Below are 115343 nucleotides of genomic sequence, written 5' to 3' on the forward strand. Positions count from 1 at the left end.
AACGGCTGGCGGACTCCTCGTCGGAACCGGAGAAGGTCTGCCTGCCCTGCACGCTGGTGCCACGCCACTCGACCGGCTGGGCCGAGGCCGGCACGGACTGACCCCCCTCCGGCCGGACTTCCGCCCCTCCTGGGCCGGCTCGTCCCGGCCCTTGAGCCCATTCGTCCCGACTCCCGAGCCAGAACTTCCCAGCTCGTGGACCAACGCGTCCCGACCTGGGCGGACTCCCGCTCCGGAGCCAACCGCCCCTGTCCTGAACGGACTTGCCCGACCCCGGGCGCGCCGACTCCTCCGCGCCCCGCGCTCGGCCGACCCAGGGAGTGCCGGAGGGGTTGACATCCACCCCACCTCTCGTTTGCATACGTACCCAACGGCATTCAACGGAACGGCATTCAACGGAGGAGGGCGGCTGTGGCGCTGGATCCGACGGGCCTGTACATCGACGGTGCTTGGGTGAGCACCCCGGACACGATCGAGGTGGCCGACAAGTACCACGGGAAGGTCATCGCCACGCTGTGCACCGGCACCGCCGGCGAGGTGGACCGTGCCGTGGCCGCCGCGCGGCGGGCCGCTGCACGGCCGCTGCCGCCCGCACGGCGTGCCGAGGTGCTGCACGCCCTGGCCGCCGCCCTGCTCCAGCGGGTCGACGTGCTCGCCGGTGTGGTCACCGCGGAGACCGGCAAGCTGCTGCGGGACGCCGAGGGCGAGGTGCGGCGCACCGCGCAGGTGCTGCGGATGTGCGCCGAGGAGGCCACCCGCATCGGGGGCGAGACACCGCCCGTCGACGGCACGCCCGGCATGGAGAACCGGCTCGCCTTCACGGTGCGCGATCCGGTCGGCGTGGTCGCCGCGATCGTGCCGTTCAACGCTCCCTTGGTGCTGCTCGCGCACAAGTTCGGCCCGGCGATCGCCGCGGGCAACAGCATCGTCGTCAAGTCGGCGCCGGAGACCGCGTACTCCGCCACGCTGCTGTTCGACCTTCTCGCCGGGGCCGGTTTCCCGCCCGGGTACGCGTCTCTGGTGACCGGTGGCGCCGAGGCGGGTGCGGCGCTGGTCGCGCATCCCGGCGTCGACCTGGTCACGTTCACCGGCAGCGCCCGCGCGGGCCGGGCGATCCACGCCGCCGCCGGCCCCCGGCGCACGCTCCTGGAGCTGGGCAGCAACTCGGCGGCCGTGGTCACCGATGACGCGGACCTCGCGCACGCCGCCGAGACCTGTGGCCGCCAGGCGTTCTCGCACGCCGGGCAGGTCTGCATCTCCGTGCAGCGCGTGTACGTGCAGCGCTCCCGCCACGCCGAGTTCCTCGACCGGCTCACCGCCTACGCCGCCGACCTGGTGGTCGGGGATCCGTCCGACCCCGGCACCGACCTGGGCCCCCTGTTGCGTGCCTCGGACGCGGCACGGGTCGAGTCCTGGCTCGCGGAGGCGACCGCGGCGGGCGCCACCGTCCGGTGCGGCGGCACCCGAAACGGCACGCTGTTCGCGCCGACCGTCGTCGAGGGCGCCCGGGAGGACATGCGGCTGGTGTGCGAGGAGGTCTTCGGGCCGGTCGTCAGCGTGCTGCCGTACGAGGCGGACGAGGACGTGATCGAGCTGCTCAACGCCGGCGAGTACGGGTTGCAGACCGGGGTGTTCACCCGCGACGTCGACCGGGCCATGCGGTTCGCGCGCGCCCTGCGGATGGGCGGAGTGCTGATCAACGACGGGCCGCTGTTCCGCGCCGACGCCCTGCCGTACGGCGGCATCCGGTCGTCCGGGCTCGGCAAGGAAGGCCCCCGGGACACCATCCGCGAGATGACGGCGGAGAAGCTCGTCGTCCTCAACCTCCGCTGACAGCGTGCGGCGACTGCGCCGACGCGAAGAGCGAATCATCCCGACCTCGATGCTCGACCCCGAGCAATGAACAGGAAGCAGGTACCTCTCATGCAGCACCCGACCGCCATGCAGCTGGAGGGCAAGGTCGCGTACGTCACCGGCGCGGCGTCCGGCATGGGCTACGAGATCGTGTCCCTGTTCGCCGCGCACGGCGCCACCGTCGCACTCGCCGACGTACAGGAGGGCCGGGTCACCGAGGCCGTCGAGAAGCTGCGCGGGGACGGGCACGAGGCCCTGGGCTACCGGGTCGACGTGACCGACCGGGCCACGGTGGAGGAGAGCGTGCGCGATGTGGAGCGGCGCACCGACGGCATCGACATCGTCGTCAACTGCGCCGGTATGGCCCATGAGTTCACCCCGATCGAGAAGATCGACGACGGCCTGTACCGCAGGGTCATGGACGTCAACGTGGACGGCGTCTTCCACGTCTGCCGGGCCGTGGTACCCGCGTTGAAGGAGCGCCGTCGCGGCTCGATCATCAACATCGCCTCGGTCGTCGCCGTCCGCCCGCGCCCCGGCCTCACCGCCTATGTCGCGGCCAAGAACGCCGTGATCGGCATGACCAAGTCCCTGGCGCTGGAGACGGCCGCCGACGGCGTGCGGGTCAACTGCATCGCGCCCGGCGCCGCCGAGACGCCCATGCTCAACCAGTTCATCGGCGAGTCCAACGACATCGCCAAGGGCCGTGAGATGTACGTCAACTCGATCCCGATGGGCCGGCTCGCCGACCCCGGCGACATCGCACGCGGCGCGCTCTACCTGGCATCCGACAACGCCGGGTTCGTCACCGGCGAGGTCATCGCCATCGACGGAGGCCGCTCCGTGTGAGCAGCCGTGGGTGAGCCGAAGGGGCGCGCCTGTGTCGAGGAGGCAGGGGGCCCCACCCGCGCGAGCGCAGTCGAGCGCGGGGGAGCGCGGAGGCCCGACGAAGGAGGGCTGAGCACGGTCGCCTCCTCGACACAGGCTGTAAGCGCCCCGGAGGCGAACCGAGCTCTAAACGCGCTGAGAGGACTTCCCATGCAACCGACTACAACCCGGCAGGACACCGGTGCCGCCGTGGACCGGCGCCCGCTGGTGCGGTCCGTCGTGGCGGCCGGTATCGGCAATGCCATCGAATGGCTCGACTACGCCGTCTACGGCTACCTGGCACCGACGATCGGCGTGCTGTTCTTCCCCTCCGCCGATCCGACGGCGTCGCTGCTCGCGTCGTTCGCGGTCTTCGGCCTCACCTTCGCGGTGCGGCCGTTGGGCGCGCTGTTCTTCGGCTCGCTCGGTGACCGGATCGGCCGGCAGCGCACGATGGCGGCCGTGGTGGTGCTCATCTCCGTGAGCACGTTCCTGATCGGGGTGCTGCCCACACACGCCACCCTCGGTGTCACGGCGACGGTCATCCTGGTGCTGCTGCGCATCGGGCAGGGCTTCTCGGCGGGCGGCGAGACCGGCAATGCGTACACCTTCCTGACCGAGTACGCCCCGCCGGGCCGGCGCGGGCTGCTGACCAGCATGGGGAACCTGTCCGCCTTCGTCGGCGCGCTGTTCGGTTCGGCGCTGGTGACCGTGCTGTACAGCACCCTGCGGGACGGCGCCATGGAGGCGTGGGGTTGGCGGATCCCGTTCCTCATCGCAGGGCCGCTGGGGCTGGTCGGGCTGTATCTGCGGATGCGCCTCGAGGACACGCCGGTGTTCCTGGCGTTGGAGGAACGTGGTGCGGCCGGCGGGGCGCCGCTGCGGGAGGCGCTGCGCGAGCACTGGCGCGCCGTCCTGCGGTGCGGCTGCATCGGCGTGATGCACGGCGTCGGCTTCTACATGGTGCTCACCTACGTGCCGAGTTTCCTTGCCGGCGAGCTGTCGCTGAGCGGTACCGAAACGTTCCTTCTCACCATGGTCGCGCTGCTCGTGGCGATCGTGACCCTGCCGCTGACCGGCGCGCTCTCCGACCGCGTGGGGCGACGGCCGGTGACGATCGCGGGGTGCGTGGCGTACCTCGTCCTGTCGTACCCGATCTTCCTGCTGATGTCCCGGGGCGGCGTGCCGGGTGCGGTCGCCGCCCTCGCCCTGCTCGGCGTGGTGTTCGGCACCTACGCGGGCACGCCGTTCGCCCTCATGGCGGAGTTGTTCCCGGCGCGGGTGCGGGTCAGCGGCTACTCCTTCGGCTACAACGTCTTCGTCGCGCTGTTCGGCGGCACCACCCCGTTCATCGCCACCTACCTGATGTCGGTGACCGGCAGCCAGCTGGCGCCCGCCGGCTACCTGATGGCATGTGCGGCGATGGCCCTGGTGGCGGTGCTGGTCACACCGGAGACGGGGCGCGGGGAGCTGCGCACCGTGTAGTCCACCGGGAAGGGAACGGCAAGGGCCCCCGCCGACGTGTTGCGCGTCAGCGGGGGCCCGCCGTGTTGCGTGCGCCGAGTCGGATTCCCAACCGGAACGGCACGCCTTGGTGGTTGGGTGGGTGCCGGGCGATGATCGGTGGACAGGTGTTCTGGCCGGGGAAGAAGGCGATATGGAGCCGTTGGCGGCGGGGGATCCGGCGCGCGTGGGGGATTTCGTGCTGCGTGGCCGGCTCGGCGCCGGGGGCATGGGGGCGGTGTTCCTGGGGCGTTCACCGGGCGCGCGGGCCGTGGCCGTGAAAGTGGTGCATCCGCATCTGGCGGTGCAGGCGGAGTTCCGGCGTCGTTTCGAGCGCGAGGTGACGGCCGCGCGGTCGGTCAACGGTGCGTTCACCGCGCCGGTCGTGGCGGCCGGTCCGCAGGACGACCCGCCGTGGATCGCGACGCTCTACATCCCCGGCCCTTCCCTGGCCGAGGCCGTGGCCACGGCAGGACCGTTGCCCGAGGACGCGCTGTGGCCCCTGGCGGCGGGCCTGGTCGAGGCCTTGCAGGCCATCCATGCGGAGGGCCTGCTGCACCGCGATCTCAAGCCGTCGAACGTGCTGCTGGCCGCGGACGGCCCGCGCGTCATCGACTTCGGGATCGCCCGGGCCGTGGCCAACACCGCGCTGACCGGCACCGGCACGGTGATCGGCACCCCGGGATTCATGTCACCCGAGCAGATCGAGGACGACCCGATGGGCACGGCCTCCGACGTCTTCTCCCTCGGCGCCGTGCTCGCCTTCGCCGCCGGCGGCAGCGAACCCTTCGGCCAGGGCGCACCCCTGGGCATCCTGCACCGCGTCGTCAACAGCGAGCCACGTCTCGACGGGCTGCCGGACCCGGTACGCGCCCTGGTCACCGCATGCCTGGCCAAGAACCCCGACGACCGGCCCACTCCCGCACGACTCCTCGACCAGATCGCCGCGCACCTGGCTCCGCCCGACGACTTCTCCCCCACGGCCCCGTGGCCCGAGGCCGTGACCACCCTCATCCAGGAACGCACCACGCCCGGCACCGCCCCGTACACCGCCAACGGCACCACCACCCCGCCGCCGTTCCACTCCGAGCCCACGGTCACCGCACCCCCACGGGACGCCCCGCCGCGCCCGGACCAGCAGCCACCGGAAGCGGACCACTCGGCCGACCCCGCCGGGGACTCCACTCGCACGGCCAAGGCCGACCGTCCCCGTGCGCTGCGCCGCCGCCACCGGCACGCCCTGAAGGTGAGGAAGTCGGGCGAGTACGCGGAGGCCGCACGCCTGCTGGGCGAACTCGTCGCGGACTCCACGCGTGTGCGGGGAGCCGACCACCTCGACACGCTCTACGCCCGCCAAGACCACGCCTTGGCCCTCGGGCTGGTGGACGAACACGCGGAGGCCGCACGCCTGCTCGGCGAACTCGTCCCCGACTTCCTGCGTCTGAAGGGTCCCGACCACCAACTCACGCTGCTCACGCGTGGCGTCCATGCCGTAGAGCTCGATGCGGCTGGTCGGCACAGGGAGGCTGCGCGCCTCCTGGGCGACCTCATCCCCGACCAGGCACGGGTGACCGGTCCTGACGGCCCCGACACGCTGGGCGTCCGCCACAACCACGCCTTGAGCCTCGGCAGATCGGGCGAGTACGCGGAGTCCGCACGCCTGCTCGGCGAACTCGTCGCGGACTGCGCACGTGTGCGGGGTCTCGACCACCGCGACAATCTCTACGTCCGGCAACACCACGCCGTGGCTCTCGGGGACGCGGAAGACTACGCGGAGGCCGCACGCCTGCTGGGCGAGCTCGTCCCGGACTTCGTACGCCTGAAGGGACCCGACCACCGGAGCTCACTCAAAACCCGCCAGCACCACGCCCGATATCTCGGGGAGGCGGGTCAGCACGAGGAGACAGCACGCCTGCTGGCCGACCTCGTCCCGGACTACGTGCGCCTGAGGGGACCCGACGACCAGGACACCCTGCTCACCCGCCACCTCCAGGCCGTGAATCTGGGAGCCGCGGGTCAGCGCATGGAGGCCGCGCATCTCCTGGCCGAACTCGTACCGGACTACGCGCGCGTGCGGGGGGCCGATCACGCGGACACTCTCCTGGTCCGCCTGCACCACGCCCGGCAGCTCGGGGAGGCGGGTCAGCACGAGGAGGCCGCGCGCCTGCTGGCCGACCTCGTCCCCGACCTGACCCGGGTGGTAGGACCTGACGATCCCGACACCCTGCGCGCCCGCCACGACCATGCCTGGGCGCTCAAAGGTGCGGGTGAGCACGCGGAGTCGGCACGGCTGCACGCCGAACTCGCCGCCGACCGGACACGCGTCCTGGGACCCGACGATCCCGACACCCTGCGGTCCCGCAGCCTCCACGCATGCTCCCTCGGAGACGCGGGGGAGCACGCGGAGGCGGCACGGCTGCACGCCGAACTCGCCACCGACCGGGCACGCGTCCTGGGACCCGACCACTACGACACCCTGCTCACCCGCCACCACCATGCCTGGGAGCTCAGGGGTGCGGGTGAGCACGCGGAGGCGGCACGCCTGTACGCCGGGATCGCCACCGACTCGGCACGCGTGCTGGGACCCGACCACCCCGACACCGTGATCGCCCGCGACAACCATGCCGACGAGCAGGCAGCGGCGGAGGAACAGGAACGGGGGCAGGGCCAGGAACGGGCGGAATCGGCACGTATGCAAGCCGAGGACGTCTGACGGGTACGCCGGCCTCGGGTGCGGCCCGACCGGGGGCGGCCGGCCCGACCGGGGGCGGCCGGCCCGACCGGGGGCGGCACGCCTCAGCGTGGCACGCGCAGGAGGCCCTCCTGGATCACCGAGATCGCCAGCCGCCCGTCCTGCGTGTAGATCCGGGCCTGCCCGAGACCGCGGCCACCGGACGACGACGGCGACTCCTGGTCGTAGAGCAGCCATTCGTCGGCACGGAACGGCCGGTGGAACCACATCGCGTGGTCGAGCGACGCGCCGACGATGTCACCGGTGGTCCAGCCGCCGCGGCCGTGCGCGAGCAGGATGGAGTCGAGCAGCGTCATGTCGGAGACGTACGTGGCCAGGCACATGTGCAGCAGCCGGTCGTCGGCCAGCTTGCCGTCGGTACGGAACCACACCTGGGAACGCGGCTCCCGCGGCTGCCCCACGGTCGCGAACGGCGGCCGCTCGACGTACCGCAGGTCGACGCCGGCGCGCGCGTCGAGTATCGCCTCCACGACGGCCGGTGCGAGGAACCGGTCGGCGTACCGCGGCAGCATCTCCTCCGCGGTCGGCAGCGACTCCGGATCGGGTGCCTCCGGCATCGCGGCCTGGTGCTCGAGCCCTTCCTCGAACGTCTGGAAGGACGCGGAGAGGTGGAAGATCGGCTGGCCGTGCTGGACGGCGACGACCCGCCGGGTGGTGAAGGAGCGGCCGTCCCGGATCCGGTCGACGGTGTAGACGATGGGCGCGCCCGGGTCCCCCATGCGCAGGAAGTAGGCGTGCAGGGAGTGCACGTCGCGGCCCTCGGGGACGGTGCGGCCGGCGGCCACCAGGGCCTGCGCGGCGACCTGGCCGCCGAAGACGCGCGGCACCACGGCCGAGCGCGACTGGCCGCGGAAGATGTCCTGCTCGATCCGCTCCAGGTCGAGCAGGTCGAGCAGCGTGATGAGTGCTGGATGCATGTGTCGTGTGTTCCGGCGGGACCGCGCCACGGTCCCGCCGGCCTTCCCGCCCGTACGGGCCCGGTCAATGGCTTACGAACGGACTTTACGGGCCCGTGCCCCGGCTCCTTACAGGCCCATGTCCTTGGCGATGATCATCTTCATCACCTCGCTGGTGCCGCCGTAGATGCGGTTGACGCGGTTGTCGGCGTACAGGCGGGCGATCGGGTACTCGTTCATGTAGCCGTAGCCGCCGTGCAGCTGGAGGCAGCGGTCGATGACGCGGTGCGCGACCTCGGTGCAGAAGAGCTTGGCGCTCGCCGCCTCCGCAGCGGTCAGCTCGCCCGCGTCATGCGCCTCGAGTGCCCGGTCGACGACCGCCTCGGCGGCGTCCACCTCCGCCTTGCAGGCGGCCAGCTCGAACTTGGTGTTCTGGAACGCGGCGACCGGCTTGCCGAAGACCGTCCGATCGGCGACGTACTGCTGCGCGAAGCGGACGGCGGCCTTGGCCTGGGCGTAGCCGCCGACGGCGATGCCGAGGCGCTCCTGGGGGAGGTTCTGGCCGAGGTAGGAGAAGCCCTTGTGCTCCTCGCCGAGCAGGTCCTCCACGGGCACCTTGACGTCGGAGAAGGACAGCTCGGCGGTGTCGGAGACCTTCAGGCCCATCTTGTCGAGCTTGCGGCCGACCGCGTAGCCCTCGGACCTGGTGTCGACGACCAGCAGGGATATGCCGTGGCGCCGGTCGTCCTCCTTGGGGGGCGCGGTGCGCGCGCAGACGATGACCCGGTCGGCGTGCACACCGCCGGTGATGAAGGTCTTGGCGCCGTTGAGGACGTAGTGCGTGCCGTCCTCGGAGAGCTTGGCGGTGGTCTTCATGCCGGCCAGGTCGGAACCGGTGCCGGGCTCCGTCATGGCGATGGCGAACATGGTCTCGCCGCTGGCCACGCCCGGCAGCCAGCGCTTCTTCTGCTCTTCGGTGGCGTAGGCCTTCAGGTAGGGCAGGCAGAGCGCGACGTGCACGCTGGAGCCACCGAAGGAGACACCCGCGCGTGCCGCCTCCTCGGTGATGACCGCCTGGAACTTGAACGACTCCTCGCCTGCGCCGCCGTACTCCTCCGGCACCTCGATACCGAAGACGCCCAGCTCACCGAGCTTGTAGTAGAAGTCGCGCGGGACGATGCCGGCCGCGTACCACTCCTCGTAGACCGGTACGACCTCGGCCTCGATGAAGGCCCGGAGGGTGGCCCGGAAGGCCTCATGGTCCTCATTGAAGACGGTACGGCGCACGGAGAACTCCCTCTTGCTGCCGGGGCCCTGCGGCCCGCGTGACCGGGTACGTACAGCGAACTAAGCGCTTGCTCAGTCCAGCGTACCCGCCGCCCGCCGCGAGCGTCCAGGGAGATCCGCGTCACGGGTTCCGGCACCGGAACCGTCACCCCGCCGACGCCCCGGCCGCCGCGAAGGCCCCCCGAGCCAGCCGGTGCAGCAACCCCCGCATCCGGCCGGGCCCCGGAAGTGATCCCGGCCGACTCAGGTGCGGGGTCGAGTTCAACAGCCCGAACACCGCGTGCACGGTGGCGCGGGCCTCGGTCTCGACGAGCTCCGGGTAGCAGTGGCGCACCGCCGCCACCCACAGCTCCACGTACTGCCGCTGGAGCTGGCGCACCAGCTTGCGGTCGCTCTCCCGGAGCCGGTCCAACTCGCGGTCGTGCAGGGTGATCAGGGAGCGGTCGTCCAGCGCGAAGTCGATATGGCCCTCGATGAGCGAGTCGAGCAGCGCGTCCGGGTCGCCGTCCGCCTCGGCGACGCGCCGCTTCCCGCCGGTCAGCAACCGGCCGGAGATCCCCACCAGCAGCTCGGCGAGCATGGCGTCCTTGCCGCTGAAATGGCGGTAGAGCCCGGGCCCGCTGATGCCGACGGCGGCACCTATCTCGTCGACGCCGACACCGTGGAAGCCGCGCTCGGCGAAGAGCCGGGCGGCCTCTTTGAGGATCTGCTCGCGGCGCGAGGGGGCGTCGGCACGGGTGGCGCCGGATCGGGGGGCGTCGGATCGCGTGGCCATACGGGCAATTGTAGACAGGGAGGTTAGCGGTCGTTAACATGAGGGCAGGACGTTAACGATGATTAACACACGGTCGCGGCAGTCGGCCGAGGCCCGGCACCCGGCCCGCACGGCCCGTCCGGCGTGCACCGAGCAGGGCAGGGGACCACCGATGAGCAAGGGGGCTGATCGATGCGGCAGGCACCCGTGCTGACCAGCGCCGTCGACCCCGCCTCCGGGGCCTGGCGGCGCAACGAGGCGGCACATCTGGCGCTGGTGGACGAGCTGCGCTCGCGGCTGACCGCGGCCCGGCTCGGCGGCGGAGAGCGGGCCAGGGCCCGCCACGTGGCGCGCGGCAAGCTGCTGCCGCGGGAGCGGGTGGACGCCCTGCTGGACCCCGGTTCGCCCTTCCTGGAGCTGGCGCCGCTGGCCGCGGAGGGCATGTACGGCGGGGCGGCACCGGCCGCCGGGGTGATCGCCGGCATCGGCCGGGTCTCGGGCCGCGCCTGCGTCATCGTCGCCAATGACGCGACCGTCAAGGGCGGCACCTACTACCCGATGACGGTCAAGAAGCACCTGCGCGCCCAGGAGGTCGCGCTGGAGAACCGCCTGCCGTGCCTGTACCTGGTCGACTCCGGCGGCGCCTTCCTGCCGATGCAGGACGAGGTCTTCCCGGACCGCGAGCACTTCGGCCGGATCTTCTACAACCAGGCACGGATGTCCGGCGCCGGCATCCCGCAGATCGCCGCGGTCCTCGGCTCCTGCACCGCGGGCGGCGCGTACGTGCCGGCGATGAGCGACGAGGCGGTGATCGTTCGCAATCAGGGCACCATCTTCCTGGGCGGCCCACCGCTGGTGAAGGCGGCGACCGGCGAGGTGGTGACCGCCGAGGAGCTGGGCGGCGGCGAGGTGCACTCCCGCGTCTCCGGCGTCACGGACCACCTCGCCGAGGACGACGCCCACGCGCTGCGCATCGTGCGCACCATCGTCTCCACCCTCCCCGAGCCCCCCGCGCTGCCCTGGCGGGTGGAGCCCGTGGAGGAGCCGAAGGTGGACGGGTACGGGCTGTACGGCGCGGTCCCCGTCGACTCCCGCACGCCTTACGACGTCCGTGAGGTCGTCGCACGCCTGGTGGACGCCTCCCGTTTCGCGGAGTTCAAGGCCGAGTACGGCCAGACCCTGGTGACCGGCTTCGCCCGCATCCACGGCCACCCGGTCGGCATCGTCGCCAACAACGGCATCCTGTTCTCCGAGTCCGCCCAGAAGGGCGCCCACTTCATCGAGCTGTGCGACCAGCGCGGCATCCCGCTGCTGTTCCTCCAGAACATCTCCGGTTTCATGGTCGGCCGCGACTACGAGGCGGGCGGCATCGCCAAGCACGGCGCCAAGATGGTGACGGCGGTGGCCTGCACCCGCGTGCCGAAGCTCACCGTCGTCATAGGCGGCTCCTACGGCGCGGGGAACTATTCGATGTGCGGCCGCGCCTACAGCCCCCGCTTCCTGTGGATGTGGCCGAACGCCAAGATCTCCGTCATGGGCGGCGAGCAGGCCGCCTCGGTGCTCGCCACCGTCCGCCGTGACCAGCTCGCCGGACGCGACGAGGAGTGGTCGGCCGAGGACGAGGAGGCCTTCAAGGCCCCCATCCGCGAGCAGTACGAGACCCAGGGCAACGCGTACTACGCCACCGCCCGGCTGTGGGACGACGGCGTGATCGACCCTCTGGAGACCCGCCAGGTGCTCGGCCTGGCCCTGACCGCCTGTGCCCATGCCCCGCTGCCCGCCAGGGACGGTGGCTTCGGCGTGTTCCGGATGTGAGGGGGCGGCCATGACGACGCAGGACACCGACACCACGACGCAGGACACCGACACCACAGGGACACGGCCCGAGACGGAGACCGAGATGGCCACGGGCGGCACGGACCGGGGGACGACGGCGGACGCGACGGCCCGGGCAAGGAGCGCCACCCCCGGAGGCGCCGCGGTCCCACCCGTGGCGTTCGACACGGTCCTGGTGGCCAATCGCGGCGAGATCGCCGTACGGATCATCCGTACGCTGCGGGCGCTCGGCATCCGCTCGGTCGCCGTCTTCAGCGACGCCGACGCGGACGCCCGGCATGTCCGCGAGGCCGACACCGCCGTACACATCGGGCCGGCGCCCGCCGCGGAGAGCTACCTCTCCATCGAGCGGCTCATCAAGGCCGCCGCCGGCACCGGCGCCCAGGCCGTCCACCCCGGCTACGGCTTCCTCGCGGAGAACGCCGCCTTCGCCCGTGCCTGCACCGACGCCGGCCTGGTGTTCATCGGCCCGCCCGCCGACGCGATCGCGCTGATGGGCGACAAGATCCGCGCCAAGGAGACGGTACGGGCCGCCGGGGTGCCGGTGGTGCCGGGCTCCTCGGGCAGCGGACTCGACGACGCGGGGCTGGTCGCCGCGGCCCACGAGACGGGCCTTCCGGTGCTGTTGAAGCCGTCGGCGGGCGGCGGCGGCAAGGGCATGCGGCTGGTGCGCGAAGCGGCCCGGCTGCCCGACGAGATCGCGGCGGCCCGGCGTGAGGCCCTGGCCTCCTTCGGCGACGACACCCTCCTGGTGGAGCGGTGGGTCGACCGCCCCCGGCACATCGAGATCCAGATCCTCGCGGACGGCCACGGCCGGGTGATCCACCTCGGCGAGCGCGAGTGCTCCCTCCAGCGGCGCCACCAGAAGCTGATCGAGGAGGCCCCGAGCGTGCTGCTCGACCCGGCCACCCGGGCGGCGATGGGCGAGGCCGCCGTGCAGGCCGCACGCTCCTGCGGCTACCGCGGCGCGGGCACCGTCGAGTTCATCGTGCCCGGCACCGACCCGTCCGCGTACTACTTCATGGAGATGAACACCCGCCTCCAGGTGGAGCACCCCGTCACGGAGCTGGTCACCGGCCTCGACCTGGTCGAATGGCAGCTGCGGATCGCCGCGGGCGAGCAGCTGCCGTACGAGCAGCAGGACATCACCCTCACGGGCCATGCCGTGGAGGCCCGGATCTGCGCAGAGACGGTCTCCGTCAGCGAGGGCGCCCGCGGCTTCCTGCCATCCGGGGGCACCGTGCTCGCGCTGCACGAGCCCACCGGCGACGGGGTGCGCACCGACTCCGGCCTCAGTGCGGGCACCGAGGTCTCCAGCCGCTACGACCCGATGCTGGCCAAGGTGATCGCGCACGGCCCCGACCGCGCGACCACCCTGCGCAGGCTGCGTGCCGCGCTCGCCCGGACGGTGACGCTGGGCGTGCCGACCAACGCCGGCTTCCTGCGCCGGCTGCTCGCCCACCCTGCCGTGGTCGCAGGCGACCTGGACACCGGCCTGGTCGAGCGGGAGCTGGACGCGCTGGTGCCACGGTCGGTGCCCGATGAGGTGTACGAGGCCGCGGCGGCCGTACGGCTCGCGGCGCTGCGGGCCGCCCCGGATGCCGGCGGCTGGCGGGACCCGTTCGCCGCGGTCAGCGGATGGCGGCTGGGCGGTGAGCCGGCACCGATCCGCTTCCCGCTCAGGGTCCCGGGGCACGAGCCCGTCACGCACCGCCCCGGCCCCGCGACCGGCCACACCGTCACGCCCGACCGGGTCTCGGTCACCGTCGAAGGGGTGCTGCACACTTTCGACCGCGCCGGCGACTGGCTGGGCCGGGACGGCGACGCCTGGCAGGTGCTCGACCACGACCCGGTGGAGGCCGCGCTCGCAGGCGCCGCCCGTGCGGGCGCCGACTCGCTGACGGCACCCATGCCCGGCACCGTCACCGTCGTGAAGGCCGCGGTGGGCGATCGGGTGACCGCGGGCCAGAGCCTGCTGGTCGTGGAGGCGATGAAGATGGAGCACGTCATCGCCGCCCCGCACCCCGGCACCGTCACCGAACTCGACGTCGCCCCGGGGACGACGGTCGTCATGGACCAGGTACTGGCCGTGATCGTGCCGGACGAGGACGGGGACGCGGACGGGGGAACGGCGGAGGCTGCCGAGCATGGGAAGCCCGCCGAGCACGAGCAGCGGGGCGGCCCTGACGACCGCACGGGCGCCGAGGAGCACGAGCGGTCCGACGGACGCGAAGACCCTGAGAAGCCGGGAACACCCAAGACGCCCGAGACACGTGGGACGCCCGAGACGCCCGGGACCCCCGACCAGCACGAGCGGCCCGGGGAGGCGACACCATGACGGTCCAGGGACTGCCCATGTCCGTTCCCTCGGCGGGGCTGCCCGCCCGGGTGCGGATCCACGAGGTCGGCGCCCGGGACGGGTTGCAGAACGAGAGCGTCACGGTACCGACCGAGGTCAAGGCCGAATTCATCCACCGGCTCGCCGGCGCCGGCCTGACGACCATCGAGGCCACCAGCTTCGTGCACCCGAAGTGGGTGCCCCAGCTGGCCGACGCGGACCAGCTGTTCCCGCTCGTCCGCGAGCTGCCGGGGGTGAACCTGCCGGTACTGGTGCCGAACGTGCGCGGTCTCGACCGCGCCCACGCACTCGGCGCCCGCCGGATCGCCGTCTTCGCCAGCGCCACCGAGTCGTTCGCCCGCGCCAATCTCAACCGTTCGGTGGACGAGTCCCTGGAGATGTTCGCCCCGGTCGTGTCCCGCGCGAAGCAGCTGTTCGACGGCACCGGGTCACCGCCCGGCGTGCCCGAGGCGCCGGCCCCGCACGTCCGCGGCTATCTCTCGATGTGCTTCGGCGACCCCTGGGAGGGCCCCGTCCCGATCGCGCAGGTGGTGCGGGTCTGCCGGGCCCTGCGCGACATGGGCTGCGACGAGCTGAGCCTCGGCGACACCATCGGTGTGGCCACCCCGGGCCACGTCACCGCCCTGCTCACCGCCCTGAACGAGGCGGGCGTGCCCGACGAGGCGCTCGGCGTGCACTTCCACGACACCTACGGCCAGGCGCTCGCCAACACGCTGGCCGCCCTCCAGCACGGCGTCACCACCGTCGACGCCTCCGCGGGCGGCCTCGGCGGCTGCCCGTACGCGAAGAGCGCCACCGGCAACCTCGCCACCGAAGACCTCGTGTGGATGTTGCACGGCCTCGGTATCGAGACCGGTGTCGACCTCGGCCGTCTCACCGCCACCAGCGCGTGGATGGCACGACACCTGGGGCGGCCCAGCCCGTCCCGCACCGTCCGGGCTCTGACCGGAGCACAGCCGGACCCGTCCGCGAAGGAGTCCTCGCCATGACCCTCGACCACCGGCTCTCCCCGGAACACGAAGAACTCCGCCGCACCGTGGAGGAGTTCGCCCGCGACGTCATCGCCCCGAAGATCGGCGACCTCTACGAGCGGCATGAGTTCCCGTACGAGATCGTGCGGGAGATGGGACGCATGGGCCTGTTCGGGCTGCCCTTCCCCGAGGAGCACGGCGGCATGGGGGGCGACTACCTGGCGCTCGGCATCGTCCTGGAGGAACTGGCCCGGGTCGACTCCTCGGTGGCGATCACCCTGGAGGCGGGCGTCTCGCTGGGCGCGATGCCGCTGCACCTGTTCGGCACCGAGGAGCAGAAGCGCCGGTGGCTGCCGCGGCTGTGCTCAGGCGAGATCCTCGGCGCGTTCGGCCTGACCGAGCCCGACGGCGGCTCCGACGCCAGCGCCACCCGCACCACCGCACGCCGTGACGAGGCCACCGGCGACTGGGTGATCAACGGCACCAAGTGCTTCATCACCAACTCCGGCACCGACATCACGGGCCTGGTCACCGTCACCGCCGTCACCGGCCGCAAGGACGACGGCAGCCCGCTCATCTCGTCGCTCATCGTGCCGTCCGGCACCCCCGGCTTCACCATCGCGGAGCCGTACTCGAAGGTCGGCTGGTGCGCGTCGGACACCCGTGAGCTGTCGTTCGTCGATGTACGGGTACCGGCCGAGAACCTGCTGGGCGAGGAGGGCAGGGGCTACGCCCAGTTCCTGCGCATCCTCGACGAGGGCCGTATCGCCATCGCCGCACTGGCCACCGGCCTCGCGCAGGGCTGCGTCGACGAGTCACTGAAGTACGCCCGTGAGCGCCATGCCTTCGGCCGCCCCATAGGGAACTACCAGGCCATCCAGTTCAAGATCGCGGACATGGAGATGAAGGCCCACACGGCCCGGCTGGCCTGGCGCGACGCGGCGTCCCGGCTGGTCAGAGGCGAGCCGTTCAAGAAGGAGGCCGCGCTCGCAAAGCTGTACTCGTCCACCGTCGCGGTGGACAACGCCCGGGAGGCGACCCAGGTCCACGGAGGGTACGGCTTCATGAACGAGTATCCGGTGGCCAGGATGTGGCGTGACGCCAAGATCCTGGAGATCGGGGAAGGCACGAGTGAGGTGCAGCGCATGCTGGTCGCCCGCGAGCTGGGCCTCGCGGGCTGACCCTCGATTCGGGGCGCCCCCTTCGTCCCCCGGGTCGAAGTCCGCCGCGCACCCCTGCGTCGGGTGCCCCCGTTCGCCCCCGGGTCAGGGGCCCCCGGTGCCCCGGGTCGGTGTCCCCGGCACCCCGGGGTCGGGGTGTCCCCGATCATCCCCCGGGTCGGGGTGCCCCCGGTACCCCCGGGGCTGGGTGTCCCCGATCGTCCCCTGGGTCGGGGTCTCCGATCACCTGCCGGTTCGGGGTAGCCCCCCGATACCCTCCGGTCGGGGTGCCCCCGTTCGCCCCCGGTTCGGGTGCCCTCGTTCGCCTTCGGCCTCCCCCTTTCGGGGTGCCTTCGTTCGCCTTCCACCGGGCCGGTGGCCACGGGTGCGGCATGGGGTTGCGGCATGGGTTGCGGCATGGGGTTGCGGCATGGGGTGCCCCTGAGCCCCGGTGGCGACCATACGGTCTCGTGGTGGCCGGTCGCGCAGTTCCCCGCGCCCCTTCAACGGTCACCGTGGGCCACCCGACCGCACCGCCTCACCACTCACGATGCGCCCACTGTTTCGTCGTGAGTCGGCGCCGCGGGGGATGTACGTGCTCGATCCGGCGCCCTCCGAACGCCGCCCCAGACACCGGCACCGAGCGCCGGCTGCTGCGCGCGCACATCCCCCCACGTCCCCTCACGAACATTCGCGACCCCACCCCGGTGAAGCCCAAACACCCACCCAAACCCTGACATCCCACAACAACCCATCACGGCCAGGGACACCGAGGGGCGACCCCCAACAGACAGGAGAAGCCGCGGCGGGACGCCCACCCGACCACGGACGTCGCACAGCAGCCAGTCACGACCAGGAACACCAAGAGACCAGGGACACCCAGGGACCAGGAACACCCAGGGACCAGGAACACCGAGGGACTGGGACACCGAGGGATAGTCGCCAACGGCGAGGAGGGGGTGTGGGGGTATGTGCGCGCGCAGGATCCGGTGCATGCAACGGCACACGAACGACAACGTTCACGCGCCGGACCGAGCACGTACATACCCCCGCGCCCCCGACCCCCAACGAAAGACCACGCGCCCCAGCACCGAACAACCAACACAAGACGACCCACGGCCACCACAAAAAAAGGGGCGCGGGGAACTGCGCACCCAGCCACCACGAAACCGAAAGCCCGCCACCAACCCCCAGGGACACCCCAAACCACACCACCCCACCAGCCGAATGAAGAGGCAAAGGGGGACACCCCCGAACCACACCCCCCCCCCACCGCCCCGTCGAACGGAGTCGAACGAGCCCCCGCCCCTCGGGCGCCCGAGATGACGGCCCTCGCCCCCTCCACCCGCCCCGCAGCGCCCCCGAAGCAAGGCAAGGCCACGCCCCGGCGTGCGAAACGCCAGGTCACCTCCACCCCCACAACCTTCAACCTATGAACGCAAGAAGGTTTATGAAACCTTCTTGCATCCGCAGCCTTGACGCACCCCCACCCCCATAGGAAATTGACTGCGGCGGTCAAGCCGCAGTCAATCCTCCTCGAGGCCGCCGGCGCACACATCCCTCCCGCTGCCCGGCAGCGGACGCAGCATTAATCTCTTCACGTCTCACGCAAGGGATTCGCCATGCATAGAACAAGACTTCAAGGGTGGCGCAGCCACCCTGCCACCGTGCCGGTGATCGCCCTGGCGGCGGCACTGGTCTTTTTTTCGGCCGTCTTGGGAGCGCTCTCAAGCGCTCAGGCCAGCGTACCCGCTCCCCCGTCCGGATGGACCACCGTCTGGTCCGACGACTTCGACGGGGGCTCCGGCTCGCTGCCCTCCTCCAGCAACTGGATCGTCGACACCGGCCACGCGTACCCGGGTGGAGCCGACAACTGGGGCACCGGCGAGATCCAGAACTACACCAGCAGCACGTCCAACCTGAGCCAGGACGGCAGCGGGAACCTGCGCATCACGCCGATCAAGGACGGCTCGGGCAACTGGACCTCGGCCCGTATCGAGTCCCGCAACACCTTCCAGCCGGCCGCCGGCGGCAAGATGCGCATCGAGGGCCGTATCCAGATGCCCGACGTCACCGGCAGCGCCGCCCTGGGCTACTGGTCGGCGTTCTGGACCCTCGGTGAGAACTACCGCGGCAACTACCAGAACTGGCCCGGCATCGGCGAGTTCGACATCATGGAGAACGTCAACGGCGCCAACACCGTCTGGGGCACCCTGCACTGCGGCACCAACCCGGGCGGCTACTGCAACGAGACCAACGGCCTGGGTTCCAGCCGCTCCTGCCCGAACTCCGCCTGCCCGGGCGCGTTCCACACCTACGCGTTCGAGTGGGACCGCAGCGTCTCCCCCGAGACCCTGCGCTGGTACGTCGACGGCGTGCAGTACCACTCGGTCAACGCGAACCAGATGGACGCCAGCACCTGGGCGGCCGCCACCCACCACGCCCACTTCATCCTGCTCAACGTGGCCATGGGCGGAGGCTTCCCGAACGGCGTCGCCGGCACCAGCACCCCCACGTCGGCCACCGGCTCGGGCCACCCCATGCTGGTCGACTACGTGACCGTGCTCTCCAGCAGCGGCTCCGGCAGCGGCGGCGGCGACACCGGCGGTGACACCGGTGGCGGCACCGGCGGGGGCAGCGCCTACGCCACCATCCAGGCCGAGGACTACTCCGCGCAGTCCGGCGTCACCACCGAGAGCACCAGCGACAGCGACGGCGGCCAGAACCTCGGCGCCCTCGCCAACGGCGACTGGGTGCGCTACGACGACGTCGACTTCGGCAGCACAGCGGCCACCCAGTTCAAGGCCAGGGTCGCCTCCGGTGCGGCGAGCGGCGTCAGCGGCCTGATCGAGGTGCGCCTGGACAGTCGTGACGCGACCCCGATCGGCAGCCTGTCGGTCGGCAGCACCGGGGGCTGGCAGAGCTGGCGCACGGTCCCGGCCAACATCAGCTCCGTGACCGGCACCCATGACGTCTACCTGACGTTCTCCAGCGGCCAGTCGGCCGACTATGTCAACCTCAACTGGTTCACCTTCGCCACCTCGTAACCCACCCGCACCATCGACGTGCGCCCGGCGTCTCCACGGGGCTTCCCTTCACCGCCCCGTCCCGGTGAAGGGAAGGCCCGTCGGCGGGGACACCGCTACTCGGGCAGGCCCTCGGCGAAGAGGAGACGTCGGTCGAGTGCCACCTGACGCAATTTCAACGCCGCCGCGTACTGGGGCGAGTCGTACCACTCTCTGGCGCGATCCATGTCGGGGAACTCCACGATCACGAGACTCCGGCCTGGTGGCCAGGCTCCTTCGACGGCGTCCGGCAGCGCACCACGCACCACGTAGCGACCTCCGTAATGCCGGATCGAAGCCTCGGCCAACCGTTTGTACTCGTCCGCGAGCCTCTCGTTCAGAATCTCCACCTCGGAGATCACATAAGCAGCCATGCGGATCATGTTTCCACGCCCCGGAAACGGCGTGCGCGGCACGGGTTCGTCCGGGATCCGGCCGCCGCCCCGACCCCGGATCGTCAGCGCAACGACAGCTGAAGGGCCCGCGCCACGTCGCGCACGGTGAAGTCCACCCGCTTCCCCTTGTATCGGTAGGTGCCGTGCGGGGTGAAGGAGACGGTTCCGGTGCGGAACGAGTCCGGCACTTCGAACGCCACGGACAGGGCGCCCTGGGCGACTCCGCTCCTGTCCTCCGCCGCCCCCTGCCCCGCCGTTCCCAAAGGCAACGGCGCCCTGGTCGACACCTTTCCGACCCCCCGTACCGTGGTGCCGTCCGGCAGGGTGAGCCGGAAGCTGCGGGCGGCGTCGAGGTCGGCGTCCAGCCGTTGGGAACCCGACGCGGCCCCGATCTGCGTCTCGATGTCCCCGCCCAGGTACAGCCAGGCCTTGCCCTTCTCCGCCCAGCCGGGACCGTCGGCATACGGTTGCAGCGCGGGCTTGCCGCCATGGACGGAGACGGTGGCCGCCCCCTTTCCGGCCGCGCCGTGGAAATCGCCGGTCACGCCGACACCGATCTGGTCGGCGGCCTTCAGCGGGTAGTACGCGGAGATGACGTCGCCCTGACGGCGCCCGGTGCGCAGGTTCAGCAGCTGCGTGCGGCCCGCGTCGGTGATGGCCAGCACCGGATCGGCGCCGCTGGGCACGCTCACCAGGATGTCGTGGTCGGACGAGAGGTCCCGGACGATGCCCGGCAGCTTGACGGTCTTTCCGCCCGCCCGGATCTCGCCTTTCACCTTGTCTTCGGGGGCGATGTTGTTCTTGTACTCCGGAAGGGCGGGGGTGGACTTCGGCAGGGCGGGTACCGTGTGCACGATCATGAACCGGTAGCCGGGCGGGGCCTGGAGCGACGGCCCTTGCATCTGCTTCGCATGACCCGAGTGGTCCATGCCGCCCATGTCACCCATGCCGTCCATGTCCGCCATGTCATCGTGGTCCATGTTGGCGAAGTAGCCGAAGTTCATGGCCTGGGTGTGGCTGAGTTTCGTGGTGAACGAGACCCGGTCGAACTGCGCCACGAAGTGCGGCCCCACCAGCCGTGCCCGCGCGGGAGAGAACGTGTGCGTGTCGGCGTAGACGTCGTCGGTCGTGGTGCCGTACGCCCCGTAGTCGGCCGGCGCGACGGTGGCCGCGGTGGACGTCGGAGCCGGATGCGCGCCGTCGCCGTCGCCGCCGCACGCTGCACAGAGCGCGGCGCACGCCGCCGTGACGAGCCCGGCCCGCATCCCGGCAAGGGTGCGGATTCGCAACGGTGCCCAAGGGCGTGAGCCCCGCGCACCCCGGCGCCTTCGCCCGCGCGAGAGCGGGGAGCGCTGACGCGCCCCACCCGCCCGGCGCGCTTCCCGCACGTCGCCACCGTCCACCGCTTCGGCCTGCCGCACAGCCATCCGTCTTCTCCCTCTCGCTGCCCGCCTTGCCCTGCCGTTCCGTGCCCTTGCGGCCGTTGCCGACCTCGCGTGCGGCCCCTCCACGCCGCGCCCGCGACGCAGCGACACCCCCAGAAAGGTCCATACCAATCTCGGCATCATACGGATCCCCCGCCAACCTGGCTACGACACGGCCGCGACAGGCGGGGCGGCGATGCCGTCACGAGTCGTGCCGCCGGTGGGCGACCAGATATCCGGCGTGGCGGCGGACGGCGAGCCGCTTCCCCATCAACGGGCCCCGGCGAGAGCACCACCCCGGCTCCCCGGTGCGCCCCCGGACTCCCCACGGAACTTTGGTTAGGTTAACCTAACCAAAGTTTGCGCCACCGACGAAAGCAGTCACGCCATGCGCCCTCCCCATGTCCTCCCACCCTCTCGTCGCAGCATGCTCGCCGCGGGCGGTGCCCTTGGGCTCGGCGCCCTGCTCACCGCCTGCGGCAGCGGAAGTGACAGCGGCTCGGACGGCACGGGCGGCACGGGCTCGTGGAGCTTCAAGGACGACCGCGGCAAGCAGGCCAGGGCGGACGGCACGCCGAAGAACATCGTCGCGTTCACCGGCGTCGCCGCCGCGCTGCACGACTACGGCATCGCGTGCAAGGGCGTCTTCGGCCCGACGAAGACCAAGGACGGCAAGCCGGACGTCCAGGCCGGCGACCTGGACGTCGACAAGGTGACGGTGCTCGGCAACACCTGGGGCCAGTTCAACATCGAGAAGTACGCCGAGCTCGCGCCCGACCTGCTGGTCTCCACCATGTTCGACGACACCGGAACGCTCTGGTACGTCCCGGAGGAGTCCAAGGACAAGATCCTCAAGCTGGCACCCGGCGTCGGCATCAGCGTCTACGACCGCAAGATGACCGAGCCGCTGCGCCGCCTGCTCGACCTGGCCACCGCGCTCGGCGCCGACCCTGAGGCGCCGAAGGTCACCCGGGCCAAGAAGCGCTTCGAGGACGCCTCGGACCGGCTGCGCAAGGCGGCCAAGGCGAACCCGGGCATCAAGGTGCTGGTCGGCTCGGCCAGCCAGGACATCTTCTACGTCTCCGGCACCAACCTCTCCGCCGACCTGGAGTACTTCGCCTCGCTCGGCGTGCACTTCGTCGAGCCGCCCGAGTCGGCGAAGAAGGACAGCGGCGGCTGGTTCGAGAACCTGAGCTGGGAGAACGTCGACAAGTACGACGCGGACCTGATCATGATGGACAACCGCACCTCGGCCCTCCAGCCCGATGTCCTGGACAAGTCCAAGCCGACCTGGCGCAAACTGCCCGCCGTCGCCGCCGGCCAGGTCATCCCGCGGGTCACCGAGCCCATTTACTCCTACGACAAGTGCGCCCCGATCCTGGAGGCCCTCGCCTCCGCGATCGAGAAGGCCAAGAAGGTCGGCTGATCCTCCGGCCGGGCACCCACCGGCGACCGAACCCGCCCCGAGCCCACCCCCGGGCCGACCGCGCGCACCCCACGCAGGCCCGCGCACCACCACCCCCGCCCGCACCCACGCACCATCGCGCACCGCAAGCACCGCCCGCACCGCCCGCACCGTCGCGCACCCCGGATGTCCCCGATCGGCCCGACCCACCCGACTCGCCCGACACGAGGAGCTCTGACCCGCATGACAACCGCCGTGACCTCCCCGTTCCGCTTCTTCCCGCTGCACGTCGTACGGACCATGCGGCTCAGTCCTTCGCTGGTCCGGGTCACCTTCGGCGGGGCAGAGCTGGACGCCTTCGCCTGCGGAGGCCGCGACCAGAGCGTGTCGCTGTTCCTGCCGCACCCGGGGCAGCCGGAACCCGTCGTGCCGGTGGAGGAGGGCGACGGATGGTGGCGGGCCTGGCGGCAACTGCCCGATGGCGTACGGGCGGTGATGCGTTCGTACACGGTGCGCGGGCAGCGCCACAATCCGGACGGCAGCAGCGAGATCGACATCGACTTCGCCCTGCACGGCCGGCCGGACGCGCCGGGGGCGACCCACACGACGGCGACCGTCCTGCGGGAGGCCGTCCCCGCCGGTCCGGCCTCGCGCTGGGCGGCCCGCGCCAGCCCCGGCGACCGTGCGCTCGTCCTCGGCCCGGCGGTCGCCGACAACTCGGCCGTCCGCTTCCGGCCACCTGCGGACACCGATCTCGTCGTGCTCTGCGCGGACGAGACCGCACTGCCCGCCGTCGCGGGCATCCTGGAGTCCCTGCCGCCCGGGCTGCGGGTGCGCGCCTGGTGCGAGGTGCCGTGCGACGCCGACCGCCAGGACCTGTCCACCCGGGCCGACGCCCACATCACCTGGCTGGTGCGCGAGACGGGCGCGCCCCGCCTCGACACGACGCTGCGGGATGCCCAACTGCCGGCCACCGCCGCACCATACGCCTGGGTCGCGGGTGAGTCGTCGCAGGTCAAATCGGTGCGTCGGCATCTGGTCGGGGAGCGCGGGTTCGACCGGGGGCGGGTCACGTTCGTCGGCTACTGGCGGCGCGGCCTGAGCGAGGAGCAACTACGCGCCGAGGCCGAGGCAGCCAGGGCCGCCGCGGCTTAGTCCTCCCTTTCCCCGAACGGCCCTCCCTTCCTCCGAACGGCCTCCCTTCCTCCGAACGGCCCTCCCTTCCTCCGAACGGCCCATCCTCCCCAGAACGGCCCATCAATCGGCGCGGCACGTAGGACCGCTGGGCCGTCGGGATGTCCCCGGCCGAGGACTCACCCCACCTTCCACACGAGAAAGTTAGGTTAGGCTAACCTAACTAACGAGCTACGAAGCTACGAAGCTACGAAGCTATCGAGCTACCGCGTTTCTCCCGCACCACCCTCCACACCCCCCGTACGCCCTCAAGGAGCCTTCATGCGCTCGCACCTGCTCAATGACCAGACGACGGACCGGTATCGGCACGCCGTCACCGAGGGAGTCGAGCGGGTGGCGGCCAGACTCGCCGCCACCGAGCGGCCGTTCACCGGCGTCACCCCCGCTGACCTCGCCCCCCGGATGGCCTCGATCGACCTGGACCGGCCGCTGTACGACACGAGCGCCGCGCTGGACGAGCTGGAGGACGTCTACCTCCGCGACGCCGTCTACTTCCACCACCCGCGCTACCTCGCCCACCTCAACTGCCCGGTGGTCATCCCGGCGGTACTCGGCGAGGCCGTGCTCTCGGCCGTCAACTCCTCGGTCGACACCTGGGACCAGTCGGCCGGCGGCACCCTCATCGAGCGGCGCATGATCGACTGGACCACCGAGCGGGTGGGCCTGGGGCCGGCCGCGGACGGCGTCTTCACCAGCGGCGGCACCCAGTCCAACCTCCAGGCCCTGCTGCTGGCACGCGAGGAGGCAAAGGCCGGCGGCACGGGGGACGACACCGGTGCGGTCGGCACCCCGGACCTGGGGCGGCTGCGCATCCTGGCCTCCGAGGTGAGCCACTTCAGCGTCCGCAAAGCGGCGAAACTGCTCGGTCTCGCCTCGGACGCGGTGATCGCGGTGCCGTGCGACCGGGACAAGCGCATGCAGCCCACCGCACTCGCCCGCGAGCTGGAACGCTGCGTGGCCGATGGTCTGGTGCCGATGGCGGTGGTCGCGACCGCGGGCACCACGGACTTCGGCTCCATCGACCCGCTGCCCGAGATCGCCGAGCTGTGCGACCGGTACGACACCTGGCTGCACGTCGACGCCGCCTACGGCTGCGGCCTGCTGGTCTCCGCCTGCCGCCGGCACCTGCTGGCCGGCATCGGGCGCGCCGACTCCGTCACCGTCGACTACCACAAGTCGTTCTTCCAGCCGGTGAGTTCCAGCGCCGTCCTGGTGCGCGACGGCGCCACGCTCCGGCACGCCACGTACCACGCCGACTACCTCAACCCGCGGCAGGCCGCGCAGGACCGCGTCCCCAACCAGGTCGACAAGTCCCTCCAGACCACCCGCCGCTTCGACGCCCTCAAGCTGTGGCTGACGCTGCGCGTGATGGGCGCCGACGCGGTGGGCGCGCTCTTCGACGAGGTGTGTGCGCTGGCCACCGAGGGCTGGCGGATGCTGCTGGCCGACCCGCGCTTCGACGTGGTGGTGGAGCCCACGCTGTCCACCCTCGTCTTCCGCTACGTACCGATCACGCCGGTGGCCCCCGCGAGCATCGACCGGGCCAACAAGGCGGCCCGTACCGCACTGTTCGCCTCCGGTGCCGCCGTGGTCGCCGGCACCTCCGTGAACGGCCGCCACTACCTGAAGTTCACCCTGCTCAACCCCGAGACGACGACGGACGACATCGCCGCCGTGCTCGATCTGATCGCCGGCCATGCCGAGCAGTACCTGGGAGGCACCCTTGACCGCGCCAGCTGACCGGACCACCGGCGACCGCACGGACGGCCAGGACACCGCGGTGGAGGCCGACTTCATCGGCATCGGGCTCGGCCCCTTCAACCTCGGGCTGGCCTGCCTGACCGAACCGCTCGACGACCTGAACGGCGTCTTCCTGGAGTCCAGGCCCGAGTTCGCCTGGCACACCGGCATGCTGCTGGACGGTGCCCATCTCCAGACGCCGTTCCTGTCCGACCTGGTCACCCTCGCCGATCCGACGTCCCCGTACTCGTTCCTGAACTACCTGAAGCAGTCGGGCCGCCTCTACGCGTTCTACATCCGCGAGAACTTCTATCCGCTGCGCGCCGAGTACAACGACTACTGCCGCTGGGCCGCCGCCCGGCTGAGCAGCGTCCGCTTCAGCACGACGGTCACCGAGGTGACATACGAAGCGGGCGCCGAGAGGGCCGGTGGTAGCGGAGACGACGGCGGCCACTACGTCGTCCGTACCGACACCGGCACCACCTACCGTGCGCCCCGGCTGGTCCTCGGCACCGGCACCCCGCCCTACACCCCGCCGGCCTGCGAGAACCTGGGCGGCGACGCGATCCACAACTCCCGTTACCTGGAGCACAAGCGGGCCCTCCAGCAGAAGAGGTCGATCACGCTGGTCGGCAGCGGGCAGTCCGCCGCCGAGATCTACCACGACCTGCTGGGCGAGATCGACACGCACGGCTACCGGTTGAACTGGATCACCCGCTCACCGCGCTTCTTCCCGCTGGAGTACACCAAGCTCACGCTGGAGATGACGTCGCCCGAGTACGCGGACTACTTCCACGCGCTGCCGGAGGACACCCGTTACCGCCTGGAGCGCGAGCAGAAGGGGCTGTTCAAGGGCATCGACTCGGCGCTGATCGACGCGATCTTCGAGCTGCTCTACCGGAAGAGCCTGGCGGGCCCGGTGCCCACCCGGCTGCTGACCAACACCGCGTTGCAGTCCGCGGCCTACGACGCCGACTCGGGCAGCTACACGCTGGGCCTGCGCCAGCAGGAGCAGGGCCGCGACGTGCGGCTGCACACCGAAGGGCTGATCCTGGCCACCGGGTACCACTACCAGGTGCCCGCGTTCCTGCGGCCCGTCCACGACCGGCTCCGCTGGGACGGCCACGGCCGCTTCGACGTGGCCCGCAACTACGCGATCGACACCACCGGGCGCGGCGTCTTCCTCCAGAACGCGGGCGTGCACACGCACAGCGTCACCAGCCCCGACCTGGGCATGGGCGCCTACCGCAACGCGTACATCATCCGCGAGCTGCTGGGCCGCGAGGTCTACCCGGTCGAGAAGTCCATCGCGTTCCAGGACTTCGCAGCCCCGGACGACCTGACCCCGGACGACCCCTCCTCTGACGACCTGTCCCCGGACGACCTGTCCCCGGACGACCTGTCCCGGGACGCTCCTTCCTCGGACGTCCGGCTGCTGCCTCCCACCGCCCCTGCGTCCCCCGTCTTCACCCGCACCGACCCCGCGGCGGGCGACTTCGCGCTGCGCCCGCTCGACCCGGACGCCGACGCCGGCCTGCTGCACGGCTGGGTGACCCACCCCAAGGCCGCGTTCTGGCTGATGCAGGACGCCACGCCGGAGGACGTGCGGCGCGAGTACGGGGCGATCGCCGCCCATCCGCACCACGACGCGTTCCTCGGACTGCACCGTGGCGAACCCGCCTTCCTCATGGAGCGCTACGACCCGGCGCACGTGGAGCTGACCGGTCTGTACGAGGCCGCGGAAGGCGATGTGGGCATGCACTTCCTGACCGCGCCGAGCGATGTCCGGATCCCCGGATTCACCGTGGCCGTGCTGACCACCGTGATGGAGTTCCTGTTCGCCGACCCGGCCGTCCGCCGCGTCGTCGTCGAACCCGACGTCCGCAACGCGGCCGTGCAGCGCCGCAACGCGGCCGTCGGCTTCGTCCCCGTCCGCGAGATCGCCAAGCCCGAGAAGCGTGCGCTGCTCAGCTTCTGCACCCGCGCGCAGTTCACCGACCGGCAGGCCCAGGGAGCAGCCATATGACCCCCGTTCCGGCACCTTCACCGTCCGACGGCACCGTCGCCCACCTGACGCCCGACCGCTGGGAGCAGGCCGGCCGGCTGCTGATCCGCAAAGCGCTCGCCGAGTTCACCCACGAGCGGCTGCTGACGCCCACCGCGCTCGGCGACGGCGGCTACGAGGTGCGCAGCGACGACGACCGGGTGGCGTACCGCTTCCGCGCCCGGCTCCTCGCACTGGACCACTGGGCCGTCGACGCCGCCTCGATCACCCGGCGGCGCACCGCGGACGGCACCGAGCTGCCGCTGTCCGCACTGGACTTCTTCACCGAACTGCGCGGCACGCTCGGCCTGAGCGACACCGTGCTGCCGGTCTACCTGGAGGAGATCTCCTCCACCGTGGCCAGCGCCTGCTACAAGCTCGCCAAGCCGGACACCACCGCGGCCGAGCTCGCCGGCGCCGACTTCCAGGCCATCGAGTCCGGCATGACCGAGGGCCACCCCTGCTTCGTCGCCAACAACGGCCGGCTCGGCTTCGGCGGCGACGAGTACCTCGCCTACGCACCGGAGACCGCCCGCCCCGTCCGGCTGGTCTGGGTCGCCGCCCACCGGGACCGCACCGCCTTCACCGCGGGCGCCGGGATCGACTACCCGACACTCCTCGACACCGAGCTGGGCGCACCCACCGTCGCACGCTTCGAGACGACCCTGCGCGAGAAGGGCCTCGACCCGGACGACTACCTGCTGATCCCCGTCCACCCCTGGCAGTGGCGGCACAAGCTCACCGTCACCTTCGCCGCGGAGGTCGCCACCCACCGTCTGGTCTTCCTCGGCGAGGCGGACGACGAGTACCTCGCCCAGCAGTCGATCCGCACCTTCTTCAACTCCGGCGACCCCACCAAGCACTATGTGAAAACAGCCCTGTCCGTGCTGAACATGGGGTTCATGCGGGGCCTGTCGGCGGCGTACATGGCGGCCACCCCGGCGATCAACGACTGGCTCGCCGACCTGATCGCATCCGACGCCACCCTCCGCGCCACCGGCCTGAGCATCATCCGGGAGCGCGCCGCGGTCGGCTACCGCCACCTGGAGTACGAGGCCGCCACCGACCGGTACTCCCCGTACCGCAAGATGCTGGCCGCGCTGTGGCGCGAGTCGCCCGTGCCGGGCCTGAAGGACGGCGAGCGGCTGGCGACGATGGCGTCGCTGCTGCACACCGACCACCACGGTGCCTCGTTCGCCGCGGCGCTCATCGCCCGCTCGGGCCAGCCGCCCACCGAGTGGCTGCGCTGCTACCTGCGCGCCTACCTCACGCCGTTGCTGCACTGCTTCTACGCCTACGAGCTGGTCTTCATGCCGCACGGCGAGAACGTGATCCTCGTCCTCGACGAGGCCGGCACGGTGCAGCGGGCCATCTTCAAGGACATCGCCGAGGAGATCGCGGTGATGAGCCCCGACACCCCGCTGCCGCCCGAGGTGGAACGCCTCCGGGTCGAGGTGCCCGACGACCGCAAACTCCTGTCGGTCTTCACGGACGTCTTCGACTGCTTCTTCCGCTTCCTCTCCGCCGACCTGGTCACCGAGGGCGTCCTGGACGAGGACACCTTCTGGACCGCGGTCGCCGACAGCGTACGCGACTACCAGCAGACCCACCCCGAACTCGCCGAACGCTTCCGCACCTACGACATGTTCGCCCCCGAGTTCACCCTGTCCTGCCTGAACCGCCTCCAACTACGCAACAACCACCAAATGCTGGACCTCGCCGACCCGGCAGGCGCCCTCCAACTGGTCGGAACCCTGAAGAACCCGATCGCCTGAAGCACGGCAAGGGCGCGGCGCAGCGCGCGGGCCCAGGGTGCCCACAAGAAAGGGGCGCGGGGAACTGCGCGACAAGCCCCGACGAGCCGTCAGATCGCCACCACCCTCAGGGGCCACCCCCGATCGCATCCGGCCGGCCGAAGGCCGCCGAAAAGAACGGAGCGCCGAAGGGCGCAGCCCCCGGCACGGGGCACCGCACCACAAGAGCGAACCGGCCCCGGGACCGACCCCGAGAATCAGCCCCGCCCCCCGGGCAGGGCGTACGCCCGCAGAAACACCCGCACCCCACCCTCCACCAGCCCATCGATCTCCGCATCGGACAACGGCACGGTCCCGTACCAGGAGCGGTGGTTGACCCGCCCGGTGAGCAGCAGCCCGAGGAACTCGGCGGCCTCATCGGGCTCGGGCACATCCAGCAGGCCCTGCTCCCCGAGCTGCGCCAGCCGCGCGGCCAGCGTCCGCTGCACGGGCCGTTCCTGCCGCGGCGGCAGGAGCAACGCCGGGAAGTGCGCTCCCTCGGCGATCAGCAGCCGCATGACGGCGGCCCGTTCGGCGGACCGGGCCATCGCCGTGGCGAAGGCGCGCCCGAAGGCGGTCAACCGCGCGGCCAGCTCGGACGCGTCGGCCACGACATCGTCAGGGCCCCTGCCCAGCGTCCGCTCCAGGAGCTCGTCGAAGGCCGCCGCCTCGGAGTCGGCGGTCTCCCGCACCGCGCTGACGAAGAGGCGTTCCTTGTCGCCGTAGTAGTCGTAGATCGTGCGCTTGGAGACCCCGGCCGTGCGGGCGATGGCGTCGACGCTGGCGCGCTGGTAGCCCTCGCGCACGAAGACGTCGAGGGCCGCCTGCACGATCAGCGCACGCTTGGCGGGTGAGCCCTGTCTCAGGGGCGGGGGCGGGGTGTCCGGCACGGTGCTGGTCCTTTTCCGTTGGTTACACGCATCAGTGTAGCTATCTACACTGCACGGTGTAGTGTGGCTCGCCATGACCCCACACCCAGCCTCCGAACCCCCCGGAGAACCCGCCAGCGAGCCACCCCACGCACCAACCGGCAGGCCGCCCCACGCACCACCTCACGAACCCCCCGCCAACACGCCGGACGACACCCCGAAGGCCCCCGTCTCCACCCCCACCCCCACCCCCGCACCGACCCCCCTCGACCCCGCCCTGCTGCGGCTCGGCGTGGTGATCGTGGTCGGCTCCGTCACCGCGCTGCTGGACATGACGATGGTCACGGTCGCGCTGGCCGACCTGAGCCGGACGTTCGGCGCGTCGGTGACCACCGTCCAGTGGGTCAGCGCCGGTTATCTGCTGGCCATCGCCTCGGTCGTACCGGTGACGGGACGCCTGGCCGAACGGTTCGGCACCCGCACGGTGTGGCTGTGCGCGCTCACCGCTTTCGCGGCCGGCTCCGCACTGTGTGGGGCCGCCTGGTCGGTGGGGAGCCTGATCGCGTTCCGGGCCGTGCAGGGCGTGGGCGGCGGCATGATCGTGCCGCTCAGCATGATGATCCTGGCGCGGGCGGCCGACCCCGACCAGCGCGGCCGGGTGATGAGCATCGCCGCCGTGCCGGGCCAGGTCGCCCCCATCGCGGGACCGCTGCTCGGCGGTCTCATCGTGGACGGTCCCGGCTGGCGCTGGATCTTCTACGTCAACGTGCCGATCTGCGCGATCGCCCTGCTGCTGGCCCGCCGTGACCTTCCGCACGACGCGCCGAGCGCCGGCGCCGTGGAGGGCGGCGGCCGGTGGCTCGACCCGGTGGGCCTGGCGCTGCTCTCCCCCGGTCTTGCGCTGGCCGTCTACGGTCTCTCCGGCGGGGCCTGGGCACGCCGCCCGCTGCTGGCCGCCGGCCTGGTCCTGCTCGTCGCCTTCTGCGTCCACGCGCTGCGCCCGGGCACCGTCATGCCCCTGCTCGACCTGCGCCTCTTCCGGCACCGGGCGCTCGCCGCCGCCACGGCGCTGAACTTCCTCTCACGGCTCTCCGTCTTCGGTGCCTCCGTGCTCCTGCCGCTCTACTTCCAGCTGGCACGCGGCGACAGCGCCCTGGTCACCGGGCTGCTGCTCGCCCCGCAGAGCGTCGGCACCATGGTCGCCCTGCCGTACGTGGGCCGGCTCACCGACCGGATCGGGGCGCGCCCCGTCGTGCTGGCCGGGATCGCCGTCACGGCCCTGGGCACGCTGGTGTTCACGCAGGTCACCGCCCACACCGACCTCGTGCTGTTGTGCGCGGCCCGGCTGGTGTGGGGCGCGGGGGTGGCGGCGGTCGCGGTGCCGGTGTCCGCGGCGGCGTACGACGGTCTCGCGCCGGAGGCGATCCCGGGGGCGACGAGTGCGATCACGGCGATGCAGACGGTGGGCGCGTCGGTCGGCGCCGCGGTCCTCACCGCGATCCTGGGCAGCAGGGTCGGCCACCATCCCGGGGCGATCGCGGCTGCGTTCGCGGACACGTTCTGGTGGGTGCTGGGGTTCTCGTTGCTGACGGTGGTCCCCACACTGCTGCTGCCGCTGCGCCGGCCCGACCGCCACGGGGCTCGGCCCCGCACGGCGGGTCACGCGGCGGGGCCCGCGCCCCGGGGCCCGGAGGGCGATGCCGGTTCGTCCCAGGACGGCGGACGGACTTCACCCTGACCGTGGCGCCCCCAGCACGATCGAGCCGATGCCGTGTCAGTCCGCCTCACTAGGGTGCCCGTCATGGTTGAGCAGACCCCATCACCCCGGGACGAAGACGCTTTCGAGATGCCGAAGACCTGGAAGCGTCATCTGCACCCCAGGCGCGGCGGCGCACCCGGCCCGACGATCAAGCCGGCCGGTCCGGGTGAGACGGAGCTGCGCACCCAGTACGCAGGCAGGATCGAGGAGGTGCTCGCCCACCGCAGGACCGATCCGGCACTGGCGGCTGCGGCACGGGAGCACCTGGCCGGCAGGACCGTTCCGTTGGGGGCGGCGGTGGTGGCGGCCATCCCGGAGGCGGAGCTGTCCACCGGCGAGATGACCGTGCGGTTCGTGGACGCCTGGGTCACGACGTACGGCCTGCCGTTCGCCGTCCAGGCCTTCCTGGATCGCTGCGACATCGGCTTCGGCTCTTCCGCCGGCCGGGGTGGCGTGGTGTCGATGAGCGATTCCCGCTGGTACTTCGACCGTGCTCGGCTGGAGGGCGCCGCCAAGCGGCTGCGCGTGCTGCTCGCCGCCGCACCCGACGCCGCCTACCGGGACGTCGTCGAACTCCTGACCCCGCTGCGCACCACACCGGCACGGCAGGTGATCAGCGCCTATCTCGTGCCGACCGAGCTGGACTGGGTGGCCGCGTGCTGCACCGCCGCCACCGCCGACCAGCACCCCAGGCAGCTCCTCCTGCGCGCCCTGGGTTCACCCGAGCACCTCACGCTGCTGGGTCCGGCGGCACGCATCTCGGTCGCCGACTGCTACTACGTCGAGAACCTCATCACCCTGGCCGAGGGGGTGGGGCCGGCGATCGCGCCGTACCTGGCCGAGGCCTTCGACGAGCACCAGGACGAGAGCCGGCGGCGCAAAGGGCTGCTCGAAGTGCTGGGCCGGCTGCCCGGTGACGAGGCGTTCCGGCTGATGCTGGAGCGTGCCGAGAACCGCCACATGCGGGCCGCGCTGCACGAGACCATGCAGCGTTACCCGGTGCGCGCCCTGCGTGTCCTCGCGACGGCCACGACCGGCGGGGACGCCACCGCCCAGGAGCTGCTGACGGGTCATCTGCGGGCCAACGCCACGCTGGTCGCACGGGTCCGCCAGGAGTTGCCCGCCGAGGTCCGCGCCGTCGTCGAGAAACTGTCCGGGGCGGACGACCGGGTTCCGGAGGCGTCGGCGGACGAGTTGCCCCACGTGCTGGTCGATCCGCCGTGGGCACGCGCCGAGCGCAACCCCAAGCCCGTCGTCCTGAAGGGGCTGGTCGTCCCCGACGAGCCGTCCGTGGCGTGGGCACCCGGCGAGCGCGACGCCTGGCTCCGGACGGAGATCGCGAATCCCGGCAAGAACAGCGTGACGTTGGAGCCCGTCCCGCCGCCCGCTCAACGCGATGGGGCATGGGAGAAGCGGATCGCGAACATCCGGGAAGGGGTGGCGCTCGAGCCTTTTCACAAGGAGCCCTACTGGCAGGCGGGGATGCTTGCGAAGGGGCCCGAAGAGCTGGTCCGACCCGTCCTGCGGGAGTGGACGGCGGATTGGAGCCACCGCGGACTGGGGACCACCGGTCCGTGGAGCCCGAGCAGCTGGCTCCGCCCGCTGGCCGCCCGTTTCGAACTCGACGCCCTGCCGGCCGTGCTGGACTTCGCCCGCTCCCGGCCGGCACACGGCAGCGCCCTGCTGCTGCCGTTCCTTTCCGGTGAGGTCGCCGGCACGGTGGCGCACTGGTTGCTGAACGTCGACTCGGCACGCGAGACGGCAATCGCCTGGTTCGCCCGGCACGGCCGCGCCGCGCTGCCGTTCCTGGTGCCGGTCGCGCTGGGCAGGGCGGGGCGGGCACGCAGGGCCGCCGAGTACGCGCTGCACTTCCTCGCCGACCAGGAAGGCGAGGACGCCGTCGTCGACGTCGCACGCGGTCACGGCGAGCGGGCCGTCGAGCTGGTGGAGGCCCTGCTGGCCGACGACCCGGAGAGCCTGCGTCCCCGCAAGAAGGTCCCCACGCAACTCGGCGTGGACGTCGAAGTCCTCCCGCAGGTGCTGGTACGCGGCCGGGAGCGCGCGTTGCCCGTGCCGGCCGTCCGCCACCTGCTCACCCTGCTGGCGCTCAGCGCACCGGACGGCGAGGACCCCGACCTCGTCACGGTGCTGGAGGCGTGTGACGAGCGTGCGCTGGCCGACTTCGGGTGGGCGCTGTTCCAGCACTGGTGGCAGCACGGCGCGGGCCCACGCCACGCCTGGCAGTTCGCCGCCCTGGGACGGCTCGGGAACGACGGGACGGTACGTCGGCTCGTACCGCTGATCCAGGCCTGGCCGCAGGAGGAGTGCCACCACCACGCGGTCCGTGGACTCGACGTGCTCTCCCGGATCGGCGGTGACCACGCGTTGCGGGCGCTGGACCGCATCGCCCGGCACTCCGAGTACCAGGGTCTGATGAAGCACGCGGGGGAACTGCTGGCCCAGGTGGCGGTGGTCCGGGGACTCACCCCGCGGCAGTTCGACGACCTGCTGGCCCGGGGGACGTGAACGCCCCCGGGGGGACACGAACCACGGGGACTGTCACAGCCGGCTGCCATCATCGAGGCCGTGACCACCGACGATCCCGCAGAGGCACCCGACGGGCTGCTCCGCTCCAGGCTGACGGAACTGCTGAAAGGTGTGCGGCCCTGGGACGACCTGGAGCGCAGCCACCTGGCCACGGCCCTGGAGTGGATCGCAAGCGGGGCTCCGCTGTACCGGACCCGCCCGCCTGACGTCCCGCCGACGCACCTGGTCTGCTACTTCGTCGTCCTGGACGAGACCCGCGGGGAGCTGCTGCTCGTCGCCCATCGCAAGGCGGGACTCTGGCTTCCCACCGGCGGCCACGTCGAGCCCGGGGAAGATCCGTGGGGCACGGTCGGGCGCGAGTGCCGGGAGGAGTTGGCCGTGGACGCCGTTCCTTCGGCGGTCTCGGGCGCGCGGCCGTTCTTCCTCACGATCACGCGCACCCGCGGGCAGCACCGGCACACGGACGTGTCGTTGTGGTACGTGGTGCGGTCGAGCGCGTGCGACATCACTGCGTTCGACGAGGAGGAGTTCGACGCGATCAGGTGGATGTCCCTGCGCCGGGTCCTCGCCGAGCCGGTGACCGCGCTCGATCCCCACATGCATCGGTTCACCCGCAAGCTCCTGGCCGCCCTCGCCGCCGCGTAGTCTCCGCGCCCCGCGGGACTTCCGGGGACGCTCTCCGTCCCCGGAAGGCCCCGGGATGTCACTCCGCCGGCCAGTCCACCTGCGGCGATCGGTAGAAGTTGATGCCGAGCGCCGCCAGCCGTGGGCCCTGGGCCGCGAGCCGCACCCGATAGGCGTCCCAGTCGTGCGTGGCCGCCGGCGACCAGCCGAGCTCGGCGATGCCGAGGAGTCGCGGGAAGGCCATGTACTCGATGTCGGCGGACGTGGTGAGCGTCTCCGACCACAGCGGGGCCTCCACCCCGAGGATCGAGTCCGCCGGGGCGCCGTCGAGGTAGCTGCCCGGGTCCCAGTCGTAGGACCGCTGCACCGACACGAGGCCCGCCCACGACTGGCCGAGCGGGGTGTCCGCGGTGTACTTCATGTCCAGGTAGGCGCGGTCCGCCGGGGAGAGCACGACCTTCGTGCCCGCCTTGGCCGCGTCGACGACCTGCTGCCGTTCCGCCGCGCCGGTCGCGTCGTAGCCCCAGTACTGCGCCACCGCGCCGGGCACCGGGTGCCCGCCGGTCAGCTGGTGCCAGGCCATGACGGTCTTGCCCTGGGCGGTGACCAGCGGCTGCGCCTTGTCCATCAGGGTGACGTAGTCGTCGTGGCTGGTGGAGTGCGCCTCGTCGCCGCCGATGTGCAGGTACCGGCCGGGCGTCAGCCGGGCGAGTTCGGTGAGCACGTCGTCGAGGAAGTCGTAGGTGACCGCCTTCGGCACGCACAGCGAGCTGAAGCCGACGCTCGTGCCGGTGTAGAGCGGGGGCGCCACGCCGTCGCAGTTCAGCTCCGCGTACGAGGCGAGCGCCGCGTTGGTGTGCCCCGGCATGTCGATCTCCGGCACCACTTCCACGTACCGCTCGGCGGCGTACTGCACGAGGTCGGTGTACTGCTCCTTGGTGTAGTAGCCGCCCGGGCCGCCGCCGACCTCCGTGGAGCCGCCGTAGGTGGCCAGCCGCGGCCAGGAGTCGATGGCGATGCGCCAGCCCTGGTCGTCGGAGATGTGCAGGTGCAGTTCGTTGATCTTGTACAGCGCCAGCTGGTCGATGTAGCGCTTGACCTGGTCGACGGTGAAGAAGTGCCGGGAGACGTCGAGCATCGCGCCCCGGTAGGCGTAGCGCGGCACGTCCTCGATGGTGCCGCCCGCGACCTGCCACGGACCGGTCTGCTGCGTGGGCCGTTCCACCGCGGCGGGCAGCAGCTGCCGCAGCGTCTGCACCCCGTGGAAGAGCCCGCTGGGCGCCGCCGCGGTGATGGTGACCGCCTGCGGGGTGCTGGTCAGGCGGTACCCCTCGGTGCCGAGGGCCGCCTGGTCCGGGGCCAGCTCCAGGCGGATGCCGTCGTCGCCGGGCGCGGCGGTGACGGGCAGCGGATAGCCGGTGGAGGGGCGCAGCACGGCGGCGAGGTAGCTGCCGATCCGCGTCACCTCCTGCACCGCGTCCCGCTTCCCCTTCTTGCCTTTCTCGCCCGTACCGCCCTTCCCGCCCGTGTCGTGGCGCTCGCCCTGCGTGCCCTGGGTGGCGGCGTCGGAGGCCGCCCCCGCGGCGACGGCCACCCGAATGGGCGTCCCCTCGGTGATTTCGTAGCCGGCGTCGCCGGGCTTGACGGAGGCGGGGGCCGGCACCACCGAGTCGAGCCCTGCGGCTCGTGGAGTGCGTGCTCCCGGCTGCGCGGCGGCCGGCCCCGCGGTGACCGTGCCCAGGGCGGCCGCGGCGAGCAGCAGCAGCGAGCCGAGGAGCCGGAACGTTCCGTGGTGGTGTCTTACGCGCGCTTTGACCTTCGGGCTCACAAGCGGCTCCCTTCGACTTGGCTGGGTGCTTCGGGCTGCGCGAGGGGGTTCGGGACGCGCAGACAGAGCGGACGTACGAGAGCGATGCACGGAAGAATCGACGTACGGGGAGTGCGGACGTACGGGAGAGCGGCAGAACCGTCCCCATGCGTACCGCGCACCCCATGACCGGTCAAGGTGTAGACCATTCACCCGTTCACAGAAATTCATGCGCAGGATCCGCCGGATTACGCGACACCGGCCGAAGAACACCCGCACGGCCCCTGGTCCAGGCCCCGAGAACCCGTCAGCCCAGCCCCCACGCCCCCTCGACACCCGCCCCGCGGCACCCGTAAGGCGAACATCACACCGCGTTTCCGACGATCCGTGCCCGGAAGCGGGCAGAATTCTTGCGTAAGCCCGGACGGTGCCACAGGATCAACGGGTGCACGACGAACTTGTTGATCATCTGACACGCAGCACGCCGCTCAGCCGCGGCGAGGCGCTGCGGGTGATCCAGGACGTGCTCGCCTACTTCGACGAGACGACCGAGGAGTACGTCCGCCGGCGACACCGCGAGCTCCAGGCCCAGGGCCTGGTGAACACGGCGATCTTCGAGCGGATCGCGGCGGACCTGCCCTACCGGGCGGTGGCCCCGCCGGAGCTGTCCCTCAGACAGCTGCGCCGCATCGTCTACGGCTGACCCTCACAGCCGGCATCGAGAACAGGCAGGCCAGAGGACCGACAAGGGAGAACCATATGTGCGGAATCGTCGGATACATCGGCAGGCGCGACGTGGCGCCGCTGCTGCTGGAAGGACTCCAACGCCTGGAGTACCGCGGCTACGACTCGGCGGGCATCATCGTCACCGGGCCCAAGGCGCCCGGACTGAAGATGATCAAGGCCAAGGGCCGGGTGCGTGAGCTCCAGGCGCGGATCCCGAAGCGGTTCGCGGGCACCACCGGCATCGCCCACACCCGCTGGGCCACCCACGGCGCCCCCTCCGACGCCAACGCACACCCCCATCAGGACGCCGAGGGCAAGGTCGCCGTCGTCCACAACGGCATCATCGACAACGCCTCCGAGCTGCGCGCCAAGCTCGTCGCCGACGGGGTCGAGTTCCTCTCCGAGACGGACACCGAGGTGCTCGCCCATCTGATCGGCCGCAGCGAGGCGCCGACGCTGGAGGAGCGGGTGCAGGCCGCCCTGCGGATCGTCGAGGGCACCTACGGAATCGCCGTCCTGCACGCCGACTTCCCGGACCGCATCGTGGCGGCCCGCAACGGCTCTCCGGTGGTGCTCGGCATCGGCGAGAAGGAGATGTTCATCGCCTCCGACGTGGCCGCGCTGGTCGCCCACACCCGGCAGATCGTCACCCTGGACGACGGCGAGATGGCCACCCTGAAGGCCGACGACTTCCGCACCTACACCATCGAGGGCACCCGCACCACCGCCGAGCCCACCACGGTGGAGTGGGCCGCCGAGTCCTACGACATGGGCGGCCACGACACCTACATGCACAAGGAGGTCTTCGAGCAGGCCGACGCCGTCGACCGGGTGCTGCGCGGCCGGATCGACGACCGGTTCTCCACCGTCCGTCTCGGCGGTCTCAACCTGGACGCACGCGAGGCACGCGGCGTGCGGCGGGTGAAGATCCTCGGCTGCGGCACCTCCTACCACGCGGGCCTGATCGGCGCGCAGCTGATCGAGGAGCTGGCCCGGATCCCCGCGGACGCCGAGCCGGCCTCCGAGTTCCGCTACCGCGACCCGGTCGTGGACCCCGACACGCTGTACGTCGCGGTGTCCCAGTCCGGCGAGACCTACGACGTGCTGGCGGCGGTACAGGAACTCAAGCGCAAGGGCGCCCGGGTGCTGGGCGTGGTGAACGTGGTCGGCTCGGCGATCGCCCGCGAGGCGGACGGCGGCGTGTACGTGCACGCCGGGCCCGAGGTCTGCGTGGTGTCCACCAAGTGCTTCACCAACACCACCGTCGCCTTCGCGCTGCTCGCCCTCCACCTCGGCCGGATCCGGGACCTGTCGGTCTCCGACGGCAGGCGGATCATCGAGGGCCTGCGCCGGCTGCCGGCGCAGATCTCCGAGATCCTCGACCAGGAGGACGCGATCAGGAAGCTGGCCCTGGAGTACGCGGGGGCCAAGTCGATGATGTTCATCGGCCGGGTGCGCGGCTACCCGGTGGCACGGGAGGCCTCGCTGAAGCTCAAGGAGGTCTCGTACATCCACGCCGAGGCGTATCCGGCGTCGGAGCTCAAGCACGGCCCGCTGGCGCTGATCGAACCGGCCCTGCCGACCGTGGCGATCGTCCCCGACGACGACCTGCTGGAGAAGAACCGCGCGGCCCTGGAGGAGATCAAGGCACGCGACGGGCGCATCCTGGCGGTGGCCCACCAGGAGCAGGAGAAGGCCGACCACACGATCGTGGTGCCGAAGAACGAGGACGAGTTGGACCCCATCCTGATGGGCATCCCGCTGCAACTCCTCGCGTACCACACCGCGCTGGCGATGGGCCGCGACATCGACAAGCCCAGGAACCTCGCCAAGTCGGTGACGGTGGAGTAGCCCGAGCGGCACCGCAACGCGCCGGGGACCCGGCTCCGGGGGTGCGGCCCCCGCCGGGCCCGGCGCGCCGTTCAGCTCACGGGATCACGATGACCGGCCGCTGCGCCCGACGGGCCAACCGGCCCGCCACGGAGCCGAAGATGCGGCCGACGATGCCGTGCGTGGAGCCGACGACGATGGCGTCCGCCTCGTACTCGTGACCGACGCCTTCGAGTTCGTGACAGATGTCGCCGCCGCGTTCGACGAGGATCCACGGCACCTCGGACAGGTAGTCGGCACAGGCCAGTTCGAGCCCGAGGACCTCGGTGCGGTGGTCCGGGACGTCGACGAAGACCGGTGGCTCGCAGCCTGCCCAGACCGTGGTCGGCAGCCTGTTGGCGACATGGACGATGATCAGACCGGATTGTGAGCGGTGGGCCATCCCGATCGCGTACGCGAGGGCACGCTCGCTTGATGTGGAGCCGTCGAACCCGACGACGACGCCGTGCTTGAACGCCGGGTCGCACTCGTGACGCGGCTCTGCTGCCGCCAGGGGGTCGGCCGAGGGATCGGCGACCTGCCGTTTGCGGTCCGCTGGGTCGTGGTATTCGTGACCGGCCATCGGTGTCTCGGCGAAGGGAGTCCTCTAGGGAGGGGCGGCTGACGGGATGCTGCTGTCAAGGTGTCCGGAGCACTGGCCGCGGAAACCACGGCAGTTGGCCCCGGAGCGTGTCCGGGAATCATCTTCCCAACCCCATACCCGCAAGGGTACGGCGGCACTCCTCTCCAGCTCAGGCTCAGCTCACGGCTGTACGACGCCGCGGCGGTGTTCCCCGGAGCATGCATGAGTGCATACCCCTATGGCAATGGTTGCTGCTCGGTACAGCCGGTTCCCGGTCTTTCACCACGCGTGCACGCTACCCCAGCACACCGCTCTGACCAGGCAGTATTCCACCGCCGCCGGCCGTGGCCACCGCGTCGCTGCAATACGACGATGCCGGCCCGGGCCGCTGGCCGGCCGGCACTCCGCGCCACCGGGACGACCGGGTGAGCGGCCGGTTCTGGCCCGACTACCGGCCTGGGCGCCCGGGTACCGTCCGGCCGGCCGATGCCCGACCGAAGAAATCCGGAAGCACCCGCCGACCAGCGCGCCCGCGCCCATGCGACCCGCACGGCCCCCACGACTCTCACCTCCCACTCCATTGCCCCCACGTGATCGCTGGCGTACGCCTGGAAGTGAGGGTGTGCGACGGCGCACAACGGGGTGGTACAGCACAATCGTGAATGCGCCGCCTCGGCGACGCGAAAAAGCCCCGCCCCACCCGGCGGAGCCGGGGTGTCCCAGCCAAAAGCCACGCCGCATCCGTGGGCCTGGTCTGCAAATGAGCGCGGGGCCGCACGGGAGCGCACAAGGGCGATAGGGCCCCATGCGGGGCCGTGCGCCGGAAAACCATCCGGTTTGCTGCTGCACTCAACGATGCTTTTCAGCCAACTTATGGACCCCAGTCCAACCTTGGCCGAACCCCTCTCTACCCCCCTGCCCACCAGTAAGGAACGCACCAAGGGGCACACTGTCGCCCTACGGGGACCGGCCACGTAGCCGAGGCCCACTTCCCAGCCGGGCCCTCGGAGTGCAACGCTTCGTGATCGAATGCTTTACGCCAAGTTGCCATGTCGACATAGTGGCGGGCGCCGGAACTGGTCACGTCGGGCCTGCCGGACCCAGTAGATTCGATCATGACTGTCACACGGCGGGGGACTCGTGCAGGACCGAGGGGAAACGTGCAGGAGCGACAGACCCACAGGGTAAGGGGCGCCGCGACCACCGAGGGGGGCTTAGGGACATGAGCCACGACTCCACTGCCGCACCTGAAGCCGCGGCTCGGAAGCTCTCCGGGCGGCGGCGCAGGGAAATCGTCGCCGTGGTGCTCTTCAGCGGCGGCCCCATCTTCGAGAGTTCCATACCGCTGTCCGTCTTCGGTATCGACCGCCAGGACGCCGGAGTGCCGCGCTACCGGCTGCTGGTCTGCTCCGGCGAGGACGGCCCGTTGCGCACCACGGGAGGACTCGAACTCACGGCGCCACACAATCTCGACGCGATCGCCCGCGCAGGCACCGTGGTGGTGCCGGCCTGGCGGTCGATCACCGCGCCACCCCCCGAGGAGGCCCTGGACGCGCTGCGCCGGGCCCACGAGGAGGGCGCGCGCATCGTCGGCCTGTGCACCGGCGCCTTCGTACTCGCCGCAGCCGGCCTGCTCGACGGCCGCCCGGCGACCACGCACTGGATGTACGCGCCCACGCTCGCCAAGCGCTATCCGTCCGTGCACGTCGACCCGCGCGAGCTGGTTCGTGGACGACGGTGACGTGCTCACCTCCGCGGGCACCGCGGCCGGCATCGACCTGTGCCTGCACATCGTGCGCACCGACCACGGGAACGAGGCGGCCGGCGCTCTGGCCCGCCGGCTCGTCGTCCCGCCCCGCAGAAGTGGAGGTCAGGAACGCTACCTGGACAGGTCTTTACCAGAGGAGATCGGCGCCGACCCGCTTGCCGAGGTCGTCGCCTGGGCGCTGGAACACCTCCACGAGCAGTTCGACGTGGAGACCCTGGCCGCGCGGGCGTACATGAGCCGCCGCACCTTCGACCGACGGTTCAGGTCGCTTACCGGGAGCGCTCCCCTGCAATGGTTGATCACCCAGCGGGTGCTCCAGGCACAGCGGCTGCTGGAGACCTCCGACTACTCGGTCGACGAGGTCGCCGGACGCTGCGGCTTCCGCTCCCCGGTGGCCCTGCGCGGACACTTCCGGCGCCAGCTCGGCTCCTCTCCCGCCGCCTACCGGGCCGCCTACCGGGCCCGCCGGCCCGGCGCCGAGAAGCCGTCGGAGCAGGGCACGGGCCAGCATCAGGAGTCCGCGGTGCCGTCCCAGAACCGCCGCTCCACGGGCGGCCCCCTGGGCACGGCGGCCACCCCCGCGCCGGAGAACGGCCGCTCGACGGGCCAGGAGGCATACGCCCCCGGCCGCCCGAGCCTCCCCGGCCAGCGCACGGAAACGGAGCGGTCGGCACCCGGGCGAGTGGGGTGACCGGCCCGCGTGCGGGACGCATGACCGCGTAGTACCTGCCCGGCCCGGGACCGGTTCCCGGGCCGGGCAGGCGCGTGTCCCGCCGGCTCCACCCGCCGCCCGCCGCCCCGCGCGGCCCGCCCCGGCGTCCTGCCGTGCCGCCCACCGGCGCGCCGCCTGTGCCCGGACCCGGGCCGCGTGGAAGATCCCCAGCATCCGCGTGAGGACCGCGGGCGGCTGCACAACAGTTCCGCAGCCAGCCCGTCCCCTGCGGTGGACGGGATCCTTCGAGGGCGCCGTAGGGTGAGAGACATGAACGATCGCATGGTGTGGATCGACTGCGAGATGACCGGGCTCTCGCTGGCGAAAGACGCGCTCATCGAGGTGGCCGCGCTGGTCACCGACTCGGAGCTGAACGTGCTCGGCGACGGTGTGGACATCGTCATCCGCCCACCGGACGCGGCCCTGACGACCATGCCCGACGTCGTGCGGGAGATGCACACCTCCTCCGGACTGCTCGACGAACTGGCCGGGGGCACCACGCTCGCCGACGCCGAGGAGCGCGTCCTGGCGTATGTGCGTGAACACGTCAAGGAGCCGGGGAAGGCCCCGTTGTGCGGTAATTCCGTCGGCACCGACCGCGGCTTCCTCAGCCGCGACATGCCCACGCTGGAGGACTACCTCCACTACCGCATCGTCGACGTCTCCTCGATCAAGGAACTCGCCCGCCGCTGGTACCCCCGGGCGTACTTCAACAGCCCCGAGAAGACCGGCAACCACCGTGCCCTCGCGGACATCCGCGACTCCATCGTGGAGCTGCGGTACTACCGCGAGGCGGTCTTCGTCCCGCAGCCCGGGCCCGACTCGGACACGGCCAAGGCCATAGCGACACGCACCGTGCTCCCGCCCGAGTGACCCGTCCGGCCGGTCCCCCGGGCCCCGGCGGCCCATGACCGGGCTCGGGGGCCCGAGGGACCGGGTGCCGGAGGTGCCGGCCCCCGAGGTGCCGGCCAGGGAAAAAGCCGTGCGCGAGCACCCACCGGGACCCTGTACACTTTTTTTCGGCCGGCAGGGATCCCGCACCGCGTGCGGACGGGGTGCACATACCGGTCATGGTGGGTGTAGCTCAGCTGGTAGAGCACCTGGTTGTGGTCCAGGATGTCGCGGGTTCGAGTCCCGTCACTCACCCCACGAAAAGCCCCTGACTGGCAGAGATGCAAGTCAGGGGCTTTTTCGTCGTCCAGCCTGGCAAACGGCCCGCCCGCCACCGCCGCATTTCTCCCTTTGCGGTCCGCTCCGCGGGCGCCGAGCCACACATCCCGGTCCACGGGCGGCGCGCCAGGCGTCGGGTCCGCGGGACGACGCGGCGAGCGTCCCGGTCCGCTGGTGGCATCCCGGTCCAACGGTGCCAGGGAGGTCCGGATCGGCTCGGCAGGTGGCCGCGCACGACTGCCCGGGCATCCGTCCAAATGCGGTTCTGCCGTGCCAGATTGGGGGGAGCGGACTGTCACATCCGATGAGATGATTTGGGTACCTGATTCGGGCGAGTCATGGAGGGGTGCCCGACGCCTGACGACCTGCTGCCGGCCGGGTTCGCGAGGACCCCTGGCGCAGTGGCCGCTGTCGGCCGCGGCCCCCGACGTGCCACGGGAGTACCGCGCACTACGCCCCCGCCCTGTTCGGTCCGGCCCACCCGGCGAGGAGACATGGTGCAGAAGGTCTTCGACAGCGACGACTTCCCTCCGCAGGACGCTCTTGCCGCATGGGCGGAGGTCACCTCGGATGCCGTGATGCCGACATCCTTCCAACGGCTCGACGATGACATCTTCCACGGGCGGTTGAGTGCGATGTCCTTGGGGCCGGTACAGGCGTCGGTGATCACATACCACTCGTTCCGGTCGTCCCGGACTCCGAAGCTCATCCGCGTATCGGACCCGGAGTGCTTTCACGTCGGGCTCATGCGCTCCGGAAGTCATGTACTGGTGCAGAACCGCCAGCACTGCGCACCGCAGCCGGGCGAGCTCACCTTCTTCGACAGTTCGAGACCCTTCGACTGCTGGGCCGACGGTGAGGACCTGCTCCTCCAACTCCCCCGCCGGCTGCTCCCCCTGTCCGACTGCCACCTCGACCACATGCTGTCCCGCACGTTGTCCGGAACCAGAGGAGTCGGCCGGCTGCTGGCGACCTTCCTGACCCACCTGGCGGAGGACGGAGCCGGCTACAGGCCGCAGGACGGCCCGCGGCTGGGGACGGTCGCCGTGGACCTGGTCACCACCCTCCTTGCGCACTGCCTGGACCGCGAGGACGAGGCTCCCGCCGACTCCCGGCAGCGCGCGATGCACCTGCGCATCACCTCGTTCATCCAGCGCCACCTGGCCGACCCGCGGCTCACCGTGCACGCGATAGCGGCAGCCCACCACATTTCGGTCCGCTCGCTGCACCGGCTCTTCCAGCAACATGACACCAGCGTTCAGGCATGGATTCGCGGTCAGCGTCTTGAGCGCTGCCGGCGGGACCTGGCCGACCCCCTGAAGCGGGACGTCCCGATCGGCGCCATCGCCGCCCGGTGGGGGTTCTCCCGCCCCGCGGACTTCACCCGCGCCTTCCGCACCCACCACGGCATCACCCCCAGCGCCTACCGACACACGGCCCTGGGGGACGGGACTGGCACCCACCGCTAAGCCAGTGGCGCTCATCGCCAACGACTCCCGGGAGGGGCCGTGGCAGAGTCAACGTTCGACGGCGCCAGCCACCGAGTGCGTTGGCGCAAGGCGGCCCGGGGGGACCGCCGCGGGGGGAACTCCTACCCGTTGCCTGCCGGCAACCAGCAGGAGTGACGCTGTGGGGCGGAGAGTGGTCCGCCCCACAGGGGACTGACCAACCGCCCCTTCCTCACATCCTTCCGGCAAGACCCTTTCGGTAGATCGTGCACCAACAGGCACAAGCGGGGCGTATCAGCCCGCGCCTACCGTGCTTGCCAACCGGTACACGGAGGCGCGCACCGTCATCAGGGGGAAGTCATCATCACCACGAACAGGCGAGTAGCGGCGTCACCGGCCGACTCCGCCGTCTTCACGGCCCACGGCATCCCGGACCGGGCGGCCGGCACCCACAGGATCGGACGTCGCCTCAGCCGGCGAACCCGCGGCAGCCGATGAGGGCTGCGGCCGGGCCGACCGGGGCGAGGAACCGTTCAGGCGTGCGTTCGTAGCGTCGCCGCAGGCGTCGCCACCCGGCCGGCAGACACCGCTCTGCCGACGATCCGTTGCCCGCACAGAGCGTGGCCGGACGCTGGGCGCCGCGGGCCACGCCAGGCGCCGATCGCAGGGACCCCACGCGCCAGGGACTTCGAGCCGGGGCCGTCGTCAGCGACCAGGGGAAACCTTGGATCCGTCGTGCCGGGGGCAGGCAGCGGAACGGGACATCGGCCTGGCGCATGAAGCGGGCTTCCCGTGCGGGCGTCCGGCTCGTGATGGTGGCCGTTGCGCGGCGAGCGCCCCTCGCGACCGGAAGGCACCCGAGGGCAGGCAGCGCGTGCCGCCGCCCTGCTCCTGACCCGGGGTGAGCGCGGGCGACGCCGACACCGGGAGGACGGCGGCGGCGGCCGTCCGGTCGTGCGCGGTCGCGCCGAATTACGCGCCCGGAAACCGGCGCCGATTGTCCGGTCATTTCTGCCGGCCGAGCGCCACGCACCAGTGACGGCCGGTTTCTCCCGTGCACGCTCCGGCTGCGCGGCAAAGCCGCAGATATTCGTTGTTCAGCCTCCAGAAACCGTCGCCGTAATTCGACGGAGGACAGGCGGACACACGCACCGGATGTCCGGTGCGCCCTTCCATCCACGCACTACAACAACAACGCGTCACTCGGAGATGAATACCATGCACAGATCGTTCTCTTTGTCATGCCGCACGGCTCCGCCCGCCCTCTGCGGCACCACGACCTTTTCCGCTCGGCGGGCACTTCCCAGCCCGGGCGGGATGTCCGACAATCGGGCCACCGCTGACTGCCGGTGTCGTTCTCGGGTGTTAACGTGTCCGGCCGCCCGCTGACGAGGCGGGCCCTGCCCGTGAACCGGATGCGATGCCCCGAGGACCGGTGGGAGCTGGCCCTCGGGCAGCCGCACCCGTCGCTGGGGCCGGGAGTGCTCCGCTACCGGGGATTCCGGTACGCGCCAGGACTGGTGCACAGGCACTGGGAGATCCCCTGCGGACTGACGACGCTGGTCCTCGGGTTCGGTGCGGCGCTGCGGATCTCGCCGGTGAGCGCACCCCACCGGGCCCGCACCGTGGTGTCCCTGCTCAGCCCGCCGAACACCTGCCCCGTGCTGGGCGAGCACACCGGCGGTATACACGGGGTCGAGGTGGTGTTCGCGCCGTGGGCGGCCTTCGAACTGTTCGGTGTGGCCCTGGACGAGCTGCCCAACCTCGGCGCGGAGCCCGCCGGCGTCCTCGGCATCCGGATCCAGCACCTGTCGGAGCAGCTGGCGCAGGCCCCCGGGTGGCCCTCGCGTTTCGCCATCCTCGACCAGTTCCTGCTGCGCTGCCGGCGGGAGGGCCGGCTCGCATCCGAGCGGGTGGTAGCGGCCTGGCAACGCCTGGAGGAGTCCCGCGGCAGGGTGGAGATCACCGCCCTGGCCGAAAGCATGCAATGGAGCCAGCGCCAACTTGAGCGCAAGTTCAACGAGCAGGTCGGACTCACTCCCAAACGACTGGCCCGGGTGCTGCGCATGCAGCACGCCGCCGCGCTGATCTCGGCCGGCCGCAGGCCCAGCGAGGCGGCGTCCGTCTGCGGGTTCTACGACCAGGCGCACCTGACACGGGAGTTCACCGCGCTGACGGGGCACCCACCCCTGCGCTTCATCTCCGAATACCAGAGCGGAAAGGGATCCGTCGACCGGGCCGCCGGACGGATCACCAGCATTTTGCAGGAGGGCTGAATCCTGCGGTCGAACGGGGATACGCCACAGCGTGAGCCGGTCGGAAAAATACAATGACGGTTTTCTCCAATACCGGCCGACCGGCACGATGCAAAGGTGACCTGAGCCGACGTCAAGTCGGGTCGTCTTTCACAACGGGAGGAGAGTGACATGCTCCGCAAGCTGGAATCCGTCGGGCAGGCGCTGCTTGAGCGCTTCGTGCCCAAGATCTCCGCGTCAGCGCAGGTCTCAGGGGCACAGTACTGCTGGAACCAGTGCTGGCAGTGCAACAAGGCCAACGGGTACGGAAACGTGAACCACTGGTGCGGTTACAACGCCGCGTGCTGCGGCACCGATGGCGGCTACCTCGAGTGCTACTGCTGATCGTGGTCCTGAGCCCGGGGCGCTGGCGCCCCGGGCTCTGCCCCAGCGCAGCTGCGCGCCGGCACCGACTTTCGTCTGGGGAATCGTGGAGCACTATCTCTCGACCTTGATCAGGAGTCTGATCGGTCTCGTCTTCCTGGCGTCCTCGGTGAGCAAGGTCTCCGGACGCCGGTCCTTCGGCGAGTTCACCGCGGCGGTGGAGGCGCTCGCCCCGGTCCCCGGGGCTCGCCGGCTGCTGGCTCCCGCCGTCGTGGCCCTGGAGTTCGGCGTGGTGGGGCTGCTGGCGCTGCCGGCACCCGGGGCGCTCCGATGCGGCGCCTGGCTCGCGACCGGCCTGCTGCTCGCCTTCGCGCTCGGCATCGTGCTCGCCCTGCGCCGGGGGACGAGCACGCCATGCCGCTGCTTCGGCGTTTCCACGGCACCGGTCCGCGGCTGGCATGCCGTCCGCAACCTGGCGCTGGCCATCCCGGCCTGCGGCTCGGCACTGTACGGACCGGGCTCCGGCGGCAGCGCCGCCGGACAGCTGCTGGCGATCGTGACCGGGCTGGTGTGCGGGGCGCTCGTCACCACTCTCGACGAACTCGTGGAGCTGTTCCGGCCGAGTGCGCGGACCACCGCTCGGCCTGCTGCCACGTCCACCACCTTTCGACAGGAGAAACGTCATGACCCCCCTGATCGCCGCCCTGGTCTTCGTCGGGGCGCTGTGCGTGCTCAACTTCGTGCTGAGCCTCGGAATGATCAAACGCCTGCGGGACCAGGCCGAGATCCTCAACCGCAACGGCAGAACCAGCCCGCCCATCGCGGTCGGCATGGGTGACGAGATAGCGAAGTTCGCCACCCTCACCGAGGACGCCGAGCCGGTGGACGACGAGAGCCTGCGGCACGGCGACACGCTGGTGGCCTTCTTCTCGCCGACCTGCCGCCCGTGCCAGGAGAAGCTGCCGAAGTTCGTGGACTTCGCCGCCTCGTTCCCCGGCGGCCGCGAGCAGGTACTGGCCACCGTGGTGGGTGAGCCCGAGGCGGCCGCCGACATGCTGGAGCGGCTGCGTCCGGTGGCCCGGGTGGTGCACGAGACCAGCAACGAGGGCGCGGTGAGCACGGCCTTCGACCTCAAGGGGTTCCCCGTGGTGCTCGTCGTCGCCCCCAGCGTCGAGCACGGACGTCCCATCGTCACCGCCGAGCGGATCGATCTCGACGTACCGGTGCCGGCACGGTGAGGACACCCCGCCGGCGCCGGCCGGGCAGCACCAAGGAGGCGCACACGCACTCCGCCTACCGACGTATCACCACCGCCATCGTCCTGTGTGCCACGGCGGCGCCGTGGGCCTCGGCCGGATACGCCGTGGTCACGCTGGCGACCGGACTGGTGCCGGTGCTGGTCGCGTGGGTGACGAAACTCTTGATCGACGGTCTGACGCGGCACGCGGGCGTCTGGACGTTGCTCGGGTCCGCGCTGGGTTACGTCCTGGCGGCGATCGTGGTCGGCCTCGGCCCGCTGATCGCCCGCTATCTCCGCGGGGTGGTGGACCGGGAGGTGGGGCTGCTGTCGCAGGATCGGCTCTTCACCGCGGTGGGCCGCCACCCCGGTCTGGGACGGCTGGAGGAGCCGGCGTTCCTCGACCGCCTGCGTTTGGCCAAGGACGTGGGCAGGACCGTCGCCGGCCAGCTCGCTGACGCGGTGCTGGGCGCGGGCCGGTCCGTGGTGACCGTGACGGGGTTCATGGTCTCGCTGGTGGCGCTCAGCCCGTTGATGGCCCTGATCGTGCTGGCCGCGGGCGTTCCCTCGCTGGTGGCGCAGCTCGCCCTGTCACGACGGCAGGCCCGCGCGGTGTTCGAGGTCAGCAGGATCGAGCGCAGGGAGGACTTCTACGCCAGGTTGATCGCGTCGCCCACCGCGGCCAAGGAGATCCGGCTGTTCGGTATCGGTGACTTCCTGCGGTCGCGCGTGCTGGCGGAGCGCCGGGCGGCCAACGCCGTCGCCCGGTCCGTGGACGCGCACCAGACCAAGGTGCAGAGCGCCCTGGAGCTGCTGGCCGCACTCGTCTCCGGAGCCGGACTGGTGTGGGCGGTGTTCGCGGCGCACGACGGTACGTTGACGATCGGCGGGCTGACGATGTTCGTGGCGGCGGTCGACGGTGTGCAGAACTCGCTGGGCAACCTCCTGATCCAGCTCGCAGCCTCCCAGCGCTCCCTGCTCATGTTCGACCACTACCTGAAGGTCGTCGAAGCCGAACCCGACCTTTCCCTGGCCGTCGAGCCGGTCCCGCTGGCACCGTTGCGGCATGGCATCGAGCTGCGGGACGTCTGGTTCCGTTACTCCGCGGACCACGACTGGGTGCTGCGCGGGCTGAACCTGTTCATCCCGTGCGGACGGTCGCTGGCTCTGGTGGGTCTGAACGGTGCCGGGAAGTCCACGCTGGTGAAACTGCTGTGCCGGTTCTACGACCCCACGCACGGCACCGTGCTGTGGGACGGCGTCGACCTGCGCGACGCCGATCCGGCAGGACTGCGCGACCGCATCAGCACCCTGTTCCAGGACTTCCAGCACTACGACATGACCGCCGCCGAGAACATCGGGCTCGGAGACCTGCGGCTGCTGGACGCGAGGGACCAGATCGAGACCGCGGCGGGCAAGGCCGGGCTGCACGAGAAGCTCGCGGGGCTCCCGCAGGGGTACGACACGATGCTCTCTCGCACCTTCCACCAGGACAGCCGGTCCTGCGACCACCGGTCGGGGGCTCTACTGTCCGGTGGGGAGCACCAGCGTCTGGCCCTGGCCAGGGCCTTCCTCCGGGAAGGGCGCGACCTGATGATCCTCGACGAGCCCTCCGCGGGACTCGACGCGGAGTCGGAACACCGGATCCACCTCTCGATCGCCCGCCACCGGGCGGGCCGTACCAGTCTGCTGATCTCCCACCGGCTCGGTGCCGTGCGCGACGCGGACCGGATCGCCGTACTCGGTGACGGTCGGGTACTGGAGGAGGGCAGCCATATGGAACTGATGCGGACCGGGGGCGAGTACGCGCGCCTGTTCGCCCTACAGGCCGCCGGATACCGAACGGGTCAGGAGGAGTCGGCCGGCTCGGCGCACTCGGTGGAAACGGCGGCCGGCAGATGATGTCGGACCGCGTGACGCTCGTCGCCGCAGCACTCACCCACCGGCTGGTGGCCGTCACCGTCGACGGTGTGAGCATGGAGCCGGCGTTCCGGGACCGCGATCAGGTGCTGGTGATCCGGGGCGCGAAGCCTGCGGTCGGCCGGGTGGTGGTCGCCGAATCCCCCTTGGGGATGCACGGCTGGCCACAGGAGCCGCTCGCGGCGAAAGCCGCTCCGCCTCTCCTGGCACAGCGGCACTGGATGATCAAGCGGGTGTCGGCCCTTCCAGGGGATCCGATCCCGCGCCGTTGCGTTCCGGCGCTCGCCGACGCATCCGGCGAGCGCGTGCCGGGCGGCATGGCCGTGCTGCTGGGTGACAACCGCGCGGCGAGCTTCGATTCGAGGGAGTTCGGCTACTTCCCGCTCGAGCGGATCCTCGGTGTGGTCAGGCTGCCCAGCCGGTGAGCGGCCGGTCTCGTGGTCACCTGGCCGGTCGCCGGGACGGGGCGAGCACGGGGCGGTCCGGGCTCGCCGCGCGGCCGGCCCGGCCCGGCTGACGGCCGCGGCAGGTTCGAGTCCCGCCACTCACCCTTTCGGTAGAGGCCCCTGACCCGGCAAAGGTCAGGGGCCTTCGTCATGGAGTCGACTCGCCGGAACCGCCTGGTACCGCACTGCCATGCACAGGCCGCGCCGGGCCGCCACACCACGCGGCCCTCCTCAGCGATCGGGGCAGCCCGGTCATCGGCAGACTTCACAGGACACGCAAGCTCCCCGCCAAGCCAGTCATGACATCCTGTGGCCCTATATGACGTCACAGGGTGCCGGACAGCGAACGACGGGCAGGGCGCCCGGCGGTCACGAGGAAGAACAAATGAAGCTCTGCTTTCTGGTGGAGGAGCAGTACCGTCACGACGGAATGCCCGTCGAGGTGATCCGCCAACTCACCTCCTGGGGACACCAGGTGGACGTGTTGCGCCCGGGTGGCTCCCTGCTACGGATGACAGATGCCGTACAGACGAGCACCCATGACGCCTGGGTGCTCAAGACCGTCTCCGGCGGCCCGGGCCTCACCCTGCTGGAAGCAGCGGCCTCCGCCGGCCTGACGACGATCAACACGGCCGGGGCGATACGCGTCGTACGGGACAAGGCGCTCGCCGCCGCCATCGGCCTCAGCCGCGGACTTCCGCTGCCCGCTACCTACGCGGCCGCCCAGCCCGAACTGCTCAGCCAGATACCGGAGTCGCAGTACCCCATCGTGGTCAAACCGGCCGACGGCAGCTCCGGCCGGGCCGTGCACCTGGTGTCCACGCCGCGCCGGCTCGCCGCCCTGCACCCCAACCTCGCGGGCGAAGGCCTGCTCATCGCCCAGCCGTACGTCTCCAACGCGGGCGTCGACATCAAGGTGTACAGCGTCGGCGGCGAGCTGTACGCCACCGAGCGCCGCTCCCCGCTCCACCCCGACCATGCGGTCGAGGAGCGCCGCGTGCCGCTGTCCGACGAGGTGGCCGCGATCGCCGCCCAGGTCGGCGTGGTCTACGGCCTCGATCTGTACGGTGTGGACATCGTGTTGGGACCGGACGGCCCGGTGGTCGTCGACGTGAACGACTTCCCCAGCTTCCGCAAGGTCCCTGACGCGGCGGCCCGCGTCGCCCGGGCCGTGCTCGCCCTGGCGGCCGGCGCCGGCCGGGCGCCCGACGCAGCGAAGCCGCCCCGGTATGCCGCCCCGACCCCGATGACCGCGAGCAGAACCGCATGAGGATCGGCCTGATCACGCGCGATCCGGCCCACCCGCTGCTGGCGCTCACCACGGCCCTGCTCACCCCCGAGCACCGGGTGGACGTGCTGGACCCGGACGCCGCGGAGCCCGTCCTCGAACCACTCGCCGACGTCTACCTGCTCAAGGCACGAACACCACGCGCCCTCGACCTCGCAGGGGCCCTGGAAGGACACGGCGCCCGCGTCATGAACTCGGCCGCCGCGACCGCCCTGTGCCAGGACCGCACCGCCATGGCCGCACGGGCGCTGAGCGCCGGCCTCCCGTTCGCCGCCACGCGCACCTTCGCCACCCTCGAGGATCTGGCGTCGACGCCGGCGCTGCCCGGACCCGTCGTGGTCAAGAGCCGCCACAGCAGACGGCACGACGTGGTGACCCGCATCGACGGCCCCGCACACCTGCGCCGGCTGGCCGCCGCCCATCCGCACGAGCCGGTCGTGGTCCAGGACTTCGTGCCCAACCAGGGCTGGGACCACAAGCTCTGGGCGATCGGTGACCGGCTCTTCGCGGCCCTGCGCCGCTCCGAACTCTCCCCCTCGGGGCGCGGCCCCACCCAGCCGCTCGCCCTCGACGACCTGCCGGCCGGATGGCCGGCCCTGGTGCGCCGCGTCGGAGAGGTGTTCTCCCTCGACGTCTACGGCGTCGACATCCTTGACCGCGGCGACGGCACTCCCGTGATCGTGGACATCAACGCCTTCCCCGGCGTCCGGGGCCAGTCGGACGCACCCGAGACCCTGGCGGCCCTTGCCCTGGACCGCGCACGTCGCCCGGGGACGTCCCCCTCGGCGCCGGTCAACACCGACCGGACGCCACGCACTTGCCAGCCGTCCCCGGAGGTTTCCGCGTAGCCGCCGGGGGCACCCGTGTGCGGTGATCTCCCCCATGAGGCGTGTCCGGGCCGCGGCCTCCGCCTGGCGGGCAGCAGCCTCGAGCGGTCCGGCGGACGGTGCCGGGAAGGGCTCCCCCGGCCAGGAGAGCGGTCGGCGGCGGACGGCGCGCGGCCGGAGCGGCCGGTCGTCGGAACACGGGGCGATGGCCCGGGTCCTGGGGACGGTGGACGCCAGGCTGCCGGTCACCGAGGGCCGTGGTCTGCTCCGCAAGGCGTTCCCGGAGCACTGGTCGTTCCTGCTGGGCGAGATAGCGCTGTACAGCTTCGTGGTGCTGCTGATCACGGGCGTCTGGCTGACGCTGTTCTTCCATCCCGGCATGACCGAGGTGGTCTACCGCGGGTCGTACCGGCCGCTGGACGGCGTCCGGATGTCCGAGGCGTTCCGGTCGACCCTGCACATCAGCTTCGACGTGCGCGGTGGGCTGCTGATCCGGCAGACACACCACTGGGCGGCGCTGGTGTTCCTGGCCGCGATCGGGCTGCACCTGCTGCGGGTGTTCTTCACGGGCGCCTTCCGCAAGCCCCGGGAGGTCAACTGGCTGCTCGGCGTGACGCTGTTCGCGCTGGCGCTGGCCGAAGGGTTCGCCGGGTACTCGCTGCCGGACGACCTGCTCTCGGGCACCGGGCTGCGGATCGCGCAGGGCATCATGCTGTCGGTGCCGGTGGTGGGGACGTACCTCAGCATGGCGGTGTTCGGCGCCGAGTTCCCCGGTCACGAGATCGTGCCGCGGCTGTTCACGCTGCACGTCCTGCTGCTGCCCGGGATCCTGCTTGCCCTGCTGACGGCCCATCTGATCCTGGTCGTCTACCTGAAGCACACCCAGTGGGCCGGCCCCGGCAGGACGGCCGGCAACGTGGTCGGCAGGCCGATGTTCCCGCAGTTCATGGCCTCGTCGGCCGGGCTGTTCTGCACCACGTTCGGGGTGCTGGCCCTTCTCGCGGGGGTGGCCCAGATCAATCCGGTGTGGGTGTACGGGCCCTACCGTCCCGACCAGGTGTCCACCGGTTCGCAGCCCGACTGGTACGTGGGGTTCCTGGAGGGTTCGCTGCGTCTCGTACCGCCCTGGGAGACGACCGTCGCCGGTCACACGCTGATGTGGAACGTGCTGCTGCCCGCGGTGGTCCTGCCGCTCGGCCTGTTCGCGGTGCTGTACGCCTACCCCTTCGTCGAGCGGCGGCTCACCCGGGACCGGGGCGAGCACCACCTGTGCGACCGGCCACGTGACCGGCCGGTGCGCACGGGCTTCGGCGTGGCGGGTCTTGCCTGCTACGCGGTGCTGCTCGCGGCCGGCGGCAACGACGTCATCGCGGACTCCCTCGGCCTCTCCCTGAACGCGTTGACCTGGCTTTTCAGGGTGCTTTTCGTGCTGCTTCCGCCGGTCGCCCTCCTGGTCACGCGGGGGCTGTGCCACGCCCTGCGGGAGGCGGAGCACGAGCGGCTGACCGAGGGCGAGGAGACCGGCGCGATACGGCAGTCGGTGCACGGGGGCTATGTCGAGGAGCGCACTGGCGGTACCGCTACCGCTCGGCCGATCGGTCCGCGTACTGGAGCACCATCCCGAGCACCCCGTGGCCGACCACGCCGAGACCGATCAGGAACAGCCACAGCCCGTAGACCACACCGAGGCAGCCGAGGGTGAACCCGGCGGCGACGGTGATCGGCCAGGGGCTGTGCGGCGGGAAGAACTCCACGGTCCCGGCGGCGTCCGCGACCTCCGCGTCCGACCGGTCCTGTGGCCGTCGGCCGCGGCGCCGGTACTGCACCGCCAGGAAGAAGGCGACCAGCGCCGCCATCAGGAAGGCGACACCCAGCGCGCAGGTGCCGGTCGGATCGGCGGACAGCCACCCGTAGACGGCACCGGCGGCGGCGAAGAACGCGGCGACACCGGCGAAGAGCACGGCTTCGGTCTTCATGCCTGCGTCTCCTTTCCGGCCGGCGGGGCCCCGGCCCGTGACCCACCGTCCTCCGGCCCTCCCCCGCCCCGCGGTGCACCGCCGGGGGCCTCCTGCCGGGCGAACTCCGGGTGGTGCAGGTCGAAGGCGGGGGAGTCGGAGCGGATCGGCGGCAGGGCCGTGAAGTTGTGCCGGGGCGGCGGGCAGGTCGTCGCCCACTCCAGGGAGCGCCCGAAGCCCCACGGGTCGTCGTCCCGTATCCGCTCCCCGTGGCGCGCGGTCCGCCAGACGTTGTAGAGGAACGGCAGCGTGGAGAGCCCCAGCAGTGCGGCGCCGAGCGAGGAGACGGTGTTGAGCAGCGTGAAGCCGTCGGCGGGCAGGTAGTCGGCGTAGCGCCGGGGCATGCCGGACTCGCCGAGCCAGTGCTGCACGAGGAAGGTGGCCTGGAAGCCCGGGAAGAGCGTCCAGAAGTGCAGCTTCCCGAGCCGTTCGTCCAGCGCCTTCCCGGTGAACTTGGGCCACCAGAAGTAGAAGCCGCCGAACATCGCGAAGACCACCGTGCCGAACAGCACGTAGTGCAGGTGCGCCACGATGAAGTACGAGTCGGTGAGGTGCAGGTCCAGCGGCGGCGAGGCGATCAGGACCCCGCTCATGCCGCCCAGCAGGAACGACACCATGAACCCCACGGCCCACAGCATCGGCGTCTCGAACGACAGCGAGCCGTGCCACATGGTGCCGATCCAGTTGAAGAACTTCACCCCGGTCGGCACCGCGATCAGGAACGACATCAGCGAGAAGAACGGCAGCAGCACGGCGCCGGTGGCGAACATGTGGTGCGCCCAGACCGTCGCCGACAGCATCGTGATGGCGATCGTCGCCCCGATCATGCCCGCGTAGCCGAACAGCGGTCGCCTGCTGAAGACCGGGATGATCTCGGTGACGATGCCGAAGAACGGCAGCGCGACGATGTACACCTCGGGGTGCCCGAAGAACCAGAAGAGGTGCTGCCAGAGGATCGCGCCGCCACTCGCCGCGTCGTAGATGTGCGCGCCGAACTTCCGGTCCGCCTCCAGCGCCAGCAGCGCCGCTGTCAGCACCGGGAAGGCGGGCAGGACCAGGACGGAGGTGAAGAGCACGTTCCAGGTGAAGATCGGCATCCGGAACATGGTCATCCCGGGCGCCCGCAGGCACAGGATCGTGGTGATGAAGTTGACCGCGCCCAGGGTGGTGCTCACCCCGGTGACGACCAGGCCCATGGTCCACAGATCGCCGCCCGCACCGGGCGAGTGCGTGGCGCTGTTGAGCGGCGCGTAGGCGAACCAGCCGAACGACGCCGCGCCCTGCGGGGTGAGGAAGCCGGAGACCACCATCAGGCCGCCGAACAGGTACATCCAGTACGACAGGGCGTTCAGCCGCGGGAAGGCGACGTCAGGGGCGCCGATCTGGAGCGGCATCACCGCGTTGGCGAACCCGGCGAACAGCGGGGTGGCGAAGAGCAGCATCATCACGGTGCCGTGCACGGTGAACAGCTGGTCGTACTGCTCCCTGCTCACCACCTGGAGCCCGGGGCGGGCGAGTTCGGCGCGCATCAGCAGCGCCAGCACTCCGGCGAAGAGGAAGAACCCGAACGCGGTGGCCATGTAGAGGCCGCCGATCACCTTGTGGTCCGTGGTGTTCGCCCATCGCAACAGCGCCCGCCCCACGGCCACACCTGCACGCGGCCCGCCGCCCGACGGGCTGTCGGCCTCCGCTGTCCCCGTGGTCATGCGCCGCCGGGTACCCCGGTCGGCCTGGGTCATGTCGTACGGGCGACCTGCGACCTGCGACCTGCCCTCAGGAGGCGGCTCGCCGACTGCCCCTTCCGGTCAGGGCCTTGATGAGCTCCTCGCGGTTCATGGACGAACGACCGGACACCCCGGCGTCGGAGGCGCGCCGGTAGAGCTGATCCTTGGTCAGGTCCTCCAGCCGCTCACGTGCTTCCCCCTTCTTCGATGCCCCCTTCTTCTTCGGCGCCCCCTTCTTCTTCCGCGCCCGGCCCCTCCCCTTCGCCCTGTCGACGCTCTCCTGAAGGGCGTCCATCAAGTTGATCACGTTGGTCGGGTCCGCCGGTGACTCGGCCCTGTCGATCGACTGGCCCTGCTGCTTGGCCTCGACCAGCTGCGCCACCCGCTGGTCCGGGTGATCGCGTCCCCTGGTGAGCGCCGGTACCCGCGGCAGGCCCCGACAAACAGGACACCAGCCACGATAAGCCCACCGTGGGGCACCGGGACCGCTCACCGCCCTCGCAGGCCGCCGTGGGTGCCGGGCTCGTGGTCGAGGCGGGCGGCCGTCTCCAGGAGCAGGGCGTGCACGAAGGCCTGCGGGAGGTTGCCGCGCAGCTGGCGCTGGGCGATGTCGAACTCCTCCGCGTACAGGCCCGACGCACCGCAGGCGGCACGGTTGCGCTCGAACCAGCGGTAGGCCTCGACCGGGTGCCCCTGCCGGTGCTCGGCCAGCGCCATGACGAATCCGCACAGCAGGAACGCCCCCTCGGCCTGCTCCAGAGGGCGTTCGTCGTGGCGGAAGCGGTAGACGAAGTGATCGCGTGCCAGGTCGCGCCGGCAGGCGGCGAGGGTGGCGGCCGTGCGCGGGTCGTCCGCGTGCAGCGCACCGCGCACGGCGGGCAGCAGGAGCGCGGCGTCGACGCCGGGGTCGTCCGGGGCCCGCTGCCAGCGGCCCTCGGGGTGCACGCCGGTGGTCGAGACCGAGGCGAGGACGGTGTCGGCCAGCCGTGCGCAGGTCTCGGCCAGCGGATGCCGCGGCGCGGCGGTGGCCAGCGCGCGCAGCCCGGCGACGCAGGCCAGCCGGCTGTGCGTCCACCGCCGGGCGTCCAGTTCCCACACCCCCGCGTCGGGCTGCCCGTGGCGTTCCTCGATGGCGCGCACGGCCACCGCGGCGGCCTTCCAGGCGTCGTCCTCCAGACGGTGTGCACGCGCCGCGGCGGCGAACAGCAGCAGCGCCTCGCCGAAGCCGTCGAGCTGGAACTGGCTGCGGACCTGGTTGCCGACGCGGTCGAAACCGCCGGGGTAGCCGGTCAGGTCGAGCTCTCGCTGGTCGGGCACGGGGCCGCCGTGCACGGTGTACGCGGGAGCCAGGCGGGGCCCGTCCACGAGCAGCCGCTCGGTGACGAACCGGACGGCGGCGTCCAGCAGGTCATGGACGCCGGCGGCGGCCGCGGCCTGTCCGGCGTAGGCCTGGTCGCGGATCCACACGTAGCGGTAGTCGTAGTTGCGGCCCTCCTCGGCGCGCTCCGGCAGGCTGGTGGTGGCGGCCGCAACCATGCCGTTCCCGCGTGCGGTCAGGCCGCGCAGCACCGCGCAGGCCCGGCGTGCGTCCGTGGGGGCGATGGTGCGCTCAAGCGGGGGCACGGCGCGTCGCCAGGCGGCTTCGGCGGCGGCCCACAGCTCGGCGGCACGTGGCGGTTCGCGTGGCAGCGAGGTGGCGGCGCACTCCAGGACCAGGTCGTGCGACTCGCCCGGCCGCAGTTCCAGCTCGGCCCGCAGCCCGCCTTCGCCGACGACCGCGGACGAAGCCCCCTGCCAGCGCAACCGCAGGCCCCCCGTGCGCATCTGCCACACACCGTCGTCACCCTGCCGGACCTCGTCGAGCGGCGCACGTCCGTATGCGGCGTGCGGGTCGAGAACGACGTCGAGCCGGGCCGGGCCGTCCACCGCCCGCACCTGGCGCAGCAGTACCAGCCGGTCGGGGTCGCCGGGGAAGGCCAGGGCCTCGCGGCACTCGACGATCCCCCGCGTGGTGATCCAGCGGCTGCGCCAGATGAGCGTGCCGTCCTCGTAGTGGCCGCCGGGGACATGCGCCTGCCGAGGGGTGACGGCATACCCACCGCCGCCGCCGACGAGCGCGGCGAACAGGGCCTCGTCGTGCCAGGTGGGCGCGCACAGCCAGACGACGGCGCCGTCGGGTCCGATCAGCGCGCCGCGCTCGCCGTCGGCGAGCAGCGCGTAGTCGTGCAGCGCGTGCGGTGGGAACGGGGTGCTCATCCGTGCCGGTCTCCTGCCCGGCCCTTCGCTCCGGGGCCGGTGCCCGTCACCCGGTACGGCTCGGCACGGTCGGCGCGCAGGGTCAGGCCGAGGCCGGGCGCACCGTCGTGGCCGGGGGTGATGCTGCCGCCGGCCGGGTCGAGGACGCCGTCGAAGAGCAGCTGCTCGATGCGGACGTGGTCGTGGAACCACTCCAGGTGCCGCAGATGCGGCACCGCCGCCGCGGCGTGCGCGTGGGCGTGCGGGGCGCAGTGCCCGGAGATGTCGATGCCGCCGGCCTGGGCCAGCGCCGCGGCGCGTAGCCAGACGGTGATGCCACCGCACCGGGTGGCGTCGGCCTGGAGGCAGTCGACGGCACCCGCTGCGAGCAGGTGCGCGAAGTACGGCAGGGTGTAGCCGTACTCGCCGGCCGTCACCTCCATGGGGAGCCGGTCACGCAGTGCGGCGAGCGTGGCGGGGTGGTCGGAGGAGACCGGCTCCTCGAACCATGTCACGCCCTGCTCGGCGAGCGTGTCAGCGACCCGCGTCGCCTGCTTGACGCCGTAGGCCCCGTTGGCGTCCACGTACAGCTCGGTGGCCGCTCCGATCGACGCCCTTGCGCGGGCGACCCGGTGACGGTCCCGGGCCTCCTGCCGTCCCCATGACTCCCCGATCTTGATCTTGACGCGCGGGATGCCGTCCTCCTGGACCCAGTCGCACAGCTGCCGGTGCTGCCGGTCGGCGTCGTAGGTGGTGAAGCCGCCGCTTCCGTAGACGGGCACCTCGTCGCGCGCCTTGCCGAGCAGATCGACCAGCGGCAGGCCCAGCAGGCGGGCCTTCATGTCCCACAGGGCGATGTCCACGGCGGAGATCGCCTGTGCGGCCACGCCGGGCAGGCCGGCGTTGCGCACGGCGCGCCGCATCGACTCGTTCATGCGCGGGACGTCCAGCGCCGGTGCGCCGACGACCACGTCCGCCAGCAGATCGTCGATGATCTGCGCGGTGGCGGCGGGGGCGTAGGTGTAGCCGATGCCGCCGGCCTCGCCGCAGTGCACCGTGGCCAGGACCAGCGTGGTGTCGTCCCAGTGCAGCGTGCCGTCCGCCTCGGGGGCGTCGGTGGGCACCGTGTAGACGGCGGTGTCCACCCGCGCCACGGTCGGCTCACTCGGCACGGCCCGCTCCCGGTCCCGGCCGGTCCTGGCGGCGGGAGTTGCCCGGCAGGAACTCCTGCACCTTCGCCTTCAGGCCCTGCCGCACCATGGCGGCCCGGTCGACGTCGCCCTTGAGGACGGAGGCGGCGGCGGCCTCGATCTGGTCCAGGGATGCGTGCGGCGGGATGGGCGGCACGGCCGGGTCGGTGCGGAAGTCCAGGACGAAGGGCCGGTCGGCGGCGAGGGCCTCCTGCCACGCGTCCCGCACCTGGTCCGGCTTCTCCACCCGGGTGCCGCCCAGGCCGAGCGTGCGGGCGAAGTCGGCGTAGGCGACGTCGGGGATGGACTGCGAGGGGACGAACTGGGGGGCGCCGGACATGGCGCGCATCTCCCAGGTCACCTGGTTGAGGTCCTCGTTGTTGAAGACGGCGACGATCAGGCGGGGGTCGTCCCACTGGTGCCGGTACTTCGCGATGGTGATCAGCTCCGCCATGCCGTTCATCTGCATGGCCCCGTCCCCCACCAGCGCGATGGCCGGGCGGTCGCCGTGGGCGAACTTGGCGCCGATGGCGTAGGGCACGCCGGGTCCCATGGTGGCGAGCGTGCCGGACAGCGAGCCGCGCATGTCGCCGCGCAGCCGCAGGTGCCGGGCGTACCAGTTGGCGGCCGAGCCGGAGTCGGCGGCCAGGATCACGTCCTCGGGGAGCAGGCCGTCGAGTGCGTGGGCGACGTACTCGGGGTTGATCGGGTCGGCTTCCACCGCGGCGCGCCGCTCCATCACCTGCCACCAGCGGGCGGTGTCCTTCTCGATCTTCTTCCGCCAGTCGCGCTTCTTGTTCTCCTTCAGGTGCGGCAGCAGCCGACGCAGCGTCTCGGCCGCGTCTCCGACCAGGTTGATCTCGAACGGGTAGCGCAGGCCGACCATGTGCGGGTCGATGTCGACCTGCACGGCGCGCGCCTGCCCGAACTCCGGCAGGAACTGGGTGTACGGGAAGTTGGAGCCGATGACGAGGAGCGTGTCGCACTCCTGCATCAGCTCGTACGACGGCCGGGTGCCCAGCAGGCCGATGGCACCGGTGACGTACGGCAGGTCGTCGTCGAGGACGTCCTTGCCGAGCAGTGCCTTGGCCACCCCGGCGCCCAGCCGGTCGGCGACCTCCTTGACCTCGGTGCGGGCCCCGCGGGCGCCCTGGCCCACCAGGATCGCGACCTTCTTGCCGTCGTTCAGCAGCTGCGCGGCCCGCTCGATGTCGGCGTCGCCCGGCACCGGTGCGTAGTGGGCCATGCCCAGGCTGGACGGCACCATCTTGAAGGCGTGCTCCGGTGCGGAGTAGTCGAGTTCCTGCACGTCGGCGGGGACGATGACGGCCGTGACCGAACGTCGGGCCATGGCGGTGCGCATCGCGCGGTCCAGGACGTTGGGCAGCTGTTCGGGGACGGTGACCATCTCGCAGAAGTCGGAGGCGACGTCCTTGTAGAGGCTCAGCAGGTCGACCTCCTGCTGGTACGAGCCGCCCATGGCGCTGCGGTTGGTCTGCCCGACGAGCGCGACGACGGGCACGTGGTCGAGCTTGGCGTCGTACAGGCCGTTGAGGAGGTGGATGGCGCCCGGTCCGGAGGTGGCGGCGCAGACGCCGACCCTGCCGGAGAACTTGGCGTAGCCGACGGCCTCGAAGGCGGACATCTCCTCGTGCCTGGACTGGACGAACTGCGGTTGGTTGTCGGCGCGGCCCCAGGCGGCCAGCAGGCCGTTGATGCCGTCGCCCGGATAGGCGAACACGTGCTCGACCTGCCAGTCGCGCAGGCGCTCCAGGATGTAGTCGGAAACCTTCGTCGACATGTTCGAACCTCTCCCTGAAGGTCGGGATCGTCTCGTGTGCGTGGGGCTACCGGCCGCGGTGCAGGTACCGCACCGCACCCAGCACGGCCGCCGCCGTGGTCGCCGCACCGGCGACGGCGGCGCCCACCGTGATCGCCCACCCGGCCGCGCGCGAGGGCGCGGTGGGCCGCCGGGCCTGCCGTTCGGGCCACTCGCCTGGCAGGGTGCCGTCAAGCCCCAGGGCGAGCGCCTCGGCCAGGTGCAGGGCGCGGCGGCCGGTGTCGCCCTGCTCGATCTGGGTGCGGCAGCTGAATCCGTCGGCGAGCAGCAGACGGTCCGCCCCGGCGGCCCGTACGGCGGGCAGCACGCCCTGCTCTCCGACGGCCATGGCGACCTCGTGGTGGCCGCGTTCGAAGCCGAAGTTGCCGGCCAGGCCGCAACACCCCTCGTCCAGTACGTCGGCGTCGACGCCCGCGCGGCGCAGCAGTTCCCGGTCGGCGTCGTCCCGCATGACCGCGTGCTGGTGGCAGTGGGTCTGCACGGTGGCCCGGCGGTCGAGCAAGGGCGGGCGCCAGTCGGGCGGTGCGTGGTGGACGAGTTGTTCGGCGAGGGTGCGCACCTGACCGGCCAGCCGGTGCACGTCCTGGTCGTCCGGCATGAGTTCGGGCGCGTCGGCGCGGAACACCGCCGTGCACGAGGGTTCCAGACCGATGATCGGGGTGCCGGCCTCCAGATACGGACGCAGGGCGGTCAGCGTACGGCGCAGGACCCGCTTGGCCGTCCCCAGCTGGCCGGTGGAGATCCACGTCAGACCGCAGCACACCGGCTCGGTGGGGACGGCGACGCGGAAACCCGCGTGCTCCAGGACCCGGACGGCCGAGATCGCGATCGCCGGATGGAAGTGGCTGCTGAACGTGTCCGGCCACAGCACCACCGTGTGCGGGTCGGCGGGGTCCGGCGGGCTCCCGCCGCGGGTCCGCCACCACTGGGCGAACGACTCCCGCGCGAACAGCGGGGCGTCCCGTGCGCCGGCGACGCCGGCCAGCCGCTTGCCCACCGCCGCGAGGCCGGGCGCGTGCAGGGCCGCGTTGACCAGGCCGGGCGCCACCCGCGAGAGCCCGGCCCACAGGGGCAGCCAGCCCAGTGCGTAGTGCGACGCGGGACGCAGCCGCCCCGCATAGTGGTGCGCCAGGAACTCGGCCTTGTACGTGGCCATGTCGACGCCGGTCGGGCAGTCCGACCTGCATCCCTTGCACGCCAGGCAGAGGTCGAGGGCGTCACGGACCTCGGTGGAGCGCCAACCGTCGGAAACCGCGGAATCGCCGTGGCCGCCGAGCATCTCGAACAGCAGCCGGGCCCGACCCCGCGTGGAGTGCTCCTCCTCCTTGGTGGCCCGGTAGGAGGGGCACATGACGCCGCCCTGGTGGCTGCGGCAGTTGCCGATCCCGACGCAGCGCAGCACGGCACGCGTGAAGGAGTGCTCGTCGTCCGGGTAGCCGAAGTGCGTGTCCGTCTCGGCCGGCCGCCAGGCGGCGCCCAGGCGCAGCTGCCCGTCCACCGGGTTCGGGTCGACGACCTTTCCGGGGTTCATCCGGTTGTCCGGGTCGAACAGGGCCTTGAGCTCGCCGAAGGCGGTGGTGAGCCGGTCCCCGAACATCCGGGTCAGCAGCTCGCCGCGTGACTGCCCGTCGCCGTGCTCCCCGGAGAGCGACCCGCCGTAAGAGACCACCAGGTCGGCGGCGCGTTCGAGGAACCGCCGGAAGTCGGCCACGCCGTCGGAGGTGCGCAGCGCGAACGGGATCCGGGTGTGCACGCAGCCCTGCCCGAAGTGCCCGTAGAGGGAGGGATGGTCGTAGTCGAACTCGTGGAACAGCTGCTTGAGGTCCCGCAGATAGTCGCCGAGCCGCTCGGGCGGCACGGCCGAGTCCTCCCAGCCCTCCCAGGTCTCCCGGTCGTCCGGCGGGCGGGCGGTGACGCCGAGCCCGGCCTCACGGGCGCTGAGCATGCGCTGCTCCCGGGCGGGGTCGTCCGAGAAGGCGACGGTGCCGTCCTTCGGGTCCCGGCCGACGGCGCGCAGCAGCTCGTGCGCCTGCTCGTCGACGTCGGCCACGCTGTCGCCGCTGAACTGCACCAGCAGCCAGCTCTCGCCCTCGGGGAGCGTGCGCAGCGAGGCGAGGTGGACGCGTTCCTCGCGCATCAACTGCGCCATGCGCGCGTCCAGCGCCTCCAGCTGGCTGGCGGAGCAGTGCTCCAGCAGCCGGGGCACGTCGTCGGCCGCCTGGCAGATGTCCTCGTAGCCGAGTACCAGCAGCGACTCCTGCGCCGGCACCGGCACCAGGTCCAGCTCGGCCCGCAGGACGGTCACCAGCGTGCCCTCGCTGCCGACCAGGGCCTTGGCGACGTCGAAGCCGTTCTCGGGCAGCAGCGAGTCCAGGTTGTAGCCGGAGACCCGGCGGGGGATCTTCGGGTAGCCGCGCCGTACGTCCGCCAGACAACCGTCGATGATGCGGTCCAGGCCGGCGAAGATCTCGGCCTTTCGGCCGCCCTCCTCGGCGATCCGCGCCCGCTCGGCCTTCGTCGTCGGGCCCACCCACATCCGCGTCCCGTCGTAGGTGAGCACCTCCAGACGGCGCACGCTGTCCACGGTCTTGCCGTAGGCCTGTGCCGAGGCACCGCAGGAGTTGTTGCCGATCATCCCGCCGAGGGTGCAGTGGCTGTGCGTCGACGGCTTGGGACCGAACTGGAGACGGTGCGGGGCCAGCCGGCGGTCGAGCTCGTCCAGGACCAGGCCCGGCTCCACCACGCAGGTGCGTGCCTCGGGGTCGACCGAGACCAGCGCGTCGCAGTACTTGCTCCAGTCCAGCACGACGGCGACGTTGGTCGACTGCCCCGCGAGGCTGGTGCCGCCGCCGCGTGACAGGACGGGTACGCCGAAGTCGGCACAGACCCGCACCGCCTGCGCGCCCGCCGAGACGCTCCGCGGGACCACGACGCCCAACGGGACCTGCCGGTAGTTGGAGCCGTCGGTGGAGTACGCGCCCCTGCTGCCCGCGTCGAACCGCACCTCACCGTCGACCGCGTCCCGCAGTGCCTCCGCGAGCCCGTCGACCTCCTTTTCGGCCGCCGTCCGGCGCCGAGGAACCAGTGCTCCGGCCACCTCTGCCACTCCCTTGCCTCACCAACCGGGACGCTCCCATGGGAGTCGGGTACCCGTGATCGCCGGTTGCAAGGACGCCGATCGCGATCAGTTGCACAGGGCGATCCTGCTGTCACCCGTTTCCGCACGACAGGGGGCTGACCTGCACCGCAGGCCAGCCCCTGATCATGTGGCGGGCGGAGTCAGCCGCCGCAGGCGGTGCGTATCTTGTAGAAGGTGCTCAGGTACTTCGCGTGGTACCCGGCGTCGGTGATCCGCACCATGGCCTCGTCGGACGACCGCAGGGACGAGCCGTCGAGGTTCGGGCTGCCGGTGTAGACACGGGGCGTGATGCTGCCGTTGTAGTCGCCGTCGATGAGGATCTCCTTGTTGTGCGGGCGCACGTCGATCCCGGGGCCGTTGGCGATCATGCACTTGCGGTGCTGGATGTTCGCGTTGGTGAGCACCGACTCCACGGTGGAGTCACTGGACGCGTACAGGATGTCGATCCAGCAGCCGGCGGCACGCAGGGTCGCGAGCTGGTTGGCGACCTGGATGCGCGACTTCAGGAAGTTGAGCACGACGATCCGGATGTCGGTCTGATGCCGGTTGCCGTCCGTGCCGGTGTAGGCGCAGCTGATCTCTTTGAGCGCGTTGACGATGGTGTCGCTGGCCGGATTGTTGTACGAGCTGTCGCCGCGCGGGAAGAAGAAGGCGCGGTACGTGGAACCGGTCGGGGTGGAGAAGTACGCGTTGTTGTTACCGCCCGACTTGTAGCGCGTGGTGCGCATCATCTCGTGGTACTTGGCGTACCCGTCGTAGACCGTGCCGTCGACGAACGTGACCGCGTCGTTGAAGGACTCGACCTTGTACCAGTCGCTCAGGTTCGAGGAGGTCTGGAAGACGACCTTGGTGTAGCTGGTGCCGTCGTCGAACGGGCCGAGCTTGGAGAACAGGAAGAACTTGTTGTGGTTGTAGGCCGGGTTCGGCGGCCCGACGGCCAGACAGCCGCGCGCGACGTCGTCGACGCCGTCGTTGTCCTCGAACTGGTCGTCGCAGACCACGATGTAGGAGGCCTTGGAGTCGTCGGTGCCGAGCCCCGCCTGGAGCGCGTCGAAGGCCGGGTTGTCGAACTCGGCACCGTTGCCGTCGACATAGGTGGAGTCGTCGACGATCAACTTGACGTGGACGCCGCGCGAGTTGGCGGCGAGCAGGGCGTCCGCGACCTCCGAGTCCGCGAACTCGAACATCGAGGCGGTGATCGTCTCTCCGGCCGGCGTGGCGTCGATCAGCTGCACCAGCTGCGTGAAGATGGCCTTCTGCTGGTCGGCGGTGCCGAACGGGTCGTTGAAGACCGGGCCGTTGATCACGGGCTTGGTCGCGGCCGTGACGGCGGCGGACGCCGGTGCGCCAGCGGTCAGCAGCGACCCGGCGAACAGCGCGAACAGCGTCGTGACCACGGACAGCGCCCGTAAGAGGCCTATGGGCGATCGTCTGGTGCGGGTGAATGGTGCCTGTGCGTGCATCGCAATACCCCCAGAATCGAGAGAAATCTCCGTGCCGTCATGGAATGTGACGGACGCACACGTCCGACCGCCCCCCAACGACAGCTTCGGGCAAGGATGGTGACAGTTAATTAGTAATTTCAACAGGGCCCTCTTTCGCCACTGTGACACCCCTGCGACACGGCAGCCTCAACCTGCCGCCCAGGACCGCACCTCACGCACCCCGCCCACACGGGCCTCGCCCCTGGGGCTTGCGCAACCCCCAAGCCGGTGGAACAGTCGTGTCAGTCCACTGGAACACTCGTGTCAGTAACCGGGGCGCGACCCCGGACCCGAGGAGCGCACATGGCCGAACACCCTCCCCCCGCCGGCTCCGGCGGATTCGACACCCCCTGCGACTGGGTGTTCGTCGACGACCGGATCGTCCCGACCGAGCAGGCGCAGGTGAGCGTGCACGCGCACGCGCTGTCGTACGGCACCGGCACCTTCGAGGGCATCCGCGCCTGGTGGAACGACGACCACCACCAGCTGCACCTCCTCGAGGCGCACGCGCACTACGCGCGACTGGCACGCTCCGCCCGCATCCTCGGCCTACGGCTGCCGCTGCCGCCCGAGCGCCTGGTGCAGGCGACGGCAGAGCTGCTGCGCCGCAACGACGTACGCGGCGACGCCTACATACGGCCGCTGCTCGCCCAGACCGGCGCCGCGCTCCCGGTGCGGATGCACGACATCGACACCCGCCTGTCCATCGCCGTCACCCCCATGCCGGGCGACTACATCAACCCGAACGGCGTGCGGTGCATGGTCAGCAGCTGGCGCCGCACACCCGACGTCAGCACCCCGAACCGAGCCAAGGTCACCGGCGGTTACACCGGTCCTGCGCTGGCCAAGACCGAGGCCGTGCAGCACGGCTTCGACGAGGCGATCATGCTCACCGTCGACGGCCATGTCGCGGAGGCCACCACCTCGAACCTCGTACTGCGCTGCGGCGACCGGTGGATCACCCCGCCCGGCACCGACGACATCCTCGAAGGCATCACCCGCGCACAGGTGATGTGCCTGCTTCAGGAACGCGTCGGCGCGCCGGTCACCGAGCGCCGGGTGCACCGCTCGGAGCTGTACACCAGCGACGAGATCCTGCTCTGCGGCACCGCGACCGTCGTGGTCCCGGTGGTCGAGGTCGACGGCCGCACCGTCGGCGACGGCAAGCCCGGCGCGACCACGCTGGCACTGAACCACGAGATCCGGGCCATCGCCCGCCGCGACGACCCACGCCACCCCGAGTGGACCACCCCCGTCTACGACCACCGGCAACCCTTGGAGAACCCGTGAGCGACGTCTTCGGTGAACTGGCCACCATGCCCGTCAAGCAGATCTGGGACGGCGTGCGCGCCCGCATCGTGCAGAGCGAGCTGATCACGATGGCGATCGTGGAGCTGGGCCCCGGCGCCGCGGTACTCGGCCACCAGCACGCCAACGAGCAACTGGGCTTCGTCATCTCGGGCTCCCTCGTCTTCACCGTCGACGGCGAGCGGCGCGAGCGTGGCCCAGGGGAGACCTGGCGGATCCCCGCCCACGTGCCGCACGAGGCGACCGCGGGGCCGCAGGGCGCCGTCGTGGCCGAGGTGTACTCGCCGGTACGCGCGGACTGGGCAGCGCTCCCCGACTCCCCCGCCCGCCGCCCCGCCTGGCCCGTCGAGGGATGACACGGTCGTCGCCCCGGGCGGGTGGCGGCTCCGGTCCGACCGCGCGGAGGCTGACCGGGAGATGACCGAGACACCGGGCGACGACGCCCGCAGCGTCCGCGAGTTCGTCCGCACCTGCCACGCGGTCGTCCGGGACATCGCCAGGCGGTCCGGCCGGCCGGACTACTCGCCGACCCAGCAGCGGGTGCTGCTGGAGGTCGGCGCCCGGCCGGGCATCACCGTGCTCGAGGTGCGGGCCGCCCTCGGCATGGACGCCGGGCAGCTCAGCCGCGCGCTGCGCCGGCTCCAGACCGGCGGGGCGATACGCGTGCGCCCCTGTCCCCTGGACCGCAGACGGCGCATCGTCGAGATCACCGACGCGGGCCGGCGCGCGTACGAGCAGATGGCCGACGGGTACCAGCGGGCGGCCGACGAGTTGCTGGGCCGGCTGCCGGCGGCGGAACGCGCCTGTCTCGTCACGGCCATGGACACGGCGCACCGGCACCTGACGGCAGCGCTGCGGCACACGCCACCGGGTCAGCCGGCCGGCGGCAGCATGCTGCGGTACAGCCGGTAGGCGGACGTCACCCGCTCGGTCGTCCCGGTGGCCAGCAGATCGAGCACCAGCCCGCGCAGCACCGCCAGATGCAGCGTGCGCGACGGGGCGGCGGACGGTGCCATCTCGTCCAGCAACCCCAGCCACTCGTCCACGCTCCCCTGCGCGAAACCCTCCCAGGGGCCCGGGTCCGGGTGCAGCGAGAGGCTGTAGGCCTCGAAGAACAGGCGGAGGACGTCCCGCTGCTCCGGGGCGCTGAGCCACGCCCACAGCGCGTCGGCACCGGGCAGCGGATCGTCCTGCGTGCCCGCCCGGGCCAGCACGCCGCGCACCATCTCACGCTGCTCGGCACGGGCACGCGCCAGGATCTCCCGGACCAGCCCGTCCTTGCTGCCGAACAGATACAGCAGCACCCCCGTGCTGGAACCGGTGTGCGCGGCCAGCGGACGCAGCGAGATGCCCGTCATCCCGTTGGCCAGCACGTACTGGTACGCCGCCGCAAGCAGTTCCTGGCGACGCGCCGACGGGACCACCGATGGCTCGGTCACGATGTCACGGACTCCGATCCTCCCTGCACGCGCGCCACGCACAACCGCGTGTCGGTCAACGGTCACCGGATCTGGCCGGCGCCACCCCACCGGGGCAACCGGAACCCGCACCGGCAACTAACACACACGTTCCAGCCCGGCCACCCTACCGCCCCGCCCCCTGCCGGGCGGCCTCGCTCAGGCCAGCGCAATGAGCACGATGGCGACGCCCGCGCACAACAGCCCCGTCGTCTGGCGCGGGGTGGTGCGCTCGTTCAGGAAGATCACCGCGAGGAGCACGGGAATGGCGACGTAGAGCGAGGTGAGCACCGTGGCGACGGACATCAGCTGCTGCCGGGTCGCGTACAGGTAGAGCAGGATCGCGACGGTGCCGACCGCGCCAGCGGCGACCGCGGGAAGGGTGAGCCGCGGCGGCAGGGTCCACGGGGCCCGTTGCCGCACCAGAAGGCAGCCCACGACGACGACCGAGGCCACCCTGCTGAGCACCACCGGCCAGAGCCCGGCGTCCGCCGGTATCCGCGCCATCGCCAGGAACTGCACGGCGAAGCCGGCGCCGGCGACCAGGGCGTCGGCGACCGCGGGAAGACCGCGCGACCCCGGCTCGGGCCGGCCGCCCGTGCCGGGACCGCGGGAGACCAGCCACAGGGCGGGAAGGGTGGCCGCGACACCGGTGAGGGACAGCGGGGTCGGCCGCTCACCCAGAGCGGTGAGGCCCACCAGGACCGGCAACGCGTCCGCGGTGACGTCGGTGACGGGCACGACCACGCTCATCGCGCCCTTGTGCACCGCGCGATAGAGGAAGGCGACCCCCACGCCGGTGCCCAGGCCCGACAGCGCACCCCACCCGAGGGACGTGACACCCGGCACGCCGTGCCCGGCCGCCAGGGCGACCGGAACGCTCAGCAGCGTGCCGCCGAGCTGGGCGTAGAGGGCCACGGTGACGCCGTGGGCGCGGCGCGCGAGCAGACCGTTGACGAAGTGGGTGGTGCCGAAGCAGCACGCGGACACCAGGGCGAGGACGTCACCCATGGCCCACCCCGGCACCCCCGCCCGGATCGCCCTGCGCCGCGGCGCGCGCCGCCGCCCCCACCGGACACACCTGGTCGTCCGCCACGCAGGCCGCCCTGTCGCACAGCCGGCACAGCACGTCGCCCGACCCGACCCGCCCGTACAGCGCCGCGAGCAGCGGTTCCAGCGCCTGCCGGAGAGCGTCCCGCCGGTCCGGCGCGAGGGCGTCGAGGACCTCCCCGACGGTCGCGCTGCGGGCCCGCTGCGCCGCGTCCGCAGCGGTGACGCCCTCCGGCGTCAGGTGGACGGCGACCACGCGGCCGCGCATCGGTGCGCGCCGTACGTAGCCCTGCGCGGTCAGCTGGTCCAGCATCCGCGTGCAGGCCGACTGGCTCAGCCCGATCCGCCGGGCCAACTCGGTGCCCCCGATGCCGTCGGCGGTGCGCAGCGTCACGAGGGCGGCGGCGCCGCTGCCACTCGCCCCGGCCGCCTCCGCGGCGGCCTGCGTGAGCCGGTCGGCGAGGCCGAGGGCGGTGGCCCCCAACAGATTGGCCAGACGTGACTCCTGCAACTCATGCATGCATCATGCATAGCTCCTACCCAGCACCCGACGCAACCCGCGAACGCCGGTGCGGCACCTTTCGGGGTGCCCCCGTTCGCCCCCGGGTCGGGGGGTCCCCGGTGCCCCCTTCGGGGTGCACCCGTTCGCCCTCCCCCTTTCGGGGTGCCTTCGTTCGCCTTCCACCGGGCCGGTGGCCACGGGTGCAGCATGGGGCTGCGGCATGGGGTTGCGGCATGGGGTGCCCCTGAGCCCCGGTGGCGACCATGCGGTCTCGTGGTGGCCGGTCGCGCAGTTCCCCGCGCCCCTTCAACGGTCACCGTGGGCCACCCGACCGCACCGCCTCACCACTCACGATGCGCCCACTGTTTCGTCGTGAGTCGGCGCCGCGGGGGGATGTACGTGCTCGATCCGGCGCCCTCCGAACGCCGCCCCAGACACCGGCACCGAGCGCCGGCTGCTGCGCGCGCACATCCCCCCACGTCCCCTCACGAACATTCGCGACCCCACCCCGGTGAAGCCCAAACACCCACCCAAACCCTGACATCCCACAACAACCCATCACGGCCAGGGACACCGAGGGGCGACCCCCAACAGACAGGAGAAGCCGCGGCGGGACGCCCACCCGACCACGGACGTCGCACAGCAGCCAGTCACGACCAGGAACACCAAGAGACCAGGGACACCCAGGGACCAGGAACACCCAGGGACCAGGAACACCGAGGGACTGGGACACCGAGGGATAGTCGCCAACGGCGAGGAGGGGGTGTGGGGGTATGTGCGCGCGCAGGATCCGGTGCATGCAACGGCACACGAACGACAACGTTCACGCGCCGGACCGAGCACGTACATACCCCCGCGCCCCCGACCCCCAACGAAAGACCACGCGCCCCAGCACCGAACAACCAACACAAGACGACCCACGGCCACCACAAAAAAAGGGGCGCGGGGAACTGCGCACCCAGCCACCACGAAACCGAAAGCCCGCCACCAACCCCCAGGGACACCCCAAACCACACCACCCCACCAGCCGAATGAAGAGGCAAAGGGGGACACCCCCGAACCACGCCCAACGGTCCGATGAACGGGGCAAAGGGGGACACCCCCGAGCCACACCACCCCACCCCCGGCCCAACGAAGGGGCAAAGGGGGACACCCCCGAACCGCACCAGGCCGCCCACCGAACCCGGTGGAGGGCGGACGGGGGCCCCGGAAACCCCGTCAGGAAGACGCCCGTTCCACCAGTTCCGTCGGCAACACGACCTGCCGACTCCCGCCGCCGGCCGGCCCCACCGGCCGGCGATCCGCAATCTCCGTGAGAAGCACATCGATCATCGCGCGCCCCATCTCCTCAATGGGCTGCCGCACGCTCGTCAGGGGCGGATCCATATGCCGGGCGATCACCGAGTCGTCGAACCCGATCAGGGCGACGTCCTCCGGTATCCGCCGGTTCATCGCCCGCAGCGTCTGCCGCGCTCCCGCCGCCATCACGTCGGACGCCGCGAACACGGCGTCGATGTCGGGATCGTGCTCCAGGAGCTGGGCCATGGCGCGGCGGCCGCCCTCCTCGGTGAAGTCGCCGGAGACGATGAGGTCCTCGTCGACCTCGCGGCCCGCGTCTTCGAGGGCGGCCCGGTAGCCGTCGACGCGGCGCTGGGCACCGTAGACGTCGAGGCGGCCGGCGATGTGGGCGACGGTGCCGCGGCCCCGGGCGAGCAGGTGCTCGATGGCCGTGCGGGCGCCGGCGAAGTTGTCGGAGTCGACGGACGGCAGCACCTCGTCGGCGTTCCTGCGGCCGCTGATCACGGTGGGGATCTCCAGCTGGGCCAGCAGGTCGGGCAGCGGATCATTCGCGTGCACGGACACCAGCAGGACTCCGTCGACACGGTGCGCGGCGAGGTACTCGGCCAGCCGCCGCCGCTCCCGCGCGCTGCCGGCGAAGATCAGCAGCAGCTGCATCTCGGTGTCGGTGAGCGCCGCGCCGACACCGCGCAGCATGTCGGAGAAGTACGGCTCGGTGAAGAACCGGGTCTCCGGCTCGGGCACCACCAGCGCGATCGCATCGGTGCGGTTCGCGGCCAGTGCCCGGGCCGCCGTGTTCGGTACGTAGCCCAGTTCGGCGACCGCCGCCTCGACCGCCGCCCGGGTGGCCTCGCTCACCCGGGGTGAGCCGTTGATCACCCGTGAGACCGTGCCGCGGCCGACGCCGGCACGCGCGGCGACCTCCTCAAGGGTCGGCCGTCCGCCGCTCCGGCCCCGCATTCCGTGGCCCGCCATGTGCCCGCCTCCTGTCAACCCTGATCCGGCCAGGAATCTAACAGCCCGAGATTCCGCGCCCGGATCCGCCGACCACCCGGTCAGCGCCTTGCCGAGCCTCCCTTCCCCTATCTAACAGGCCGATAACTCACGACGTATCTACCCGCTGGTCTCTTGACACCCTCGCGCTTACCGGGAAGTCTTCAACTCATCACAGGTGGGAGCGCTCCCACACTACCTGGCACATACACATCCCGCACGTTCCCCGCCCGCGCCGCGCCAAAGCTCTTGTTTCCCAACAGTGCACCAGGCCGGGGGGTCGGCACGTCAGGGGCAACAGGAGGACGCATGCGCAGGAGCATCCGCGGGTCTCGGCGGCTGATGGCCTTTGCGGCCGCGGCCGCACTCACGACGGGGCTATTGGCTGGTTGCGCCCAGGACTCGGACGACGGATCATCAGACGCTTCCGGCGGCGGTGACTCGAACGGCAAGATTACGCTCACTGTAGGGACGTTCGGCGTCTTCGGCTACAAGCAGGCCGGACTCTACGAGAAGTACATGGCGGATCATCCGAACATCAGCATCAAGGAGAACGTCACCGAGCGGAACGACGTCTACTACCCGAAGATGCTGACCCGCCTCCAGGCGGGCAGTGGCGCCGACGACATCCAGGCCATCGAGGTCAGCAACATCGCCGAGGTCGTGGCGACCCAGGCCGACAAGTTCGAGGACCTGGGCAAGGCCAAGGGCGTCGACAAGTCGGCATGGCTCAGCTGGAAGTGGAACCAGGGGACCACCAAGGACGGCAAGACCGTCGCGATCGGCACCGACATCGGCCCGATGGCGATGTGTTACCGCAAGGACCTCTTCGAGAAGGCCGGCCTGCCGACCGACCGCGACGAGCTGGCCAAGGCGTGGTCGGGCGACTGGAACAAGTACGTCGACCTCGGCAAGCAGTACATGAAGAAGGCCCCGGCCGGCACCAAGTTCGTGGACAGCGCCGCGGGCGTCTACAACGCGGTGATGGGCGGCGCCAAGGACCGCTACTACACCACCGACGGCCAGCCGGACTACGAGAAGAGCTCGGGCCGCAAGCTCGCCTGGGACACCTCGATGAAGGTCGCGACGAGCAACATGTCGGCCAAGCTGAAGCAGTTCGACAAGCCGTGGGACCAGGCCTTCGCCAACGGCAAGTTCGCCACCGTCTCCTGCCCGCCGTGGATGCTCGGCTACATCCAGGAGAAGTCCGGCGACAGCGGCAAGGGCAAGTGGGACGTCGCACCGGCCCCCGCCGCCGGCAACTGGGGCGGCTCGTTCATCGGCGTGCCGTCGCAGAGCAAGCACAAGGACGAGGCGATCAAGCTCGCCACCTGGCTGGCCGCCCCCGAGCAGCAGGCCGCGGTCTTCGCCAAGCAGGCCAGCTTCCCGTCCAGGACGGACGCGTACGGCTCCCTGAAGGTGCAGCCGGCCACCAACACGTACTTCAACCAGGCACCGATCGCGAAGATCTTCAGTGATGCGGCGAAGACCATCCCGGTCGCGTTCTACGGCGTCAAGGACCAGCAGATCGGCACGGCCATCACCGATGTCGGTGTGCTCCAGGTCGAGCAGCAGGGCAAGAGCCCCGCGCAGGGCTGGACGTCCGCCGAGAACGAAATCAAGGACGTTCTGGGCGAGTGACGTCGATGTCCGAGACCACTGAGTACGCCGAGACCGCGTCCCCCGTTTCGCAGGGGGGCGCGGCCCCGGCCGCAGCCACGTCGGGCCACTCCCGTGGCACCCCGCCGCCGCCCGAATCGTGGCGCAGCCGGCTCTACCGCTGGGACCTGAAGGCCAGCCCGTACGCCTTCATCGCCCCCTTCTTCCTGTTCTTCTTCGCCTTCGGCCTCTTCCCGCTGATCTACACGGGCTGGTCCTCGCTGCACAACGTGCAGCTGGCGAGCCTGGACCAGCAGACCTGGGTCGGGCTCGACAACTACAAGAGCCTGCTCGACAGCACGTTCTTCTGGACCGCGCTGAAGAACACGTTCTTCATCGGCGTGATCTCCACCGTGCCGCAGCTGGCGATGGCGATCGGCATCGCGCACCTGCTCAACTACAAGCTGCGCGGCTCCACCTTCTGGCGGGTGGCCATGCTGGCCCCGTACGCCACCTCGGTGGCCGCCGCCACGCTCGTCTTCACGCTGCTGTACTCGTGGGACGGCGGCATGATCAACTGGCTGCTGCACTTCATCGGCGTCGACCCGGTCAACTGGCGCGAGTCGATGTGGGGCTCGAAGTTCGCGGTGTCGTCCATCGTGATCTGGCGCTGGACCGGCTACAACGCGCTGATCTACCTGGCCGCGATGCAGGCCGTGCCGGCCGACCTGTACGAGTCGGCGGCGATCGACGGGGCCTCGCGCTGGGAGCAGTTCCGGCACGTGACCATTCCGATGCTGCGTCCGACGATCCTCTTCACGGTCGTCGTCTCCACCATCGGTGCGACCCAGCTGTTCGGCGAGCCGCTGCTGTTCGGTGGGAACTCCGGTTCCAAGGGCGGCGCCAGCCACCAGTTCCAGACGCTCGGCCTGTACATGTACGACCAGGGCTGGATCGTCGGCAACCTGGGCAGGGCCTCCGCCATCGCCTGGGCGATGTTCCTGATCCTGCTGATCGTCGCCGCGATCAACATGCTGTTCGCCCGACGCCTGAGGAAGAACTGATGCGCAGCACGCCGGGGCACGCCCCCCGGACCCCAGGCAACGACGGCGGCCCGCGTCCGACCTGCGGCCCGGGCCACACCTGCGGCCGGCCTGCCGGCGCCGGGCCGCGAGGAGGTCACAAGTGAAGTCCACCGCCATGGCGCCGCGGGCCGGCCGCCAGCTGCACGCCGGGCCCGTCACCTACACGGTGCTCACCGTCTTCACGGTGGTGTCCCTGCTGCCGCTGTTCTGGACGGTGATCGCCTCGTCCCGCACGGACCACCGGCTCGCCGAGACACCGCCCCCGCTGTGGTTCGGGGGCAACCTCTTCAAGAACCTCCAGACGGCATGGGAGCAGGGCGGCCTGGGCAAGGCCATGCTGAACTCCGTGATCGTCGCGGGCAGCATCACGATCGGTACGGTGCTCTTCTCGACGATCGCCGGCTTCGCCTTCGCCAAGCTGAAGTTCAGGTTCAGCAGCACCCTGTTGCTGATCACCATCGGCACCATGATGGTGCCGCCGCAGCTCGGCGTCGTCCCGCTGTACCTGTGGATGGCCGATCTGCATTGGTCGAATCAGCTCCAAGCGGTGATCCTGCCGACGTTCGTCAGTGCGTTCGGCGTATTTTTCATGCGGCAGTATCTGGTCCAGGCGCTGCCCACCGAGCTGATCGAGGCCGCACGGATGGACGGCGCGAGCAGTCTCAGGATCATCTGGCACGTGGTCTTTCCGGCGGCGCGGCCCGCGATGGCCGTCCTGGGCCTGCTGACGTTCGTGATGGCCTGGAACGACTTCCTGTGGCCCATCATCGCGCTGAACCAGGCGAATCCCACCGTCCAGGTGGCCCTGAACCAGCTCGGTACGGGGTATATCCCAGACCAGGCGGTCATCATGGCCGGCGCCCTGCTCGGAACATTGCCTCTGCTGGTCGCGTTCATCCTGTTCGGGAAGCAGATCGTCGGCGGCATCATGCAGGGGGCCGTCAAGGGCTGACCTGCCTGCCTATCCCACGGACAGCGCCGTCCTGCGGGCCGGGGCCCACACGGCCCGCGCGGACGGCGACCTCTGCGGTCAACTCAGGACCGCGGGGCGCCGTGTCCGCGGGTGAGCCCCATGGGCTCCGGGCCGATCGCCCGGCGCCCTGCCGAGCTTTCCGTCCCGTACCTTCCGTCCCTACCCCCCGACACTTCATGGGAGCGCTTCCATGCTTGATTCTCTGACCTTCCCGCCCGACTTCCTCTGGGGCGCGGCCACCTCCGCGTACCAGATCGAGGGAGCCGTGCGGGAGGACGGCCGCACTCCCTCGATCTGGGACACCTTCAGCCATACCCCCGGCAAGGTGGCCTTTGACGAGAACGGCGACGTCGCGGTGGACCACTACCACCGGTACCGCGACGACGTGGCGATGATGGCCGGCCTGAACCTGGCCGCCTATCGCTTCTCCGTCTCCTGGTCCCGAGTACAGCCCACCGGCCGGGGCCCCGCGGTGCAGCGCGGCCTCGACTTCTACCGCAGGCTCGTCGACGCACTCCTCGAGCACGGCATCCAGCCCTCCCTGACGCTCTACCACTGGGACCTGCCCCAGGAGCTGGAGGACGCGGGCGGCTGGCCCGAGCGCGAGACGGCGTATCGTTTCGCTGAATACGCCGGAATCATGGCCGACGCGCTGGGTGACCGCGTCGAGCGCTGGATGACGGTCAACGAGCCCTGGTGCGCCGCCTTCCTCGGCTACTCCTCCGGAGTGCACGCCCCCGGCCGTACCGACCCGGCCGCATCGCTGCGCGCCGCGCACCACCTCAACCTGGCGCACGGTCTGGCCACCAGCGCCCTGCGTGCCGCGCTGCCGGCCCGCGCCAGCATCATGATGAGCCTGAACTCGCAGGTGATCAGGCCCCTCTCGGACGACCCCGCGGACCTCGACGCCGCGCGCCGGGTGGACAACATCGCCAACGGCATCTTCCACGGCCCGATGCTCCAGGGCGCCTACCCGGAGAGCCTGTTCACCGACACCGCCGGCCTCACCGACTGGAGCTTCGTCCAGGACGGCGACCTCAAGGCCTGCCACCAGCCGCTGAACGCGATGGGCCTGAACTACTACACGCCCGTCCTGGTCTCCGCCAAGAAGGACGACTTCAACGGCCCGGTCGCCACCAACCACGGCGTCAGCGAGCACTCCCCCTGGCCGGCCGCCGACCAGGTGGTCTTCCACCAGCCGCCCGGCGAGTGCACGGAGATGGGCTGGGCCATCGACCCGACCGGCCTGTACGACCTGATCAATCGCTACAGCAAGATGCGTCCCGACCTCGAGCTGTACATCACCGAGAACGGCGCCTGCTACGACGACAAGCCGGAGACCGACGGCCAGGTCAACGACCCGGAGCGGATCGCGTTCCTGCACGGGCACCTCCAGGCGGTGCACCGCGCCATCAACGACGGCGCCAACGTGCGCGGCTACTACCTGTGGTCCCTGATGGACAACTTCGAGTGGGCGCACGGTTACAGCAAGCGCTTCGGTGCGGTCTACGTCGACTACGCGACCCTGACCCGTACACCCAAGGCGAGCGCGCACTGGTACGCCGAGCTGGCCCGCACCGGCGTGCTGCCGGCCGAGCCGAGCCGGAACGGCGCCTCCACCGCGAGCTGACGGCCGCGGACCGCGTGGGGCGCGCCCCGGCCGTTTGGGGACCGGCCGGGGCGCGCGCGTGGTGTGACCGGTCATCGGTAGGCACCGAAGGCGTTCGTGAAGGCCAGCGGCTCCTGGTCGATCGACGAGCAGTCGGGCTGTGCGGCACCGGAGGAACCGCCCTTGCAGGGCTGGTCCCGGGTCGCCGACCACATGGCGAGCCAGCCCGCGCCGTGTCGCTGGGCGAACGACACCAGCTCGGTCGCGTCATCGACGGTGAAGACCTCGCCGCCGACGTCGTTGACGCCGATCATCGGCGTGATGGCGACGGCGTGCCACGCCGCCGCTTCCGACAGCCCGAGCGCTTTCCCGAGCTGGGCCTGGGTGGCGGTCGCGGCCCGTTCGGCGTACTGCGCCATGTCACCGTCGTACGTGGGCCCGTAGTCCATGGCCATGATGTTGACGGTGGAGACGGCGACGCCGTTCTTCCGGGCGTCGGCGAGCAGGTCGACGCCGGGCCGTGTCAGGCCCTCGGGCAACACCGGCAGCGTGAAGGACACGTCGAGGTCCGGGTGGTCCTTCTGGAGCCGTGCGATGGCCTGGGCGCGGCGGGTGTTCACCGCGGGGTCGAGCCGGGGCTGCCGCCCATGCGCCTTCGCGGTCAGGGACGCGCCCTCGATGTCGAAGTCGACCTTGGTGAGCCGGTAGGCGTCGATCACCTTGCCGTAGGCGGCGGCCAACTCGCCGGCGTCGGGGCAGGCGCTCGCCAGCTCGGTGCCGGTGGCGCCGCCGAACGAGACCCGGACGTCCCCGCCCTCGGCACGCAGGTCGTCGATCTGCGAGGCGACGTCATTGCTGTTCAGATCCCCGGTGCCACCCCACAGCGGCGTGCAGCCGCCGCCTGCGGTGACGAAGGCGAGCGTGAAGTCCCGCACACCGGTCTGGCTCGCGGTGGCCACCAGGTCGTAGGCCGGGGCGAGCGAGGTGTCCACGTACGGCGCGAAGGCGCCGCCGGTCGCCTTGGCGGTGTCCGCGACGGGTGCGGCCGTGGGGGTGGCGAGCGCCGTCGCCGAGAACAGGAAACCGCCGCACGCCACCATGCCCGCGGTGGCGAGGCCGCGCATCGCCTTGATCGCGCCGCTGACCGTACGCCGGTGAGTGCTCGTCATCGGATGCCTGCCTTAGCTGTACGACGACGGCGCCCTGCCCGGAGGGGACCCGGCAGCGCACGGTGGGGAAGACCGTGTGGGGGGCGCCGCGGGAGCCAGGAGGCGTCGTTTCTGTCGTGATATGCGTGTGGTTCGGGATGTTCGCGGGTGGGTGTCGGGTGCTGGGCGTTCGCGGTGGGGGACGGACGCCCGGGGCCGGGGGGTGCGCCCCGGCCCCGGGCGTCCCATGAGGCCGCCCGTGGGGGGTCGCGTAGGCACGCTAGCGGCCCAGGGACCGACAAAAGGGATGAGCCAGGCGGGTATCGGCGTTCTTAGGGTGCGCTTAAGGAACGCATCGGGGTTGATTAATGCCTCGGGGTGCCGGTGACCGTCAGGCCTTCGCCGCGCGGGCCCGGCGGCGGGCCGCCCGGTGGGCCCGGCCGCGCCGCAGCCGGTCCGTGACGCCGCCGTCCACACCTCGGACGCCGGTCTGCAACCGGATGCGGATCTCCGCGCCGCCCAGCGCGGACCGCCCGATCCCCACATCGCCCCCGGTCGACTCGGCGAGCCGCCGCACGATGTCCAGGCCGAGACCGGTCGACCCGGCCCCACCGGAGCTGGCCCCGCGGGCGAGCGCGGTGCGCGGGTCCGGGATGCCGGGACCCGCGTCGGATACCAGCACGATCACCGCGGCCTCGCCGTTGTGCACGTCGACCGCGAACGCGGTGCCCTCCGGGGTGTGCCGGAAGACGTTGCCGAGCAGTGCGTCGAGCGCGGCCGCGAGGTCGGCGCGGGCCACCGGAATGCGTACCGGGCGCTCCACGCCCGCCATGCGCACGGTGCGCCCCTCGTCCTCCGCGAGCGCCGACCAGAAGCCCATGCGCTCCCGGATCACCTCGGCGGCGTCGCAGCCGGCGCCGGGACCCGGCGCGGACGTCTGCGGCTTCGCCTCGCGTGCGGTCCTGATGATCGTGTCGATCTCGCGCTCCAACTGCTCGACCGCGGCGCGGGTCTGCTCAGCGGCCGGCCCGTCGCCGAGCGAGGCGGCGTTGAGCCTGAGCACCGTGAGCGGGGTGCGCAAGCGGTGCGACAGGTCGGCGGCCCTCTCCCGCTCGCTGGCGAGCAGTTGGACGACCTGGTCGGCCATCGAGTTGAACGCGACGGCGGCGAGCCGCAGTTCCGTCGGGCCGGCCTCCGGCACCCGGGCCCCCAGCCGTCCCTCGCCCAGCTCGTGCGCGGCGCCCGCCAGGCGCCTGGCCGGCTTGACCATGCGTACCCCGAGCCGGTCGGCGACGGCCACCGAGCCGACGATCAGGGCGATACCGACGCCGCCGAGCACCACCCAGGCCCGCCTGACTCCCCTGGTCATCTCCTCCTCCGGCACGAAGACCTCGATGACGGCGATCTTGGCGGAGCTGAGCGCGATGGGCTGGAGCAGCACCGCGCCACCGGCGACCGTCGCGATCGAGGACTCGCCCCGTTCCCGGGTGGTGCGCAGGTCGTCCGGGTCCGCACGGTGCGGTCCCAGGTCGGCGGCGCGCTGGTCCCCGATCGCCGGGATGTGCAGGCCGATGCGTTCCTCCGGGCCGTCCTCGGCGGCGGCGAGGGCGCGGTCCAGCTGGCCCTGGTCGGTGGTGATGGCCAGGGACGGGACGATGGCGGCGGCCCGGCGCTCCGCGTTCGACAGGGCCCGGTCGCGAGCCATCTCCTTGACGACGAGGCCGAGGGGCACCGCGAAGGCGATCACCACCAGGGCGGTGACGGCCAGGCAGACCTTGACCAGGGCCCACCTCATGGGGACGGCTCCGGGGGCGACGGTGGATGCTGCCGCCGGCTCGGGTCCTCGGACGAGGGCGGGGGCTCGGGCGGCGGCTCCAGCTTCACGCCCACCCCGCGCAGCGTGTGCAGATAGCGGGGGCGGGCCGCGGTCTCGCCCAGTTTCCTGCGCAACCACGACAGATGAACGTCGATGGTCTGGTCGTCGCCGTACGACTGCTGCCACACCTGGGCGTGCAGTTCCCTGCGCGGGACGACGACACCGGGGCGGCCGGCGAGGAAGGCCAGCAGGTCGAACTCGCGGCGGGTCAGGTCGAGTCGGCCACCGTCGAGTTCGGCCTCGCGGCGCAGCGGGTCGATACACAGGCCGCCGACCCGGATGACCCGGTCCGGCGGGGCCGTCTGGGCCGTCCCCGCCCTGGCGCGCCGTAGTACGGCCGTGATCCGCGCGGAGAGGTGCTCCACGGAGAACGGCTTGGTGAGGTAGTCGTCGGCGCCGGCGTTCAGCAGCCGTATGATCTCGGACTCGTCGTCTCGGGCGGTGGCGATGATCACCGGAACGTCGGTGATGCCGCGGAGCATCTTCAGCGCCTCCGAGCCGTCCAGGTCGGGCAGGCCCAGGTCGAGGATGACCACGTCGAACTGGTGGTGGGCGACCTCGCGCAGGGCTTCCAGCGCGGTGCCGACGCTGCGGACGGTGTGGGAGGCGCCGGTGCCGGTGGCTCCGGGCAGGTCCGTGAGCTGCCGGATGAGGGCCGAGCGGACGAACTGGTCGTCCTCGACGACTAGCACTTGGGCCATGGCGGCACGGTACGCCATGTGGGTGTGAGGCGTACGGGGTTGGCGGGGGCGCCGGTTCTCGCGAGACGGCGAAGATGGGGGGTGATCGGGACGGGTCGATTTGCCGATGGGTGCGGCAGGATGGGCGGATGGTCGTCGGATTCCTCAAAGGGCTTGCACACCTGGTGGCCTGGGCGGTTGCGGCTGGGGCGGCGGTCACGCTGGCATGGTGGGGGGTGCACACGGTGATGGAGGGAACCGTGTACGACCCGCCGAGCGCCGTGCCCGTCGCCGGCAGCAGCGGGACGTCCCAGCCGGTGACGTCGGCCACCCGCCGGCCGAAGCCCACCCCGACGGCGACCGGGACGCCCACGCCGACGCCGCCCGCGCGGTCCCCCCGGCCGACCAAGTCCGAGCCGCGCCGGACCCCGCCGCCCAGTGCATCGTCGAACGCACCGGACGACGAGCCGGCGGACGGCGTCATCCGCCCCTACGACACCAAGGGCGGACGGGTCGTGCTGGACATCGGCAAGACCAAGGCGTCGCTGGTGTCGGCGTCGCCGAGGTCCGGGTGGTCGATGCGGGTGTGGAAGACGTCCACGTGGATCCGGGTGGAGTTCACGTCGGACACCGCCGAGGTGTCGTTGATCTGCGACTGGTACCACCAGCAGCCGCAGGTGCAGATCGTGGACGGGTGACGGCTGGGGCCGGCTCAGGGACGCCGGGCGGGCAGCGGACCGATGGAGGGCTGGGGGCGCTCCCCCACTGCCCTGGACGGGCGTGGGAGGTACCCCCATCCACGCCCCTTGAGGCGGTGGGGGAGGGTGAGCAGCGCGGCACGCAGGTCCGTGGCCAGCCGTCCCAGCCCTCCCAGATCGGTGATGCCCTCGGTGTCGGCGATGGCCCCGGCGACGACCCCCAGCCGGTGGGCGAGGCGCTGGCGGGCCGTCGCCGTACCCCAGCGCCAGTCGTCGTGCGGGATCCTGGCCAACTGGTCGGTGGTGCCGCGGTGGGCCCGCTGGACCAGCGCGTCGCCCCGCAGCAGCCAGCCGGCGCAGGCGTCGGTGAGGTCGCCCTGCACCTCGGTGCCCGTCGCGGCGCGCCAGGCCGTGCGGTAGGCGGTCTCCGCCGCCGTCAGCAGCGGTGCGGCGGGGGCCGTGGCACACCAGCAGGTGGGGAAGCCGATACGCAGGTAGGCGAGTTCCACGATGCCGTGGCCGAGCGCGGCCTGTTCGAAGTCGATGAACCTGACGCCGTCGGCGGTGTGCATGTCGTTGCCGGGACATGGATCGCCGTGCAGCAGCGCATGGCCCGGCGTGCCGGTCAGCCGGTCCACCAGCGCGTCCAACTCGACGCGCACCCCGGCCGGCACCGGGACGCCGAGGGCCTGGGCGAGCCCCAGGAAGGAGTCGACGTCGGCCCCGGTCGGCCCGGCCCAGTCAGGGAGATCGCCGTCGAGGACGCCGTGGGGCACGGTCACCGAAGTGGTAGCGGCATGGAGCCGGGCGAGTGCCGTGGCGTAGCCGACGATCCAGTCCTCGGCGGGCGGCCGGTGCTCCAGATGTTCCAGTACCAGCACGCGGGCGTCCGGATCGGTCCCGAGCAGGGCAGGCACGACGGGCGGCCGGACACGCGACGCCAGCCGCAGCGCGGCCACCTCGCGTGCGTAGCGCTCGTCTGCTCCCGGGCCCTCGACGAGTTGCTTGATCACCACGGGGCTGCCGGACAGCTCCGCCCGCCACACCCGCGAACGCGGACTGCTGCCCAGCGTGCGGGCCCGGACCGGCCGGCCCAGCTCGCCGCGCAACCGCTCCCCGAACGGTGGTCGGCGGAACGGAAGCTTCGACGGGAGCAGTCGCCCGGGAAGCGGGCTGCGGAAACGACGTCGTGACGGCACCCGATCATCGTGCAGGGCCGCCCGGTGCGGGTCCACCGACTTACGGGGTTGTGCGGCCTGCCCGCGCCCGGTGCTCGAAGGCCGGGGTGGTGTCGTCAGGTGAAGGCGGACGGGGGCGGGGCCGGGGAGGCCGTGGCTCCGCTGTCGTGGACGGGGCGTGCACCGCCCGTGAAGTCGGTGAGGGACTTGCCGTGTTCCACGCGGCCGGGATGCGGGTCGGCGGCGGCACGACGGGTGAGGTCGGCGACGGGCAGCGGGCGGGCCGAGGCGAGCAGTACGGCGTTCCCGAAGCGTTTGCCGCGCAGTACGGCCGGGTCGGCGACGAGGGCCAGCTCGGGGAAGACGCCGGCCGCCGTCGCGATCTGACCGCGCAGGTGGGTCAGCGGCGGGCCGTCGGCCAGGTTGGCGGCGTAGTGGCCGGCGGGGGTGAGGACCCTGCGGACCTCGGTGAGGAACTCCGTGGTGGTGAGGTGGGCCGGGGTGCGGGCCGCGCTGAAGACATCGGTGATCACCAGGTCGGCCCAGCCGTCCGGGAGCTTGGCGAGCGCGGCGCGCGCGTCGGCACAGCGCACCCGGATCCGGGCGCCCGGATCCAGCGGCAGCGCCCGGCGCACCAGCGCCACGAGGGCCGCGTCGCGTTCGACGACCTGCTGCGTGGCACGGGGGCGGGTGGCGGCGGTGTAGCGGGCCAGCGTGAAGGCTCCGCCGCCGAGGTGCAGGACGTGCAGCGGTCGGCCGGCCGGGGCGGCGAGGTCGATGACGTGGCCGAGCCGGCGCTGGTAGGCGAAGTCGAGGTACGCCGGGTCGTCCAGGTCGACGTGGGACTGCGGTGCGCCGTCGAGGAGCAGGCTCCAGGCGTGCGGGCGGTCCGGGTCGGGAACCAGTTCGGCCCGGCCGCCCTCGACGTCCTCGGCAACCAAGGCCGCGGAGCGGCGCGCCCGGCGACCGCCCTTCTGCCTCGCCGTCCGGTCGTTCGCCCTCGCCATGGGTTCATTATCCGCCGCCACCGTGGCCGGGCCGCCGGCCGGGGTGCCCCGGTCGCACGTGACCGTGGACGTGGCTGGGCCGGTCGTCCGGGGCGCCCGGTGCCGTTCACGTGACCGCACGTCGTGGCTACGCCGGTCGTCCGGGGCGCCCGGTGCCGTTCACGTGACCGTGCGTCGTGGCCTGTGCCCACCCGTTCCGCCCTGCGGAACGACTGCCCACAGAGGGTTTGGGGTGTCCCCTTGTCCCGGGGGTGCCGAAGGGCCGCCTTTGGTGGGGTGGGTGGGTCGGTGTCGTGGGGGTATGTACGTGCTCGGCCGGCGCGATTGCCCTGGACCGTGAGTTCACCGGCACCCAGCGGCGGTCCTGCGCGCGCACATACCCCCACGACACCTCCCGTCTCAGACGCGGCTCTCCCCCGGTGGTTCGTTTTTCCTTCCTCCACCTCTTCGGGGTGTCGCCCCCCCCTACGGGCATGGGGCAAGGCTCACCGGGGTGCGGGTCGCGTACGAGACGGGAGGGGGCGTGGGGGATGTGCGCGCGCAGGACCGCCGCCGAGTGCCGGTGAACTAACGGTCCACGATCATCGCGCCGGCCGAGCACGTACATCCCCCACGCCCCCGACCCACAACGAAACAGAAGGCGACACCAGCCACAGGCGCACCCGCACTCGCCAACGCGCACCAGCACACCGGCACACGCCGCGCACATCAAAGCCCGTCCGGCGATTGAGGACGAGGCCGTCAAGGCCGACAAGGGGGGCCTGGGGGCAAAGCCCCCAGCGGGGCAACCACGGGACCCCGCGTGGGCCGGACGCGTCAGTGACAGTTGTCCGCAACCTCAATCAGCCGCGCCGCCGCACCCAGCGCAACCCGCAACACCGTCGGGTCGGTCACCCGCCCCCCGTCACCGGGCGGCAACAACCACCCGGTGCCCGCAACGGGAGGCGGCGCAAACGGCCCCGTACCACGCCCAAGGGTCCGAATGCAGGCGCTTCCGGGCACATCCCACGCATCCGCGGTGCCAGGCGGCACGAGAAAGCCAAGGGTGTCGCAGGAACCGTCGTGCAGAACGGGCCCCACGGCGGCGGCCCCACAGCGCCGGAGGATGTCCACCGCCTCCAGGCCCTGGCGGGTCGGCACGGTGACCAGGTCACAGGACCGGCCGTGGGCGTCGCCGGCGGCCGACCGGTGCCCCCGGGCGGTACCGTACGACGCGGCGGGCCCCGGCCTCGCCCCTGGTGCGCCACCTGCCCGCTCGACGCCGTGCACGCCGTCCGGACCCACGAAGTTGAACACGATTCCTCCTCGTTCGAGCTCACTCCCGTCGCCCGGGTCCGGGAACGCACTGCTTCCCTCCCGGTGCCCGCCGCCCGGCTCAACGCGCTCGGAGGCCTTTGGCTACGGCATATTCCCGCCGCACGGGAGGGTGAGACATAAAGGAACGAAGGTGGGATAGTCGGCTCATATGGCGAGTTGACCCTGCCGAGCCGGTCACGCAACGTCACTGATGACGTGGCCGCCGTCGGACGGGAGCGCGTCCACGCCATCGGCCTTGACGGTTCCGTCGCACATAGCCGCACCCCAAGCCACGTCCCGGTTTCCGGCGCAGGCCGGCTCGGCGCGACCGGGTAAGCGCCGACCGTCGCACTCGTTCTCGACATCGCGCGCGGCGCAACGTTGTGTAATCGAGGGGCGCGTACGGCGGCGTGGGCGCCCCTGCCGCACACCGAGATCCGGCCGAACGATCAGCCAGGCTCCGTTTCCCGGCCGCATGCGACCCGGCCCTGACTGACATCTCGTCCCTATGGGTAGCCGCGCACCGAAAAGACGTAGCCGCGCACCGAAACGGCAGGGGGCACCACGGCGACGACAGCGGGCGAGGAGGCACCTGGCGGTGGCCCCTCAGAGGGACGGCGATCCCTTAGAGGAGCGGTGACCCCTCAGAGGACTCGCCCGAGGACTCCCCTGACCACGACTCCGTTGGTCAGATCATTGCGAGAGTCCTTCCCTGGCAACCCGGCCGAAGGCGACTGCGTCTATGACGATCAGGGGGCGGCCCATGGCGGTCGATCACATACGCCATACAGTGGGCCGGTGGCCGCCAAGGCCACGAGCCGGCGCATTTGGGCATGCTACGGGCCACGAGACGGAGAGTAGGGAGACCGAACGGATGCCGCAGACCGACGCACCGGTCACCGGGGCGACAGGGGGCAGCCGGCTCCGCTGGTGGACCGAACTGCTACTGATCGCGGTGGTGTACGCGTTGTACACCGCAGGTCGGATGATCGCCCGGACCAACGCGGACCAGGGCGCCATCGACCACGGCCTGGCCATCCTGGACGTCGAAAGGGTCCTTCACCTCGACGTGGAGGAGCCGCTGAACCGTATCTTCACCGCCCACCTGTGGATAGGTCTGCCGGCCGACTTCTGGTACGCGACGCTGCACTACGGGGTCACGCCCGCGATAGCCGTCTGGCTCTTCCGCACCCGCCCACAGGTGTACCGCGACGCGCGCGCCTGGCTGCTGGCCGCCACCTTCATCGGGTTGATCGGCTTCATGTTGCTGCCGACCTGCCCGCCGCGGCTGCTCCCGGCCGACCATGGATTCGTCGACGTCATGAAGGAGTTCAGCTCCTACGGCTGGTGGGGCGGTGAAGCGAGCGCGCCCCGCGGTCTGGGCGGCATGACCAACCAGTACGCGGCGATGCCGTCGCTGCACGTCGGCTGGGCGCTGTGGTGCGGCCTGATGCTGTGGCGGCACGGCCGGGCGCCCTGGACGCGGGTGGCCGCGATCGGCTATCCGCTGATCACCACCATCGTGGTGATGGGCACCGCCAACCACTATCTCCTGGACGGGATCGCCGGCGTCGCCGTCACAGGCCTCGGTCTGCTGCTGACCCGGCCCTCCCTCTGGCTGGCCGACGTCATCAAGGACAGGCTGACCGCACGCCTGGTGCCGGTGCAGGGCACCGTGCAGGGCACCGCCGCCGCGCGGAGCACCTCCACAGGCACCGGGCATGACATCGGTTCCGCAATTGTCGGTGACGGATGCCAGACTTCGGCGGGTGAGCGAATACCCCGACAGCGCAAGCAGCGCGCCGAGCCGAGCGCCCGCCCCGCCGACGCGGGGGACGGCGCTGCGGCAGCAGCTCGCTGAACTGCGCGGCCCCACCCAGCCCCAGCCCCTGGACGCCCGCCGCCTCGCGGCACTCGCCGCCAACCCGGGGTGCAGACGGCGCGCGCTGCTGGACGGCGCAGGGGTGGACAAGGCAGCCCTGGCGCAGGCGCTCGGGGTGCCGTCCGGTTTCGGCCAGTCGCAGTTCGCGTTCATCCGAGGGCATGCCTTCGAAGCACGCGCCAAGGGCGACGGCGGGGCGGAGCTGCTGCGTCTGGTGCACCGCCACCTCGACCCGCGCGCCGAGCCACCCGCGCCCGGTCGGGTCCACGTCCCCGATCTGAAGGCCCCCACCCAGGAGGGGCGCACGGCGCGCACGGCCTTGGTGCTGCGGGAGGCGACCGGCGGTGGGGACACCTCCGCGGCAAGCCATATCTCCGGGGCAACGGATGCCTCCGGAGCACAGGACCGCTCCGGAGCACCGGAGAGAGCTCACCCGGCGCGTTACGGGGCTCATGAGGCGGACGACGACGGTACCGGCGCGGCGGGCGACGGCGCCGCGGTGCCCGGCCCCGGTGGATGGACCCTGCTCGACCACCCGATGCTCGCGCTCGACGTGGCGGGCACGCCCGCGTTCCTCGAACCCGACGCGGTGGTGGTCCATCCGGACGGCCACTGGAGCGTCGTCGAGATCAAGTCCTTCCCGGTGGTGGACGGTGCCGCCGAGCCTTCCAAGGTCGGCGCTGCGGCCCGGCAGGCGGCGGTGTACGTGCTGGCCCTGGAGCAGCTGGCCCAGCGCATCGACCCGGCGCCCCGGGTCGGGCACGTCGTCCTGCTGGTGTGCCCGCGCAACTTCTCCAACCAGCCCACGGCGGCCCCCGTCGACGTGCGCAAGCAGCTTTCGGTGACGCGGCGCCAGCTGGCCCGGCTCACCCGGATCGAGGACATCGCCCGCGAGCTGCCCGAGGGCACCGTCTTCGACCTGGACCAGTCCCCGGAGGAGCTGCGTTGCGCGGTCGACGCGGTGCCCGCGGCGTACGCGCCGGAGTGCCTGTCCGCCTGCGAGCTGGCGTTTGACTGCCGCGCGCGGGCCCGCGCCACGGGTGCGGTGACCGCACTGGGTCGGGCGATCCGCGGTGAGCTGGGCGGGCTGACGACGGTAGACGCGGTGCTGGCCGCCGCCCACGGCCTGGCCGGCGACGACCGGGACCCCACGGTCAACGCCCTGCGCCGTGCGGCCGCCCTGCGCGCCGAGGCCCTGGAGGGTGGAGTGGCCGTGGAAGGTGGTGTGCTGTGCTGACCGCCCTCGCGGTCGTGCCGGCCGCCCCGGGGCTTGCGCCCGGTCGCCCCGAACCCGCTCCCGTGCGCCGGGCGTCCGGCGGGCGGTCTCGGCGAGGGTGGCACGGGGAGTCGTCATGGCGCTGATCGACGATCTGGCGCGGCTCGAGGCCGTGCAGAGTGGGCGGGCGCAGCCGTTGACCACCGTGCGGCACCGGCACCTCTCGGCACGGCCGCTGGTGTTCGTGCCGCTCACCACAGCGGGCGAGACGGGCGCGCCGCTCGGGGCGCTGATCGGTACGGAGCGGACCACGCCGCGGCTGCTGATCGTGCCGCAGCCGCGCGACCGTGACCTGCGCTTCGCGTTCCTCGCCGAGCTGGCCGGGATCCTCCTGCCGTACGTCGACTCCTTCGCGGACGACGTGGAGACCGCCGAGCGCACCGAGGTCGATCCGGAGACCGGCAAGCGCGTCAAGGTGGAGACGGAGCTGTGCGCGGACGCACCGCAGCTGATCGTGCCGAGCCGTGCGGGCCTCGCCTTCGTACGGCTGCTCGGCCGCTCCATGCGGTTCCGCCGCACCGCCCAGGCGGACCCGGAGAATCCGTATCCGGCGCCGCCCGCCGTGCCGATGCTCGGCCGCTGGCTCACGCACTTCGGCGAGCGGGCCCGGGTGCCGGGCTCCTGCCTGCTGCTGGCGATGACCGACCTGTTGACGCGGCACTGGGCGACGGGCCAGTCCAGCCTGGAGGACCAGCACCTGGGCGCGCTGCTGGCCTGGCTGGACGCGCCGCCGGGCGGCTCGGGTGCCGAGGCGGCGTGCCGTGCCGAGCTGGGGCGCGACGACGACGGGCAGTTGCTCTGCCCGCCCGCCGGGCCCGCCACCGATCCGGCCTTCGACAACCACCTGCTCGCCCCCGCCATCGAGCGCTACGACCGCGCCCGCGGCACGCTCGCCACGGCCGAGGACGGCATGCAGGCCGATGACCGGCTGGGCGCCGTCACCGCCGCCGAGTACGAGATCCGCGCCCTGGTCGAGAGCCGTACCCGTCCCACCTGGGATGCCGTCTGGCGCGGCCTCGACCTGCTGTGCCGGTTGCCGGAGGGTGCGCACGTGGCGGAGCGCTGGACGCGTGACCGCTGGTCCTTCACCGGCCACCGGGACCGCGTGCTGGCCGGCGAGCCGCCGCAGCCGCGGCATGACGACGCGGTCACCGCGGCGGCCAAGCTGGCCGCACGCGAGCGCGACCTGGCCCGCCTGGACGCCCAGGAAGCCCTGGACGATCCGTTGGTCATGGCCGGGCGCCGGCTGACCGGTGAGGCCTTCGTGGGCGAGGTGACGGATGTCGTCATGGCCCTCAGCGAGGGCAGGCGCCCCAGTCCACGCCCGCTCGTCACGCTCCGCACGGACGACCGCCCGCGCGTGGGCCCGGGCACCAAGGTCTACCGGTCCCTGGCCGGCCGCCCGCAGGCGGCGGAGGTGGTGTCCGTGCTGGCGGACACGGACGCCGGGAGCGTGACCGCCTCGGACGAGGACACCGGCGCCGAGCCCGGCACCGTCCCCGAATCCGGCCCCGTCGCCGTGACCGTCCGCATCCTCGACAAGATGGGCCGCGGCAGGGAACCCGAGCGCGGTTCCGTGCCGGAGAAGGGCGATCGGATCTGCTTCACCCTCTTCGAGCACGACCAGCGCGGCGGCCCCAAGCTGCCGGAGCCGGAGGAGACCCCGTGGACGCACGGCGGCCCGCCGGCCGAAGTCGCGGAAGACCCGGACCCGGTCACCCCTGAGGACATCCTGTGACGCTCCCCGACCACTCCCCCGCCCTGCTCGACGCGGCATCGGGCACCGCCCCGGCCGGGATCGCGGACCCGGCGGACCCGGCCGGCATCGACCCCGGCACCGCCGCCGCCCGGGCCACCGAGGCGATCCTGCACGACACGCTGTACGCCGCCGAGCGTGGCGTGGTGGTCGACTCGCCGCCCGGCGCCGGCAAGTCCACCCTGGTCGTCCGGGCCGCGCTGGAGCTGGCCGGCGCCGGCCACCCGCTGATGGTGGTGGCGCAGACGAACGCGCAGGTCGACGATCTGGTGTTGCGCCTCGCCGAGAAGGCCCCCGACCTGCCGGTGGGCCGGCTGCACAGCAGCGACACCGACGCCTACGACAAGGCGCTCGACGCCCTCCCCCAGGTCCGTACCTCCGCCAAGGTCGCCGACCTGGCGGGCCTCGACATCGTCGTCTCGACGGCCGCGAAGTGGGCCCACGTCAAGGGTGTGGAGCCATGGGGTCACGCGATCGTCGACGAGGCCTACCAGATGCGCTCGGACGGGCTGCTGGCAGTCGCCGGGCTCTTCGAGCGTGCGCTGTTCGTGGGCGACCCGGGGCAGCTCGATCCGTTTGCGCTGGTCGGCTCCGAGCAGTGGGCGGGCCTGTCCTACGATCCCTCGGCGAGCGCGGTGACCACGCTGCTCGCGCACAATCCGGGGCTGCCGCAGCACCGGCTGCCGGTGTCCTGGCGGCTGCCCGCTTCGGCGGCGCCGCTGGTGTCCTCGGCGTTCTACCCGTACACGCCGTTCCGTAGCGGCACCGGACACGGCGAGCGGACGCTGCGCTTCGCGGTCCCGTCGGACGGTTCGGGCCCGGACCGGGTGATCGACGAGGCGGGCGCGTCCGGTTGGGGCCTGCTGGAGCTGCCGGCGCGGCGCACTCCGCGTACCGATCCGGAGGCGGTACGGGCGGTGGCGCAGATCGTGCGCCGGCTGCTGGAGCGCGGCGGCTCGACCGTCTCGGAGCGCACCCCGGATCCGGTACCGCTCACCGCCGACCGGATCGCGGTCGGTACCGCGCATCGCGACCAGGCGGCGGCGGTGCGGTCGGCGCTGGCGGCGCTCGGGGTCACCGACGTCACCGTGGACACCGCCAACCGCCTCCAGGGCCGCGAGTACGACGTGACGATCGTGCTGCACCCGCTCTCCGGCCGCCCGGACGCCACCGCGTTCCACCTGGAGACGGGCCGCCTGTGCGTCCTGGCCTCCCGCCACCGGCACGCCTGCATCGTGGTCTGCCGCGCGGGGGTCACCGAACTCCTCGACGACCACCCGTCCATGGAACCGGTCCGCCTCGGCGTCACCCTCAAGTTCCCGGACGGTTGGGAGGCGATGATGTCCACATGGGATCACTGGTCCGAACACCGAGTGCCCTGGCACCCCTGACCACCGCCCCGCCACCCACCCGGCAGGCCATCGGCACAACTCCACCCAACCCGCCGGACGCAGTCCGGCCCGCCGCCGGAGGCGGCCGATGGCTACAGCCCCGGACGGTTGGGAGGCGAACCACGCGGTGCTGGCGCTCCTTTCGGAGCACCGGGTGGGGTGGGGGGAGTAGGGCAGTGGGGAGCCTGCGGTTTACAGGTCGTCAGGCAGCAGTCGGAATGCCGGGTGAGCCGTCAGGGGGCGCATCATGCGGAAATGGCCATCCGATGTGAAGATGTCCGCCGTCTGATAGGCGGCCGCAAGCACCACGTTCATCGCATCCGCCAGCCCCACCCCTTTGCCTCCGTCCACGTCGCCGTACCCCTGCATGACGGCCATGGCTGCACGTAGATGCGGCTGGGTTTCGGGCATCTCGAACCTGCGTGCCTCGGCCTGGCGCGCGAGGAAGTCCAGAGCGGTCATGGCTGCCTGAGCTCCGACCCGCTCAGTCAGCAGGTAGTCCAGTTCAGTGAGGACCATGGGCGAAATGACTAGGTGACCGATGCGCGCCAAGGCTTCAGCGTGTGCCCGGTGCTGCTTGTCCTTGGGGGTGAAGAGGCGATACAGCGCGTTCGTGTCGGCGATCGCCACGGGGACGTCAGTCATCCACCGAGCCCATGCCTCGGAGTGTCTCGTCGATCTCGTCGCTCGTGAGGCTCGGCCCGCCGAGGTCCGGAAGGTCAAGCGGTCCCATCGGGTCCGTCCGGAAGGGGTAGGACGGTTCCCCCAGACGACCCCGGGGGACGATGTCCCCTATCGGAACCCCGTCCTTGGTGATGGTGATGATCTCACCAGCGGCCACGCGGGCCATGACACGACTCGTCTGCTGATTGAGTTCCCGCAGCGGCACCTCACTCGTACGCATACAGCTGAGCGTACTACGCGTTCTACATGTCGGCCAACGCTCTCCCCCTCGCTGCCCGTAGGCACGACGGCATCGACTACCCCCGCCCCGTCACTCCTCCCCCACCCGCCCCGTGCTCCCCCGCGGCACCAGCCGCCCGGCCGGGTGCTCGGACGCCTCGGGTGCCTCGCCGCTGGCGATCAGGGCGAGCAGGGTGCGGGCGGCCTGCACCCCGTACGCGGGGATGTCGCGGCTCAGCGCGGTCAGCGGTGGGCGGACCACCCGGGCGAGCTGGGAGTCGTCCCAGGCCACCAGCGACAGGTCACCCGGCACGTCGAGGCCCATCTCCTGGGCGACCGAGAGGCCGGCCACGGCCATGATGTCGTTGTCGTAGATGACGGCGGTGGGGCGCCGCGGGCCGCTGACCAGCCGGCGGGTGGCGTGCGCGCCCTCCTCGCCGGTGTAGTCGGTGTGGATCACCAGCGGTGCGTCGAGGTCCAGTTCGGCGCACAGGTCGCGGTAGGCGGCGTCGCGCAGCCGGGTGTGGACCAGGTCGGGCAGCCCGGCCACCCGCGCGATGGAGCGGTGGCCGAGCGCGGTCAGGTACGACACGGTCTCGCGCAGGGCCGCCGCCTCGTTGGACCACACCGCGGGCAGCGGACCGGACTCGCCGGGGTCGCCGATCACCACCGCCGGCATGCCCAGTTCGGCGACGCCCGCGATGCGCGGGTCGGCGTGCCGCAGATCGGCGAGGAAGGCACCGTCCACCCGGCGCTCGCCCCACCAGCGGCGGTACACCTCCAGCTCCTGGGCGGGGTCGGGGACGACCTGGAGCAGCAGGGCGCAGCCGTGCGCGGCCAGCTCGCTCTCGATGCCGCTGATCAGCTCCATGAAGAACGGCTCGACGCCGAGGGTGTGCGCCGACCGGCTCAGGGCGAGGCCGACGGTGTCGACGTGCGCGTGGGTGAGGGCGCGTGCGGCGCTGTTGGGGCGCCAGCCGATCTCCTCGGCGATGGCCTTGATGGCGGCGCGGGTCGCGGGCGAGACTCCGGGCCGGTCGTTCAGCGCATACGACACCGCCCCCTTGGAGACGCCCGCGCGGCGTGCGATGTCGGCGATCGTGGGGCGCCGCTGCGTGGCCATACCACCTCCGCTTAACCGGTTCGTTATGCCGGCGGCCATCTTAGCCATGACGCAAAACGGCCAGTTGCACGCCGCAAAGCGGACGTACTGCTCAAGATCGTTGAAGACACGACCATGGGAGCGCTCCCGCAAAGCCTTGACACAGCTCGTGCCCGCACATAGCTTCACGGCACTTACCCGGTTCAGTGGCTCCGCTCAGGGACGTGCGGGGAAAGGGAGGGACGAGATGGGTATCCGGGTGCGGATGATCACCGCGCTTGCCGTGATCGGGCTCGCCGCCACCGCGTGTACCGGCGGCGGTGCCGCCGGGGGTGGCGGCGCCGGCGGCAAGGGCGGCTCGCTGCCGCGCAACGAGACGCTCTACACCAGCGGCACCCAGTGGGGCCCGCCGGCCAACTACAACCCCATCCGTGACTGGGACTCCGCGACCGGCACCAAGGGGCTCGCCTACGAGACGCTCTTCCACTTCGACCCCAACCAGGGCAAGATCACGCCCTGGCTCGCCCAGTCCGGCACCTGGACCGACGGCAAGACCTACGAGCTGAAGCTGCGCTCCGGCATCAAGTGGTCCGACGGCAAGCCGCTGACCGCCGACGACGTCGTCTACTCGTACGGCATCGGCAAGTACGAGGCGGCCGCGACGCACACCATGTGGAGCTGGCTGTCGGACGCGAAGGCGGTGGACGCCACCACCGTCCGCTTCACCTTCAAGGAAGCGCACTACCAGGAGTGGGACTTCAACCTCTACGGCATCCCGATCGTGCCCAAGCACATCTGGGCGAGCCGTTCCGAGAAGGACGTCCTCAACGGCGTCAACGAGCACCCGGTCGCCACCGGCGCGTACACGCTCAAGAGCCACAGCCAGGACCGTGTGGTGTGGGAGCGCCGGGACGACTGGTGGGGCGTGAAGATCCTCGGCAAGAAGCCCGCGCCCAAGTACATCGTCGACGTCTCCAACCCGAGCAACGAAGTGGTCGTCGGCCAGCTGACCCAGGGCCAGCTCGACCTGAGCAACAACTTCCTGCCCGGCGCCTCGTCCATGATCAAGTCCGGCAAGGTCGCCTCGTACTACGACCAGCCGCCGTACATGCTGTCCGCGAACACCGCCTGGCTGGTGCCGAACACCACCAAGAAGCCGATGGACGACCCGGCCTTCCGCAAGGCGCTCGCCCAGTCCGTCGACGTCGGCAAGATCGTCAAGGGCGTGTACGGGCAGATCGTGAAGGCGGCCAACCCGACTGGGCTGCTGCCGCAGTGGGACAAGTTCATCGACAAGGGCCTGGTGTCCGAGGAGGGCTCCACCTTCGACACCGCCAAGGCCAAGCAGGCGCTCTCCGCTGCCGGGTACAAGGACGGCGACGGTGACGGGTTCGTCGAGAACAAGGACGGCTCGAAGATCAGCCTGAAGCTGGAGGTGCCGAGCGGCTGGACCGACTGGATGGAGGCCTCCAAGGTCATCGCCAGCAGCGCCAAGGCCGCCGGCATCAAGATCACGGCGAGCTTCCCCGACCAGAACGCCCTCCAGCAGGAGCGCGGCAAGGGCAACTTCGACCTGATCCTGGACAACCAGCGCCAGCTGTCGAACACCCCGTGGACCTACTACCAGTACATCTTCCAGCAGCCGATCCAGAAGACGCAGAACACCGTCAACTTCGGCCGCTACCAGAACGACAAGGCCTGGGACCTGGTCCAGCAGCTCGGCGGCATCAAGACCAGTGACACCGCGGCGATGCAGAAGGTGATCTCCAAGATCCAGGACATCCAGCTGAAGGAAGAGCCGATCATCCCGCTCTGGTACAACGGCCTGTGGGCGCAGTCCTACACCGGTGCGTGGACGAACTGGCCGTCCGACAAGGCCGGCGCCCCGCACACCGCGCCCGCGATGTGGCGCAACTGGCTGGAGATGGGCGGCTTCGACACGCTCACCACGCTCAAGCCGGCGAAGTGACCCCGGTGCCGGGCTCGCCGCCCACCCGCGGCCCCGCGCCCGGCACCACCCCGGACGCCCCGCTGTACGGCTCGGCCTGACTCGAGCCGTGCACCGGGGCACCGGCCCGGCACCCCGCCGCCCGGCTTTCGGGCGTCCTCCTGAACCGGCGGAGCGGGTGCCGGGTCGGCCCCGGCCCCGTCCGGGCGCCAGCACGCCCGGAACCCGAAAGCCCTCGAACCCCCCAACCCCCTGAACGATCTGGCGGAACCTTTCGGCAGGCCCCCGGCCGCCGCGGCAGGCTCCCCCGCGCCCACCGTGCGGCGCGGCACGCCCCCGCCCGCCATCGACCCCGTCCGTGCCCTTCCCCCGTCCCGGGAGAGCCACCTTGCGTCACTACTTCGCGCGTAAGCTGCTGGTCTACGGCCTGACCTTCGTGGTCGCCGTCACCGTCAACTGGATGATCCCGCGCTTCATGCCGGGCGACCCGGTCGCCGCCATGCTGGCCCGGGCCCGGGTCTCCCAGCCCGAGGCCGTGGAGGCGATGCGCACCTACTACACCAACCTCTTCGGCTTCGACCAGCCGGTCTGGCAGCAGTACCTGCACTTCTGGGGATCGCTGTTCCAGGGCGACTTCGGGCTCTCCATCTGGGTCTTCCCCAAGCCCGTCAGCGAGGTCATCCGGGGCGCCCTGCCGTACACGCTGGCCCTGATGATCCCCGCGATCCTGCTCAGCTGGATCGTCGGCAACTGGCTCGGTGCCCTCGCCGCCCGTCGCAAGGTGCTCGACAACACCGTGCTGCCCGTCAGCTACCTGCTCACCGCCATGCCCTACATGTGGATCTCCGTGATCCTCTCCTGGGCGCTGGGCTACCAGACCAAGCTGTTCCCGATCTCCGGCGGCTACAGCCTGTCGATCTCACCGAGCTGGAGCTTCGCCTTCCTCAGCGATCTGGTCTACCACTGGTTCCTGCCGTTCCTGTCGCTGTTCCTGGTGGCGCTCGGCGGCTGGGCCATCGGCATGCGCAACATGATCATCTACGAGCTGGAGTCGGACTACTCGTCCTACCTCTCCGCGCTCGGCGCGCCGCAACGTCTGATCCGCCGCTACGCCTTTCGCAACGCGGTCCTGCCGCAGATCACCGGCCTCGCACTGCAACTGGGCGTGCTGGTGGCCGGAGCGCTGGTCACCGAGATCGTGTTCTCGTACCCCGGCCTCGGCAGCCTGATCCTGGCGGCCATCCAGAACCAGGACTTCTTCCTGCTCCAGGGCATCTTCCTGTTCATCGTGATCGGCGTGCTGATCGCCAACTTCATCATCGACCTCGTCTACGTCGTCGTCGATCCCCGTACCCGTACCGGCATGGCGGGAGGCAAGGCATGAGTGCGCTGCCCGAGGCGACGGTCACCACCGACGCCGTCGAACAACTCACCCCCAGCCGGGAGACCCTGCACTACGCGGTGCGCAACCCGAAGCTGCTGATCGGCTTCGTCGTGGTGCTGGCCCTGCTGCTGCTCGGGATCGTCGGGCCGCTGCTGATGGACTCCGGCAACCCGAACGAGTACGTCGGACCGCACGCCGTCGGACCGAACGGCACCTACTGGTTCGGCACCACCACCTTCGGCCAGGACGTCTTCGCGCAGTTCGTCCACGGGCTGCGGTCCACCTTCCTGGTCGGCGTCATCGGCGGCGGCATCGCCGCGATCATCGCGATGGTGATCGGCTTCCTCGCCGGTTACCGCGGCGGCATCGTCGACGAGGTCCTCAACATGCTCACCAACATCGTGCTGGTGATCCCCACCCTCGCCGTCCTGCTGATCATCAACGCCTACCTGGGCGTGCGCAGCGTCCCCGTGCAGGGTGTGTTCATCGGCGTCACGTCCTGGCCGTGGGCGGCGCGCGCCATCCGTGCCCAGACCTTCTCGCTGCGCGCCCGGGAGTTCGTCGACCTCGCGCGCCTCAGCGGCAGCGGGACCTGGCGGATCATCTTCCGCGAGATCGCGCCGAACATGAGCTCGTACCTGTTCATGATGTTCATCCTGCTGTTCGGCGGCGCCGTGCTGATCGCCTCGTCGCTGGACTTCATCGGGCTCGGCCCGACCGACGGTGTCTCGCTCGGTCTGATGTTGCAGAGCTCGCAGCAGTGGAGCGCGCTGCAACTGGGCATGTGGTGGTGGTTCCTGCCACCGGGTGCGGGCATCACGGCGATCGTGGGGGCGCTCTACGTCGCCAACGTCGGCCTGGACGAGGTCTTCAACCCCAAGCTGAGGGAATCATGAGCCTGACCGTCACCGACCTCAAGGTCCACTACCGCACGCTGCGCGGCGACGTGCGGGCGCTGGACGGTGTCAGCTTCGACGTGGCGGACGGCGAGATCCTCGGTCTCGCGGGCGAGTCGGGGTGCGGCAAGACCACCCTCGGCAAGTCGCTGATCCGGCTCGACGGCCGGATGAAGCACGTCGGCGGGAAGGTCGAGCTGAACGGGACCGAGCTGCCGCTCTCCGACGACCGGGCGATGAACGCGTTCCGGTTCCACGAGGTCTCGCTCGTGCCGCAGTACTCGATGAGCGCGCTCAACCCGACCCGGCGGATCGGCCGGATGATCCGCGAACTGCTCGCCTCGCGCGGCGCGCAGGTGGACACCGCCGAGCTGCAGCGCCGGCTCTCCCTCGTCGGGCTGAAGCCCGAGGTGCTGGAGCAGTATCCGATCGAGCTGTCCGGCGGGATGAAGCAGCGGGTGGTCATGGTGATCTCCACGCTGCTCGACCCGGCGCTGCTGATCGCCGACGAGGTGACCTCTGCGCTGGATGTCTCCACCCAGCAGGCGGTGGCCGGGGCGCTGGTCGGGCTGCGCGACAAGGGCCTGGTCAACAGCATGATCTTCATCACCCATGACCTGGCGCTGACCTCGCACATCGCCGACTCGATCATGGTGATGTACGCGGGGAAGCTGGCCGAGAAGGCCCCGTCGAAGGTGATCACCACCCAGCCCCGCCACCCGTACACCAAGCTGCTCATCGACTCGCTGCCCGAAGTGGGCGTACGGCACGGCGAACGCCGGCTCACCGGCATCGAGGGCAGTCCCCCGTCGCTGCTGAAGCCCCCGGTCGGCTGCCGCTTCCGGGACCGCTGCCCGCTCGCCGACGACGGCTGCAAGAAGGAGCCCCCGGCCACCGAGATAGCCCCCCATCACTACGTCGCGTGCTGGAAGGCCTGATGCTGACCCTCGACCGCGTCACCAAGAACTACCGCACCGGCACCCTGGGCGGCGGCCACTTCACCGCCGTGGACCGGGTCAGCTTCGACGCCCGGACCGGCGAGGTCGTCTCGCTGATCGGCGAGAGCGGCAGCGGCAAGTCGACCATCGGCCGGATGATCCTCGGCCTCACCTCCGTCAGCGACGGCACCCTGACCCTGGACGGCAAGCCGGTCAAGGCCGGCAAGGAGTACTACCGCCATGTCCAGGGCGTCTTCCAGGACCCGTTCAGCTGCTACAACCCGGTCTTCAAGGCCGACCGGGTCTTCGCGCAGATCAGGCAGGCCTACTATCCGCAGGTGCCGGCCAAGGAGTGGGCCGAGCGGGTGGAGCGTGCCGTGCGGGACGTTCGGCTCGACCCGGGGGCGGTGCTGGGCAAGTACCCGCACCAGCTCAGCGGCGGGCAGTTGCAGCGGCTGCTGATCGCCCGTGCGCTGCTGCTCGACCTGACCTTCCTGGTCGCCGACGAGATCACCAGCATGCTCGACGCGTCCACCCGTATCGATGTGCTGAACCTGCTGGCCGACCTGAAGGAACGCGGCCTGGGCGTGCTCTACATCACGCACGACCTGTCCCTGGGTACCTATCTGGCCGAGCGGACGGTGGTGCTGCGGCGCGGCCGGATCGTGGAGCGCGGCGACACCCAGAAGGTGTTCGGCAACCCGCAGCACCCCTACACCCGCACCCTGCTGGCCTCCGTGCCCCGTCTGAACCTGCCCTGGACGGCGGCGGAGTCCCTGGAAACCTGCGCCTTCCACGCGGCCGGCGGCCGTGGCGGGGACGGCGGGCTCCAGGAGTCCGAACCCGGCCACTTCGTCGCCTGCGCCCAACTGCCCGACTGTGGAAGGACCCCGGCGTGACGCCACCCCACCACCCCCCACACGCCCCCGCGCACCACCGGCTGCCGCTGCACGACGGCTGGACGCTGCACCCCGCCGACCCCGCGGCCGAACTGCCGGTGGCGCTGCCGGCCGAGGGCGTGCCGGCCAGCGTGCCCGGCTGCGTGCACACCGACCTGCTCGCCGCCGGCCTGATCGACGATCCGTACCTGGACGACAACGAGACCAGGCTGACCTGGATCGGCCGCACCGACTGGGTCTACCGCACCACCTTCGACTGGCACGCCGACACCGACGGGCACGACCGGACCGACCTGGTCTTCGACGGCCTGGACACCATCGCGACGATCGAGTTGAACGGCACCGCGGTCGGCACCACCGCCAACCAGCATCGCGGCTACCGCTTCCCGGTGCGCCCGCTGCTGCGCGACGGCGCCAACACCCTCGACGTCCGCTTCACCGCCCCGTACAGCTACGCCGAGGCGCTGCGCGACGAGCTCGGCGACCGGCCCGGTGCCTACGAGGAGCCGTACCAGTTCATCCGCAAGATGGCCTGCAACTTCGGCTGGGACTGGGGTCCCACGTTGGTCACCTCGGGCATCTGGCGGCCGGTGGCGCTGGAGTCCTGGAGCGGGGTGCGGATCGCCTCGGTGCGGCTGCTCACCGAGGTCGACGCCGCGACGGGCGTGCCGCAGATCGGCGTCACCCTCACCGTGGAGCGCTCCGCGCCCGGGGCCGACCCCGCGGCCCCCGCCGACGACCTCGTGGAGGCGGTCGTGGAGGTCGCCGGCGCCCGTACCGTGCTGCCGGTGCCGGCCGGCCTGGACCGTACCGAGGTCCGCTTCCCGGTGCCGGACGCCGAGCTGTGGTGGCCGCACGACCGCGGCGCCCAGCCGCTGTACGAGGTCACCATCACCCTGGGCGGCCAGACCTGGCACGGTCGCACCGGCTTCCGCACCGTCGCGCTGGAGACGGACGCGTTCCGCATCTCGGTCAACGGCGAGGAGATCTTCGTCCGCGGCGTCAACTGGATCCCCGAGGACTGCTTCCCCGCCCGGCTCACCCGTGCCCAGCTCGCCGAGCGCTTCGACCAGGCCGTCGCGGCCGGCGTCAACCTGCTCCGGGTGTGGGGCGGCGGCCTGTACGAGAGCGACGACTTCTACGACCTGGCCGACGAGAAGGGCCTGCTGGTCTGGCAGGACTTCCCGTTCGCCTGCGCCGCCTACCCCGAGGAGCAGCCGCTGCGCGACGAGGTCGCCGCGGAGGCACGCGAGAACATCGTCCGGCTCGCCCCGCACCCGTCCCTCGTCCTGTGGTGCGGCAACAACGAGAACCTGGAGGGTTTCGCCGACTGGGGCTGGCAGGAGCCGCTGGACGGCGCCAGCTGGGGCTACGGCTACTACCACGAGCTGCTGCCGTCGCTGGTCGCCGAGCTGGACCCGACCCGCCCGTACTGGCCCGGCTCGCCCTACTCCGGCTCCCCCGACCTGCCGCCGAACGGTCCGGAGCGCGGCACCGTGCACTCCTGGGAGGTGTGGAACCGCGTCGACTACACGCACTACGCGGACACCACGCCGCGTTTCGTCGCCGAGTTCGGCTTCCAGGGCCCGCCCACGTACGCCACCCTGCGCCGCGCCGTCAGCGGCGAGCTGCGGCCCGACTCCCCGCTGGTGGCGCACCACCAGAAGGCCGACGACGGCATGGGCAAGCTGCTGCGCGGCCTCGGCGACCACCTGCCGGCCCCCATGGACCTGGACGAGCCCGAGTCCTTCGACGACTGGCACTGGTTCACCCAGCTCAACCAGGCGCGCGCGGTCGCCTTCGGCATCCGCCACTGGCGCTCCCACATGCCGCACACCATGGGCACCATCGTCTGGCAGCTCAACGACTGCTGGCCGGTGATCTCCTGGTCAGCGGTCGACGGCGACGGCCGCCGCAAGCCGTTGTGGTACGCGCTGCGGCAGGTCTACGCCGACCGGCTGCTGGTCGTGCGCGACGGCTCGGTCTTCGCCGTCAACGACACCCCCCACACCTGGGAGGGCACGCTGCACCTCGACCGGTACGCACTGGACGGCACGCTGCTGGCCAAGGAGGAGCTGCCGTTGCGGGTGCTGGCGCGCGGGGTGACCGAGGTGGCCATGTCCGCGTCCGTCGCCGAGCCGGCGGACGTCACCCGTGAGGTGCTGGTGGCCCGCGTCGGCGAGCAGCGCACGGTGCACTTCTTCGCCGAGGACACCCGGCTCGCGCTGCCGGCCGCACAGTACGACGCCCAGGTCACGGCGGGCGAGGACGGCTACCGGGTGACGGTGACCGCCCACACCCTGCTGCGCGACCTCGCCCTCTTCCCGGACCGTCTCGCCCCGACGGCCGAGGTCGACGACATGCTGGTCACCCTGCTGCCCGGCGAGAGCGTCGAGTTCCGGGTCACCGGCGCGGTCCTGGACTCCCCGGACCTGCTGGTCCGCGCGCCGGTTCTGCGGTGTGTGAACGACCGGGTGCGGGTGCCGTAGGGCCCGATCGGGGCGGCCGGTGGGCCGCCGGGCGACGGAGTGCGGATACGAGGGCCCGTTCTGCCGCGGTGCGGCGGGACGGGCCCTTCAGGATGGCTCTCCGGACGGCTTTCCGAACGGCTCTCGGGTCAGAACCCCAGGTCGGTCGTGCCCTTGAGGCCCAAGGTCGCCCGTGCCTCGGCCGGGGTGGCCGGCGTCTTGTCGAACATCTCGGCGAGTTGCACCGCCTTGGTGACCAGATCGGCGTTGGAGGTGGCCCGCGCACGCCGCCGTACCCGCAGGTTGTCCTCCAGGCCGACGCGGACGTTGCCGCCGAGCATCAGCGCGAGAGCCGCCAGCTGGAACTCCCCCGCGTACCCCACCCCGGCCGCCGACCACGTGAACGCGGACTCGCCGAAGATCCGTTGCGCCGTGCGCAGCATGTGCAGCAGCTGGTCGGGCTCGGCCATGTTCCCGCCGAGGACACCGAGCACGAACTGGAGGTTGAACGGCGGCACCAGCACGCCGTCACGGACGAGTTGGCGCAGGTTGAACAGCTGCCCGACGTCGTAGACCTCGATCTCAGGACGGGTGTCGGCCTGCTTCATCAGATCGGCGAGGTAGGTGATGTCGGCGAAGGTGTTCTTGAAGATGTAGTCGCGGGTGCCCTCCAGGTAGTCACGCTCCCAGTCCGCGAACGGCAGGTCACGTTCCGCGATCGGGTAGAGCCCGAAGTTGATGCTGCCGGCGTTGAGCGTGGCCATCTCGGGCCGGAAGCGCAGCACCGAGCCGCGTTCCTCGACGGTCATCCCGCGGCCGCCCCCGGTGGTGGGCTGGAGCACCGCATCGGTGAGCTGGCCGAGCCTGCCGAGTACCTTCTCGAAGAGGTCGAGATCCGCGACCGGCCGCCCGGTCTCCTCCTCACGGACATGGATGTGCAGCACGGACGCACCGGCCTCCCACGCGCGCACGCCTTCCGCCACGATGGCGTCGGCGGTGATCGGGATGGCGCTGCTCTGCGCCGGGACGGTCATGCCGCCCGTGAGGGCGCAGGTGATGATGACCTTGTCGGCCATGGCGTCCATGTCGTTCATGGTTCTCTCCTCGTTGGTGATCAGACGAGATCGGCGATGCGGCGGTAGGCCGCGGGACCGGGCCGGCCGATGCCTTCCTCGTACTCGTGCACGATCGCGACGACCTCACGGTTGAGCGGTGCGGAGCGGCCGAGCCGTTCCGCGGCCCGGACGACACCGCCGTTGATGACGTCGACCTCGGTGCGCGCGCCCCGCTCGAGGTCCTGCGACATCGACGCCTTGGTGGGCGCCGCGCGCGCCATCAGCACGCCCAGCGCCGTGGTGGCGGCGGCCACGTCCCGCTCGGTACGGACGACGAGTTGGGACGGACGGATGTCGAAGATCTCGTCCAGGCGGACGCCCAGGGCGGCTGCCACGTCGTAGCCCTCGGTCCACAGCCGGAACGCGGCACGCCGGCCCACGGGGTCGTCGGCGACGTCGCCGTAGAGCCCTCCGCCGATCGCGCCGAGCCCGGAGAAGGTGCTGTTCAGCAGCAGTTTGGTCCAGATCCCGCCGGCTATCTCGGTCGTCGCCCGGGTGCCCGGCGCCGCGTCGGCGAGGATCTCGGCGACACGCGTGGCGCGCGGCGTCAACCGTCCGTCCACCTCGCCGACCAGGAACGGGGCCTTCGTCGTCTGACGCACATGGCCGGCGGCCACGTTGGTGGCACCCCACTCGACGATGCCGGCCAGCAGCCGATCGGAGCCGACGATGTCGGCCACCACCTGCTGGACCAGGCCGTTGCCCAGGGACACGTAGGTGTCGACGATGCCCCGTGCGGCGAGGGGAGCCAGGGCGGACTCCAGGTGCGCCGACTTCAGCGTGACCAGGGCCAGGTCGAAACGCCCGGTGAGCCGGTCGGGTCGGTCCACCGCGTCGAGGACCACCCGGTGCTCGGTGCCGAGCCGGTCGAAGAGCAGGCCGGGTGCGCGCAACCGTGCCACGTGCTCGGTGTTCGCGTCGAGCACGACCACGTCGTGGCCGGCCCGGGTCAGCTGCGCGGCGGTGACCCCGCCGATCGCTCCGGCACCGACGACCAGGATCCGCTCGCTCACGGACGCCGACTTGCTGCGCACAGACATGGAGCACTCCACTCGGGTTTCCTACGGTTCGGGGAATTCAGCGGTTCTCGGCCGGAGCAGGTGGGGACGTGCCCCGCCCCGGGCACGTCAGCCGATCGGCTCCGTCCGCAACGGGCAGCCGCACGTCGTGCCGATCCGCAGCTCGTGCGGTTGGATCAGCGACTGGTATGCCCCGCCGACCCCGTCGATCCGGTGCACCAGCAGGTCCAGGGCGACCCCGGCCATGTCCCGCCGCGGCTGGTTCACGGTCGTGAGGGCCGCCAGCGGTGAGGCTTCGGGGAAGAGCCCGTCGAAACCGGTGACGGCGACGTCCTCCGGGACACGCACGCCGCGCAGTGCCAGCGCGCCGATCACACCGGCGGCGATCGCGTCGCTGCCGCAGACGATCGCGCGCGGCAGCGGATCGGCGTCGAGCAGCCGGGAAGCCGCTCGGCGGCCCCCTGCTTCGCTGAGATACGTGCTGGTGATGCGGTCGGCCGGGAGGGGGATCCGGCGGGCTCGGGCCGCGGCGCGGAACCCGTCGACGCGCGCCGCTGACGCGGTGGAGTTGCGCGGGCCGGCGACCAGCGCCACGTCCTCGTATCCGTGGTCGAGCACATGGTGCATCAGCTCCACCGCCGCGGCCGAATCGTCGATCCCGACGAAGTCGGCTTCCAGGAACGGGATCCGGCGCGACAGCTGGACGAAGGGGATGTGCGCCCGGCGAATACGACGGATCACCTCACCGTCGTCGGGATGCAGCACGGTGAGCACCACGCCGTCGACATTGCGGGCGATCATCGTGTCGATCACGTTGTCCAGGGTCTCCGCGTTCTCCTGGGTGTGCGCGAAGAACACCTCGTATCCCCTCGCCCTGGCGGAGTCGACGGTCCCGGCGGCGATCTCGGTATAGAAGGGATTCGCGATGTCGGTGAGCACCAGGCCGATCACCCGGGTGCGCTGCTCGCGCAGTCTCCGCGCCCTGGCGCTCGGGATGTGCCCCAGTTCCTGGGCGGTCTTGAGTACGCGCTCCCGCATCTCCTGCGAGACGCCGTCCCGCCCGTTCAACACATAGGAAACGGTGGCCGGTGAAACACCGACCGCGCGGGCGACGTCGGCGGCCGAAACCCGCAACGCGCGAATCCCCGCCTTCTGCACCTGCTTGTCGGTCGCGGCCACGGACACCACCTCCTCTGCGATGTAGGAATGCGGCCGGATTAGGCAACGTCAGGCCGAGGCCTTGACGGACAGATCCGTTTCCGTGGTCACGGCACTCATGACCGGTTCCTTGGCGAAGAACTGGCAGACCACCCCCAAGAGCGCACAGCCCGCCATGAACAGGAAGCAGATCACGTACCCCGCGGAGGCGTGCCAGCCACCGCCGAGGCCGACCAGCCAGCCCATCAGGATCGGAGCGAGGCCGCCGCCGGTGAACATCGCCGTGGTGATGATCCCGTTGGCGGTCCCCCGGGCTTCCGGAGGCGCGGAGTCCGAAGCGGCGGCGTAGTAGATCGGCCATACGGCGTTGGCCACCAGACCGAAGAACAGCTGGATCGCGATGACGGTGGCGACCCCGGTGGCCAGGTAGAAGGCACCCACTCCGACGGCCATCCAGACTCCGCAGATCATCAACGTGAGCCGGCGCCCGAGGTAGTCGGACGCCGACGGCCACAGCACCTGGCCGAGGATGCCGGTCAGGGTGAAGACGACCGAGAGCCCGGCGGACGCGGCGAAGGAGAAGCCAGCGACGTTGGACAGGTACAGCGGCAGCACCACGTTGATGCCCATGTAGACGATCTGGGTCATACACGTGTTCCCCGCGGTCAGCATGATCGTCCGATCACGCAGGCAGCGGCGGACGGTACCGGCGGCCCGCCCGGGTTCGGGAGCGGGCTCGGCGACCGACACGGTCATCGACTTGGCCGCGATGTCGCGGTGCAGCTCCGCCATGCGGCCCTGCGTCGAGTACTTCGCCCAGAACAGCATGACGGGGACCGCGAGGACGATCCCGAAGAAGAAGACGTAGGACCAGTTCGCGTCGCCGAACGTCGCCAGGACCCAGCTGGCCGCGACACCGCTGAGCAACGCGCCCACCGGGTAGCCGGTGTGGTGCGCGCCCAACGCGAAGCCCCGGCGTTCGCGCGGCCACCATTCCGTGGTGTTGCTGACGCCGACCGGCTCCCCCCAACCGGCGCCGAGGTTGACGCCGACCCGCAGCGCCATGAAGACGACCAGGTTGTGGGCGAGCAGCCGGAAGCCGGAGAGGGCGGACAGCAGATTGGCGCCGATCACCAGCGGGACCTGGAAGCGGGCGCGCTTCCACCCGCCGCCGTGGCGGTCGCTCCACAGCGAGCCGGGGACGGCCAGCACCGCCAGCGAGAACATCACGACGGAGACCAGCGTCCCCCACGCCTGCGGGGACAGCGAGAACGTGTCGGTGATCACGGGGCCGAGCCGGAGGATCACCTCGCGGTCGAAAGCGTTGATGACCCAGATCAGCCAGGTCACCGCCAGCGCGACCCAGGAGTGCCGATGGATGCGGCGCAACGGTGCCGAACCACGGCTCAGACGGTTGTGTGCCATGAGACTCCTCCCTGGGGCGCCCGTCAGCTACCGAATCGGTGCGCGGGAAGGCCCCGGACCCCGAGGCCCTCGATCGCGAAGAGTGCGCCTCGCCGCGGGCCGTCCTGCGGGAAGCGCGGCAGTGGCGGCCGGGCCATCGACGTGACGTAGAGGATGTCCAGGTCCGGCCCTCCGAACATCACGCTCGTCACCTTCGCCACCGGCATCTCGATGGTCCGGTCCAGAGTTCCGTCCGGTGCGTAGCGATGGATCTTGCCGCCGTACACATGGGCCTGCCAGAGGCACCCCTCGGCGTCGACGGTCATGCCGTCGCAGGCACCGCCGTCGCGTCGATCGACTGTGGTGAAGGTGCGGCGATCGCTGACCGAACCGTCCGAGGCCTCGTAGTCGTAGGCCCAGATGTCGCCTGACCACGTGTCGGCGAAGTAGAACGTCCGCTCGTCAGGGCTGAAGCAGGGCCCGTTGGAACAGACGATCCCCGTGTCGAGCACGGTCAGGGAGAGGTCGGGGTCGAGACGGTAGAGCCTTCCGCTGGCCGCCTGTTCCCGGGTGTCCATGGATCCCACCACGAAGCGCCCCGCGGAGTCCGTCTTGCCGTCGTTGAGCCGGTTGTCCGGCAGGTCGGCTTCCGGTGCGTGGAGCAGCTCCAGGGCATCGTCGTCGAACCGGTAGCTGTAGAGACCGGACTGGAGGGCCACGACGGCCGCGTCGCCGTCCCTGCGCAGGCACATCGAACCGATCTTCTCGCGCACGTCCCAGCTCTGGATCTCGCGGCCGTCCGCAGTGACGCGGAAGATCCGCCCGTCCATGGAGTCGACGAAGTAGAGACGCTCCTGCCCGGCGTCCCACACCGGGCTCTCCCCCAGGCTGGTCTTGACATCGATCACCGTGTCAATGCGCATGGGTCCCCTCTCACGTGGGCTTTTCCCGTATGGGATGGCCGCGAACGTAGTGACCGCCGATGCGTTAAGCAACGTTAAGTCCCCCACCCGCACGCTGCGTGACCGGCCCGGCACCGCCAGCGGCCGGAAGCCGGTGTACTCCCTGGTAAAGGGAGCCCCCCTTGCGTAAGGCGTGACAATGGAGACGATCCCGAGCTAGGAGGAGAACCATGGCGGAGCCCCAGCGCTCCCACGACACCCCCCGCCTGCGGCCCGCCCCCCTGCTCTTCGAGCCCGCAGCGGCCGCAGCCGACCCGGAGCACTTCTTCGATCTGGAGTCGATCGAAGACCCCAGGGAGCTGCTGTCCCGCTCGACCGAACTCACCCATGCCTTCCGTGCGGCCACCGACCGCGCCATCGAGTACCAGGCCATGGCCGCCGCCCAACTCGCCGACCCACGCCGCTTCGACCGCCTCACCCCCGCGGTGATCGGCGAGCGGGCCGGGTGGACCGAGGACTACGCGAAGAAGATGATCGAGTTCGGTCGCGAGCTGATGCGGGGGCCCGAAGACCTGAGGTGATCTTCGGTCCGGCCGGCCGGACCGGGCCGGGTCCGGGCTCGGGTGGGCACGGGTGTGCGTGCGGGTGCGGGTGTGCGTGCGGGTGCGCCGGAGCCGCACGAACGCAACGGCAGCGGAGCGCTACAGCGCGAAGTGCCCGTGCCGCAGGTGGTTCAGCTGCCATTCCAGTTCGCTGGTCGCGTCGCTGTGCAGCTGCTCGTCGACCGCGTCGTCCGCACGCTGCTCGCGCTCCGCCGACCCGGCGTCCAGCGGATAGCTGTACCAGACCCCCGGGTCGTCTATCGCCCCGTATCCGGCGACGGTGCACAGCACCTTCCGGCTGCGTAGATCGGCGATCACCCCGTCGAACCCCAGCAGGTCGTCTATGTGATCGTGGGACGACTCCTGCGAACCGTCCCCACCCTCGGTCAGATGGGTTTTGACCACGAGCACATAGCGCACCTTGGCCATCGCCTCGACCGAGCGGGTGTACGTGTCGCTCGCGAATTCATTGTCGCCGCTCGTGCGATGGTGACCGGGCGCGGAGGCGGCGACGTACCGTGCGAGGTCCGTGTTGATGAAATCCCAGGTACCCGATGCTTTCGCAGGATCGGTCAGCTGGTCGTACGTCACCATGCCGAGGTTGTTCCCGGCCGGATCGTCCTGGTCGTAGCGGAACAGCCGCGCGCCCTTGCGCACATCGCGGCATGCGGTGTCGGAGTCCTCGGTGAGCGCCGAGGAAATGCCGGGCGCCAGCGCGGAAAGGCGACGTTCGATGGCGGCGAACTGGTCGGCGTGACGCATCACCACGTCATGCCGGGTGTCCTGGCTGAAGTAGCGGTACACGCCGTACCCGCCCGTACCGAGCAGGATGACGAGCAGCACGAGAAGGAGTCGTTTGGCCATCGCAGCCCATCCCGTCCGGAAGCGGCCCACGAACGGTATCGACGCCGCCCCGGGACGGGTCCCGTTCGACGATGGCAGCGCCGTACGGTCGGCGGGACCGCCACGGCCCGGCACGGCCGTCTGCGCATGGCGCGTCGCTGCCGTAGGGGGTGCACCTTCCCGAGGTCGGCCGCCCTTCGCCCTGCCGGACCGGCGTCCACCGCCGCGGGCGTGACGCCGTGTTGGGCACCTGCGACGCTTTGCGGATGAGTGTCATCGCGCGATCAGTCTCGCGCACGCCTCGGTACCGGCACCCCGTGGATCCCGGCGCCACCAGCGGAACCGGCGAGTGTAGCCTCCGCGTCCATCAGCGCGTAGGCGACGGGAGAGGCTGAGCTGTGACGGAAGAACCGTTCGAGATGGGTGTGCTCGCTCTCAGTGGCGAACTTCGCCAACTGGGGCCGTACCGACTGCTCGGGCAGCTGGCCATCGGCGGCATGGGGGTGATCTACCTCGGGCGGAACCCGGCCTCCGGCCAGCTCGTCGCCCTCAAGACCCTGCTGGCGCCCGGCGGGGTCACCCCGGAGGCCCGTAAGCGTTTCGACCGGGAGGTCAGGCTCGCCCGACGGATCACCAGCAACCAGACGGCCCGGGTTCTGGACGCCGACGCCGAAGGGCCCCGGCCCTGGATGGCGATGGAGTACGTGCCGGCGCCGTCGCTCCAGGCGCTGGTGGTCCAGCGGGGGGCGCTCGGGAGCGAGGCCGCGGTGCGCTGGATCGCCTCCGGTGTGGTGCGGGCCCTCGCGGAGCTGCACAGCAAGGGGATCGTGCACCGGGACGTCAAACCGCTGAACATCCTGCTGACACACGACGGCCCGAAGGTCATCGACTTCGGCATCTCCCACGCCAGCGACCTCACCAGCACCAAGTTCACCCTCGGAACCGTCGCCTTCGCGGCGCCGGAACAGGCCGAGGGGCTGCCCAGTGCCCCGGCCTCCGACATCTACGCGCTCGGCATCACGCTGTACCACGTGGCCTGCGGCCGGCTGCCCTACCCGGACACCGACGAGGCGTTGCGGCAGCTCAACTACGTACGGCAGGCCGCCGTCACCCTGGACGGGCTGCCCGAGGGACTCACCGGAGTGATCGGCGACTGCCTCGCCGTGCGACCGGAGGACCGGCCGACCGCCGAGCAGTTGGTCCACCGGTTCGCCGGTGGCGACAGCGGTGCCCTGCCCGGTGGTTGGACGTCCCTGATCGACCGCTACGCCGCGGAGGGCCGGCGCCTCCAGCGGGCCTCCGACCAGTCGGAGGCCGAAACGGTCACCCGCAGCTGGACCGTCGGCCCGGGCGGGACCCGGCTGGCCACCCAGGTGGAGAACCCGGAGCAGACACCCAGGTCCGGGGAGGCGACGCCGGGCACACCCGGCCCGGGGATGGCGGCCGGGCACGGGCACTATCCGCTGACGCCGCCCGGGGGTCCGGGGCCCGCCGGACCGGCGGTCGGTGCGGCGTCGAGCGGCGGGGCGACACCCGGCGGCGGTACGACGTCGAGTACGGGGACGGGTGAGCAGCCGCGCCGCAAGTCCGGCTGGAAGAACGAGTACCTCTACGCACTGCTCGGTGCCGCAGCCCTGATCGTCAGCCTGGTCGTCAACTTCAACGGTGACCACTCGGACGACTCGCCCACCGACTCCAGCAGCACTGCCAGTGACACGGCGAGCGAGAGCCCGAGCAGCGAGGACTCCCCCGTGGAGGACTCCAGCCCCACTCCGCCCAGCCCCGAGGACGAGGCGTTCGCCGACATCAAGATCGACGACTGCCTGGACAGCTACACCGACCCCGACGGGATGTGGTCGTCCGACACTCCGCAGGCGGCCAGTTGCTCCGGTGCCGGGTCCTACTACCGCGTGATGTCCGTTTCGAACGACACCGACGGGTGCTCGGACTCCTACGACAACGACTGGTCCCACGACAACGCGGACGGCAGCACGACCGACCTCTGCCTGAACCGCAACTTCCGTGTCGGCCAGTGCGAGTTCGCCGACAAGGACGAGAAGCTCTACCGCACCATGATCACTCCGTGCGACGGCGACATTCCCGACGACTACAAGTACATAGTCAAGATCCTGAGCGTCCACTCCGGCGAGTACGACTGCGGAAGCCAGGACAGCTGGACCCTCGACGACGCCGGCGTCACCCTCTGCGCCAAGGAGATAAAGCAGACGAAATAGCCCGAACCGGTCCTACATGAGGGCGAGACGGCGGGGGCGGGGGCGGCCGGCGGCACGGAGCCGGTGGCACGGGGAGTGTGCCGACGGGGCAGGCTGGCAGCACGGGCTGCCGTCATATGCCTCGGGGCAAGATACTCCCCGCGCCGCCGCCCTGTCCCGACTTCCGGGAACCCAGCGGATTCAGGTGCTCACTCCCGGTAGACATGACCGTCATGAACAGCCCATGGCACGTATCCACTCCGGGATGGCCTGTCACCGCCGAGCAGCCACCACACGGCTGGCCGGCACGGGAGCGGCTGACCGGGGAGGATGCGCCGCCGCCAGGGGTGGGCGAGCAGCCGCACCGCTCGGGTCCGGCCGGGGACGAAAGCCTGCCCGGGGCGACGGAGAACGTGCCCGTCTCGCGGGTGACCGCGGAAGGCGCCGCCTGGCTCGTCTCAGCAGGAACGTATCCCCACGCCACTCTCTCCCGCTGGGCACGCGAGCCCGACCTGCCGCTCACCCTCCCTTGCGGCATCACCTTCGACGTGGTGAACGTTCCCGCGTTCTTCGGCCGCCGGATGCTCGACCGGCTGTGGGCGGACGGCCCCGGCTCGGGCCCGGTCGCCGTGCACCGCGGGCGGATGCTGCTGTTCGCCGCGCCGGGCACCGCCCAACGGCTGCCGTCGCTGCTGCGGTGGGAGGAGTGGGGGGCAGCCGGCGGCGGCCGCGGCGGTGCGGTGCCGCCGTTGCTCTGCCATGGCTCGGGCGACGCGGTGACCGTGCCGCCGCTCGCCCATGGCGCGGCCGCGGCCTGCGCGGCCACCGAGACCCTGGCCGTGCGCTGGCTGGTCGCCCCCGCCACCCGGCGGCCCTGGCTGCCGGGCCCCGAGGTGCTGCTCTGGGCCTGCGTACGAGCGGCCCGCGCGACGGAGGGCCCGGGGACGACACCCCAGAACCCCGCGGTACAGGGGGAGCGGATATCGATTTTTCCTCGCGCCGACCAGGGTGCTAGTGTCTACGACGTCAGCAGGCGCCGCTAGCTCAGTTGGTTAGAGCAGCTGACTCTTAATCAGCGGGTCCGGGGTTCGAGTCCCTGGCGGCGCACGACCTCTGGCCGACCCTGTTCGCGCACAGCGCTTCACAGGGTCGGCCTTTGTGTCTTCTGGGGGGCGCCCCCAGACCCCCGCGTGTTCAGGCGCTGGGCGCCCGAACGCCGTGACTCACCTCGTGGTGATCTTCACCCGCCACGCCCCCGTACGCGTACGCTCCCCCACGCTCACATCGATGCGCACCCGCTCGTGCGGAACGCGAAAGCGTTCTCCGCTGCGCACCGGCGCATCCGCAAGAGCCGGGTAGACCGACTCGTTCCAGCAGGCCGCCGAGCGCGGGTGGGCGTCGATCACCTCCACCGGGCCGCCGCCGGACTCCGTCGCGCTGCGCACCCGGTAGACGAGCACGCCCTGGGTGCAGGCCGCCGCGTCGTTGCCCCACGCGCTACGGGCCTCCAGCGCGATCGCGCTGCTCCGCCCGGTGCGGACGACCACCAGTTTCGCCGTGCGCAGGGGGCCGGCGGAGCCCTTCGCCGGGCCGGCCGGTGCCGCCCAGAGCGCGCTGTCGGCCATGCGCGACGGCGCGTCCGGGCGCGTGCCCCCGCGCGGGTCCCCGTACCGGTCCGGGTAGCCGTCCTGGTACGCGTCCGGGTCCGTCACCGCCGCGGGTACGGCCTCCGGGCGCCCTGGGGGTGCGGAGAGCGGCTCCAGGTCCAGCCGGGTGTCGCCGCCGCCCTGGACGCAGACCACCTGGTCGGGATCGAGCCAACCGAGCCGCCACTTGTGCCAGGCGAAGAACTCGGGTGCCAGGCCGAACTGGCTGCCCATGACATCCCAGTCGCCCACGTACGTGTCCCAGTCACCCTTGCCGTCGGACGGGCGGTGGTAGAGGTCGGGAAGATCGAAGACATGTCCCGTCTCGTGCGCCAGTACATTCCGGTCTGGAGGATGCCGCTCGAAGATGGTCACGATGCGCCGCAGGCTCGCACCGTCGACGGTGATCGGACGGTCGAAATTGACCACCTTCGTCGCGTCGGAGTCAACGCCGGGGGCGTCCGGGTCCGCCACGAAATAGACAATGTCGTACTTGCCGAAGTCCACACGCGGGTTCGCGGCCGCCACCGCGTCCTTCAGGTAGGCCGCCCGGTGCGCGTCGTCCCAGTCGCGTCGTATCCGGTACGCGGTGGACGGCCGGGGCATCCGGATCCAGGCGCGGTGTGGACGCGGGCGCAGGGTGAACTTGCCGTAGGAGGCGCGCTCGTAGAAGCGGCTGGTGGCCGGGAAGTAGTC

The 115343-nt window shown here is 71.3% G+C and carries 85 protein-coding genes, 2 tRNA genes and 5 pseudogenes (2 of these 92 cut by a window edge); 56 read left to right on the forward strand and 36 right to left on the reverse strand.

Annotation, left to right across the window (positions count from 1 at the left end):
- The 5 genes from NQO67_RS11190 to NQO67_RS11210 form a co-directional block, all read left to right on the forward strand.
- Positions 1–101: the end of a LacI family DNA-binding transcriptional regulator gene (locus NQO67_RS11190; RefSeq protein WP_255949706.1), read on the forward strand. 922 nt of this gene lie to the left of the window's left edge; only the last 101 of its 1023 coding nucleotides appear in the window; the start codon falls outside the window, past its left edge; it ends in the stop codon at positions 99–101.
- 310 nt (positions 102–411) lie between these two features.
- A complete protein-coding gene (locus NQO67_RS11195) occupies positions 412–1833 on the forward strand; it encodes an aldehyde dehydrogenase family protein (RefSeq protein ID WP_255949707.1) in 1422 nt (473 codons plus the stop codon).
- Between the two features lie 90 nt (positions 1834–1923).
- Positions 1924–2703, forward strand: coding sequence for an SDR family NAD(P)-dependent oxidoreductase (locus NQO67_RS11200; protein WP_255949708.1), 780 nt, complete (start codon positions 1924–1926; stop codon positions 2701–2703).
- 189 nt (positions 2704–2892) lie between these two features.
- Entirely contained in the window at positions 2893–4206 is a 1314-nt protein-coding gene (locus tag NQO67_RS11205) for an MFS transporter (RefSeq protein WP_255949709.1), read from the forward strand.
- A gap of 172 nt (positions 4207–4378) precedes the next feature.
- Complete coding sequence (locus tag NQO67_RS11210; protein ID WP_255949710.1) at positions 4379–6937, forward strand: protein kinase domain-containing protein; 2559 nt, start codon at positions 4379–4381, stop codon at positions 6935–6937.
- Between the two features lie 83 nt (positions 6938–7020).
- On the opposite strand, the gene NQO67_RS11215 is transcribed toward NQO67_RS11210, so the two are convergent.
- The 3 genes from NQO67_RS11215 to NQO67_RS11225 form a co-directional block, all read right to left on the reverse strand.
- Positions 7021–7893 carry an acyl-CoA thioesterase gene (locus tag NQO67_RS11215; RefSeq protein ID WP_255949711.1) on the reverse strand — a complete coding sequence of 291 codons (873 nt, stop codon included), beginning with the start codon at positions 7891–7893 and terminating at the stop codon, positions 7021–7023.
- Between the two features lie 108 nt (positions 7894–8001).
- On the reverse strand, positions 8002–9159 hold the full coding sequence (locus tag NQO67_RS11220) for an acyl-CoA dehydrogenase family protein (RefSeq protein ID WP_255949712.1): 1158 nt from the start codon (positions 9157–9159) through the stop codon (positions 8002–8004).
- A 145-nt stretch (positions 9160–9304) separates the two neighbouring features.
- Complete coding sequence (locus NQO67_RS11225; RefSeq protein WP_255949713.1) at positions 9305–9934, reverse strand: SACE_7040 family transcriptional regulator; 630 nt, start codon at positions 9932–9934, stop codon at positions 9305–9307.
- A 171-nt stretch (positions 9935–10105) separates the two neighbouring features.
- On the opposite strand from NQO67_RS11225, the gene NQO67_RS11230 reads away from it, so the two are divergent.
- From NQO67_RS11230 to NQO67_RS11250, 5 genes and pseudogenes are all read left to right on the forward strand, one after another.
- Complete coding sequence (locus tag NQO67_RS11230) at positions 10106–11728, forward strand: carboxyl transferase domain-containing protein (protein WP_255949714.1); 1623 nt, start codon at positions 10106–10108, stop codon at positions 11726–11728.
- 10 nt (positions 11729–11738) lie between these two features.
- Positions 11739–13904, forward strand: a pseudogene (locus tag NQO67_RS11235) (acetyl/propionyl/methylcrotonyl-CoA carboxylase subunit alpha); the annotation flags it as partial.
- Between the two features lie 179 nt (positions 13905–14083).
- Entirely contained in the window at positions 14084–15097 is a 1014-nt protein-coding gene (locus NQO67_RS11240; RefSeq protein ID WP_255949716.1) for a hydroxymethylglutaryl-CoA lyase, read from the forward strand.
- Positions 15094–16260, forward strand: a complete 1167-nt coding sequence (locus NQO67_RS11245; RefSeq protein ID WP_255949717.1) for an acyl-CoA dehydrogenase family protein — start codon at positions 15094–15096, stop codon at positions 16258–16260. Before NQO67_RS11240 ends, NQO67_RS11245 begins: the two co-directional genes overlap by 4 nt.
- 1601 nt (positions 16261–17861) lie before the next feature.
- Positions 17862–19286 carry a glycoside hydrolase family 16 protein gene (locus NQO67_RS11250; protein ID WP_305125699.1) on the forward strand — a complete coding sequence of 475 codons (1425 nt, stop codon included), beginning with the start codon at positions 17862–17864 and terminating at the stop codon, positions 19284–19286.
- Between the two features lie 95 nt (positions 19287–19381).
- Here NQO67_RS11250 and NQO67_RS11255 read toward each other — a convergent pair whose 3' ends face one another.
- On the reverse strand, positions 19382–19678 hold the full coding sequence (locus NQO67_RS11255) for a DUF1330 domain-containing protein (protein ID WP_255949719.1): 297 nt from the start codon (positions 19676–19678) through the stop codon (positions 19382–19384).
- A gap of 83 nt (positions 19679–19761) precedes the next feature.
- Positions 19762–20964 (reverse strand): hypothetical protein, encoded by a 1203-nt coding sequence (locus NQO67_RS11260; RefSeq protein ID WP_255949720.1) that lies wholly within the window; start codon positions 20962–20964, stop codon positions 19762–19764.
- Positions 20965–21550: 586 nt separating this feature from the next.
- Here NQO67_RS11260 and NQO67_RS11265 point away from each other — a divergent pair.
- From NQO67_RS11265 to NQO67_RS11290, 6 genes and pseudogenes are all read left to right on the forward strand, one after another.
- Positions 21551–22549, forward strand: coding sequence for an ABC transporter substrate-binding protein (locus NQO67_RS11265; protein ID WP_305125700.1), 999 nt, complete (start codon positions 21551–21553; stop codon positions 22547–22549).
- Positions 22550–22771: 222 nt separating this feature from the next.
- Positions 22772–23683, forward strand: coding sequence for a siderophore-interacting protein (locus NQO67_RS11270; RefSeq protein ID WP_255949722.1), 912 nt, complete (start codon positions 22772–22774; stop codon positions 23681–23683).
- Positions 23684–23983: 300 nt separating this feature from the next.
- A complete protein-coding gene (locus NQO67_RS11275) occupies positions 23984–25462 on the forward strand; it encodes a pyridoxal phosphate-dependent decarboxylase family protein (RefSeq protein ID WP_255949723.1) in 1479 nt (492 codons plus the stop codon).
- Positions 25446–26789, forward strand: a pseudogene (locus NQO67_RS11280) (lysine N(6)-hydroxylase/L-ornithine N(5)-oxygenase family protein); the annotation flags it as partial. The gene NQO67_RS11275 and the pseudogene NQO67_RS11280, both read left to right, overlap by 17 nt.
- Before the next feature lie 174 nt (positions 26790–26963).
- On the forward strand, positions 26964–27488 hold the full coding sequence (locus NQO67_RS11285) for a GNAT family N-acetyltransferase (RefSeq protein ID WP_255950015.1): 525 nt from the start codon (positions 26964–26966) through the stop codon (positions 27486–27488).
- Positions 27485–29281: an IucA/IucC family protein gene (locus NQO67_RS11290; RefSeq protein WP_255949724.1), complete on the forward strand. Its 1797-nt coding sequence runs from the start codon at positions 27485–27487 to the stop codon at positions 29279–29281. The genes NQO67_RS11285 and NQO67_RS11290 overlap by 4 nt, the downstream gene beginning before the upstream one ends.
- A 236-nt stretch (positions 29282–29517) precedes the next feature.
- Here NQO67_RS11290 and NQO67_RS11295 read toward each other — a convergent pair whose 3' ends face one another.
- A complete protein-coding gene (locus tag NQO67_RS11295) occupies positions 29518–30189 on the reverse strand; it encodes a TetR/AcrR family transcriptional regulator (RefSeq protein ID WP_255949725.1) in 672 nt (223 codons plus the stop codon).
- 73 nt (positions 30190–30262) lie between these two features.
- Between NQO67_RS11295 and NQO67_RS11300 the strand changes: the two genes are divergently transcribed.
- The 3 genes from NQO67_RS11300 to NQO67_RS11310 all read left to right on the forward strand — a co-directional run bounded on the left by NQO67_RS11300 (position 30263) and on the right by NQO67_RS11310 (position 35119).
- Entirely contained in the window at positions 30263–31906 is a 1644-nt protein-coding gene (locus NQO67_RS11300) for an MDR family MFS transporter (RefSeq protein ID WP_255949726.1), read from the forward strand.
- A gap of 108 nt (positions 31907–32014) precedes the next feature.
- On the forward strand, positions 32015–34453 hold the full coding sequence (locus NQO67_RS11305; RefSeq protein WP_255949727.1) for a hypothetical protein: 2439 nt from the start codon (positions 32015–32017) through the stop codon (positions 34451–34453).
- Positions 34454–34513: 60 nt separating this feature from the next.
- The gene (locus NQO67_RS11310) at positions 34514–35119 is read left to right on the forward strand and encodes an NUDIX hydrolase (RefSeq protein WP_255949728.1); all 606 of its coding nucleotides are present in this window, start codon (positions 34514–34516) and stop codon (positions 35117–35119) included.
- Between the two features lie 58 nt (positions 35120–35177).
- Here the strand turns inward: NQO67_RS11310 and NQO67_RS11315 are convergent, their stop codons facing one another.
- The gene (locus tag NQO67_RS11315) at positions 35178–36926 is read right to left on the reverse strand and encodes a beta-N-acetylhexosaminidase (RefSeq protein WP_308295643.1); all 1749 of its coding nucleotides are present in this window, start codon (positions 36924–36926) and stop codon (positions 35178–35180) included.
- A 424-nt stretch (positions 36927–37350) separates the two neighbouring features.
- Here NQO67_RS11315 and NQO67_RS11320 point away from each other — a divergent pair, with 424 nt between their 5' ends.
- Positions 37351–37608, forward strand: coding sequence for a hypothetical protein (locus tag NQO67_RS11320; protein ID WP_255949729.1), 258 nt, complete (start codon positions 37351–37353; stop codon positions 37606–37608).
- Between the two features lie 56 nt (positions 37609–37664).
- On the forward strand, positions 37665–39482 hold the full coding sequence (glmS, locus tag NQO67_RS11325) for a glutamine--fructose-6-phosphate transaminase (isomerizing) (protein WP_255949730.1): 1818 nt from the start codon (positions 37665–37667) through the stop codon (positions 39480–39482).
- A gap of 76 nt (positions 39483–39558) precedes the next feature.
- Here glmS and NQO67_RS11330 read toward each other — a convergent pair whose 3' ends face one another.
- On the reverse strand, positions 39559–40083 hold the full coding sequence (locus NQO67_RS11330) for a universal stress protein (protein WP_255949731.1): 525 nt from the start codon (positions 40081–40083) through the stop codon (positions 39559–39561).
- A 1222-nt stretch (positions 40084–41305) separates the two neighbouring features.
- Here NQO67_RS11330 and NQO67_RS11335 point away from each other — a divergent pair.
- From NQO67_RS11335 to qcrB, 13 genes and pseudogenes are all read left to right on the forward strand, one after another.
- Positions 41306–42542: pseudogene (locus NQO67_RS11335) on the forward strand (GlxA family transcriptional regulator).
- Between the two features lie 291 nt (positions 42543–42833).
- Positions 42834–43436, forward strand: coding sequence for an oligoribonuclease (orn, locus tag NQO67_RS11340; RefSeq protein WP_255949732.1), 603 nt, complete (start codon positions 42834–42836; stop codon positions 43434–43436).
- Between the two features lie 200 nt (positions 43437–43636).
- A tRNA-His gene (locus tag NQO67_RS11345) sits at positions 43637–43712 on the forward strand.
- A 515-nt stretch (positions 43713–44227) separates the two neighbouring features.
- A complete protein-coding gene (locus NQO67_RS11350) occupies positions 44228–45202 on the forward strand; it encodes an AraC-like ligand-binding domain-containing protein (protein WP_255949733.1) in 975 nt (324 codons plus the stop codon).
- 1394 nt (positions 45203–46596) lie between these two features.
- Positions 46597–47457 (forward strand): helix-turn-helix domain-containing protein, encoded by an 861-nt coding sequence (locus NQO67_RS11355; protein ID WP_255950017.1) that lies wholly within the window; start codon positions 46597–46599, stop codon positions 47455–47457.
- 150 nt (positions 47458–47607) lie between these two features.
- Complete coding sequence (locus NQO67_RS11360; RefSeq protein ID WP_255949734.1) at positions 47608–47820, forward strand: hypothetical protein; 213 nt, start codon at positions 47608–47610, stop codon at positions 47818–47820.
- Positions 47792–48235: pseudogene (locus NQO67_RS44550) on the forward strand (MauE/DoxX family redox-associated membrane protein); the annotation flags it as partial. The gene NQO67_RS11360 and the pseudogene NQO67_RS44550, both read left to right, overlap by 29 nt.
- Before the next feature lie 247 nt (positions 48236–48482).
- Positions 48483–49037, forward strand: coding sequence for a thioredoxin domain-containing protein (locus NQO67_RS11370; RefSeq protein WP_255949736.1), 555 nt, complete (start codon positions 48483–48485; stop codon positions 49035–49037).
- Complete coding sequence (locus NQO67_RS11375) at positions 49034–50938, forward strand: ABC transporter ATP-binding protein (protein ID WP_255949737.1); 1905 nt, start codon at positions 49034–49036, stop codon at positions 50936–50938. Before NQO67_RS11370 ends, NQO67_RS11375 begins: the two co-directional genes overlap by 4 nt.
- A gap of 11 nt (positions 50939–50949) precedes the next feature.
- Positions 50950–51381 (forward strand): S26 family signal peptidase, encoded by a 432-nt coding sequence (locus tag NQO67_RS11380; RefSeq protein WP_255949738.1) that lies wholly within the window; start codon positions 50950–50952, stop codon positions 51379–51381.
- 406 nt (positions 51382–51787) lie between these two features.
- Positions 51788–52672, forward strand: a complete 885-nt coding sequence (locus NQO67_RS11385) for an ATP-grasp domain-containing protein (protein ID WP_255949739.1) — start codon at positions 51788–51790, stop codon at positions 52670–52672.
- The gene (locus tag NQO67_RS11390) at positions 52669–53538 is read left to right on the forward strand and encodes an ATP-grasp domain-containing protein (protein ID WP_255949740.1); all 870 of its coding nucleotides are present in this window, start codon (positions 52669–52671) and stop codon (positions 53536–53538) included. Before NQO67_RS11385 ends, NQO67_RS11390 begins: the two co-directional genes overlap by 4 nt.
- 184 nt (positions 53539–53722) lie before the next feature.
- A complete protein-coding gene (gene qcrB / locus NQO67_RS11395) occupies positions 53723–55219 on the forward strand; it encodes a cytochrome bc1 complex cytochrome b subunit (RefSeq protein WP_255949741.1) in 1497 nt (498 codons plus the stop codon).
- Here the strand turns inward: qcrB and ctaF are convergent.
- The 8 genes and pseudogenes from ctaF to NQO67_RS11435 all read right to left on the reverse strand — a co-directional run.
- Positions 55104–55493: pseudogene (gene ctaF / locus NQO67_RS11400) on the reverse strand (aa3-type cytochrome oxidase subunit IV); the annotation flags it as partial. The gene qcrB and the pseudogene ctaF overlap by 116 nt on opposite strands.
- Positions 55490–57238 (reverse strand): aa3-type cytochrome oxidase subunit I, encoded by a 1749-nt coding sequence (gene ctaD / locus NQO67_RS11405; protein WP_374118968.1) that lies wholly within the window; start codon positions 57236–57238, stop codon positions 55490–55492. The pseudogene ctaF and the gene ctaD, both read right to left, overlap by 4 nt.
- A 67-nt stretch (positions 57239–57305) precedes the next feature.
- The gene (locus NQO67_RS11410; RefSeq protein ID WP_255949743.1) at positions 57306–57638 is read right to left on the reverse strand and encodes a hypothetical protein; all 333 of its coding nucleotides are present in this window, start codon (positions 57636–57638) and stop codon (positions 57306–57308) included.
- Between the two features lie 107 nt (positions 57639–57745).
- Positions 57746–59512 (reverse strand): glycoside hydrolase family 15 protein, encoded by a 1767-nt coding sequence (locus NQO67_RS11415; protein ID WP_255949744.1) that lies wholly within the window; start codon positions 59510–59512, stop codon positions 57746–57748.
- A complete protein-coding gene (locus NQO67_RS11420; protein WP_255949745.1) occupies positions 59509–60663 on the reverse strand; it encodes an enolase C-terminal domain-like protein in 1155 nt (384 codons plus the stop codon). The genes NQO67_RS11415 and NQO67_RS11420 overlap by 4 nt, the downstream gene beginning before the upstream one ends.
- The gene (locus NQO67_RS11425) at positions 60653–62482 is read right to left on the reverse strand and encodes a thiamine pyrophosphate-requiring protein (protein ID WP_255949746.1); all 1830 of its coding nucleotides are present in this window, start codon (positions 62480–62482) and stop codon (positions 60653–60655) included. The genes NQO67_RS11420 and NQO67_RS11425 overlap by 11 nt, the downstream gene beginning before the upstream one ends.
- Before the next feature lie 46 nt (positions 62483–62528).
- The gene (locus NQO67_RS11430) at positions 62529–65618 is read right to left on the reverse strand and encodes an FAD-binding and (Fe-S)-binding domain-containing protein (protein ID WP_374118969.1); all 3090 of its coding nucleotides are present in this window, start codon (positions 65616–65618) and stop codon (positions 62529–62531) included.
- Positions 65619–65800: 182 nt separating this feature from the next.
- Positions 65801–67057: a phospholipase D-like domain-containing protein gene (locus tag NQO67_RS11435; protein WP_255949747.1), complete on the reverse strand. Its 1257-nt coding sequence runs from the start codon at positions 67055–67057 to the stop codon at positions 65801–65803.
- Between the two features lie 390 nt (positions 67058–67447).
- Between NQO67_RS11435 and NQO67_RS11440 the strand changes: the two genes are divergently transcribed.
- From NQO67_RS11440 to NQO67_RS11450, 3 genes are all read left to right on the forward strand, one after another.
- Positions 67448–68434 carry a branched-chain amino acid transaminase gene (locus NQO67_RS11440; protein ID WP_255949748.1) on the forward strand — a complete coding sequence of 329 codons (987 nt, stop codon included), beginning with the start codon at positions 67448–67450 and terminating at the stop codon, positions 68432–68434.
- A complete protein-coding gene (locus tag NQO67_RS11445; RefSeq protein ID WP_255949749.1) occupies positions 68431–68808 on the forward strand; it encodes a cupin domain-containing protein in 378 nt (125 codons plus the stop codon). The genes NQO67_RS11440 and NQO67_RS11445 overlap by 4 nt, the downstream gene beginning before the upstream one ends.
- 61 nt (positions 68809–68869) lie before the next feature.
- Positions 68870–69364: a MarR family winged helix-turn-helix transcriptional regulator gene (locus NQO67_RS11450; RefSeq protein ID WP_255949750.1), complete on the forward strand. Its 495-nt coding sequence runs from the start codon at positions 68870–68872 to the stop codon at positions 69362–69364.
- Here the strand turns inward: NQO67_RS11450 and NQO67_RS11455 are convergent.
- The 4 genes from NQO67_RS11455 to NQO67_RS11470 all read right to left on the reverse strand — a co-directional run bounded on the left by NQO67_RS11455 (position 69325) and on the right by NQO67_RS11470 (position 73735).
- Complete coding sequence (locus tag NQO67_RS11455; protein ID WP_255949751.1) at positions 69325–69891, reverse strand: TetR/AcrR family transcriptional regulator; 567 nt, start codon at positions 69889–69891, stop codon at positions 69325–69327. The genes NQO67_RS11450 and NQO67_RS11455 overlap by 40 nt on opposite strands.
- A gap of 177 nt (positions 69892–70068) precedes the next feature.
- Positions 70069–70920: an EamA family transporter gene (locus NQO67_RS11460; RefSeq protein WP_255949752.1), complete on the reverse strand. Its 852-nt coding sequence runs from the start codon at positions 70918–70920 to the stop codon at positions 70069–70071.
- On the reverse strand, positions 70913–71479 hold the full coding sequence (locus tag NQO67_RS11465) for a MarR family winged helix-turn-helix transcriptional regulator (RefSeq protein WP_255949753.1): 567 nt from the start codon (positions 71477–71479) through the stop codon (positions 70913–70915). The genes NQO67_RS11460 and NQO67_RS11465 overlap by 8 nt, the downstream gene beginning before the upstream one ends.
- A 1200-nt stretch (positions 71480–72679) precedes the next feature.
- Complete coding sequence (locus NQO67_RS11470) at positions 72680–73735, reverse strand: LacI family DNA-binding transcriptional regulator (protein ID WP_255949754.1); 1056 nt, start codon at positions 73733–73735, stop codon at positions 72680–72682.
- Between the two features lie 327 nt (positions 73736–74062).
- Here NQO67_RS11470 and NQO67_RS11475 point away from each other — a divergent pair, with 327 nt between their 5' ends.
- The 4 genes from NQO67_RS11475 (at position 74063) to NQO67_RS11490 (ending at position 79040) form a co-directional block, all read left to right on the forward strand.
- Positions 74063–75394: an ABC transporter substrate-binding protein gene (locus tag NQO67_RS11475; RefSeq protein WP_255949755.1), complete on the forward strand. Its 1332-nt coding sequence runs from the start codon at positions 74063–74065 to the stop codon at positions 75392–75394.
- Between the two features lie 5 nt (positions 75395–75399).
- The gene (locus NQO67_RS11480) at positions 75400–76416 is read left to right on the forward strand and encodes a carbohydrate ABC transporter permease (RefSeq protein ID WP_305125701.1); all 1017 of its coding nucleotides are present in this window, start codon (positions 75400–75402) and stop codon (positions 76414–76416) included.
- Positions 76417–76552: 136 nt separating this feature from the next.
- The gene (locus NQO67_RS11485; RefSeq protein ID WP_255950019.1) at positions 76553–77389 is read left to right on the forward strand and encodes a carbohydrate ABC transporter permease; all 837 of its coding nucleotides are present in this window, start codon (positions 76553–76555) and stop codon (positions 77387–77389) included.
- 211 nt (positions 77390–77600) lie between these two features.
- Positions 77601–79040, forward strand: a complete 1440-nt coding sequence (locus tag NQO67_RS11490) for a GH1 family beta-glucosidase (protein WP_255949757.1) — start codon at positions 77601–77603, stop codon at positions 79038–79040.
- Positions 79041–79111: 71 nt separating this feature from the next.
- Here NQO67_RS11490 and NQO67_RS11495 read toward each other — a convergent pair whose 3' ends face one another.
- The 3 genes from NQO67_RS11495 to NQO67_RS11505 all read right to left on the reverse strand — a co-directional run bounded on the left by NQO67_RS11495 (position 79112) and on the right by NQO67_RS11505 (position 82744).
- Positions 79112–80188 carry a chitinase gene (locus NQO67_RS11495; RefSeq protein ID WP_308295644.1) on the reverse strand — a complete coding sequence of 359 codons (1077 nt, stop codon included), beginning with the start codon at positions 80186–80188 and terminating at the stop codon, positions 79112–79114.
- 370 nt (positions 80189–80558) lie between these two features.
- Complete coding sequence (locus NQO67_RS11500; RefSeq protein WP_255949758.1) at positions 80559–81962, reverse strand: sensor histidine kinase; 1404 nt, start codon at positions 81960–81962, stop codon at positions 80559–80561.
- Complete coding sequence (locus NQO67_RS11505) at positions 81959–82744, reverse strand: response regulator transcription factor (RefSeq protein WP_255949759.1); 786 nt, start codon at positions 82742–82744, stop codon at positions 81959–81961. The genes NQO67_RS11500 and NQO67_RS11505 overlap by 4 nt, the downstream gene beginning before the upstream one ends.
- Before the next feature lie 128 nt (positions 82745–82872).
- On the opposite strand from NQO67_RS11505, the gene NQO67_RS11510 reads away from it, so the two are divergent.
- Positions 82873–83421, forward strand: coding sequence for a hypothetical protein (locus NQO67_RS11510; RefSeq protein WP_255949760.1), 549 nt, complete (start codon positions 82873–82875; stop codon positions 83419–83421).
- A gap of 14 nt (positions 83422–83435) precedes the next feature.
- On the opposite strand, the gene NQO67_RS11515 is transcribed toward NQO67_RS11510, so the two are convergent.
- From NQO67_RS11515 to NQO67_RS11525, 3 genes are all read right to left on the reverse strand, one after another.
- Positions 83436–84578: a phosphotransferase family protein gene (locus NQO67_RS11515; RefSeq protein WP_374118974.1), complete on the reverse strand. Its 1143-nt coding sequence runs from the start codon at positions 84576–84578 to the stop codon at positions 83436–83438.
- A 137-nt stretch (positions 84579–84715) separates the two neighbouring features.
- Positions 84716–85606: a spermidine synthase gene (locus tag NQO67_RS11520; RefSeq protein ID WP_255949761.1), complete on the reverse strand. Its 891-nt coding sequence runs from the start codon at positions 85604–85606 to the stop codon at positions 84716–84718.
- An 816-nt stretch (positions 85607–86422) separates the two neighbouring features.
- Positions 86423–86902: a hypothetical protein gene (locus NQO67_RS11525; RefSeq protein ID WP_255949762.1), complete on the reverse strand. Its 480-nt coding sequence runs from the start codon at positions 86900–86902 to the stop codon at positions 86423–86425.
- Positions 86903–87776: 874 nt separating this feature from the next.
- Here NQO67_RS11525 and NQO67_RS11530 point away from each other — a divergent pair.
- The 4 genes from NQO67_RS11530 (at position 87777) to NQO67_RS11545 (ending at position 93207) form a co-directional block, all read left to right on the forward strand.
- Complete coding sequence (locus tag NQO67_RS11530; protein WP_255949763.1) at positions 87777–88763, forward strand: phosphatase PAP2 family protein; 987 nt, start codon at positions 87777–87779, stop codon at positions 88761–88763.
- The gene (locus NQO67_RS11535) at positions 88672–90021 is read left to right on the forward strand and encodes a hypothetical protein (RefSeq protein ID WP_255949764.1); all 1350 of its coding nucleotides are present in this window, start codon (positions 88672–88674) and stop codon (positions 90019–90021) included. The genes NQO67_RS11530 and NQO67_RS11535 overlap by 92 nt, the downstream gene beginning before the upstream one ends.
- Positions 90022–90136: 115 nt before the next feature.
- Complete coding sequence (locus tag NQO67_RS11540) at positions 90137–91798, forward strand: hypothetical protein (RefSeq protein WP_255949765.1); 1662 nt, start codon at positions 90137–90139, stop codon at positions 91796–91798.
- Positions 91799–91857: 59 nt separating this feature from the next.
- Positions 91858–93207, forward strand: coding sequence for an AAA domain-containing protein (locus NQO67_RS11545; protein ID WP_255950021.1), 1350 nt, complete (start codon positions 91858–91860; stop codon positions 93205–93207).
- A 192-nt stretch (positions 93208–93399) separates the two neighbouring features.
- Here the strand turns inward: NQO67_RS11545 and NQO67_RS11550 are convergent, their stop codons facing one another.
- The 3 genes from NQO67_RS11550 to NQO67_RS11560 all read right to left on the reverse strand — a co-directional run bounded on the left by NQO67_RS11550 (position 93400) and on the right by NQO67_RS11560 (position 95233).
- Entirely contained in the window at positions 93400–93837 is a 438-nt protein-coding gene (locus NQO67_RS11550; RefSeq protein ID WP_308295645.1) for a PIN domain-containing protein, read from the reverse strand.
- A 7-nt stretch (positions 93838–93844) separates the two neighbouring features.
- Positions 93845–94111: a type II toxin-antitoxin system Phd/YefM family antitoxin gene (locus NQO67_RS11555; RefSeq protein ID WP_255949767.1), complete on the reverse strand. Its 267-nt coding sequence runs from the start codon at positions 94109–94111 to the stop codon at positions 93845–93847.
- A 90-nt stretch (positions 94112–94201) separates the two neighbouring features.
- A complete protein-coding gene (locus tag NQO67_RS11560; protein ID WP_255949768.1) occupies positions 94202–95233 on the reverse strand; it encodes a LacI family DNA-binding transcriptional regulator in 1032 nt (343 codons plus the stop codon).
- A 226-nt stretch (positions 95234–95459) separates the two neighbouring features.
- Between NQO67_RS11560 and NQO67_RS11565 the strand changes: the two genes are divergently transcribed.
- The 6 genes from NQO67_RS11565 (at position 95460) to NQO67_RS11590 (ending at position 103766) form a co-directional block, all read left to right on the forward strand.
- Complete coding sequence (locus NQO67_RS11565; RefSeq protein WP_255949769.1) at positions 95460–97181, forward strand: ABC transporter substrate-binding protein; 1722 nt, start codon at positions 95460–95462, stop codon at positions 97179–97181.
- A gap of 367 nt (positions 97182–97548) precedes the next feature.
- The gene (locus NQO67_RS11570; protein ID WP_255949770.1) at positions 97549–98544 is read left to right on the forward strand and encodes an ABC transporter permease; all 996 of its coding nucleotides are present in this window, start codon (positions 97549–97551) and stop codon (positions 98542–98544) included.
- On the forward strand, positions 98541–99440 hold the full coding sequence (locus tag NQO67_RS11575) for an ABC transporter permease (RefSeq protein ID WP_255949771.1): 900 nt from the start codon (positions 98541–98543) through the stop codon (positions 99438–99440). The genes NQO67_RS11570 and NQO67_RS11575 overlap by 4 nt, the downstream gene beginning before the upstream one ends.
- On the forward strand, positions 99437–100378 hold the full coding sequence (locus NQO67_RS11580) for an ABC transporter ATP-binding protein (protein ID WP_255949772.1): 942 nt from the start codon (positions 99437–99439) through the stop codon (positions 100376–100378). Before NQO67_RS11575 ends, NQO67_RS11580 begins: the two co-directional genes overlap by 4 nt.
- Complete coding sequence (locus tag NQO67_RS11585; protein ID WP_255949773.1) at positions 100378–101277, forward strand: ATP-binding cassette domain-containing protein; 900 nt, start codon at positions 100378–100380, stop codon at positions 101275–101277. Before NQO67_RS11580 ends, NQO67_RS11585 begins: the two co-directional genes overlap by 1 nt.
- Positions 101274–103766 (forward strand): glycoside hydrolase family 2 protein, encoded by a 2493-nt coding sequence (locus NQO67_RS11590; protein ID WP_255949774.1) that lies wholly within the window; start codon positions 101274–101276, stop codon positions 103764–103766. The genes NQO67_RS11585 and NQO67_RS11590 overlap by 4 nt, the downstream gene beginning before the upstream one ends.
- A gap of 128 nt (positions 103767–103894) precedes the next feature.
- Here NQO67_RS11590 and NQO67_RS11595 read toward each other — a convergent pair whose 3' ends face one another.
- From NQO67_RS11595 to NQO67_RS11615, 5 genes are all read right to left on the reverse strand, one after another.
- Entirely contained in the window at positions 103895–104839 is a 945-nt protein-coding gene (locus NQO67_RS11595) for a beta-keto acid cleavage family enzyme (protein WP_255949775.1), read from the reverse strand.
- Positions 104840–104859: 20 nt separating this feature from the next.
- Positions 104860–105900: a ketopantoate reductase family protein gene (locus NQO67_RS11600; RefSeq protein WP_255949776.1), complete on the reverse strand. Its 1041-nt coding sequence runs from the start codon at positions 105898–105900 to the stop codon at positions 104860–104862.
- Between the two features lie 87 nt (positions 105901–105987).
- On the reverse strand, positions 105988–107058 hold the full coding sequence (locus NQO67_RS11605) for a LacI family DNA-binding transcriptional regulator (protein WP_255949777.1): 1071 nt from the start codon (positions 107056–107058) through the stop codon (positions 105988–105990).
- A gap of 48 nt (positions 107059–107106) precedes the next feature.
- On the reverse strand, positions 107107–108462 hold the full coding sequence (locus tag NQO67_RS11610; protein WP_255949778.1) for an MFS transporter: 1356 nt from the start codon (positions 108460–108462) through the stop codon (positions 107107–107109).
- 23 nt (positions 108463–108485) lie between these two features.
- On the reverse strand, positions 108486–109364 hold the full coding sequence (locus tag NQO67_RS11615) for an SMP-30/gluconolactonase/LRE family protein (RefSeq protein ID WP_255949779.1): 879 nt from the start codon (positions 109362–109364) through the stop codon (positions 108486–108488).
- 209 nt (positions 109365–109573) lie between these two features.
- On the opposite strand from NQO67_RS11615, the gene NQO67_RS11620 reads away from it, so the two are divergent.
- On the forward strand, positions 109574–109924 hold the full coding sequence (locus tag NQO67_RS11620; RefSeq protein ID WP_255949780.1) for a DUF8844 domain-containing protein: 351 nt from the start codon (positions 109574–109576) through the stop codon (positions 109922–109924).
- A gap of 120 nt (positions 109925–110044) precedes the next feature.
- On the opposite strand, the gene NQO67_RS11625 is transcribed toward NQO67_RS11620, so the two are convergent.
- Entirely contained in the window at positions 110045–110809 is a 765-nt protein-coding gene (locus NQO67_RS11625; RefSeq protein ID WP_255949781.1) for a hypothetical protein, read from the reverse strand.
- A gap of 377 nt (positions 110810–111186) precedes the next feature.
- Here NQO67_RS11625 and NQO67_RS11630 point away from each other — a divergent pair, with 377 nt between their 5' ends.
- The 3 genes from NQO67_RS11630 to NQO67_RS11640 all read left to right on the forward strand — a co-directional run bounded on the left by NQO67_RS11630 (position 111187) and on the right by NQO67_RS11640 (position 114108).
- The gene (locus NQO67_RS11630) at positions 111187–113022 is read left to right on the forward strand and encodes a serine/threonine protein kinase (protein WP_255949782.1); all 1836 of its coding nucleotides are present in this window, start codon (positions 111187–111189) and stop codon (positions 113020–113022) included.
- Positions 113023–113234: 212 nt separating this feature from the next.
- Complete coding sequence (locus tag NQO67_RS11635; protein ID WP_255949783.1) at positions 113235–114044, forward strand: hypothetical protein; 810 nt, start codon at positions 113235–113237, stop codon at positions 114042–114044.
- Positions 114035–114108 (forward strand) — tRNA-Lys (locus NQO67_RS11640). Before NQO67_RS11635 ends, NQO67_RS11640 begins: the two co-directional genes overlap by 10 nt.
- Before the next feature lie 116 nt (positions 114109–114224).
- Here the strand turns inward: NQO67_RS11640 and NQO67_RS11645 are convergent.
- A protein-coding gene (locus NQO67_RS11645) for a M6 family metalloprotease domain-containing protein (RefSeq protein ID WP_255950022.1) crosses the window boundary here: on the reverse strand, positions 114225–115343 show its 3' portion. It continues 339 nt past the right edge of the window; only the last 1119 of its 1458 coding nucleotides appear in the window; its start codon lies off the right edge, out of view; the stop codon is at positions 114225–114227.

The organism is Streptomyces odontomachi (assembly GCF_024435355.1).
GTDB lineage: Bacteria > Actinomycetota > Actinomycetes > Streptomycetales > Streptomycetaceae > Streptomyces > Streptomyces odontomachi.

What these genes read in the sequence shown, in the direction of transcription:
- NQO67_RS11200 (WP_255949708.1), top strand. Translation starts at nt 1,924, where the DNA reads ATGCAGCACCCGACCGCCATGCAGCTGGAGGGCAAGGTCGCGTACGTC.
- NQO67_RS11205 (WP_255949709.1), top strand. Translation starts at nt 2,893, where the DNA reads ATGCAACCGACTACAACCCGGCAGGACACCGGTGCCGCCGTGGACCGG.
- NQO67_RS11210 (WP_255949710.1), top strand. Translation starts at nt 4,379, where the DNA reads ATGGAGCCGTTGGCGGCGGGGGATCCGGCGCGCGTGGGGGATTTCGTG.
- NQO67_RS11215 (WP_255949711.1), bottom strand. Translation starts at nt 7,893, where the DNA reads ATGCATCCAGCACTCATCACGCTGCTCGACCTGCTCGACCTGGAGCGG.
- NQO67_RS11225 (WP_255949713.1), bottom strand. Translation starts at nt 9,934, where the DNA reads ATGGCCACGCGATCCGACGCCCCCCGATCCGGCGCCACCCGTGCCGAC.
- NQO67_RS11230 (WP_255949714.1), top strand. Translation starts at nt 10,106, where the DNA reads ATGCGGCAGGCACCCGTGCTGACCAGCGCCGTCGACCCCGCCTCCGGG.
- NQO67_RS11240 (WP_255949716.1), top strand. Translation starts at nt 14,084, where the DNA reads ATGACGGTCCAGGGACTGCCCATGTCCGTTCCCTCGGCGGGGCTGCCC.
- NQO67_RS11245 (WP_255949717.1), top strand. Translation starts at nt 15,094, where the DNA reads ATGACCCTCGACCACCGGCTCTCCCCGGAACACGAAGAACTCCGCCGC.
- NQO67_RS11250 (WP_305125699.1), top strand. Translation starts at nt 17,862, where the DNA reads ATGCATAGAACAAGACTTCAAGGGTGGCGCAGCCACCCTGCCACCGTG.
- NQO67_RS11255 (WP_255949719.1), bottom strand. Translation starts at nt 19,678, where the DNA reads ATGGCTGCTTATGTGATCTCCGAGGTGGAGATTCTGAACGAGAGGCTC.
- NQO67_RS11260 (WP_255949720.1), bottom strand. Translation starts at nt 20,964, where the DNA reads ATGCGGGCCGGGCTCGTCACGGCGGCGTGCGCCGCGCTCTGTGCAGCG.
- NQO67_RS11265 (WP_305125700.1), top strand. Translation starts at nt 21,551, where the DNA reads ATGCTCGCCGCGGGCGGTGCCCTTGGGCTCGGCGCCCTGCTCACCGCC.
- NQO67_RS11270 (WP_255949722.1), top strand. Translation starts at nt 22,772, where the DNA reads ATGACAACCGCCGTGACCTCCCCGTTCCGCTTCTTCCCGCTGCACGTC.
- NQO67_RS11275 (WP_255949723.1), top strand. Translation starts at nt 23,984, where the DNA reads ATGCGCTCGCACCTGCTCAATGACCAGACGACGGACCGGTATCGGCAC.
- NQO67_RS11290 (WP_255949724.1), top strand. Translation starts at nt 27,485, where the DNA reads ATGACCCCCGTTCCGGCACCTTCACCGTCCGACGGCACCGTCGCCCAC.
- NQO67_RS11300 (WP_255949726.1), top strand. Translation starts at nt 30,263, where the DNA reads ATGACCCCACACCCAGCCTCCGAACCCCCCGGAGAACCCGCCAGCGAG.
- NQO67_RS11305 (WP_255949727.1), top strand. Translation starts at nt 32,015, where the DNA reads ATGCCGAAGACCTGGAAGCGTCATCTGCACCCCAGGCGCGGCGGCGCA.
- glmS (WP_255949730.1), top strand. Translation starts at nt 37,665, where the DNA reads ATGTGCGGAATCGTCGGATACATCGGCAGGCGCGACGTGGCGCCGCTG.
- NQO67_RS11330 (WP_255949731.1), bottom strand. Translation starts at nt 40,083, where the DNA reads ATGGCCGGTCACGAATACCACGACCCAGCGGACCGCAAACGGCAGGTC.
- orn (WP_255949732.1), top strand. Translation starts at nt 42,834, where the DNA reads ATGAACGATCGCATGGTGTGGATCGACTGCGAGATGACCGGGCTCTCG.
- NQO67_RS11350 (WP_255949733.1), top strand. Translation starts at nt 44,228, where the DNA reads ATGGTGCAGAAGGTCTTCGACAGCGACGACTTCCCTCCGCAGGACGCT.
- NQO67_RS11355 (WP_255950017.1), top strand. Translation starts at nt 46,597, where the DNA reads ATGCGATGCCCCGAGGACCGGTGGGAGCTGGCCCTCGGGCAGCCGCAC.
- NQO67_RS11360 (WP_255949734.1), top strand. Translation starts at nt 47,608, where the DNA reads ATGCTCCGCAAGCTGGAATCCGTCGGGCAGGCGCTGCTTGAGCGCTTC.
- NQO67_RS11370 (WP_255949736.1), top strand. Translation starts at nt 48,483, where the DNA reads ATGACCCCCCTGATCGCCGCCCTGGTCTTCGTCGGGGCGCTGTGCGTG.
- NQO67_RS11385 (WP_255949739.1), top strand. Translation starts at nt 51,788, where the DNA reads ATGAAGCTCTGCTTTCTGGTGGAGGAGCAGTACCGTCACGACGGAATG.
- NQO67_RS11390 (WP_255949740.1), top strand. Translation starts at nt 52,669, where the DNA reads ATGAGGATCGGCCTGATCACGCGCGATCCGGCCCACCCGCTGCTGGCG.
- qcrB (WP_255949741.1), top strand. Translation starts at nt 53,723, where the DNA reads ATGGCCCGGGTCCTGGGGACGGTGGACGCCAGGCTGCCGGTCACCGAG.
- ctaD (WP_374118968.1), bottom strand. Translation starts at nt 57,238, where the DNA reads ATGACCACGGGGACAGCGGAGGCCGACAGCCCGTCGGGCGGCGGGCCG.
- NQO67_RS11415 (WP_255949744.1), bottom strand. Translation starts at nt 59,512, where the DNA reads ATGAGCACCCCGTTCCCACCGCACGCGCTGCACGACTACGCGCTGCTC.
- NQO67_RS11425 (WP_255949746.1), bottom strand. Translation starts at nt 62,482, where the DNA reads ATGTCGACGAAGGTTTCCGACTACATCCTGGAGCGCCTGCGCGACTGG.
- NQO67_RS11440 (WP_255949748.1), top strand. Translation starts at nt 67,448, where the DNA reads ATGGCCGAACACCCTCCCCCCGCCGGCTCCGGCGGATTCGACACCCCC.
- NQO67_RS11450 (WP_255949750.1), top strand. Translation starts at nt 68,870, where the DNA reads ATGACCGAGACACCGGGCGACGACGCCCGCAGCGTCCGCGAGTTCGTC.
- NQO67_RS11460 (WP_255949752.1), bottom strand. Translation starts at nt 70,920, where the DNA reads ATGGGTGACGTCCTCGCCCTGGTGTCCGCGTGCTGCTTCGGCACCACC.
- NQO67_RS11465 (WP_255949753.1), bottom strand. Translation starts at nt 71,479, where the DNA reads ATGCATGAGTTGCAGGAGTCACGTCTGGCCAATCTGTTGGGGGCCACC.
- NQO67_RS11470 (WP_255949754.1), bottom strand. Translation starts at nt 73,735, where the DNA reads ATGGCGGGCCACGGAATGCGGGGCCGGAGCGGCGGACGGCCGACCCTT.
- NQO67_RS11475 (WP_255949755.1), top strand. Translation starts at nt 74,063, where the DNA reads ATGCGCAGGAGCATCCGCGGGTCTCGGCGGCTGATGGCCTTTGCGGCC.
- NQO67_RS11480 (WP_305125701.1), top strand. Translation starts at nt 75,400, where the DNA reads ATGTCCGAGACCACTGAGTACGCCGAGACCGCGTCCCCCGTTTCGCAG.
- NQO67_RS11485 (WP_255950019.1), top strand. Translation starts at nt 76,553, where the DNA reads ATGGCGCCGCGGGCCGGCCGCCAGCTGCACGCCGGGCCCGTCACCTAC.
- NQO67_RS11490 (WP_255949757.1), top strand. Translation starts at nt 77,601, where the DNA reads ATGCTTGATTCTCTGACCTTCCCGCCCGACTTCCTCTGGGGCGCGGCC.
- NQO67_RS11495 (WP_308295644.1), bottom strand. Translation starts at nt 80,188, where the DNA reads ATGACGAGCACTCACCGGCGTACGGTCAGCGGCGCGATCAAGGCGATG.
- NQO67_RS11500 (WP_255949758.1), bottom strand. Translation starts at nt 81,962, where the DNA reads ATGAGGTGGGCCCTGGTCAAGGTCTGCCTGGCCGTCACCGCCCTGGTG.
- NQO67_RS11505 (WP_255949759.1), bottom strand. Translation starts at nt 82,744, where the DNA reads ATGGCCCAAGTGCTAGTCGTCGAGGACGACCAGTTCGTCCGCTCGGCC.
- NQO67_RS11510 (WP_255949760.1), top strand. Translation starts at nt 82,873, where the DNA reads ATGGTCGTCGGATTCCTCAAAGGGCTTGCACACCTGGTGGCCTGGGCG.
- NQO67_RS11520 (WP_255949761.1), bottom strand. Translation starts at nt 85,606, where the DNA reads ATGGCGAGGGCGAACGACCGGACGGCGAGGCAGAAGGGCGGTCGCCGG.
- NQO67_RS11530 (WP_255949763.1), top strand. Translation starts at nt 87,777, where the DNA reads ATGCCGCAGACCGACGCACCGGTCACCGGGGCGACAGGGGGCAGCCGG.
- NQO67_RS11540 (WP_255949765.1), top strand. Translation starts at nt 90,137, where the DNA reads ATGGCGCTGATCGACGATCTGGCGCGGCTCGAGGCCGTGCAGAGTGGG.
- NQO67_RS11555 (WP_255949767.1), bottom strand. Translation starts at nt 94,111, where the DNA reads ATGCGTACGAGTGAGGTGCCGCTGCGGGAACTCAATCAGCAGACGAGT.
- NQO67_RS11560 (WP_255949768.1), bottom strand. Translation starts at nt 95,233, where the DNA reads ATGGCCACGCAGCGGCGCCCCACGATCGCCGACATCGCACGCCGCGCG.
- NQO67_RS11565 (WP_255949769.1), top strand. Translation starts at nt 95,460, where the DNA reads ATGGGTATCCGGGTGCGGATGATCACCGCGCTTGCCGTGATCGGGCTC.
- NQO67_RS11575 (WP_255949771.1), top strand. Translation starts at nt 98,541, where the DNA reads ATGAGTGCGCTGCCCGAGGCGACGGTCACCACCGACGCCGTCGAACAA.
- NQO67_RS11580 (WP_255949772.1), top strand. Translation starts at nt 99,437, where the DNA reads ATGAGCCTGACCGTCACCGACCTCAAGGTCCACTACCGCACGCTGCGC.
- NQO67_RS11585 (WP_255949773.1), top strand. Translation starts at nt 100,378, where the DNA reads ATGCTGACCCTCGACCGCGTCACCAAGAACTACCGCACCGGCACCCTG.
- NQO67_RS11595 (WP_255949775.1), bottom strand. Translation starts at nt 104,839, where the DNA reads ATGAACGACATGGACGCCATGGCCGACAAGGTCATCATCACCTGCGCC.
- NQO67_RS11600 (WP_255949776.1), bottom strand. Translation starts at nt 105,900, where the DNA reads ATGTCTGTGCGCAGCAAGTCGGCGTCCGTGAGCGAGCGGATCCTGGTC.
- NQO67_RS11610 (WP_255949778.1), bottom strand. Translation starts at nt 108,462, where the DNA reads ATGGCACACAACCGTCTGAGCCGTGGTTCGGCACCGTTGCGCCGCATC.
- NQO67_RS11615 (WP_255949779.1), bottom strand. Translation starts at nt 109,364, where the DNA reads ATGCGCATTGACACGGTGATCGATGTCAAGACCAGCCTGGGGGAGAGC.
- NQO67_RS11620 (WP_255949780.1), top strand. Translation starts at nt 109,574, where the DNA reads ATGGCGGAGCCCCAGCGCTCCCACGACACCCCCCGCCTGCGGCCCGCC.
- NQO67_RS11625 (WP_255949781.1), bottom strand. Translation starts at nt 110,809, where the DNA reads ATGGCCAAACGACTCCTTCTCGTGCTGCTCGTCATCCTGCTCGGTACG.
- NQO67_RS11635 (WP_255949783.1), top strand. Translation starts at nt 113,235, where the DNA reads ATGAACAGCCCATGGCACGTATCCACTCCGGGATGGCCTGTCACCGCC.